The following is a 115,343-nucleotide window of genomic DNA, read 5'->3' as shown; positions in this document are numbered from 1 at the left end:
CAATAAAAATTTCTTCAATAGAGATAGATAATATTAAAAAGGAAGTTAAGAGTTTTTTAATAAATAAACAGTTTTTTAAGTCTAAATTTTAATTTTATGAAAAAATCAAAAAATTATTTTTTTTATGTGATAATGACAATTATCACATTTATTTCTATTGGCTACTTAGTTTCTTGCCAAGATCCAGCTGATGATTTAGAATCATTACTCTCATCAGAATCATTAAATTCGGTTAGCAGTAAAGATAGAGCTACTTCTTTTTCTGCATGTTTAGAATCATATGACACTTGGGAATGGAGGGTTACTTATATTTGTCCTAAAGATTCTACTCAGCTAAGTATTAATAACAATGATATTAGAAGAGCAAAACGTATTGATTCTATTACAAAATTTAATGGTTCTAAATATCCAGTTACTTCTCCTGTAATGTCTGAGGAAACCAAAAAGGACGGGTTTGATACTTCTTATCCTATTCATAGATATGGAACAGAGATAAATAATATATATGATGAGTTAGCATCTGCTCCTGAAACAGCTACAGTTACATTATATGTTTTAGAGTATGGACCTTATGGAGGAATGATTTCTTTGGGTATTCAAAATAGTTCTTCTAGTACACAAGAATATAGTCGAGCGGTTGCATTCTATCCAAATCAGCCTGCCGTTATAAAGGGACATTTATATAATGAAAAATTTTTTGATACAAGTGGTCTAGTTTATTCTTATAGTATTACTGTAAAAGATATATTTATATCAAAATTATTAGATCATATTGCACATCGAAAAAACCCAAATTTCCGTCATAAATATAGTTATAAATCTTTTGAAGGTTACCATCTTTTTAAGGAAGCCTTCCTTATGAATGGTTTTTTTCAAATGCCGTCTGTAGCGCCTCCTCAATATAATTATCCTCATCAACTTGCATCTGTTATCAGAACATGGACTCCTAATAGCTATCATATTGTGAACCGAGAAGGAGGAATCATTCCCGCAAGAAAGGGTGAAGGGGGAAGTGAATTTGAATTGTAGTTTTAATTATTGTTAGTTTGTTTTGAGCTCGATATTTTCGAGCTCATCCTATTTTATCTTTTTTAACGAGTATTTCTTTAAATAGCATGGATTTTTATAATAATGGAACTAAAGGAAATGAGGGCTTCATTACCGGTTTTTGATTTATTAACTCCATTAAGATATTGAAATTAAGTCTTTTATTCTAGTTTTTGATTAAAGATTTAGCAAATAATATTGAGCGTTCTATGGTCGTCCTATTATTTGTCTCAGAATCATTTTTATAAAATTTCATTTTGCAAATATCTTATCTTATATTTGATTTTCTCTAGTAGCATTTATATGCTACTGTTAAAAGGTAAATCCCTAAGAAAGAGGAAAATAAATATATTTGAAAAATAATAAAAATCCATTGGCTTACAGTTATATTGTTAGACTTCTCTGTTTTTGAAGACTTACCGTTGTGAAATATTAAGTTCGTTTGCTAAGACATCTTGTCCCCAACCTTTTTTCTCTCTCATTAATCGAATTTTTGTTCCTGTTGTTATAATGCAGTTATATATAACGATTTATAACTTTCAGTTATGTGTTTATAACTGAAAAGAATTTGATTATTAGTCTAAATTTTAAATCTTTGTAAAGATAAAAACCAAATAGACTAAAAATTCCCTAAATATAAGATTGTAAAATAGGTTAAAAAATAATAGATTTGCACCATCATAATAGGTGGCTGCACTTATGAGTCTTGTTAGCGAAACGTGAGAAATTTCAATTGGAACAAGGCGATAAGTGGGATTAAACGCCCGTCATTAATGGCGTGACGTCCGCTTCTCGTTCCAAAGGCTTCTCACGGCCTCGCTGATGGTAGGTTGGATGTCACGCCATTGTTGTTTACACTCTTCCGAAAAGACTCATTATCATTAATGAGTTATGATGTTAGAAAAGAGCTACTTAGGAAAATTAGTCCCCCTTAATCTTTATGCGGTTACAAGACATTATGATGTCTTCAAATCGATGAAAGCGTACCGTAGACCAGTATATTACCTTTATGATAACCATTTAACGCTTTTCGATTCCTGCAATTTATTAATATCCTGAGCACGAGCTTATGGACAGCTGATTAGTATCATTTGGAAGCTGTTCTGATTATCTATTGCACAAAGGAAAATGCCAAAATTATAAACCTTAAATACTTAGCGAAGCGATCTCTTTCGTGCCATTAAGTATGATTTAACTTATGAAAAAAATGAACAATTTTTATAAGGGTGGGAGAGTACATGCCTATTTTAAGGGTATTATCCAGTCCATTTGTAGGATAAGAATCAAGTGCAATATGCACGGGATATTACCTAAATATTCCGTTACTAAAAAAGCACTTGAAAATAATATTGCACATACAAGTAATGTTGATTTTATCAGTCAATATGCCTTCGGTGAAGGCTCGAAAAATCTCCGGGAGGACTCTCATTGTCGACTAGATGTCGAAGAAAAAATATCAAAAAGATTAAATTCTTATTTTTTCCTGACCAAATTAACACCAACTTCTAAGTTTCTGCGACTGGGCTTCGGGTCGGCCTCGGGATTTCATCGGCTACAGTGCATGAAAAGTCGAAGGATAGTCGAGGAAAAGCCGAGTGGAAGTAGAAAAAAGGGTAGAGAAAAAGAAAATAAAGTAAGTAGGAGCTTTCAAGATCTGGCAAACAGCAAATTGAGCCATTGTCTGGCTGATGCCCGCTATATACCTGCTTTTAACATGCTTCGGGCCTTGTTTTACCTCCGACCGTAGTTGCACCGTATGTGCACCGTACCTCTCCCGTCCCTGCACCAGGAAAAGAACGGTGCAGGTGTTTTGCAAGTACTGCGCAGTTACAGGGAAACTTACTACGAGGTTAAAAGAAGGTTAAAAGAAAGTCCGAACAAGATCCGAACCGATGGCTTTGCTTTTTTTATGATTTTCTTTAAAAATGTACTTGCTAAAATCCTTCTTGATGTACTGTCAGTGTACAGGTTATTCACTAACGCCCTACTGAAATGGTACCGGAAAGGTACTGAGAAGCTACTGGAGAGCTACCAAATAGTTACTAACGGCAGTAGCTTGGCTACGGACTTGAAGGCGACAGCTGGTGAAGCACCGTACTTCAATGGGCGAAGTGTAGATCAAGCGTCCGTAATGCGTTGCATATGCATAGATAAAGCATGGATAGTGCGTAAAACGGTATCCGTTTACACACTACTAACGCACTATCAACGCTTTATGTATGCTTCATCCATACTTGATCTATACTCTAAAGAAGCTTCATTTCAAACAAACGTTTTTAAGCCCCTGAAAATCTTAAGCTGGGTTAAGATGTGTTTTTGCTTTAATAGCCCTGTAAATCGCTTAAAACTCCCGTTAAATAACATGTTAAGTAGTATTCATGATACTGTCAGTGAGTGGGTTATTTATGATTTTCAAAAATTGATGGGTATTTCTTTCAACGCATCGAAGAATATAAGGACTTATTCTCTATTAGTCCTTATGTTTTATATGTTTAGTTTATCAGCTCAGACGCCCCGCAAGGACAGCGGGGCTGATGGGCTTAATAAGATTAAGCCACTTCTGGTGGGAGATACTATTCCGGAAGCGTTGTGGCATTTACCTTTGGACGTACTGAATTACGCTCAGGGAAGTCAGAGGATATATCTAAATAATTTCCGTGATAAAAAGTTGATCCTGTTGGATTTTTGGACTGTATGGTGTGTTCCGTGCATAAATAAATTAAAAGAGTTGTCTGCTCAATTAAATTTGTTGGATGAGGATGCTATTGTGGTTCCTGTAACCAAAAATAATGCAAGTTCGGCTCAACATATATTGAAGCAAAATGATGTGGATTTGTTCACTATTTATGCCGATAGCATGCTAATCCGATATTTTCCTCATGTGAGTGTCCCTCATCAGATCTGGATTAAAGATGGGATAGTGACATATATAACGGATGGAAATCTTACCACAGTTGCTAAAATCAATGATTTTGTAATGAACAAACCCGTTCAATTGTTGCAAAAAGAATCAGAGATAGACCATTCAGACCTTAATAAATTAACAATATCTGATACGAGTCAAATGATTGCAGATAATACTATTTTTAGCAGCTCATTTACAAAAGCCTTGCCTTATAACATATTTGCAGTATCTGAAAAAAAACAATCATTGACATTGTTCAATCATTCTATTATCGGATTGCTACTTTATGCAAACCGTGATAATATACCGTTTAGTGGTATGAAAAATCGGATTATATGGCGTATTTCAGATTCGCTTAGGCAAAGGATGGAATTGCCCTTGGATCTCATTAATACGAAGGATTATAAGACAGAAAGCAATCTTAGGCAATGGAAAAAATCTAATTTATATTGCTATTATCTTACTCATGTAAATGAATTGGGGGAAAAACAAAAGATGGATTTATACAAACAGGATCTCTCTCGTTTTCTTTCCTTAAGATTTAATGTTAAGGCTTATGTCGTTGATAAAAGTGTAGAATCATTCTGTCTTTATGTAAAAGATAAAACCGTATTCGAAAAATTCCAAATGCAGAATGGTACTCCCAAAACATCTTCCGATGTAAATTCATATACTTTGGTCAATAGACCATTAAGAAATCTAATTGCCTATTTGTGCACCAACAATTTTAGAAATAGTCTTCCAATTGCTGACATGACAGATTATACTGGTAATGTAAGTCTCAAGCTGGAAGCAGATCCTAAGGATTTGAATGCTGTTGATAAGGCGTTTTATCAATTTGGGTTGGGTATAAAAAGGGGTATGTCAACCTTACCTATGTTGATCGTAGAAAGGAGTGGTAGCGATGAATAAATTTAAATATTTTATTATTATTGGATTAGTATACCTTTTTAATACAATTTTTGCGCAATCTAGGTATACTGGAACTGTTGATTTGATATCTGGTAAAGGGGGGCTTGAATATCCATGTGCTTGCGGTATACATCCTCGAAACTGACTAAAAGCTGATGGTGTCTGATGATAACTTCATCAACTTGCATATTTTTATATTCCAACAGCTGATTATATAGTTTGCGTCTGCGTAACTAGCTGTAAAACAAGTAAAAGTAATAAGGAGTTATATCTGGCCTGGCGTCGCTAAGATGAAAGGGGATTGGAATCTAACTCTAATTTTGATATTACAGATAGTAGTTATTGTTTGGCTTTAGAACGTTCTTCTTGGTTCAAATGGAGTAACATAATTCTGGATGATCTATAAAGTTTTAATATTAATCGGATCGTAAATGGTTTATTTTTTTGTGTGTTATTATTATTTAAGCTTAAAGCTACATACATATTTTGGAAAAGGACTATTTTCTTTTGTAAAATTCTTGTTGCGGTGAATTTTTTTTAGAATTAAAAAATTATTTCTTTTGAGATAGACTATTCTAAGATGTGAACTGATATTGATTCTTTTTATGAAAGATTTCTGTAGCGCCTCTTTTGAATAAATATAACAGTGTATAGGTAGGATACCAATTTTTGCCTAGGTTTTCATTGTATTATGTCGTTAATCATTGTTTAGACAATAATTGACAAGTATTCGTTTTATAAGATTAACTGACAGGTAAAGTTTTTTGTTACATATGAGTTGAAAAATAATTTACTGAATATCAGGTAGTTGTAATATTTTTGAATATTTTTATATGCTAGCATATCATTTTGCTATTTCAAATTTAAAAAATGATATATATTTGTTTTAACATTTTTTTAACAAAGTATACTAACTGATCTTTTAAAAAATAAAACTAACTAAATTAATACTGCTGTAAAATTTTAGTCGTAGCAAATCTGATGGATAAAGAACATAAATCCTTGATTTTATTATAAAAACCTATTAAAAGAGTCTTAATGATATTTAATAAGTTTAATTATTTTACATTTAAAGCAGTCAATTTGTATCTTTTTTTTGCAATAATTGGTTAATTGAATTATTATTTTAACTTTGCTTTTAACATTTTTTAACAACTTGTTTTTTTACTAAATTTTAAAAGAGTACAGAAATAATCTAAATTAGTTAAAAACTAATACCTATTGACCAAAGTAATATTTACAAGTATTTAGTGTAGTATTATATTAATAATACATTAAATAAAAAATTGACAATCGATTGCGTTTTTTCGTTATGGAAAAATAACTGAGAATACCAAGTCATATAAAGTTTGAATTTTAAGAATTGTTGCAGCATTTGATTTCTTAAAATTCTATGAAAAGAAACTTACTTAACCAAAGTCTTTAGAGACTTTAAATACTTAAATAAACATAAACATATGAAACAAACATTACTCAGTTTTTTGCTTGGGGGTGCTATTCTGACTTCAGTAGCATTTGCTCAAGAAAAAAAAATTAGTGGTACGGTTACAGGTGCAGATGGTAAGGGAATACCGGGTGTTACTGTTGTAATTCAAGGCACTAATCTCGCAACTCAAACGGATGGTAGTGGTAACTATTCTATCAATGCGCCGATTGGAAAAATCGTGATTTTCAAATCTATTGGTTTTTCTGATAAAACAATTACAGTATCTACCAGTTCTACTTTGTACAATGTTACTTTAACTAATAACGAATCTGTATTAGATGAAGTTGTTGTGACAGGTGCTGGTTTAACTGCTAGTAGACGCTCTATTGGAGCTGCCCAAACGACCATTAAATCTGATGATCTTCAAAAAGCTAAACCAACTAACATAGTAACAGGTTTGACAGGGAAAGTTGCAGGTTTAACCGTGCAAGGGGTTGGCTCTGGAGTTAATCCAAATTACCGTGTTATGTTACGTGGTATGCGATCTTTGACAGGTAATAATACCGCTTTGATTGTAATTGATAACGTGATATCTCCTTCTTCTATGTTAGGAAATCTAAATCCTGACGATGTTGAAGACGTAACCGTATTAAATGGATCTTCTGCCGCAGCACTTTATGGTTCTCAAGCGTCCAACGGAGCTTTAATCGTAAAAACTAAAATGGGCGCGGCAAGTAATGGTGTAGAAGTCACTGTTGACAATACCACAACATTTGAAGATGTTAACTTTTTACCAAAAGTTCAAAAACGTTTTGGTTCTGGGTATTCTGCTCATTCCATTTTTTATGTTCCTTATGAAAATCAACAATATGGACCTGTTTTTGACGGCTCTCTTGTTCAAATTGGAGATCCGTTACAAGATGGATCTATTCAAGAGGGTGCTTACTCTTGGTCTGGAGATAAAGATAAATTCTGGGAAACTGGTGTTACCAATATGACAAATTTATCTGTAGCTTCTAAACATGAAAACAGTTCATTTCGATTTTCTGGTCAATATTTGAATTCAACAGGTACTGTTCCGTTTGATAAGTATAATAGAGCTTCAGCACGTGTCAATGGAACTAGAAAATTAAATGATATTTTCAATATTACTTATACTTCATATTACGCACAAAATCGTTACGATCAAACATCAGCAAATGCAAACATCTATGATGCTGTATTACAATCTCCAGGTCATATAGGTTTAACAGGTTATAAAGACTGGGAAAATAATCCATTTGCTAACCCGAATGGTTATTATAATGCTTATTATAATAACCCTTATTTTATAGCCGCAAATAATCGCCAAAATATCCGAAATGATTATTTTATGGGTAATGTGGAACTTAATTTTAAACCTTTGCAGTGGTTAGATTTTATGGGACGTGTAGGTATGACCACTTCAAACCAATCCTACAAATATACTACTGGTAAATTTGCATATACAGATTATGCAGCTGGCTTACACGGTGCTTATAAGGCAACGAATATTTCTGGGAGTGTAGCTGATGCATTTTCTTATTCGACGAGTATTGTCTCAGATTTTAATGCACACGCAACACATACTAACGGCGATTTTAAGTTTGATTACACAGCATTATTCCAATATGTACAGAATCAAAATTCAAATTTAGGAGCTACAGTAAATGGATTAGTTGTTGACGATATTTATAATCAAGGAAATAGTTTAAATCCACCTGCAACTTCTCAGTCACAATTTCTTGCTAGAACTTTCGGATTAGCTGGGAAAATTGATGTAGCTTATAAAAACTATTTGTTCTTAACATTAACCGGGAGAAATGATTGGGTTTCTATATTAGATCCTGATAATCGCTCGTTTTTCTATCCTGGCTCGACACTATCATTTGTAGCAACAGATGCAATAGAAGGATTGAAGGATTTTGAAACTTTAAATTTTTTGAAATTTAGAGGAAGTTTATCTAAAGTAGGGCAAGTGAACGTAGGTAGTACAGCTAATTTTGGGGCTTATGCCACTGTTCCTACTTTCGGACAAGGTTCAGGGTACCCATATAATGGAATTGGTGGGCATACTGTTGGAAATCAAATCGTTCAACCGGGTTTAAAGCCGGAAATGACTAGGTCGATTGAATTTGGTTTTGAATCTGCATGGTGGAACAATAGAATTTCTGCTGACCTGACTTATTTTAATAATAAAACCACAGATAATACTGTTCCCACAGGAATTTCATGGGCATCAGGATATAGTACTTATTTGTTGAATGCTGGTACTACAACAGGTAAAGGTATCGAGTCGAGATTAAGTATTTCACCGATTCGAACCAATGACTGGGATTTAACATTAGGAGGTAACTTTACTTACATCAAAAATGAAGTTGTTGAAATCGCTGAAGGTTTAGATCAATTGGCTTTAGCAACATATACAGGAGGTGCGGGTTCTTATGCTGTTAAAGGACAGCCTTTCCCGGTTATCATGGGAACTGCCTACGATCGTGATCCAGAAGGTCGTATCATTGTAGACAAAATAACAGGATATCCGACAACAGATGGAAGTCTTAAAGTTTTAGGAGCGGCATTACCTACTCATACTTTAGGCTTAAATCTTTCCTTATCATATAAAGATCTAACATTCTATACAAGTGCTGAATATCGTACTGGTAACTATATCTTTAATAATGGTGCTGATTTATTTGATTTCTCAGGTTCAGGTATTAACACTGCTGCATATGATCGTGAACGCTTTGTTATTCCGAATTCATCATATTGGGATGAAGCTACCCAAGCTTATGTAGCAAATACAAATGTAACAGTATATGATGGAGGAGCTGATTATTGGACCATGGCTACCGGAAGACGTAATATTGATGAAACATATGTTACATCAGCAGCATTTTGGAAAATTCGTGAGATGTCATTATCATATAATTTACCGAAAACTTTGCTAGCAGGGCAGAATGTAATTAAGAAAGCCAGAGTAAGTGTACAGGGACGTAATTTGTTTTTATGGACACCAGCTACAAACGTATATACAGATCCAGAGTATTCAGATGGAAACGGATCGTCTAATGGTAATGCAATTGGTTTAACAGGTTTGAGTCAAACTCCGCCATCTCGTTACATCGGTTTTTCTGTTAGTTTAACTTTTTAATTTTGTATCTCATGAATAATAAAATAAAATATTTATCTATAGGATTATCAGCGTTATTAGTGTTTTCTTCTTGTGAGAAAGCATTAAATATCAATGAAAATCCAAACTCACCAACGAAATCTACTCCTGAATTGGTGTTGCCTCAAGCCATGGTAGCTACAGCTCTATCTGTTCCTGCCTATAATACATATGGTTCTCGATTGGTCGGTTATTATGCTACCTCTGGAGGTGTTTCAGGCTGGGGTGATATGATCACTTATGATTTTTCAACTGGTTTTATGACTGGATTGTGGAGTACACCTTATAATACGTTAACTGATTTACAGTATGTAATCGATAATGCTGGTGATTCTAAAGTCGTGTATGCTCAGGCTGCTGAAGTATTAAAAGTTTATAACTTTGCAAATCTTGTAGACACTTATAATGATGTTCCATATACAGAAGCTCTAAAAGGAAGTGCGATCCTTACGCCGAAATATGATAAAGCAGCTGATATTTATGTCGATCTAGCTAAGAAGCTAGATGCTGCTATAGCATTTTTTAAAACTGCGACAGCAGATAATGCTTTTACAGGAAGTGATGTTATTTTCAAAGGAAATATGACCTCTTGGGCTAAATTTGCAAATACATTAAAATTACGTTTAATATTAAGAGCTGGTGATAAAGCATCATTTGCAAATAAAACAATAGATGCAATTGGTGTTATTGAGGGTGATGTGATTGTACAACCTACATTTACAAAAATTGCAGGAAAACAAAATCCAATGTGGAATACTTGGGCTTACGGCGCGGATAATGCCGCAGTAGGTACTTGGGGTACACAGTTTATTCCAACACCATATGTTATGGCATTTTATGATGGCTTTAAAATATCTGATTCAGAAAGAGCGTCATTAGTATTTGCTAATGGTACATCGACAAATAAAAATCAATTAGGTAACACGGATAATCCTCCTGCTGGTATTGCGCCTTCGGCTTGGGTGATGCGACCAGTTTCAGGTACGATCAGTGCAACAAATTATAGAGGTTTAGGGGTAATAAAAGGTCCTGGTGCAGGGCAACCTTTAATGTTAGCTGCTGAAGCTCAATTCTTAGCCGCTGAGGGAGTTGTAAAAGGATTAGTATCTGGGTTAAGTGCTGAAACTTATTTTGAAAATGGGATTAAAGCTTCTTACAATTATTTGTATAAAAATGAGGCGGATGCAGCAACAAAAACGGCCGGAGATGCTAATGCTTATTTAACTACATACAAAACAGAAAATTCAACATCTAACTTGGTGAATTTTAATTTAGCTACTACCGAATCACAAAAGTTGGAAGCGATTATAACTCAAAAGTATATTGCTTTGAATTTCTTGTTTGGACATGAAACATGGAATGAATATCGCCGAACTGGTTATCCTTCTATTAGTGGAATCAATAATACAGCTAATTCTAGAACTACTTTTGTTTCTATAGCATCAAGAGCAACATCTCCGGATAAATTACCAACTAGAATTTTATATCCAAATACTGAGTTTAGCTATAATGCAGCTAATGTACCTTCTGTGGATAAATATTCATCAAAAATATTTTGGGCAAAATAAAATTTAAAAAAACATGAAAAAGATATTAAAATATATTTCTTTAGCATTGGTACTATCCACGATTCTATCATCTTGTTTGAAGGATAAAGAATTAATTGGTCCTGACGCTGATGGTTCAGTTGCTAATATAATCGAATTCGGAGACGTTTCGGTACCAGTATCTGCAGAGACAAGCTCTATTCCTTTATACTCTTTAGCATATGATATTGCGCCAACAGGAGTTCTGAATTTGAAATTGAAATGTGTCGGTGCAAAAAAAGCTGAAAGTGACATAAAAGTTGTAATTGCTGTCAATAATTCTCTAATTGAAAAATATAATGAAGAAAATGAGACTGAATATGCAGAACTTTCTCCATCACTTTACAGTTTAAGCTCTACTGAAGTAACTATTAAAAAAGGAGAAAGAGAGGCTTTAATTCCAATTAATTTAAAGCCAGATCAATTTACGTTTGATGAAGATTATGCAATTGGTTTGACAATTAAATCTGTATCTGCTGGGGTAATATCTGGAAATTTTGGAAATATTATTCTTAATTTAGGTGCTAAAAACTTTTTCGATGGTGTATATAAATATACAACATCTGCTACTACATCATTGGTTCCTAACGCAAATAAAACAGTAAAATTGGTTACCGTTGGAAGTAATAAAGGATCTTTGGATCCAGGGCTTTTAGGGACTTATTCCAATGAAGTTGTGTATACAATAGATGTTGCAACAAATCAAATTACAGTTGCTTGTCCTTCCCTCGGAGTTCAAACACCACAAGATGTAAGGAGTGTTTACGACCCAGCAACTAAAACTCTAAAAGTTTACTGGAAACAAGCAGGTGGAGGTAGAACTTTTGAAGAAACATTTGTTTATACTGGTCCTAGATAGAAATAAAATTAAAAATGTTTTAAAAGCCGAAGAATTATACTTCGGCTTTTAAGATAAAGTAATATCTTATTAGAAGCCAATTTTTATGAAAACATTTATGTTTATTTTCAATACCTTAATTGGTATTACTTTTTGTCTTGGGCAAAATAAGGTAGCAGAACCAGTGGTAGGTTCCGAAAATTTTATTAAGGCAGTTAATGAAAGATTTATGTTGTTAGATTCTGAAGTCAATAAAGATATATCGGGTGAAATTATATTGGATCTAAGAGTAAATAAATCCGGTAAAATTGATTCTGCTGATATTGTGAAAGATCTTGATTCTGGAATGGCATTACGTTTGTTAAAAGCAGTGAAGTCTTCTGGAGATTGGAAACCAGCAATAAAGGATGGACTAACAGTTGCTTCCTGGGTTCGCTTACCCTATAAAGTGTTGAATACAAGTGCATCTTCAAAAAGTTTAAACGGAAGTATTGCAGAACCTGTTGATGGTATGGGAGTATTAATCGAAAAATTCTATAAAAATTTTCAATATCCAGATGAGGCGTTAAAAGCTGGTATATCAGGAGAATATGTTTTGAGTTTTATAGTGAAAGAGGATGGTAAGGTTAGCGCAGTAAAATTGAAAAATGATCCTGGATATGGAATTTTAACAAATGCTGTTCGCGCCTTAAATAGAGCAGGAAAATGGAAGCCAGCAAAAGAAAATGGTATTCCAGTTAAATCAACAGTAATTTTACCGTTTACTTTAAAATTGAAAGAGTTTAGAAGGCATATTTAATAAGATCTTTTTAAAATTTTTAATTAAAAGCCGTGATTTTATCACGGCTTTTTTGTTTTATTATCAGTTACTTCCATTAAAGTCTATAGCAATATATACGTTAATGAGAATAGGCTTCCAATTATTGGCATATTTATTTTTTTTAGGTGCTTTCAGACAATTAGGTTTTATTTTTGTAAAAAATTAAGAAGTTTAATCTCCCCTTTATATTTGAAAATCTCGCTATAACACTCACTAAAAGTAAATGCTTTTATGATGAATCTTTGGTTCGATAACAGAACTAAAAAAATGGTTTTTGTTAAGTCTCTAGATTGCGTCAAAAGTATAATCTTTAAAAATTATAATTTAGTAAAAAATACATATACTGAGTTTATATCGACCTATTATTGTCTTTTAATAAGCTGATAAAGTGATAGATATATGTTGAATAATCCCTTTCCTGATTTTGCGGATGTTGCAGTTTATTGCGGTTAGTTGCGAACTCTATTATTTATAAACATTTCTCTCATCGTAATTATAAAAGATGAATACGTCTCAAATTGCTCTAGATAATCTTCATTTTTTTATTATGAGATATTACTTTATGATTCCCAATGACCAACTTTTTGGATTTCCGATATTATATTTGAATCACCGTAATAGCAGATTCGCTAATGATTTAAAAAGTAGTAATTATAAATTCATTTGTTGAAACTTGTTTTCGATGCGTTTTTTAAACGGTATAAAAAAATAGTTGCAAAAATTTGCTAAATAAAAATAATGTTATAACTTTGGTTTTAACATTATTTAACAAATGGCGTTAGACAGATATTTTTAAAATATTTGCAATTCGCTCACTTTGAAAAGCACTCTAGCACTATACAATCGTATTTCTTTTTACATATTAAGCTTGACAAATAGTCTTATGCATTAAAAATATGCAATCGATTGCGTAAAACTAACTATTGATGAAATGTTTAAAAAGATAGTAAGGTTTTGATTTATAGTTGTTTAGTAAACGAAATTACTTAGCCAAAGTCTTTTTTTATGACTTTACACATTTAAATAAATATAAATATATGAAACAAACATTACTCAGTTTTTTTGTGGGTAGTATGATTCTGACATCGGTCGCTTTTGCTCAAGAGAAAAAGGTTGCTGGTCGCGTTGTAGGCGCTGATGGCAAGCCATTAGTTGGAGTGACAATAGTTGTAAAGGGGTCAAATCAAGCTACTCAAACCGATTCAAATGGAAACTATTCTTTTTCTGTACCTACTGGAAAGATAATCGTTTTTAAATCCTTAGGATATGGCGAAAAGACATTAATCGTTAAAGAAGGTGCTTCAACATTTAATGTTACTTTGGAAGATTCGCGAGAAGAACTTAGTGAAGTTGTTGTTGTCGCTTACGGTACTGCTAAAAAAGAATCACTAACGGGTTCTGTATCATCAATAGGAGCAAAAGATTTAGAAAAAAGACCAGTAACAAATGCTTTTGCAGCTTTGGAAGGATCAGCAGCAGGTATTCAAATAAATAATACTTCGGGCATGCCTGGTGATGAGCCAAGTATTAGAATCCGCGGTTTTTCATCCTTAAATGGCTCTAATGACCCTTTATATGTAGTTGATGGTGTGCCTTTTGGTGGTGATATTTCTGATATCAATCCCAATGATGTTGAAAGTATTTCTGTATTGAAAGATGCATCTTCATCTGCTCTATACGGTAGTCGAGCAAGTAACGGTGTAATCATTATTACAACAAAAAAAGGAAAGATTGGTCGTTCTCAGGTTAATGTATCGACAGATCAAGGATTTTACTCAAGAGGAATTGCTGAATATAGCCGTGTAAATGATAGACAATTTATGGAAGCTATGTGGACAGGATACCGAAATAACCTGTTGAGCACGAACTCCAAAGCTTATCCAACAACAGAGCTAGCTAACGCTGAGGCTTCCAAGTCTTTAATTAGTAACTACCTGAAATTAAATATTTATGATAAAGAGGATAATAAATTATTTGATGAAAATGGAAAATTGGTTTCAGATGCACAAATAAAAAATGGATATCGTGACGATTTAGATTGGTTTAGTGAGGTGGATCGTGTTGGGCATCGCCAAAATTATAATATTGATGGAACTACTGCAACTGATAAAGCTAAAGTATTCTATTCTACTGGATATCTAAATGAAAAGGGATATATTAAAAATTCTGGATTAAAAAGGTTTACGGGAAGATTGAATGCTGAACTCCAAGCTAAAGATTGGTTTAAATATGGTTTCAATTTAGCTGGTTCTCACCAGATTTCGGATAGAATTAGCGGTTCCACAGATGATGCTGGTTCATTTACAAATCCTTTTAACTATGCACGTTCAATTGCACCTATTTATCCAATTCATCTACATAATGCAGATGGAGGTTATGCACCAGGTCTTTTGGGAGAAAAACAGTACGATAATGGAGAATCTACACGATTGCAATATGTGGGACGCCACACAATTTGGGAAAATGAATTGAATAGCGATCAAACCATTAAAAATACAATGAACGGTAGAGCTTTTCTAGAATTTAAGTTTTTAAAGGATTTTACTTTTACGGTTAATGGTGATTTAAATGTACGTAACTCTGAGCGTCGTACCTATAATAACGCGATTATCGGTGATGGAGTAGGGCAGGGCCGTGCTGCAAGACGTACCTATAGATACAAGAATTATACAACCCAACAATTGTTAACTTGGAATAAAGATTTTGGCGCGCATCACATTGATGTATTGGCGGGTCATGAAAATTATTATGATAACATGAGTTACCTTTATGGGTATAAGACAGATGAAATCTTCGCTGGTAAAACTGATATGATCAACTTTACAAAGATTACTTCTTTGTATGATTATCAAGAAGATTATCGTGTAGAAAGTTACTTGTCTCGTGCTCGATACAATTATGAAGGGAAATATTTTGCGGAAGCATCTATTAGAAGAGATGGATCTTCTCGCTTTAGTGCAGATAATCGCTGGGGTAACTTTTGGTCATTAGGCGGTAGTTGGATCGTATCGAAAGAAGATTTCTTCAAGAATGCTTTAAATACAGTAAATGACCTTAAAGTAAGAGCGTCTTATGGAGAAGTAGGAAATGATGAAAGTGCAAAAAAATATGCGCATTTATCATTATATGCAATGGATCAAAATGCAAATGCAGGAGCAGTTTATAAAAGTCAGATTCCTTCGCCAGACTTAATCTGGGAAACTTCTAGCTCATTTTCTGCAGCAATCGAAGCGAAATTGTTCAAACGTGCCAACTTAAGTATCGAGTATTTCAATAAACAATCAAAAAATTTGATTTTTGATCTTAATTTACCGTTATCAGCGGGGCCTAACTCAACAAGTACTGCTGTTTCAACTGTAACTAAAAACATTGGATCAATGTCTAATAGAGGTATTGAATTAACTTTCGACGTAGATGTATTAAGAGGTGAAGGTTGGAGATGGAACGTTGGTGCTAACGCGACGTGGTTGACCAACAAAATTTTAAGTTTGCCAGAGGAAAACAGAGAAAATGGCGTTATAACTGGAAACTTTAAATGGGTTGAAGGTGGCGGACGTTATGATTTTTGGATGTTTAAATATGCTGGGGTAGACCAGATGACAGGTAAATCACTCTATTTAGCAGATACAGAAAGATTTAATGTGAATGGTTCTGCGCCTGATAAGGCGGCAATACCTGCAGCCGAACTTGTTGAAATCAATGGCAAATATTATGTTACCAATGCTTCAACTTATGGTGTAAGAGACTGGTCCGGTTCGGTTATCCCAAAAATGAGCGGTAGTTTCAATACAAACTTTGAATATAAAAATTTCAGTTTATCAGCTTTATTTACCTACGCAATTGGAGGTAAAGTTTTTGACTCATCCTACAGAGATTTAATGAGTATGTCAGGAACTCCTGGAGCTTTGCACACAGATATTATGAACTCATGGTCAGGTATGCCAGAAGGAATGACTACGACATCTGAAAATAGATTAGATCCTAATGGAATTCCAGCTATCAACTTTTCACAAAGTAATATGAATAATTTTACGAGTGACCGCTTTCTTATAGACGGATCATATCTTGTTGTGAAAAATATTGCATTTGGATACCGTTTGCCAAAGCAGTTGATCAACAGAATTGATTTATCTTCAGTAACAATAGTAGCAGGAATAGAAAATTTGGCTACAATGACAAAGCGTAAAGGTATGAACCCACAACAACAATGGAACGGTATAAGTACAAATGCTTGGGTTACTCCTCGTACTGTATCTTTTGGTGTAAAAGTTGGACTATAAGAATTTAAACAATGAAAAAAATTAATTATATAAAGTTATTATTATTAGGAGTTGTCTCTCTTTCGTCTTGTAGTAAAGATTATTTAGATACACGTCCTACAGACTCTGTAGAGAAATCTGAAGTTTTTGCAACTACAAAAAGCGCTAAAGTTGCTGTAAATGGTCTTGCCAAGATGATGACACAACAATATTTAAGTAGTCAAGGTTTCAATGGTGAGGGCACAATAAAGATGTACTACGGTAACTACCCAGGTAACAATTTTTTTGTCAATCTAAGTGGTTGGGCTGATATCATTAACTCCAATTATAATCAGAACTTAACGAGTATCTATTTATATTATCCTTGGTATTATTACTATAAATTAATTTCGAACGCAAATGAAATTGTATTAAATATTGATGGTGCAGAGGGGCCAGTTGCAGAAAAACAATTTATAAAAGCTCAAGCTTTAACCTTTAGAGCATACAGCTTCATGATGTTAGCTCAAATTTATGGTAATAGATGGAGTGATTCAAACAATGGACAAACTGGCGGCTTAGTTTTAAGAACAGATGTGTCTACGGGTGATATGCCATTGTCCACTCTTGGACAGACTTATGATTTAATTTATAAGGATTTAAGCGATGCGATATCCATGTACGATGAGTCAAAATTAAACCGCGAATCAGGGAAGAACTTTCAGGTTAATAAAGATGTCGCTTATGCTATTTATGCAAGAGCAGCTTTGAATAAACAAGATTATGTAAATGCTGAAAAATTTGCTATTCTCGCTCGCGAAAATTATAAATTGATGAATAATGATGAATATAAGAGCGGATTTTATGATCCAAATGGAGAATGGATTTGGAGTAGTTATGGTGCGGCAGATGAAACATTATTCTTTTACTCATTCCAATCCTATATAGCTTATAATTCAACTGCTAGTGCTGCTAGAACAACACCAAAAATTATCAGTAGAGAGCTTTTTGATAAAATCCCTGTTTCTGATATCAGAAGAGATCTATTTTTGGATCCTAAAGGTGAGGCATATACAACAGCGACTGGTATTGCAGGTCCTGAAATGAAAGCTAGAGCGTTTCGTACATTTCCAGATTTACAATCGACAGCGGTTCCTTATGCTTATATGAATTTTAAATTTAAAGCAAAAGATCTTCCTGGTGTAGGTAATCTGAATCACTTTAGAGCTGCTGAGATGTACTTGATTGAAGCTGAAGCTAAATATTTCCAAAATAAGCCGGCAACTGCGGTTCAAGCTACTTTGAATGAATTAAATTCTTCTTCTGGTAGAGATGCAAAGTATAATTGTACAAAAACAGGTGCAGAATTATTAAAGGAAATCAAATTATATCGCGCAATTGAGCTTTGGGGTGAAGGATTTGACTGGTTTGATATGAAAAGATGGGGTGATCCGATCATTCGAAACGCGCATGCAAATGGAGGAAATTTCTTGACGTCATTAGCCGTTACCATCAATCCTCAAGATAAAAATAAATGGACATGGTCTATTCCATTAAGAGAGTCAGACTATAATAAAGGCTTAGAATAAATATTACTATTAAAGCCTTGATTCAATTCAAAGCCTCCAAGAAGATTTAAGCTTTTTGGAGGCTTTTTTTATGAATATAATTTAATATTATAATATAACTGTTTATCAAGTCGTCATTGAGAATTATTTAATTCAAAATCGAGTAGCTTATTCCTTTTTTCGTATATTGTCTATACCAATATAGACTTTCATGAAAATAGGCCTCCTATTGTTGACATGTTTGCTTTTCCAAGTTGCTTTTGGGCAATCAGGATTCGTTTTGCATAAAAACAAGAAGCTAAGTTTCCCCTTTATATTTGTGCATAATCTCGTTATAATACCTGTAGAGGTAAATGGTTTTATGATGAATTTTCTGCTCGACACTGGAGTAAAAGAAACAATGGTCTTTGGAAAATCTCTAGGTGAAGTCGATAGTACAATCTTTAAAAATAAGTTTCAGGGTCTGGGGCGGAATACCGGTGTTGACGGTATTTTAGCGATCAATAATCATGTGGTGGTTGGTAAAAAAATGGAAGATATCGATCATCCTATTTTTATATTAGATAATGAACATATTGATATTTCATCACGTATAGGCGTAGAGGTAAACGGTATATTGGGAAGTCGTTTTTTTACTGATCATAAGATTGCATTTGATTTCATAAAAAAGCGAATAACGGTGTATCCCACCGATAGCAATCCAAAATCATGGTCCAAAATGACATCCTTACCATTGGAGATAATTTCAAGTCGCCCCTATGTTGCGATCAAAATACAGCAGAATGAAGGCGAGATCGACGGTAAAGCACTTATTGATATGGGAAATAGTGATGCTGTTTTATTATTAAAAGATAAAATACAAAATTATCAAGTTCGCGCACCTTTTATAGAAGACTATATCGGTCAGGGTTTCAACGGAGAAATTTATGGACTCCGCAATCGAATCAAGAAATTGTCTTTAGGTCCGTTTACTATGTCATATCCTTTAGTCGCTTATCCGGAATTGGAATCTATACAAAATGCAAAGATGATCAATGATAGGATAGGTTCAGTTGGTAATGAACTGTTGAGACGTTTTAAAATTATTTTTGATTACCCCAATAATCAACTTTATCTAAGTAAAAATAAAAATTTTGATAAATTCTATTATCTCAATATGAGTGGTCTAGAGATTATCCATGATGGTGTCAAATGGGAAAAGGAAGAAGTTCCAGTTGCCTTGAAGAAGGATGGTAGTAAGGAAGTTAATTTCGATAATAAGGTCCAGTTTAAGTTTGTTTTGAAAACACTTTTTAAAATTGATATGGTCAGACCAAATTCACCTGCTCAATTGGTTGGGATTATGAAAGATGATAAAATTCTAGTTATAAATGGTAAAAAGGCAACTTCGTACTCACTGGAGGATTTAACAAACTTAATGAAATCGGAAGATGGAAAAGAGATCGTAATGAAAATAGAAAGAAATGGTGAAAAAAAGGATTTTCGATTTATTTTGAAAGATCCTCTTCCTTTTGATCATGATTAATCTACTTTTAGCCAGTGAATAAATAAATTTCTATTTCTAACTCCAATTAAGCTGATCTCGTAATTGAGCAAAACTAACGACTCGTTATTTTTTTCTATGTAAACATTTTGTTAGGTAATTGTAAGCGCTACTTTAAATCAGACTAATACTTGAATCTCTGTGTAAATATCTTGTTATACAGACATTCGTTATGAATTGGTATTGTTTAATATTGATTAACTTTATCGAGTAATTTTTAATATTAATAAACCAAAATCAAGCCTTTTACCTTTTTTGATTCATTTATAAGTGAAATTTGTATGATTTAAGAATGACAGCAATCAAAAATGAATACTGTATTTCTAAAAGCTTTACTACTTTTAAAACCTAAAGTAGGAGCTAAATGATACAGATAGCAACTAGTAATGATTACTAAAACAATTGTATTATAATGAAAAAGAACCTTATTTTTTTAATTGCCCTATTTTTTGCACAAACCATTAGTCAAGCGCAGACTGGAAAAATCAAACACGTTGTGCTGGTTGGTTTTGATGGATTAGGTGCTTATGCAATCCCAAAAGCTGAAATGCCCACTTTGGAACAAATGATGAAAGATGGAAGCTATAGCCTTCACGTCAGAACAGTATTGCCTTCATCAAGTGCGGTGAATTGGGCATCTATGTTGATGGGAGCTGGTCCAACTATGCATGGTTTTACAGAGTGGGGAAGTAAGACGCCCGAAATCCCAGCGATAAAAACAACGAAGACTGGTCTATTTCCTTCAATTTTTAATGCAGTAGCATCTAAAAACCCTAAGGCTACTTTTGCAGTGATACACAGTTGGCCAGGTATCGGTTACCTCATTGATAAAAATATTGTCCAACAAGTGTATAATATGGAAGACAACGAGGATAAGACATTAGAAAAGGCAATTGAAGTTATAAAAAGAGATAAACCAACGCTTACTTTTGTGCATTTTGATCAACCTGATGGTGTAGGACATAACATTGGACATAATACTCCGGAATATTATGCAGAACTGAAAAATGTAGACCGTAGAATTGCGCAATTGCAACAAGCTGTTAAAGAAGCAGGAATAGAGAAAGAAACTATTTTTGTCATCTCAGCTGATCACGGCGGTATTGACAAAGGACATGGAGGTAAATCGTTAGCTGAAGTTGAAATACCTTTTATCATGACTGGTCCAGGTGTACCAAAAGGACAGCAGGTAAATCAACCAATGTTAATTTATGATATTGCACCTACATTGACCTGGTTATTGGGAGCAGAGCAAGATGAGGCTTGGAGAGGTAAGCCCATTAAAGTTTTTCAAAAATAAGGATTAAGATCACGTTCAGATTTGAGTACAAATTTGAACTCTTTTAAGTTTAATTACAATAGTAAAAAAACCATTTATTGCCATGTTTAAATATTTTCTAACAGCTATTTCTTTTCTAGTACTTATCACTTCCTGTAGGGTAAGCAATCATCCAAAGTCACATCCCTATGTGTACATTCAAAGCGACGCTCGTGAAGCTAAAAAATGGAAATTGGTTTGGGAAGATCAATTTAATGAAACCTCCATTGATACGACAAAATGGACAAGAATTTCTGCAGGTAGCGCCGATTGGAATCGCCATATGAGTACAGACGATGCCTGTTTTGCAATGGAAGATGGTAAACTGATTTTGAAGGGAATTAATAATACTGATCTGACAAAAGATCCCCGTCCATTTCTGACAGGAGGAATTTGGAGTAAAGGAAAATTCGCTTTTCAATATGGGCGAGTGGAGATCCGTGCGAAACTTGGGAGTGCTCAAGGTGCATGGCCAGCTATGTGGATGTTAGCGGAATTAGATAAATATGGAAAATATCCAAAAAATGGAGAAATCGATATTATGGAACATTTAAATTCTGATTCCATCATCTACCAAACAACACACTCCTATTATACCTTAGATTTAGGACAAAAAACAAATCCTCAACACGGCGGAACAGCTAAGATCAATGCAGGTGATTATAATGTATATGGTATAAGCTGGTATCCTGATCGAATTGTATTCCAGTTAAATGGTAAAGATACGTTTACATATCCTCGCATAGAAGGGGTTGATAAATCACAATGGCCATATGATCAGCCTTTCTTTCTATTAATTGATCAACAATTAGGCGGTAGTTGGGTTGGAAAAGTCGATCAGAAACAACTGCCAGTTGAAATGATCATTGACTGGGTTAAGGTTTATCAATAACCTATCTCAAAGATCAGATTTAATAGTACCAATGAGTAGCTTTATTTTTAGCTGACAAAAAGTTAAAATAATTAGGTTCATTACAAACAAAACAACTTTAAAAGTTAATATACGATAAACTGTAAAATGAAAAAAAAGTATTATCTATTGACATCCTTATTGGCACTAGGGATGGGTGTTGCAAATGCACAGTATAAAGGTCATATCTTTATCGATTCGAATGGAAATGGTCAGTTCGACAGTGGCGAACGTACTGTTGAGCATGCTGTTGTTTCCGATGGTTATCAGGTTTTGAAAACAGATGCAAATGGACAGTTCGAAATACCAGCAAATCCTGCAGCACGATTTGTATTTGTAACTGCTCCGGCTGGTTTCAAGCCTGCAAAAAGTCATTTTTTAAAAATAAGTCCTGACCGTAAAGAGTATTCAATGGGACTTATTGAGGATACTTCTCAAGATCCGGATGTTTTAAATTTTATTCAAATAACAGATACCGAAACATATTTGTATGGTCCATGGATTGAGAATGTCCGTAAATATGCTGCAAATCAAAAAAGTTCTTTGATTATGCATACCGGTGATATCTGTTATGAACCAGGCATGCGTTTTCATGCGCAGCAAGTAAATAGCCAACTGATGGGCTTACCTGTTTATTATGCTGTTGGCAATCATGATCTCGTAAAAGGAGAATATGGTGAAAAATTGTTTGAAGATTTGTTTGGTCCGACCTATTATTCTTTTGATGCCGGTCCTGCACACTTTGTTGTTACGCCGATGTGGGGAGGCGATTATAAACCAAGTTATACAAGAGATCAAGTTATCGCATGGTTGAAGAAGGATCTAGAATTGAAGGATAAGAATAAACCGGTTATTTTTATTAATCACGATTTTGATATCGGACCTGACTTTATTCTAAAGGGAAAGACTGAGGAAATCGATTTAAAGAAATATAAATTAAAAGCGTGGTTATTCGGTCACTGGCATAATAACTATTCTTTTGTTAATGCAAGCAGCGGTGTTCGTGTTATTAGTACAAATGCACCTAATAAGGGTGGTATCGATCATGCTGTTGGCCAGTTTCTGCATATTAAAGTTACTAAAGATGGTGTTGAAGATGTTGCTCCAAAATACAGTAATTTGTTTGATCATATTCAATTGATAGATCCGGCATTACAAAGCACTGAAAAAGGGAAAATTCCTTTCCGTGCGCAAGTATACGATAGTAATCGAGATGTAGCATCTGTCCACGTGAGAGTACTTGATAGTAAAGGCAATCAAGTAGCCTATGCACCGTTTAAACCATTATCAGATTGGTCATGGGAGACAGAACCTCTTATGAATGTAAGTAATAAAACATGTACTGCTTTTATTGAAGTCAATTACAATGATGGTACCCAGGCAACCAAAAAAGAAACTTTTGGAGTGAATGATAAAGCAAATCAGCTTCAACTTAAATGGACTGGAAACTTAGGTGGAAACACTTGGAAAGTGAGTCCATTACTTGTAGAAGGTCTCGTTTTGGGAGCAACTTTTGATGATGGTGGAAATGGTAAGTCCCAAATTGTAGCTTTAGACGAAAAGTCAGGAAAGACTAAATGGACTTTTTCAACAGCTAATTCCATCAAACAGAAACTCCGTTATGAAAATGGCATTGTTGCGGCAACTGATGTGGCAGGAAATGCCTACGCTGTGGATGCTAAAACTGGGAAGCTGATTTGGAAGAAAGAATTAAGCCAGGGACGATTACCAAGTTATGTTACAGCCGGAGCAATTTATGAAGGAGTATACTATACTGGTTACGGTTCTTATCTGACCGCTTTAGATTTAAAGACTGGTAAAGAGCTATGGAGAAATCAGGATTGGAATGGGGGAGAGGCAATGCCAGGAGAGATCATAGTAACCAAAGATCAGTTGTTTACAGGAGCTAATTGGAACAGTTTATTTGCTCATGACCGCAAGACAGGTAAATTGATGTGGAAGAAAAATGAGGATGGTCTACGTTTTAGAAGTGGTGGAGTTGCGGTAGTAGGTAATGAAGTATATGCAACTGGATTAAATACGGTATTTGTGCTAGATAGATTATCAGGAAACGTTTTACGAAAAAAGACACTTGATTATGATTTCAAAGTAATGGCAACGCCTGTAATAAGTGGCGAACAATTATTACTATCGACTTCGGATAAAGGAATTGTTGCTTTGGATAAGAATACGCTGAATGAAAAATGGAATTTCACAACTGGAGAGGCTTTAATCTATACCTCATCGTATAGTTCACCCGATCAAAATAAGTTAGTTGCAACTGTAGAGGCAGCTCCGCAGCAAGTTGGAACTGACTTTGTATTTGGTGCGTCGGATGGATTTCTTTACCGTCTAGATCCACAGGGCAAATTAAAATATAAAATTAATTTAGGTGCTCCAATTTTAGCAGAGGTGCTTGTAAAAGATGATTTACTTTATGTGACAGATTTTGCTGGAAACGTATATAGTTTTCAACATTAACTAACACATTTTTGATTTTTGAAAAGGCGAACCATCAGTTCGTCTTTTCTTGTTTTAAATCTTTATTAAAATTTGCCAAATAAAAACTCTCATACAACATTTAGAGTTTAGCAAATAATAAAATAGCACATCATAGGTATTTGTAAATACGAAACAAACACTATTTATGCTTTACGACTTTTGCAACATAAGAAATTGTTAACATATGCTATGAAACTTTCTTGTGCAAAATTTTCATTCAAGTTTGAAAGCTGATAAAACTTGGAAATGATTATACTTTTTACTAATTTATGGTTGTGCTATAATATTAATTGTTTTTGTGATAATAAAAACTTAATATGCATCAGGGTAATTATTTGTGTACTTTTGAGGTTAATTATGGAAGATAATACAATATTTAAGATCAGTAATAAAATTAAGGAAATCCGCAAGATTAACGGGGTTACCATTCAAGAAATAGCCCATAAAGCTGGTGTCAGTAAAGGGTTGATTTCTCAGATTGAAAATAACCGAACAGTTCCTTCTTTATTTGTTTTGATCAATATCATCAATGCACTTGATGTGGATTTAAATGAATTTTTTAAAGACTTTAATTCCGATAGTACATTGGGACCCATTATCGTCAAAAGGAAAGAAAATTACGAAGAGTTTGAAAAGGAACAAGCAATTGGATTTCATTATAAGCGAATATTAACCTCTTCTATTGATAGCTCTACTTTAGACATAGTCTTATTGGAACTTCTTCCAGATGCTAAACGGCCTATGGTGGAGACTGAAGCCTTTGAATATAAGTATATTTTGAGTGGTCAGGTTGAATATGTATTTAGGGATCAGGTTATTGTCCTTAATGAAGGTGATTCTATTTTCTTTAATGGACGTCTATCGCATACACCGCGAAACATCGGAAAAGATAAAGCAATCATGTTAATTGTTTACTTTTTTGAGCAGAACAAAAAATAGCGAACTCATTTAAGATCATATTATAGACTTTCTCCCATAGAAAGTCTTTTTTTGTTTTAGGCTTAATTCAATTTATTTCTATATTTGTTTACAAATACTTAACAGAAGTTTAGTAATGTGTTAATCTTTGAAGTTTACTTTTGGTTGTGGAAAAAAATCACATTTACCAAATGTCTAAATAATGGAATTAACGCAAAGATTTAAACAACGTATTAGTCAACTGGATGAACGCTCTGTCGCCATGATATTGGCACTTACAGCATTTCTTTGCTATACCTGTATGTATTCATTTAGAAAATCTTTTACTGCCGCATCTTATGATGATGCTTCAGTATGGGGAATCAATTATAAAGTCTGTTTAGTTATTACTCAGATGGTCGGGTACATGTTCTCTAAATTTTATGGTATAAAATTTATTGCAGAAAGTAAGCAAAAGAATCGTGGACGCTATCTGATTATATTGATTTGTATTTCCTGGTTAAGTTTGTTAGCATTTGCTTGGTGTCCACGTCCTTGGAATATTATTTTTCTTTTATTGAATGGATTTCCTTTAGGTATGGTGTGGGGTTTGGTTTTTAGTTATCTGGAAGGTAGACGTTATACAGAAATAATGGGAGCAGTTATGGCTGTCAGTTTGATTTTTGCTTCAGGTTTGATTAAAACAGTGGGACGTTGGTTAATGGCTACTTTTCCAATTGATGAGTATTGGATGCCCTTTTGTACAGGTTTTTTATTCTTACTTCCTTTTATCGGTTGTGTCTGGTTGTTAGAGCACGCACCGGGACCAACAGAACAGGATAAAGCCTTGAGAACAGAACGAGTAGCGATGGATAGTACTAGTCGAAAAGAGTTTTTTAAAATGTTTAAACCTGGAATTTTGCTCACTGTTGTGATTTATACCATGTTGACAATTATCAGGGATGTTCGAGATAATTTTGAAATTGAAATCTGGGAAATGCTCCATGTAAAAGGCAATGGCATTTTTGCAAAAGTTGACGGTATAATTGCTTTGATTGTATTGGTACTGGTGGCATTGTTGATTGTGGTGAAAGATAATTTAAAAGCATTTAAATTGATTCACATGTTGATTATAGTAGGTTTTCTTATAGCAGGTGGTTCTACTTATCTTTTTAGCCATCAACTTATCGATGGATTAAGTTGGATGTTGCTGGTAGGGCTTGGTCTTTATTTAGCATATATCCCGTACAACGCCATCTTTTTTGAAAGGATGATTGCTACATACAAAATGAAAAGCAATATAGGTTTTGTCATGTACTTGGCAGATTCGATCGGATATTTAGGCAGCTTTATAGTTTTACTGAATAAGGAGTTATTACCTAATTCCGTGACGTGGGGAAGTTATTTCATACAATTGGTTTTTTTCGCATCTATCATCGGTGGGGGATTATCCTTACTATCTTTATATTATTTTGCGCGTAAAAAAGAAGCGATGGATAAACAGGAACAGGAGGCAGAGAAACTATGGTGTGTGAATAGTAGTGATGTTCAAATAAGTTAATAAAAATACATAAAATGAATTTGAGTAAATATGATCTAATCGTAGTGGGAGGAGGAATCTTAGGAACCTTCCATGCCTACCATGCTTTGGTAAAAGGATTACGCGTTCTACAATTGGAGAAAGATAATTATCCGGTAAGCTCAACGGTACGCAATTTTGGACAGGTTGTGCCATCAGGGATGTCTGGAAAATGGTTTGATTATGGTGTTAGAGGTTTAGAAATCTATAAGTCCATTCAAAATGAAATGGATATTTCTGTTCGCAATAATGGCAGTATCTATATTGCATCCGACGCAGATGAAGTACAGATGCTGCATGAATTAAGTGCACATTATAAGCAGGTTGGATATGCGCATGAGCTATGGTCAAAAGAACAGATCTTAAAGACCTATCCTATGATAAAGGACACGTATGTAAAAGAGGCTATTGTTTTTAAACAAGAGGTTAGCGTTGAACCAGATTTAATGATCCATCGCTTACATGCTTATATGCAGACTAAGTTTGAGCAGTATACATTAAAATATGATACAACTGTGATGGCTTGCGAGGATTATGCTGACTTTGTTAAAGTGACAACGAGTGATATGCAACTATTCGATGCTGATAAGGTTATCATATGCAATGGATATGAATTCAAGATTCTTTATAGATCATTATTTGACGATAGTGGTTTGAAGATCAGTAAACTTCAGATGATGCGTACAAAGCCGATGAAAGATCTGCATTTACCAGGAAATATTTTAACAGGGCTTACGACAAGACGTTATGAAAGTTTCGAAGAATATTGTCCATCTTTCCATCAAATAAAAGTGCCTGAACACTATAAAGAATTGCGTGAACAAGGAATACATATCTTATTTAAGCAAGCCATAGATGGCAGTATCATTGTTGGAGATTCACATGAATATGCACAAGGTAATCAACTGGATGAATTAGGATTTGCTATTAATTCAAAGATTAATGATCTCATGTTGAATGAAGCGAATCGTATTATCACTATGGATCAGTCTATGATTGCAAGCTCATGGGCTGGATTTTATGCTCAGCATGACAATGATATTTTAGAAGTGGATATAAGTGAGCGTATTCATGTACGTACCGGAATCGGCGGAAAAGGTATGACAGCCAGTGCTGGTTATGCCGAGAAAAGCATTGCAGCGATCTTTGCATAAAAGCAAAAAATATAAGGTAGTTTTAGAGGCTTAGCATTTCGTTGCTAGGCTTTTTTTATAAAATCAAATTGAATATTGGCTTGATATCAAATATGGATTTTTATGGTACAAATAATAATATTAACTCTTTTTAAAGATATAGTTGATAATTTTTTCTTTTATAGCTATAAAATGATACATTTAGGGAATTAAAAAGAAGTTAACCAATTATAATGAAAAATAAGTTAGGCTATAGATTGCTTTGGGAACGTGTGCGGAATGGTGATGAACAAGCGTTTTTTGATTTATATGCCGCATTATTTAACGAATTGGTGAATTTTGGTATTCGTACATGTGGAGATGCTGATCTGGCGAGTGAAGCAACAGATGAAATTTTCGTTACCATTTGGGAAAAACGAGATCGCCTTGATCGCGTAGAAAATGTGCAGGCATACCTCATTACATTTTTAAAAAGAAAAATTCTTCGACTCTTAGAAAAACAACATAAAATACAAACTGCTTTGCGACATGTGAAAGCAGAAGATGATTGGATAGAAATGCCATATGAAGAATTTATTATTAAGGTACAAACAAATGAATGGATTCAGATCCGATTAAAAGAAGCACTAGAAAAATTAAGTTTTCGGCAAAAACAACTCATTCATCTTAAATTTTTTGAAGGATATTCCTACGAAAAAATAGCAGAAACCACTCAGATGACGGTGAAAACTGCTTATAATACGTTGTACGATGCCTTAAAAGTACTACGTCAAGAATTAAAAGATTTGTAAATTAGCATAATACGTGTATTTTATTTAATTGATTTACAGTTATTTGTGTTTTATTTTAAAATTTCTTTAGGAAAAAAGTGCAATCCTCTGCACTCTATAATAAAGACCTAAAGAATGAGCCAAAAAGATTACAACAATATTGAAGACTTTTTAATAGATGATACTTTCCAGAAGTATTGTTCTGGAGAAAATAAATCTTGTATACAATATTGGGAGCAGTATATTGTCAATCATCCTGAGCAGTTAGAAACGATTCAACATGCTAAAAGATTATATCAAGTTCTTGTAGGCAACAAACCTGCTGTTAATGAAAGGTTAGAGCATATGAAAGCGCGCCTTAAAGAGGAGAAAAATGAACTTTCTATTTTTTCTTGGCATCTCTCTCACTTATTTCGTATTGCTGCAGTTCTCGCCCTTTTCGGTTTCGCTTACTTTTGGTATACACAATTTTATTCTAAAAGAATTGAGCCGTTGGATCAATTTGTAGCTGCCCAGATATTCGAAACTAAAAAAGGAGAGAAGAAAACATTTGATTTGCCAGATGGCACCACAATAACATTAAATTCTGATAGTAAACTGGAACTTGATAAGGATTTTAATGATCATGCACGACATGTCTATCTAACTGGAGAAGGCTTTTTTGAAGTTAAAAAAGATAAAGAGAAGCCCTTTGTAGTTTACGCGAATGATTTTGATATTTCTGTCCTTGGAACAACTTTCAATGTGAAATCCTATCCTAATGATGGAACATCTGAAGCTTTTTTAGTGGAGGGATTAATTGAGATGCGGAGTAAGGGAATTAATGAGAACTCCATGATTATCAAGCCTAATCAGAAAATTATCTTATATAAAAATCAATTTATTGAGGCTAAAAAAGACCCCGCCGTTAAAAAGGAAGCGTTAAAAAGCAACGTTAAGGAAATCAAAATTCAAGATTTTTCAGTAGATGAACCTGCCGTCAGTTCTAAGGAGATTGCCTGGAAAGATAATCGATTAGAAATCATGGACCAAGATTTTGAATCATTGCGACATACCTTAGAACGATGGTACGATGTGGATATAGAGATTAAAAATAGAAATCTTGAAGATTATCGATTTACAGCGACTTTTTCAAAAGAAAATATAAACCAAGTATTAAATGCATTACAAAAAGTAGAACCTTTTAATTATGAGATATATGGAAGAAAAATAACCATTTACTAAAAAAAATAGGATGGCGGACCAACGCCATCCTTGAAAAAAAGATTAATTCTTAAGCAGCAATTCTGGAAAAACGTGCTGCTCTTTATTGAATTTTAAACCTAATACTAAAGTATGATAAAAAATTGCTTATTGCAAATGCGTAATGGCTACATTGTGCATTTTAGATTCATTATACGGATGAAACTAACCTTGATTATGAGTGCATTTGTCGTAATGAATGTTTCGGCTAATGTTTATTCCCAACAAAAAGTATCGCTTGATGTCCAAAAAACAAAATTGAGCAGAGTACTTAAAATGATTGAAGAAAAAAGTGACTATTACTTTGTCTATGGCTCAAGTAATGACAATCTGAATAAGGAGGTTTCCATGCAGGTTGAGAATGGACGAGTTACGGATATTTTAGCCAAATTATTTAATAAGACTGGCCTTACATATAGTATCTCAAACGAGGGTTTGGTGGTTGTCAGCCAGCAATAGAATAAAGTTTATGAAGGTATTGTAACAGATGAAAAAGGCAACTCACTCGTGGGAGCTACAGTTCGTGTTAAAGGTTCTGCAGTCGCAAGAGCTACTGACTTAAACGGTAAGTTCTCCATTAACGCACTGACGGGAAATACACTTGTCATTTCATTTGCTGGTTATAATTCAGAGGAGCCGGTTCTGGGTAATGATACTTCTATTAAAATCGTTTTGACGGAAGATAATCGTATGCTGAATGAAGTTGTTGTGACTGCGTTGGGTATGAAAAAAGAGAAACGCTCTTTAGGTTATTCGGTTACTCAGGTTCAAGGTGAATCGTTGACGCAAGCGCGTGAAAATAATGTTGTAAATGCCTTAGTTGGGAAGGTTGCTGGTTTGGATATCGGTAGTACTTCTGGGGGAGCGGGAGCTGCGACGAATGTAACGATTCGTGGTATTTCCAGTATAAGTCAGACGAATCAACCGTTATATGTTATTAATGGTATTCCCATGGAAAATAAACCTGTAGGTGTTGGAAATGCCAATTCAAAAGGTAATTCTGGAAGCCAGTGGGACAATGCACCCGATTTAGGAGACGCGATCAGTAATATTAACCCAGATGATATTGAAAGTATTTCCGTATTAAAAGGAGCTGCGGCTTCAGCATTGTATGGTGCACGTGCTAAAGCAGGTGTAATTCTGATCACAACTAAATCTGGAAAAGGTAATTCAATTGATTTCAATAGTAACTTTGTTGGAGAACAAATAATTGACCAAACTGATTGGCAAACAATCTATGGGCAAGGGGCTAGTGGTGTAAAACCAAATAGTCAAAAAGCAGCAGCTCAAGTCGGTAGTTCCAGTTGGGGAGCAAAATTAGATGGTACACCTGTTGTTCAATTTGATGGTAAAGAAAGACCATATTCTTTACAAAAGGGGAATTTAGATCGTTTTTATAGATCAGGTAGTACTTGGACCAATACGCTTGCTCTAAACAAGAGCTTCGATGGTGGCTCGATCCGTTTATCAGCATCTGATGTTAAAAATAAATCGGTAGTTCCTAATTCTGGTTTAGATAGGCAGTCATTTAATCTGGCAGGTATGTTTGAACCGATCAAAAGGTTGACGATTGACGCTCGTGTTAATTTGATCTATGAGCAGGTGAAAAATAGACCCATGCTTTCGGACGGTGCAGGGAATGCTAATTTTAATGCAATGTTTATTCCAACAAGTGTCAATGTAGATGACTTAAAACCGTGGAAAGATGAGCATGGTAATGAGGTTGCGTTCAATACAGGAAATGTATATGCTACTAATCCATGGTTTGCCGCTTATGAATTTCAAAATAATACAAAGCGTGATCGCTCAATAAGTTCAATAGCCGCAAAATATACGTTTATTAATGGCTTATTTATCCAAGGACGCGCAGGTAGGGATGGCTATAATGATCAATATACAAATGTATTGCCTACAGGTACAGCTTATTACGCTACTGGTAAGATTAGTGAACAGAATACAAAATTTGTTGACATTAATACAGACATATTACTTGGTAAATCATTTCAATTTGGAGATTATTCGATAACTCCCAATGTTGGAGCTGCATACCGTAATACTGAATCTCAACAGACAACCAATAACGGAGTAGATTTTGCCGTTCCATTTGTTTATACAATAAGTAATGCATTAAATAAATCGATCGCTTTGGGTTATTATCAAAATGAGATGCAGTCGGTTTATGGTACAATGGAGTTTGCTTACAAAGATGTTCTTTACTTAAATGGAAGTTTGCGGTCAGATTGGTTCTCAACTTTGGCTTCCCCTGGCAAGGATAATAAATTAAATTCTGTATATCCGTCGATCTCTACATCATTTATTTTTTCTGAATATTTAAAACCATCATGGTTAAGTTTCGGTAAGTTAAGAGCAGGTTTTGCACAAGTAGGACAAGCTACAGATCCTTTTCAAACCATGTTGACTTACGGATTAAGGAGCGAGTCTTTACAGGGTAAACCTCTTGGAATTATTTCAAATGTTAACATTCCAAATTCTTCGCTATTACCATCTACAGCAAAAGAACTTGAAATTGGTACAGAATTACGTCTTTTTAATGATCGTGTAAATTTGGATTTGACATGGTATAATAAAAAATCGAAAAATGAGATTACTTATGTAAAGGTTGCAACTACTTCAGGATATTCTGCAGCAGTTTTAAATGCTGGTGAAATGCAAAATCAGGGATTTGAAGCTTTACTTTCTGCGACAATTATTAAGAATGATCACTTTAAATGGGTGTCAACTTTAAATGGATCTTTTAATGATAATAAAGTACTTTCTTTAGCGGATGGTATTGATGAGAGTAATCCATTAACGATTGCAACTTCTCGTTCAGGAGTAGGTTTTACGTCAATAATAGTCGGTAAATCTATTCATCAGGTAATGGCTTTTGATAATAAATACGATGCAAATGGGAATATCGTTTTACTGGATGATGATGCCAAATCACCTGCTCGAGGTGATTTGGAAGCCTATGGGTCTGCTATGAATAAATGGTTTGCAGGCTGGAATAATGAATTCAGTTATAAAAATTTAAATGTTTCGTTCTTGATTGATGGAAAATGGGGCGGTAAATTGTTTTCAGCAACTAATTATTATGGATACATCAATGGATTACATCAAGCAACATTGGATAATCGTGAATCTTTAGGGACAAATGCAGCGGCCTATTATACGAATGTTGCAAATAACGTTTCAAAAAACTTTGTTCAAAGTTCAGATTTTATAAAATTGAGACAAGTTGTAATTGGTTATAATTTCCCTGTTAAAATGTTCAATAATAGAATTAAATCCCTTAATGTTAGTGCTGTAGGCCGTAACTTATTTGTGCTGATGAAGAAAACGGATAATATTGATCCTGAATCAAGTTACAATGCAACATTTCCTGGTTTGGAGTTAGGTGGAGTACCTGCAGTACGGACGTTTGGTGCTAATTTAAGTGTTAAATTTTAATGAAGTTTACAATGAGAAAAATATTTAAACCAATTATATCGGGTTTAGCAGTTACACTATTGCTAAGTGCAGGAAGTTGTACAAAAGATTTTGAAAAAATCAACACGGATCCCAATGCATATACGAATGAGAATTTTAATCCTAATTATTTGCTATCAACGTCACAGTTGACCTATACAGGAAGTACCGATTTTGCTTACGATACTTGGAGAGCAAATTTAATTTATGCTTCTACAATGATGCAAGGTTTTTCTACGGTGGTGAGTTATTGGGCTGGAGATAAATATATTTTGAATGAAGCATATACAACTGCTTATTGGGGTACATCTGCAGTCGGAGCCTACTCTGAGCAAGTTCGTAATATTGTTGATCTTGTATATAATACTAAAGGAAAACCGGAGTATAATAACCTACATCAGATAGCAAGAATCTGGAAAGCTTTAATTTTTGCAAGACTGACAGATTTGTATGGAGATATTCCTTATTCAGAAGCAGGTCTGGGTTATCATGATAAAATATATACACCAAAATATGATAAGCAACAAGATATTTATAATGATCTTTTAAAGGAAGTAGATGAAGCTACCAATGCATTAACAGCTTCTAGTGAAAATTTAGTCGGAGATGTAATATATAGAGGTGATATTAATAAATGGAAGAAGTTTGGAAATTCATTTATATTACGTCTAGCAATGCGTCTAATTAAGGTCGATGAAAACAAAGCAAAAGAATATGCGAATAAAGTTATTAATAAGACCATGACGTCTAATGATGACAATGCTTATCTAAAACATGAAACTTCTGGTGCACGCGTCACTCAAAATAGAAATAGCCAAGTGTTATTAGGTGATGGAGGGCAAGAGCATTTTTATACTAAATGGTCCAAGACCTTTATCGATTTCTTGAAAAAATCAAATGATCCAAGACTGGCTAAAATAGCTGTTACTAAATTATATTTATCTGACGGGAATAAAGATCAAAATGCAAGTTTTATTACTGATCCAGCAAAACAGAAAGGAATGCCTAATGGTAAAGATTTAGGTGCTAAACCAGAATACAATATTGCAAGTGACCTGAATTTTACAAAAATGGATGAATACTCTTCGGCTCACCCTGAAATGATCAAAAGAGAGGCACCTACATTTATTCTAACATATGCTGAAACAGAACTTCTATGGGCCGAGGCAGCTCAGAGATGGAGTATTGGCGGTAGTGCATCACAGCATTATAAAAATGGAGTTAAAGCGGGACTTACATATTTAAATCAGTATAGTTCTACATTAGGGATTTCTGAAGCAGAGGCAGAAGAGTATGTTATTAAAAACCCTTTGAATACAAGTGATGCACTTAATCAAATTAATTCCCAATATTGGGCACATACTATCACAATGCTCGATTTTTATGAAACTTGGAGTAATTGGAGAAGAACAGGATATCCTATTTTAATTTCGATCGGTAATTATCCGGGAAATGCAACAGGAGGAACTATCCCGAGAAGATTTCCTTATCCGGTAATGGAAGCTGCTGAGAATCCAGAAAATTATAAAGCAGCTTCAAATGCAGTAACTGGTGGAGATAAATTAACCGGACGTGTTTGGTGGGATAAGTAATTTCTTGCATCTTTAACAGAGATCAAATGCAAGTACTTTGATCTCTGTTAAAATAAAAAACCATTTTATGAAAAACCTAATAAATCAAAAGTTAATCATTTTGTCATTTGTTGCTGCATGTTCATCATGTGCGCCAAAGTCTGATAAACCTGTGGAAAGTATACAAAATATTGCAGGAACCTATCGTTTACTTGAAAGTAAAACCATAAAAGGAACAGACACGATTCTTGCTTTTACAGATACATCAAAAACAGAGATGTTTAAGATGTTTAATGGAGATCATTTTTCTTTTTTTAATCACGATAAAGAGAAAGGGAAAGGAAAAGAACCATTATTTGTCTCGGGAGGAGGTACATATACACTAAATGGTAATAAATATAAAGAACATTTACAGTATTGCAGCATGCGCGACTGGGAAAATACTACTTTTGATTTTGAGCTAACTCAAAAAGGAGATACACTTATTCAAAAAGGTGAAGAAAATCTTCCAGAATTAGGTGTTAAACAAATAATAATTGAAACCTATATCAAGCTTAAATAGCCCATTTTAATTATCAGGTTGGTAATCGTATTTAAAATTGCTACTTATTAAAAAACAAAGCCTTTCGCAATATTTCCGAAAGGCTTTGTTGTATCTCATTAAGTGGGCACTATTTTCTCTTTTCCATACGAACTAAATATTGGTCGTGTTCATCTTCAAATAGAATTTGTACTACCCAGTTTAATTCATATGCAATTTTAATGAGCATCTTTTGATCCAGATATAACCACTTGAATTTATCTCCAAAATTTCCCTGATATTGATATTGATAATTTATCTCTCCAAAATAGTGATCAGGTCGTTTTATTTTATATTCCTCATAAAGATACTCGATGTTTGACGTATCAAAGATAAGCTGTCCACGATCTGTTAATATGGATTCAGCATGAATCAAAAGGTTTTTAAAGCCTTCTATATCGCCTGCTAATCCAATTCCATTCATCAAGAACAAGAGCGTATCATATTTATGATCTTTGAATTGATAAAAATCGTTATGATGTATTTTTTGAACCCCTCTCTGTTGCATGATCTGACAGGCTATGTTCGATACTTCAAGTGCTTCAACGTCAAAGTTTTTGTTTTGCAAATACAACGTGTGACAACCTACGCCAGCGCCCACATCTAAAACACGTCCATCACATAGGGAAAGCGCAATAAATTCCAGTTCAGGAATCTCGTCTTCGTCGCGAAAAAATATATCAACGGGCATTTCTTCAATATCACCATAACTACTGTGTAACAGCAGAGGCGCTACCTCTTTTTGATGAATGTAATAATCGTTTAAGGCTTCGCCGTAAATATCTCTAGTCATGTATCATTAATATTTGTTTTGCTAATTTGATAGTCGCTGGATCTCCAGTGTTCTTTTTGGGTTCATCCGATAATTTAATTACTTGCGTCCATTCATCATCTTCTGGTTGTGTTTCAGTCATTTTAATCACTATATTCATTTGTGTCAGGCCAACATCATTAGTGAAGTTCGTACCTACTCCAAATGAATGTCCAATTTTGCCTTTACAATACTGCGTTATATGAGCCACTTTATCATAATCTAAACCGTCCGAAAATATGATGGTTTTCGATAAAGGATCGATTCCCTTATTGACATAATGTGAAATGATTTTTTCAGCGAACTCTATAGGATCTCCGCTGTCATGTCGTACACCATCAAATAATTTGGTGAGTTTTTTATCAAATTGCCTAAAGAATACTTCTGTTGTGTACGTGTCAGATAGCGCGATACCCAAGTCACCTCTGTATACATCGGCCCAATGTTCGAGACCAAGCAAATTTGCCATTTTGTAACCATACTTGGCTGCATGAAACATAAACCATTCATGAGCATGTGTGCCAATAGGTTTAATTTGATATTGCATAGCAAGAAGAACATTACTCGTTCCGATAAAAGTACCAGCCCCATATTCTTTTAATGTTTCTACGACAAGTTTGTGAACCTGAAAAGAATGTCTTCTCCTTGTACCAAAATCTGCGATTGTAATATTTAATTTCTTATATTTTTCAATTTTAGTTTTAGCATCATCAATAACCTGTTCATTCGTTAAACGCTTCTGTTCAGTTATTTGGTAATAAAGTTCACATATTAAAGCCATGATCGGAACTTCCCATAGAATGGTACGGTACCAATATCCTTCAATTTTAACTTCTAAATCTTCGCCATTTTGAATAATACTGATCTCATCAGGATCATAGCGATAGCCCTGTAAGAAGTCAAAATAAGTAGGGTCAATATATGGGCAATTTTGAGCAAAAAACATTTTTTCAGCTTTGCTCAATTTTAGATTTGCCATCGCATCGATTGCCTCTCTTAGTTTTTTATCAAATCCTATCGGAAATTTATGTTGACCGCGATTAATGAATTGGTATCGAGCCTTTGCTTTTGGAAATAACTTGACAACAGCATATTGCATCGTGAACTTATAAAAGTCGTTGTCTAGTATGGATGTTAGTTGAGCCATTGGCTTCTTAATATAAAGTGAATAAGAATGTAAATTTAATAATTAACATCAATTTAAAGTAATTGTTCGGAAAATCCAATTTGTGTCTTATTCATAAAAAAGAGGCTTAGTATCATTACTAAGCCTCTCCATAAAATTATTTCAATTCTTATCTTGTACGTGTACTGCCGCTTCTGGTAGCTCCCGACTGTGTTGAGCTTCTTTCATTGGTACTATTATTACTTCTTTCCACACTATTTGACTGTGCTCTCGCAGGTCGTTCCGTATTGGTTGAAGGGGCAGTTCTACTACTTCTACTTTCGTTGTTCGAAGTTGACTGAACCCTTCCAGGTCGTTCTGTATTCGTAGGCGCAGTTCTGCTACTTCTAGTTTCGTTGTTTGAAGTTTCCTGTACTCTAGCTGGTCGCTCTGTGTTCGTAGGGGCAGTTCTGCTACTTCTAGTTTCATTGTTTGTACTCGTTTGAACCCTAGCTGGTCGCTCAGTTCTAGATTGTTCTACTGTATTTGTATTTCTTGTAGGCCTTTCTGTACGAACTGAAGTATTGTTATTATTATTATTATTATTATTATCGATAGATTGTACTCTCTCCCGGGTGTTTCTGGTATTGGAAGAACCATTATCTGTATTAGATGAGTTACTTCTTGTGCTACCACCATTATTGTTTATACGTCCATCTGTTCTATCAATATTACTATTATTGCCTCTTGTTCTATCTGTTGATCCATTTTCTCTCGATCTAACAGTAGCATTTCCACTATTGTCAATATATAATTCGCGACTACCTCTCGTACTGGTCATATTATCTCTTGTAGATATCACCCGATCATTTCTATTTTGTAAAGAAGTATTGTTGCTGCGTGTACGGGATGAAGCTTCAGCAACCCGGCTTGGTCTTGCATCAGTTCTTGAATTACGATCCACATTTGGACGATAGATATCAACACTGCTACGCGTTACACGTGATGCACCGGGTCTATCAGAATTATTAATACTTCTTACGCTTACACGTCTTCCTGTACTTCTTTCAATATCTGATCTTCTTGGACCACCATAATAGTTTTTATTATTGATGATAACAGTATTATTGATAATTGTAGTTCTATTATAAAAATTATTATAATTACGAGGGTGAACATAGTAACGATCTAATCTATTGCTATAGATGTTAGACGACCCAACAAATACCCATAAATTCATAGGAAGATTGATCGAAATATTAATTCCTAAAGGTGCCCATCCATAATAACCAGAACCTTCTCTCCAATTGACCCAGGCTGGTCCCCATTCATAATCTGGGATCCACGCCCAACCATAATTGTTGTTGTATTCCCATCTACCATAATGGAATGGTGCCCATCCCCAAGAATAATTTGATACCCATGTATTTCCATATTCGGTCATGGTCCAATATCCATTGGTTGAATAAGGCTGGAAGTTGGGACCTACATCTGGTATCCACATATAACCATAATTGCGGTCATTTACCCAGTCACCATAAGGCGCTAGTTCATCATAAAATGTTTGAAAAGAAACACCACTGTTATAATTAGAATATCCACGTTGTGCTAACGAAGATTTGGGCGTCGCAAAAAACAGGATACTAAAAACTGTTAATGCGATTAATTTTATATATTTAATTTTTTTCATGATATTTCTTTTTTATCGATCGTGAAAAATAGTTCTTTATTTTATACGTATGACACCTATAATGTACATATGGTTTAATCTGTGATTTGTTTTTTATGTAGGCAAAACTTATTCCAGATTATTTTGTTGTTTTCTAGGGCTCTAAGAAAACTTAAGCGGAAACTAAGTGATTATGGTTTGATAATAATTACCTATTTTTTGTACCTTTATCCCTTCAATCGTGTCATAAAATATTGTACACAGGAAATATTTATTTGAATGTTAAATAAACTTCGATCATTTTTTACTGAATTCGCAAATATCCATCGATTCTTAATTCGATTCTGGAAAGAACTTGTCACACCTCCTTATGAATTTAAGGAAATAATACGTCAATGTTTTGAAATTGGATGGAAATCATTACCCTTAATCAGTTTAACGGGTTTTATTGTGGGATTTGTTTTTTCTAAACAATCACGACCTTCATTGGAAGAGTTTGGAGCAACCTCTATGTTACCTTCATTGATTTCCATTGCTATTGTTCGGGCGTTAGCCCCTTTGGTAACGGCACTGATTGCATCCGGAAAAATTGGTTCGCAGGTAGGGGCTGAATTGAGTTCGATGAATGTTACCGAACAAATCGATGCGATGGAAGTTTCGGGAACAAACCCATTTAAATTTTTAATTGTAAGTCGTATTATAGCGACAACAATAGGTATTCCTATTTTATGTTTTTATGTTGCGGGAATCGGACTTCTTGGTGGATACCTAAGCATGGCATCCAAAGATGATCTAAGCTTTTTAAGTTTCTTTACACAAGTCTTCGAAACAATTGGTTATCAGGATTTATGGGCAATGGTTTTTAGAGCTATCGTATTTGGTTTTACTATCGGTGCAGTGAGTTGTTATTGTGGATATTATTCTTCAAAAGGAACTGAGGGGGTTGGTAAAGCGGCTAATGCCGCAGTTGTAGCTTCCATGTTTTTAGTTTTTATTGAAGAAATTATCATTGTACAAATTTTATCAATAATAAATTAGTGATGGAAAAAGTAAAAACACATATCGATTATCAAGATTCTGTCATTACAATACGCGGTGTTAGTAAATCATTCGCAGAGAACCATGTATTAAGAAATGTTGATTTAGACTTATACCGGGGGGAAAACTTAGTGGTTTTGGGACGTTCTGGTACTGGTAAATCCGTATTAATAAAACTTATTGCTGGACTTTTACAGCCTGATGTGGGGAGTATTGAAGTTCTTGGAAATTCTGTTAATGATTTGGATAACCATGAGTTGATGAAGCTGCGGTTGCGTATAGGATTTTCATTTCAAAATAGCGCTTTGTATGATAGTATGACGGTACGTGAAAATCTTGAATTTCCATTGATTCGTAATAAAAGAAATCTTACACGTGCTGAAATCAATAAAGAGGTGGAAGATGTGCTAGAAGGTGTGGGACTATCACAGGCAATCAATCAAATGCCATCTGAATTATCTGGTGGACAGCGTAAAAGAATCGGTATCGCGCGTACATTAATCTTACGACCGGATATCATGATGTACGATGAGCCAACAGCAGGATTGGATCCAATAACCTGTTTAGATATTAATAGTCTTATTAACGAAGTCCAAGAAAGGTATAAAACATCATCCATTATCATCACACATGATTTAGCTTGTGCCCGATCGGTAGGAGATCGTATTGTGATGTTACTAGATGGTAAATTTGAAAGACAGGGATCTTTTAAGGAAATATTTGAAACAGATGATGCGCGAGTTAAAGCGTTTTATGATTATAATTTTATTGTTTAAATAAATGAGCAAAGTAGAAAATAAGAGAGCAGTAATAGTTGGATTATTCGTATTTATAGGATTAGCTATTCTGATTGCAGGTATATTTATACTGGGGAGTCAACAGAAAAAATTTACTAAAACTTTCGAAATTGCTACGTCTTTCCCTGATGTTGCAGGCTTAAAAGTAGGTAGTAATGTTTGGTTTTCAGGTGTTAAAGTGGGGATTATAAAGAATATTCATTTTAAAAATTTACAGGATGTTGAGGTTGTTATGACCATTGAAGAAAAATCAGCTGAATATATCCGTAAAGATGCCATTACCAAATTAGGATCAGATGGTCTTATTGGTAATAAAATCATTGTGATTTCGGGTGGTTCTCAAAATGCGCCATCGATTGAAGCTAATGATTTTCTTCGTTCTGCGAAAGCCGCAGACATGGAAGCAATGATGGAAACCCTACAGCTTAATAACCAGAACTTGGCAAAAATTACAACAGATTTTGTTGAAATTTCACGTGGTTTAGTTGAAGGGCGTGGTGTAGTTGGATCTTTATTGACAGATACAGCCATGTTATCTTCGCTTCATATGTCTTTGCAGTCGATCAGTCAGGTTATGGCCAGTACAAATAAAGCAACATCTAACCTTGTTCTATTGACAGAAAAATTAAATTCGAATAAAGGCTTAGTTCACGATCTGACTACAGATACAGCAGTTTTTGCTAGTTTAAGAGCTTCTGCAGCACAACTGCAGGGCGTTTCACAGACAGCTAATGCACTGATGACAAATTTAAATACTGCTTCAGGTAAATTAAGTAGCAAAGATAATGCGATTGGTACATTGATCAATGATCCAGCTGTTGGCAATGAGCTTAGAGAGGCTGTTCGTAACTTAAATAACAGTACCGCTAAATTGGATCAAAATATGGAAGCTTTGCAAAGTAATTTCTTATTGAGAGGTTTCTTTAAGAAGAAAGACAAGGAAGCAAAAAAGGCAGCTGAATTAGAATTGAAAGATTCAGTGAAATAGAAATTTTAATATATTTAAAAAAGTAAAGGGCAATTTTCTTCGAAAATCGCCCTTTACTTTTTTAAGCTATTCTGATTAGGTGTATCTTTGCCTTTATACATAGGCAAGATCTCTTGCATATGTATAATTATTGTAAGATTTTATTTTAACTAAATGCATAATATTACAGATAGAGATGTTATCTATGAAGATAACCACCTCATCGCAATCAATAAAAGGGCAGGAGATATTGTTCAGGTAGACGATACCGGTGATAAGTCTTTAGAAGATATGGTTAAAGAGTATTTAAAATATAAATACAATAAACCTAATGAAGCCTTTTTAGGAGTTATTCATCGTCTGGACAGACCTGTTAGCGGTTTAATCGTTTTTGCAAAAACAAGCAAAGCATTAGAACGTATGAATAAACTGTTTAAAGATAGACAGGTAAAAAAAACTTACCTTGCTGTTGTGAGACAACGTCCACAAGAACCTGCCGGTAAATTGATCAATTGGCTTGTGCGAAATCGTGAAAAAATGGTAACAAAAGCTTTTAATAAAGAAGTGAAAGAAAGCAGCTATGCCGAATTGGATTATACTTTGATCGGTGAACTGAATGGTTTTCATTTATTAAAAGTTGAGCCATTAACAGGACGTACTCATCAGATTCGGGTGCAATTATCCACGATGGGATGTCCTATAGTCGGTGACAATAAATACGGATACCCTCGGGGCAGCTCAAAGGGTAGTATCTGTCTTCATTCGAGATCACTTACTTTTGTTCACCCAATCAAAAAAGAGACGATTACATTAAAGGCTCCATTACAGCATGACGGTTTCTGGGAGAAGTTTTCTAAGTTTAATGACTAGAGTAGCTGTAAAATAATCTTAATTTTTTAAGTATCTTTGTATTATGAAAACGCTTAAGTATTTGCTAGTTACAATTGTTCTGTTTTGCACGATTACGGTAACACCAATCAGTTTAGTATATGCCCAGTGTGCTATGTGTTCCTTAAATGCTGAAAATTCTACTCAGAACGGCAATACACAAGGTAAAGGCTTAAATGATGGAATCTTATTTTTGCTTGTCATTCCTTATTTGGCAGCCGCAGGTTTGGGCTTTCTATGGTATAAAAAATATCGTACTGTAAAGTCGAATAAATCTCAGGAAAAAATTCTTTAAAATTAATAAGATATGCCAACATCTAAAATTCATGCGCTTGTACATTCAAAATGTCCAAGATGTCATGTCGGAAATATGTTTGTCGGACCTGCCTATGGTTTACGTAAACAAAAAACAAATGATGTATGTCCCGTTTGTAATTTGACTTTCGAAATCGAGCCAGGTTATTTTTATGCGGCCATGTATGTCAGTTACGCGATGTCGGTGGCTGAAGTGGTAACATTTGCTTTGGCAACAGCAGTATTAACAGGAAGTGAGTCCCCGTGGACGTATATGGTAGTCCTTTTTGCAACAATTATTATCTTTTCTCCATTTAACTTTCGTTATTCAAGATTGGTCTTATTGCATTACATGACTCCAAAAATTGTTTATGATCCCAAGTGGGAGCTACTAGAAGAAAATAAAAATAAGAGCGATATTTAGTATCGCTCTTATTTTTACAAGTATTTCATTGTACTGTCAAAAATGAACGCTTTATCCTTAAAGTTGGATGAAATTTCATGCTGTAAATGGCTAAGATGATCTTGCTGAAATTGTGCAATGTCCTCTTCACTGGAAACCTGTATCTGAATGCAGTATGTTACTCCTTCATGAGGAGAATTAAGCATTTCCAAAAAACGAGGATTGAAATTAGTGCTGTTTAGAAGATTTTCTTTTATCCAGGAAACTATTTCCTGATGTACAGATTCTTCTGATATGATGGATATGTTATATAAATACATAAGTGCAAAAATATGAACTTTAATTGCCTTATTGAAATATATATCTGTATATTATCGTGGTACAATAAATGTTAGCTGTTCTTGTAAAAATAAAGTTGCACATGATTTGTTATTGCTAATTAATTTTAATCTTTGAGTAGGTTGACGAATGAGTTTGTTTATGCGCGCATATATTACATTTTCTATATTAATTACCTTGCTGTTTCTAGGCATTAGCTGTTCGAATAATAAAACGGAGCGTATACCTATTGAAAGTTTTTTTTCAACTCCTGAAAAGACATCATTTAAAATTTCCCCTGATGGTAATTATATCGCTTATATCGGGTTAGATAATCATTGCAAGAATATTTTTTTATTAAACTTAAATAATCAGGACAGTTCCAAGCAATTGACGTATCAAAATGATATGAACGTTAATAGTTTTGTTTGGGGAGACAATGAAGAGATTATATTTTCAATAGAGCAGACATCTAATGACAGCCTAAGACTATATGCTGTAAATATTTATACAGACGCCCTTCAACCATTGATTAAACCCATGAAAGCAAAATTTCGTTGGGTACAGCCGGCAAGATTATATGATAATGGAATTATAGTAGCTATCAATGATCGAGATTCTTCAACGTTCGATCTTCATAAATTATTTATTGATGGACGCAGATCCGAGATGATTCTTCAAAACTCAGGAAACATCAATTCTTGGTATCTTTCTCAGGATGGTCAAGTAAGACTTGTCATGGCTAATGATAGTGTGGAAGAATCAATGATGTATAGGGCAGATAACGAACAACCTTTTCATCAGGTTTTAAAAAATGATTTCAGTTCTACCATTATACCGATGGGTTTCGTTAAAAACTCGACAACAAATATTTACGCACTTTCAAATATCGGCAGAGATAAGCTGTCGTTAGTTGAGTATGATTTAGAGCAGAAGAAGGAAGTGTATGAAGTTTTTAATAATAAGGAAGTAGATCTCGATTGGGGTGGATATTCTTCTTATACCAATGAAATGCTCTATGCCTCTTATACTCTTTCAAAAAAGAAAAGATTTTTTTTCAACGATAAGATTGCAGGAATATTTAAAAAAATATCTGAAAAAGCAAAGGGATCTGAATTTGATATCATTGACTCGGACTCTTCCTTCAATAAAATCATCATAAGAACATATACAGACACCAATCCTGGTGCAATTTATTATTTTGATTGCCAGGATAACGAATTACATAAACTTACTGATAACAATCCTAATTTAAAAGATCGTGAGTTATCGCAAACAGAATCTGTGAAATATCAAGCCCGCGATGGCAAGATCATTACAGGTTTTATTACCTACCCTTTGCATGAAGATAGGAAGAACCTTCCTGTTGTTGTAATGCCACATGATGGACCTAATCAGCGAGAGGTTTGGGGTTTTGATCACGAAGCACAGTTCTTAGCCAATCGAGGGTATGTTGTATTTCAGATGAACTATCGTGGTTCAGTAGGCTTTGGTAAAGAATTTTGGTCGGCAGGTTTTAAAGAGTGGGGAGGTAAGATTCAAGATGATATTACTGACGGCGTAAAATGGTTAATCAGAGAAGGTATTGCGGATAAAGATAGAATAGCAATTGTTGGAAAAGGCTTTGGGGGGTACTCAGCTTTGCATGCGGCTTGTTTTAATTCTGATATGTATGCCTGTGCAGTATCATATTCGGGGTACACAAACTTGTTCACATATTTTAGAGACATACCACCGTATGTAAAACCCTATTTGCAAAAATACTATCAGATTATTGGAAATCCAATTCGCGAATCGAGCATGTTTAAGCAGATTTCTCCCGTATTTCATTCTAATCGTGTCAAAATTCCAGTTTTAATAGCACAAGGGGGAAAGGATCGATTAAGTTCGGTAACAGATGCCAATCAATTTGTGCAGAAACTTAAAAATAATAATATTCCTGTACAATATATATTGAAAGAAGAAGAGGGTAGAACTTTTAAAAAGGATGAAAATGTCATTCAATATTATCAGGAACTGGAGAAATTTTTAGATAAATATATCGGTAAATAGTGGGGCGATGAGAGGAACAGGTTATAATTATCGTAAGAATTTTGGTTTGCTTTTTGTCTTCTTTGCTTTCGTTACGTTATTGTATTTTGTTGTCATATTTGCAGCTAGAAACTATACTGTAAATCTCGTTAATAACGAATTTACGAATCGCAAATCGGAGGTCTTTGATTTGACATTGGTACCCTTCAATGATTTTTTTCAAAATCGTGTTCCCGAAGTTTCTTTTTATCAGGGATACTTGGATTCTTTGGAAGCAGGAAAATATGCTTACAGCGTCTTAAGCTCTTATCCATTCGTTAAGGAGATCGCTTTTTACGATATGCTTTTTAGTAATGATAATAGAATACTTGCCGGCTTTTCGATCAATGGATTAAATATCAGACCTAAAACATTATCCATATTTACAATTAATAACCGCGGTTTAGATAAAAGGTACATCACCAAACGTGAAGAAATGGGGCCTTTTAACGAGGAATTGAACAGTATGGGGATCAAGGTGGCAAGTTATATTGATAAATTGCAGTCCAGCTCAAAATTAACAGATCGTGACATTCTTCGTGTTTTCTATTCTACGCAACCAGGTCGTATTACTTATCTCAATATTCCGCGCATCAATGATCTATTGGTATATAAAGATATCATGGATACAAAATTAGATCATATTGTGAATTATGAACAGGATATGTTTGTCTTTAGCGTCGATCCGACCTTATTGGATGTTAAAAATATATATCCCAATCTGTATGAAAGAATTGAAGTCGTTCCTATAGTACGTGCTCCTGTAACCTCCGATGTCAAAGAATATGTGACCGAAATGCTTTTACCTGGAGCTCTGGCAGATTATAAATTGTTATTCCATTCCAGCGAATCATTTATCTCAAAAGAAGTGAATCGTAGTTTTTTGCCCGTTGTGCTGGGTATCTCATTAGTTTATTTGATTTTATTGGTTATTTTATATTTGATTTACCGTAATTTAGAAATTAATGGTAGACTGTTTAAATTGCAATATGATTTTATTAATAATTTGACACATGAGTTTAAAACCCCTGTTAGTGTAATAAAAATAGCAGGTAACAATATTAAAAGTGCACAATATTTATCTGATGAAGAGCGTATAATGTATGGAAACATATTGGATCAAGAATCAGATCGGCTGAACAATTTGATGAACAAATTATTGTCATTTAGTCAAATTGAAAATAAAACAATCAAGCTTAAAAGAGAAGAAATTGATTTAAATACATTTGTCGATAATATTGTGGCATCCACACAATTAAAACATGCAGATTTTAAAATAACAAAAGAAATTAACGTCAAATCCAGTCTACTTGCAGATCCTGTATTATTAACAAGTGTGTTTCAAAATTTAATTGATAATGCCTATAAATATTCGGATCAAAAGAGGAAAGTATTAGATATTAAAATACAACAAAATAAAAAGAATTTTGTTATTATCTTTAGAGACGAAGGAATAGGTATAAATAAAAATGAGTTTTCAAATATATTTAAGAAGTTCTATCGGATCAAAAGTCAATACAATCAACAAGGAAGTATTGGTTTGGGTTTAGCCTTTTGTAAAGAGATAACAGAATTTATGGGGGGAGAAATTTCTGTTAAAAGTGAAATCGGTAAAGGAACTACCTTTACTCTCATTTTTTCAGTTTAAAATATAATTAATTATGAGCAAAGAAATAACTGTAGCTGTTATTGAAGATGATGAAAATCTACGCTTTTTAGTTCGTCACAGATTAGAAACGGAAGGATACAATGTTGTTCAAACGGGGGATGGAAATGAGGCTGAAAAGTTGATTTTAGAGAAAAAACCAGATGTTGTATTGCTAGATTGGATGTTGCCAGGTAAGGAAGGTAACGAGATTTGTGAAAATATACGTAAAGCAGGATTTGAAAATATTGTTATCATGATGACTGCTAAATCACAAGATATTGATAAGATCGAAGCTTATAGCTTTGGTGTGACGGATTACATTAGTAAGCCATTCAATATGGACGTATTAATCGCCATGATTGAGAATAAGGTTCGTTTCTTTTTACCTAAAAATACGCCTGAGATCTATCATTTTGGTAAAACTGAACATCAGCCGAACATTCACTCACTTGTGAGAGACGGTAAGAAAATAGAACTTACCATTTTAGAGAATCGTATTTTACTGCATTTTCTACAAAATGTCGGCAAAGAAATAACACGCGAAGAGCTGATGGAAGTCGTTTGGGGGTACAGTTCAAATGTCAATACACGCACCTTAGATATGCATGTGGTTAGATTAAGGAAGAAGATCGAAAAGAATCCTGATAAACCCTATTACTTGCAGACTGTTAGGGGTTTAGGGTATAGATTTGTTGATGAAGAAGAGAATTAAAATGAATTAATGGGTTTGAATTTGTTTTGTTAAAAACAATTCTTACCTTCGTATTATAGACAGCGAGACCATGTTATCCGACAAGGATAACATGGTCTTGTTTCATTTTTGAATAATTAAGATAAAACAAATAACAATAATTATGGCAGAAGTAACTTATTACACCGCAGAGGGATTACAAAAGCTCAAGGAAGAGTTGCACTATCTTAAAACTGAAGGAAGAACTAGTATCTCGAATGCAATAGCTGAAGCAAGAGATAAAGGTGATTTGTCTGAGAATGCAGAATATGATGCTGCAAAAGAGGCGCAAGGTATGCATGAAGCAAAGATTGCAAACTTGGAAAATACGCTAGCTGGAGCTCGTTTGATTGACGAATCCAAATTAGATACATCAAAAGTATTGGCCTTATCTATCGTAAAGATCAAGAATAAGAAAAATGGCGCTGAAATGACGTATCAATTGGTGTCCGAAACAGAAGCTGATATGAAACAAGGTAAGATTTCTGTTAAGTCTCCTATTGCCAAAGGTTTACTAGGTAAATCTAAAGGTGATGTAGCTGTAATCGATGTTCCTGCAGGTCAGATTGAATTCGAAATTATAGAAATTACAAGATAAATTATATCGGTTATGTGCGGTTTTGCCATAACCGCATATTAATAAAACGTTATATCATCATTTAAGGTTGCATTACATGCAGCCTTTTTTTATATTTGGGTTATAAACAATTGAAATATGTCTACGATTTTTTCAAAAATAGTGTCAGGAGAGATTGCTGCTTATAAGGTAGCTGAGAGTAATGATTTTCTAGCATTTTTAGATGTTAGTCCATTAGCCGAGGGGCATGTTTTGGTCATTCCAAAGCGTGAGACCGATTATATTTTCGATATCAATGACGACGAATATATGGCACTTTGGGTTTTCTCAAAGATTGTAGCTCAAGGTATCAAACGCGTTTTCCCTTGTAAGAAAGTCGGTGTTGCTGTTATAGGATTAGAAGTAGCCCATGCTCATATCCATTTAGTCCCGTTAAATAATGTTTCAGATTTAAATTTTTCTCGACCTAGATTGTCGCTTACTCATGAAGAATTTACCCAAATTGCGGAAACAATTAAAGAGTCAATTATCAATGTTACATCTGATAATTAATCGAAAACAACCTCATCTAAAAGTAGTATTTTAAATATAAATATAAAAAAAGACTATAATATATCATATCTTTGCAGTCTTATATAGAAATTATATGTCTATATGAAATGTCATAGATAGGGATTATATTATAATGACATTTTTCACAAAATAAGTGAAAACGTAAAAAAGAAATTATGCAAGATCTTTTGTTGTCTTTTCAACAATTACTGAACCCAGAGGAATTATTAAGCTCTGGCGGTTTTTATTTAGTTTTACTCATTGTATTTGCTGAAACGGGTTTGTTTTTTGGTTTCTTTTTACCGGGAGATTATTTGTTATTTTTAGCTGGACTATTTTGTGCATTAAATAAAATTGAAGTTGATATCGTGACGCTTTGTGCAGGTTTAATTGCAGCTGGCGTACTCGGAAACTTTGCAGGATATTGGTTTGGTTATCGAGCCGGTCCTATGCTTTTCAAACGGAAGGATAGCCTTATCTTCAAACGTAAATACGTCATTATGGCTGAAGAATTCTACCATAAATATGGGGGTACAGCTTTGATCATCGGTCGCTTTGTACCTATAGTGCGTACATTTGCACCAATTTTTGCAGGCGTTGTTAAACTCGATTTTAAAAAGTTTGTAATCTTTAATATATCAGGAGCACTGCTTTGGGTACTATTATTAACTTTATCAGGATATTTCTTAGGTATTGAATTTCCTTGGATTATTAATTATGTCGAATATATTATTGTTGGATTGATTGCGATTGCCTTCTTACCGATCGTCATTGCTTTGATCAAACGTAAAATGAATGAAAATAAAAACAAACAAAATATACAGTAAATCAAATGAGTACACAAAATCCTTGGCATAAAGTATCTCCTGGTACAAATGTGCCAAATTCAGTAAATGCTATTATTGAAATTTCAAATGGTTCAAAAGGAAAATACGAATTAGACAAAGAAACTGGTCTTTTATTATTAGATCGCGTTTTGAGTTCTTCTGTAGTGTATCCAGCTAACTATGGTTTTATTCCGCAGACATACTGTGATGATAAAGATCCATTGGATATTTTAGTAATCTGTTCTGTTGATATTCTTCCTTTAACATTGGTTGAAGCACAAATCATTGGTGTGATGAACATGGTTGATGGTGGTGAGCAAGATGATAAAATTATTGCTGTTGCTAAGAATGATCCTGTGTACAATTACATTACAGATATTGAACAACTTTCTCCACATAGTATGAAAGAAATTGTTCAGTTTTTTGAAAGTTATAAAGCGTTAGAAAAGAAAAATGTTGTGGTTGAAGGCGTACAAGGCCGTGAAGTAGCACAACAAATTTTATTGGATAGTATAGAATTGTACAATAAAGAATTTGGTAATAAATAACCCCCATAATGGCCCTCGATATTTTTTGGACAATATTTTTAGTAGTTGCAAATGGTTTTTTTGTTGCGGCAGAGTTTGCTATAGTCAAAGTAAGAGCTTCACAAATTGAGCTCCAAGCAAAATCAGGAAGCAATGTTGCTAAAATCGCAAAAAATATTACAGAGCATTTGGATAAATACCTAGCTGCAACACAGCTAGGTATTACTTTAGCATCTCTAGGCTTAGGCTGGAAAGGCGAAGCAGTCATGACCGAAATCGTATCTAATCTGTTTTCTTTTTTTCAGGTAGATACTTCACAAAGCTGGGCTAAATGGACCGGTTTTGCACTTGCATTCGGAACCATTACGTTCTTGCATGTTGTACTAGGTGAGCTTGCTCCTAAATCTATTGCTATTCAAAAACCTGTAGCGACTACAATGAAAGTGGCAGTGCCATTGCGTATATTTTATTGGTTATTGATGCCATTAATATATGTATTCAATGGTTTTGCTAATTTCTTATTGCGATTAATAGGTATTCAACCACATCCTAGTGAATCTTCACACTCCTCAGAGGAGCTTCAATATTTATTGGACAAAGGTAAAGAAAGTGGTGCATTAGAATCATCAGAGCATGAGCTGATTAAGAACGTTTTCGATTTTAATGAACGGATCGTGAAAAATATCATGGTTCCGAGAACAAAAATCGTAGCAGTTGAAGAGGATTGTGTAGCGATTGATTTTATCAATACAGTAACAGAAGAAGGATATTCGCGTATTCCTATTTATGCTGATAGCATCGATCAAATTGTCGGTATCGTACACACAAAAGATATCTTACCGATCGTAATGAAAGGTAAAGAGGTGGTATTAAAGGATATCATGCGTAAGCCCTACTTTATTCCTGAAACTAAAAAAATCAATGATTTAATGGCCGAATTTCAATTGAAGAGAATTCAGTTGGCTATTGTATTGGATGAATTTGGAGGTACAGCCGGTATGGTTACTTTAGAAGATATTGTCGAAGAACTTGTCGGTGAAATTCAAGATGAATATGATGAAGAAACTCCAGTTGTTGAACGTATTTCTGAAACAGAATATATGGTGGACGCTGGTGCGAGCATTCATGATGTGAATGAGTTTTTACCATTAGAATTACCAGCAAGTCAAGATTATGATACCGTTTCAGGTCTAGTAAGCGATTTGTTTGATAAAATTCCTGAAGTAGGAGAGTATAAAGAAGTATTTGGTTATACCTTTACGATTATTCGTAAAACACAACAGAATATAGAATTTGTGAAATTAGAACTTGTTGAGTCTATGCATGATGATCAAGATAATTAGCGATTATGCAACTATTTTTTACAGAAGAGATTAAACCTGATTTTAAAAACTTTATTCTAAGTGAAGAAGAGAGTAAGCATGCCATTCGTGTGCTTCGACTTCAAGTAGGTGATAAAGTTCACTTGATTGATGGAAGAGGCGGATTGTATGAAGCTGAAATTTTGGACCCACATCCCAAAAGAACAGTTTTGACTATTTTAAATGTCAAAGAAAACTATCAGCAATCCTCATATCACTTACATATTGCAATTGCTCCAACTAAAAATATCGATCGTTTCGAATGGTTTTTAGAAAAAGCGACAGAGATTGGCATTCATGAAATTACACCTTTAATCTGTGAGCATTCTGAGAGAAAAGAGGTGAAATTAGATCGTCTTAATAAAGTGATTGTAGCAGCAATGAAGCAATCGTTGAAGGCCTATATTCCAAAATTGAATCCTGCGATTACTTTTTCACAATTCTGTAAGCAACAGGAATCGAATACAGCTACCAAAGTTATCGCACATTGTATAGATAGTGAGAAACAGTATCTAAACGAAGTTTTACAATCAGAACAGCATTATATCTTATTGATCGGTCCTGAAGGAGATTTTTCGACACAGGAGATAGAACAAGCATTAAACATGGGCTATCAACCGATTTCGTTAGGAGAAGCACGTTTACGAACCGAAACAGCAGGAATAACATCTTGTGTTGAGGTTTCTCTCGTAAACAGATCAAAATAAAAGCCGCAATAGCGGCTTCTTTTATTTTATAATTACGGCATCAACTATCGTAATTTCCGAATTACCTTTTAAAGGATCCTTGTTAAAGACCATTTTGCCTTTTAACTTGATCGGCTCTTCTGTAAATTTTATGGCGTCACCTTTTAGAAATACCTCTACCATCGGCGGGATTCCATTAGAACCGCAAAACATACATTGCGCTACAGGAAGTACCGATATCATAAAGTTTTTATGTGTTCTGCTACTGGTCAAAGGCACCATATAACCGGGCATTTCAACAATCTTATTTTCTAAAGCTTTTAACTCTGCAGGATAGAAAGGAGTATAGATCTTTTTACTGCCGCTATAAGAAACTTTATAAGCCATTTTATCAACAGCTTCCCAGGTTTTATTCATCATTGGCGTATGATCGGGTGTATTGGGATCACGACCGATCTGTGCATTTGCTGTAATACAAAAGGTAATCAGTAAACTAAAGAAAGCGAGTATTTTTTTCATTATAATTGTTTGTTTGTACATTTAAAATTTGCTTTTGACGGGCTCTACAATTTCTCACCTTGAAAATTCCCGTTTTATAATTCCATTTTTATGCGCTGAAGTATTTCGAAATAATCCGAGCAATTGTTAGATCAGTTTGTAAAAATACAAAAGCTTATGATAATATCATTTTACATTAATTGTTTGATAAAATATGGGAAATTGTTGTTTTATATGCCTTGATCGCAGGAATTAGTGCTGAAATAATACCAATTACACAGGCTAATAAAACAAAAATCAGTTCTATGGGATCAAGCTTAAATGCATCTATAAAGTCAGCACTTTGGCTTGTTTGTGTATTGATATAATAAAGCGCTATATGGGCGAAAATCAATCCTAAGAACCCCCCAATTACAGTAATGACCATTCCCTCACAGATTACCAGAGAGAAAAGTTTGAGCTTGGAAGCACCTAATGTACGCATGATCGCTAAATCATATTTTCGTTGTTTTAAGGCATTGTATAAGCTGATGAAGACACTTAATCCAGCAATTGCCATGATGATATAAGCTAATATCTTTAATGAGTCAATCCCTACCCCTAAAAGAGAGAATAAGCGCGTGCTCTCTATGGCAGGTGAGGCAGCCTGCATTTGCGTATTTTGTGCGATGTACTTAGGTAATACCGCAATTGCAGCTGGTGACCGGTACTGTACTAACAATGCCGTAATTTCAAGACCAGAAGAATGAATCATATCCGCACCAATTGATTTTACCATCATATCGGGTTCATGTTGATCCTCATCACGATGTTCCTCCTCTTCTGCTTCACCATGGTGATGGAGATGTGCATTTTTCGTCTCTTCAAGATCCTCTTTAGCCTGTGCTTCAGCAGGAGTTAATTCATGGTCATGATCGTGGTGTTCAATTCCATGTACATCCCAGACACTACTTAGACTAGTCAGAATGAGATTGTCCGTAATATTATTGTTGTATGCTAATATACCTACAACAGTGAACGGTTGATCATCATGACTATGACCGCCTTTACTTAATCCATGTGAACTATGAATCTGATCTCCAATCTTAAGATTTTGCTTACGGGCAACATCAGTTCCGACAACAACTTCATAGTCTTTATCAAATAGCTTTCCTTGTTGTACTTTGGTTTCATACAAAGTAAGAAAGCTAGAATCCGTGCCTACTATACGATGCCCCCTATAGTTATCCCCCAATGAGACAGGAACAGCCAATTTTATTAAAGGGTTATGTTGCAATTTTTCAGCTTCAGCCAAAGGGATATTACCAGTAGGGTTATCGATGTGATAAACACTGGATAGGATCAATTGTAAGGGACTTCCTTTAGCTCCGATTACTAAATCAATATTCTTACTATTATTTTCAAGTTGCTTTTCAAAGCTATCGCTGGTTATAGAAAGTACACATAATATGGCAACACCAAATGCAGTCAGTAATATGCTGAGTGCTGTTGATCCTATTTGTTTACTAATATTTTTCCAAACTAATTGAATAGTATTCATGCTATTTGCTATTAGGATTGAGTGTATTTAAATCGTAAGTATTCGAAAAGTTATTTTTAATTCTTTTATCATGCGTAGCGATCAGGAGGGTAGCGCCCTGTTGATCGGCAATTTCCATTAATAGTGTTAATACCCTAGTTGTATTCTGATCATCCAATGATGCAGTAGGTTCGTCAGCAATTAAAAGCAAAGGCTTATTAATAACAGCACGTGCAATAGCGGCACGTTGTAATTGGCCTCGACTTAATTCCTGTGGATATGCATGGGCTTTATCAGACAATTGTAGTTTGTCTAGCACGCTTAAAACTTCATTTTTATTGACTATTTTCTTTGCTAAAGACTGCGCAAGCTGAATGTTTTCAAGAATAGTTAAGTTTTTCAATAAGTGGGCTTCCTGAAAAATAAAGCCGATATGTTGCGATCTAAATTTATCCATTTCAGATGTGCTCATGGCATAGATATCTTTTTCATTAATCCAGACTTTTCCTGCTGTCGGTTTAGAAAGTCCCCCCAAAAGATGAAGCAATGTTGTTTTACCAGTTCCAGAATTTCCAAGAAGCAGTGTATGTTGACCTTTTTGAATTTGAATAGCGGGAAATTTGATCGGTATACCTCCTTTGTATTGGAAGGAAAGTTCCTGTGTTGTTATGATTGGATTGATCATGAAATCAGATATTGAAAAAGTATTCAAAAGTAATAAAATATAAAAATAGCCTAAATATGTTAATAAATTGTGCGGTTAATAATTTTATTACACTTCTTTTATATAGTAACAATTTCAATCATAAATTTAAATTGAAAATCACTGATTTATATATGTATGATTTACATAGTATGTTAACTTAACATATATGTAATGTATTAATAATCCTCAAATAACATAAAGTTAACATACACAAGGTTACTTTGTGGAGTCATAAAAATTAAATCATGAGAAAGAAATTTTTACCAATTTTCGGAGCATTAGTAGTAAGTTTAGCGACAGTAGGTTGTAGCAGTGATGATCCGATCAGCCCAGGACCTGGTCCTATACCAACACCAGAGCCTGGAAAGGATATTGTGAAAACCGGCATCTTAAAATCTAATGAAACTTGGACTTCTAATAATATTTATGTGTTAGATGGCCGTGTTGTTGTAGACGAAGGTGTAACATTAACGATTGAACCTGGGACTATAATTAAAGCAAAGGATGGTCAAGAGTCAAATGCTTCAGCATTAATTGTTGATCAAGGTGCAAAACTTGTTGCGAATGGTACAGCTGAGAAGCCAATTATCTTTACAAGTGTAAATGATAATATTAAAGCGGGTGAGAAAAACAGTACATTAAAAGCTAGTGATGCTGGACAATGGGGTGGTGTGATTGTACTAGGGAAAGCCCCTATCTCGGTAGCAGCTTCATCAGGTAAGGGATATATTGAAGGTATTCCAGCAGGTCTTAGTTATGGAGAATACGGAGGAACAAATACAGCTGATAATTCAGGATCATTAAAATATATTTCAATTCGTTTCAGTGGTGTTGCTGTTGCGCCAAATAGTGAGATTCAAGGTTTGACTCTTGGTGGGGTAGGTAATGGCACTACAATAGAAAACGTAGAGATCTTTTCTAATAAGGATGACGGAATTGAATTTTTCGGTGGAACTGTTAACGTGAAGAATGTTGTTGTTTATGGTCAAGAAGATGATGGTTTAGATGTAGATCAAGCTTATTCAGGGACAATTGATAATGCGCTTATCATCCAAACAGAGAAATCAGATTCAGCATTAGAAATTGATGGTCCAGAAGGAAATGCTACAGGTTCTTTTACCTTCAAAAATATTACTATCAATATGAATAATATTGCGGGTAAAAAGATTGCAGATTTTCGTGATGGAGCGACAGGTAAATTGGAGAATATTTTCGTGAATAATATCAATACTACAGGGAATGTTGTGAATGTTAATGATGAAAAAACCATCGTTACATTAAATGGCAGTAAATTGAATTTTGTGAAATGGGAATTTGTTTTACCAGCAGGTAAAACTGTAGCAAATCTATTTACATCAAAAGGAACAACTGCTCCAGACATTACCAAATTTACAAGCAATAGTATAGGCGTAGAAAATGGTAAGCAAACAGTAGGTGCTAATACTTCAGTTTTTGCTTGGACTTTTACTAAAAGCCTCAATCTGTTTTAATTAAGAAACAGTATATATTCATCTTTCAAGCTGTCCAATCAACTTGAAAGATGAATAAAAAAAACAAACACATTAATCCAAACAAACTAAGATTTTAATGAACAAGCATTTTTCGGTTTTACTATTTGTATTAGTAGTATTGCCAAGTTTATTATTTGCACAAACAGGTAGAATTTCTGGCGTTGTCAAAGACGAAGGGTCCAACTCAGCCCTATCAGGAGTCAGTGTATCTATTGTTGGAGCTGCAAATCAAGCTACAAGTTCAGATTTTGAAGGAGATTATTCTTTTAATATTGCTCCAGGTACATATAAACTCGTATTTAGCTATGTAGGCTATATAAACAAAGAAATCACCGATATTAAAGTGGAGGCAGGCAACTCAGCTATTGTTGATGTTTCCTTAGCTCCGTCATCAAATCAAATTGGTGAAGTAGTCGTTACCGTTTCGGCTCGAAAAAATACTGAACTCTCTATATTAAATATGCAGAAAAACTCTGGTGTTGTTATGGATGGTTTATCTTCACAGGCTATTCAACGTTCTGGAGCAAGTAATATTGCTTCTGCAGTTCGTGTTATTCCTGGAGTATCTGTTCAAGATGGTAAATATTTATATGTTCGTGGACTTGGAGATCGTTACACTAAATCAATCTTGAATGGTGTTGACATACCAGGATTAGATCCAGATAAGAATACTGTCCAAATGGACATATTTCCTACTGGTGTATTGGAAAATATTGTTGTTATGAAAACAGCTTCTGCTGAATTGCCAGCAGACTTTACCGGAGGTGTAATCGATATTGTAACTAAAGATATCCCTGCACAAAAGAACTTAGGTGTTTCGATGTCATTGGGTTATAATCCGAATGCTCACTTTAGAAATGATTTTGTTAGTTACAAAGGAAGTAAAACAGATTTTCTAGGGTATGATTACGGTGATAGAAACCTTCCTGTGGTAAAGGATTATACAATTTTAAATCCGGTTGTTCCTGAAAATAGATATGCTGTTGAGCAAGTTGCAAAGGCATTTGATCCGGTAATGGCTGCACAACGTAAATCAAATAATCTTCCCGATTTGAATATGGGAGTCGATTATAGTAATCAATTCAATGTTGCTGGTAATAAGTTAGGTGTTATTGGATTATTGAATTATAAGCGCAATACAATGTTTTACAAAGGATTTCAGAATGGTATCTATCAAAAGCCAAATCAGTCCGACGCTAGTTCTGAACTTAAAGCAGATAAAATTAGCCAGGGAGATTTAGGCGAGCAAAATGTGTTACTTTCTGGAATGTTGGGCTTGAATTATAAAACCGATCGATCTAAATATTCATTGACAGCGCTACGCATCCAAAATGGAGAATCAAGGGCTGCAATATTTAATCAGACAACTGCAATTTCAAATTCAAACGAGACAATGCGCCATACTTTGGAATATACAGAGCGTGCAATTACAAACTTATTGCTAAGCGGTAAGCATAGTAATGAAAATGCAGACTTTATTACAGAATGGAAGCTTTCACCAACGTGGGTTAAAGTAAATGATAAAGATATGCGTCAAACTACCTTTGTTTTGAATAGCAGCGGTAATTATGTTATCAATACAGACGCCGGTCTTCCAAATCGCTTTTGGAGATATTTAGATGAGTTTAACGGTGTTTCGAAATTGGATTTTACAAAAAAGTTAAATTTATTTGAAAGAGAATCTGCATTTAAGTTCGGTGGCTTGTATAGTTATAAAAAGAGAGATTACCGTATTAATAATTATAGTATAGAATACAGAAACAATAACAAAGATATTACTAATGGTGATCCCAACGGATTCCTGAATCCGGAAAATGTATATAATGCAAGTGAAGATAGTGGTTTCTGGGTTAGAGGTAATTATCAAGCTGCAAATACCTTTGAAGCTTCACAACAAACTGGTGCTGCTTACGTTTCATTAGAAATACGTCCTATAGAAAAGCTTAAAGCAATAGCAGGACTTCGTGGTGAAAATTATACAACAATTTTTACAGGGCAGAATATTGATGGATTGAAATATGATAAAGTAAAAACTATCAATAAATTTGATTTATTTCCTTCATTAAATTTGATATATAATACTTTTGCAAATCACAATTTAAGAGCATCATATTCCCGTACTGTTGCTAGACCATCATTTAAAGAATTATCAGTAGTTCAAATTTACGATCCTTTAACAGAAATTAGATTTTTGGGTAATTTGGAATTGGTTCCTACTTATATCAATAATATAGATTTACGTTATGAGATCTTTGCTAAGGATGCACAAATGTTTGCCCTTAGTGGATTCTACAAAGGATTTAAAAATCCAATTGAGTTACAAGCTTACAATGATGGAGTGCCTTTAGATATTACGCCAAAAAACTCACCATCAGCAACAGTAATAGGACTTGAAGTAGAAGGACGTAAGAATTTTGGATTTATTTCTGAAGATTTGAAAGATTTGACTTTAAACGTAAATGTTACTGTTGTTAAATCTGAAATTGAGATGAGAGATGAAGAGTATGCTTCTAGAAAATCATTTGCTCGTGAAGGACAGGAAATTTCAAAAAAGAGAGAATTACAAGGTCAGTCTCCTTATTTAATCAATACTGGTCTGTCTTATAACAGTTCAAGTAAAGGATTCGAAGCTGGTGTTTTTTATAATGTACAAGGAAAAACTTTACAGATAATTGGTTTTGCGAGAAACTCAGATGTATATACTAAACCTTTTAATAGTTTAAATTTGAATTTATCCAAAAAGATAGGAAAAGAGTTTAAAGCAGGTACCATTTCATTTAAAGTAGATAATCTTTTAGACAGTAAACGTCTGAGTGTTTATGAAGCTTTTCAAGCAGCAGATCAAATCTATCAGCAACGTATTCCTGGGCGGAATTTCAGCGTAGGGTATAGCTATAATTTTTAAGACATTAAATTCGATATAAATCCCGCTAAGTTAATATTAGCGGGATTTTATTTTTTGATTAAAGCGGGTTCGTAATGATATACGATTTCATATTTTTGTTGTTGGTGATTTAGAGACAGTTCTCCAATTCGCAGTTTAATATTTTGAGGTGTGGGCTCACATAAAGTGTAATAGTTTCCATTATAAAGAATGCTTTGTCCAATAGGTTTATCAAACTGAACGGCAAGAGTAACATGAGTTGGGTATCGCAGTGCTATCATGGGTAAATCATATATTTCTTTGACTAAATAGAAGAAAAGAGCAGCTCGGTCATCACAATCGCTAATATCATTAATTAATGTTTGTTCAGGTGCAAAGCGTTTTTCAGCCCCGTAAATTTCGCGGTCATCTTCATAAAGAAAAGAATACCTGGTGAATTGCATTAAATAGTCAATTCCCTTTTTTGTTGACATTTTTGATGTATACTGTTTTAAATAAGGGATTATAGACTCATAAGTTTCTTTACTTAATGGAATATTGAAATATGTCTCAAAGTCAACAATTGGATAATTTGCAAAGATATCATTCACTTCGGAGTTGACCTTTAATTTGAAATGATATGCTTTACCATTATACTTAAACCCAATTTCTTTATCAACATAACTATCTGGTCTAAAATCCGGGAGTCTAGTGACTTTATAACTAAAGCTGTTTTTGGCCTCAGGAATTTCTACATCAACTAGCTTATAAGGTTCTTGATAGTTGAAAATACTCTTATAATCATGATAATTTAAGCAAACATAATTGTCATCGTTTAAATGGAAAAATGGAAGATCTGATATGTCGTCTTTGCTTTTAATATAAAATATAGTTTGCTTTTCTCTTAATCCTAGGCGTGCATCATAACCAGATTTACACATTAAATACCATTTGTATAAAGTATACCGACTATAGTTTTCCTGTTTGGGGCTTATTGCTTGCGCTGTCTGACGTACGAGCTGGTAGTAGATCCAATCATTTAGATTGTATTTCTTTTTGTAAGCAAGTAATGAATTGACGACCATAGAATCATGAGATGATTCTATTTTTTTATAAAAATCAAGAACATTGTTCTCGCTGATTTCAGAAGGAACATTTATAATAAATGTGGAATCTAAAGAGAATATAAACGGAGCATTGTAGAAATCAACTTGATATTCTTGGGCATAACTGTTTTGCTTCGGTATAAAGATAAACAGCAGTGAAAGAGCGCTTGCGACCAAATATGAAGATAGAGATTTCAATTCCTTAACAATTTATTAATAATGAAGTTACATAAAAATAACATCAAAAGAAATACCTAAATTCATTACTTACAGCTAAATGACGTTAGAGATCCACAATAAGGAACTGTGATGCAGTTTTCGAACTATAATATTTGGAAGCTTTTATTTTTTATCCGACCATAAATAATAGAGGAGCCGTCCAATGACTTTGACCATGTTTATTGCGCGCTCTAACTTGAAAATAGATATAGTGGCCAGGAGTAAATCCTGAATAATACGCCCTGAACGAGTTTGTTTTATAGAATATTTCTCCCCATTGTGGGAGTCCATACGAGTCAACCTCTGTTGCAAACCTATAATCATAAAACATATCCCGTCCTACAGGTTTAAATCCAAAGGCGACTTCACCACTTGTACGTCCATCACAAAGAAATGGGGCGGATGGAGTATCAGGAACTTGGCCTTTACGTTTTCTGGTGAGTACAGGGAAACCCGAACTTTGTAGTAAAGATAACTTTCCATCACTGACTAAATTGACGTAAGCAACAAGCTGTTGCAACAGTTCACAGAGTTTCCGCTTGCTTTCTCGCTTATAAGACTTCTTTTCTCGGCTTCCGCTTTCAGCCTCGATCACTTTCATCTGGTAATCTTGGTAAGCATCTTCAATAGTTGGCAGTGGCAAAGTCGGATTAATAAAGACAGTAGAATTCTTCATGCACGATAAAATATAGCTTGCTCTTAAAAGTAGTTTTCCGTCAGTATATCGAATAAAATTGGCTTTTGCACGAATATATTTCATCAGAATATCATCTAGATTTAATCACTAAAATAACTCTTTTTTGCTATACCTCACAATTGAAACGATAGATACTAAAGATTATACGCGATGCAACGGCTCTTCACGCGATGGAATTCCTAACAGACGGAAAGGCCGAATTCTTCCGCACTATTTCCGATACCCTTAGCATAGTGGGGAGATCATTTTGCGCCATTGCAATTCAGTAATACCGTACTTTTGAAAGATATCTTCTAGTTTCTTTGTAATGATGAAGAGGAATAGGGAGATTTCTTCTTACAACAAGCTTATATCTCCCAACGGCTTGATTATTTTGCGCGATCTCGCGTAGATAGTTCTACGTAACATGCTTTTAAGGAAATAATTCTTTACTCACAGAGGGATTTAGTTTATTGAAAGGAAAGTGTTTGGAGCTATTCACCAGTCTGTCAAGATAAAAGTAAACTCCTGTATTGTCTCGGTGCAGGCAGGGAGATACTTTTCTTTTGACTTATTGATGTTCAACCATCTTGGCGGACTTATATTTCAAGAAAATGTAGCGTATCATCTTAAGAGCATCATCGATTTGCGACACAACAATATAGCGGCGCCATAGCATGTGATGGTACCGTCATCTCTCGCCAACATTAATCAATTGCTCTTTGAACCCATGTTACGTAGAAAAGTAATATAGATCACACTAAAAAACTAAAAATTTTTCATACCTAAAGCGTTATTATCTCATGATTTTAGTATTAAGTTTTACCTGTTACTATTGTATATTATCTGTAGGAAATAATATACATGTAGCTGTATCCTTACTTTAATTTAACTCGCTGAAAAACAGGTGTAAAAGGGGTAAGATATTTGACGCAAGTTTGACCATATTATAACTTAAAGAAATGGAAACAAATATTTCTACAAAATTTGTTGCTGAACTAATTGGAACTTTTGGTTTGGTACTATTTGGTTGTGGTGCAGCGGCTGTCGCCGGCGCTACGACTTTAGGCGGATTGTCGGGATTGGGATTACTGGGGATCGCGCTAGCATTCGGTTTATCCGTTGTTGTTTTTGCCTATGCGATAGGCGGCATTAGTGGGTGTCACATCAACCCCGCGGTAACAATCGGTGTACTTGTTGCAGGAAAGATTGCTGCGAAAGATGCTGTTGTTTATATTGTAGCACAATTAATAGGAGCATTATTAGGTGCTTTTGTTCTACAGCAAATTCTAGGAGGACAGCTAGCGGGTTTCTCTCCAGGTGAATGGGCATATGGGTCGAATGGATGGGGGAAAGGCTATCAGAATGAATACGGCACAACCGCCGCATTTTTAACAGAGGCTGTTTTAACCTTCATCTTTTTATTTGTCATCTTAGCGACTACCTCCAAAGTTGGAAATTCCACTATGGCTGGTTTGGCTATAGGGCTGACCTTAGTTTTAATTCATTTAGTTGCCATTCCCATCACAGGTACTTCAGTCAATCCAGCACGTAGTTTTGGTCCAGCTTTACTAGCCGGGGGGCCAGCACTTTCACAACTTTGGTTATTTATTGTAGCTCCAATAGTAGGAGCTATGATTGCCGCAGTCGTTTGGCGTGCTCTTGAACCCAAAGGGAATTAAAACTTTTATATCATGATATTGGATAGCTTCATCGAAAAATGAAGCTATTTTTTTATCTTCTTGTTTCTGTTATCTAACAGTTTTAAGAGCACACTTTTTTGAAGTATCGCTTTTTAATTTTGTGACGGAGGTACAAAATTTGTATCTTCGTACAATGGAAAATTTTATTGTTTCTGCTCGTAAATATCGCCCGGTCACCTTTGACTCGGTTGTCGGTCAGCAACACATCACCGGTACACTTAAGAATGCTATTCATAACAATCAGTTAGCACAAGCATTTTTGTTCTGTGGACCAAGAGGTGTGGGTAAAACAACTTGCGCGCGTATTTTAGCAAAAACAATAAATTGTGAAAACATTTCAGATATTAGCGAAGCCTGCGGTGTATGTGATAGCTGTAAATCTTTTCAGAATGGTAATTCATTTAGCATTCATGAATTAGATGCAGCATCAAACAACTCAGTAGACGATATCCGAAATTTGATTGATCAAGTACGTATTCCACCACAAGTGGGTAAGTTTAAGATCTATATCATCGATGAGGTTCACATGCTGTCGCAGCAGGCATTCAATGCTTTCCTAAAAACATTGGAAGAACCACCTGCCTATGCCATATTTATCTTAGCAACTACAGAAAAGCATAAAATCTTACCTACGATTTTATCACGTTGTCAGATTTTTGATTTTAACCGTATCCGTGTTGAAGATATGGCCAATCACTTGGCCAGCATTGCAGCACGTGAAAGTATTCAGTACGATCAAGATGGCCTTCATATCATTGCTCAAAAAGCAGATGGAGGACTTCGTGATGCATTATCGATGTTTGATCAAATCGTTAGTTTTTCAAATAAGCAGGTCACTTATCAAGCAGTTATTGATAATCTGAATATTTTAGATTACGATTACTTCTTTAAATTGACAGATGCTATATTGATTGAAAATCCAGCAGATACCTTATTAATATTAAATGATATTTTAAATAATGGTTTTGATGGCAGTCATTTCATTTCAGGTTTAGCATCGCATTTTAGAAATCTATTGGTAGCAAAAGAACCGTCTACGCTAAAGTTGTTAGAAGTAAGTGAAAGTATAAGAGCTAAGTATTTGGATCAAGCACGTAAATCTTCAACGGGATTATTATTATCAGCATTGAATATTGCTAATCAATGTGAGATTAATTATAAAACAAGTAAGAATCAGAGGCTTCAGGTAGAATTAGCGCTATTAAAAATTTGTCACTTATCAAGTGCGATTAAGTTAAGCCAGATTGGAGCCCTTCAAGCTCCCAATACGGTTGAAGGATTAAAAAAAAAACTCCCTAATGTAGCTCCAGCCACAGAAACCCCTGTCGTTGATGCAAAACCCTCATTACCAGTAGTAGATAAAAATATAGCTATAACTCCGATTGCAGTACCTCCTGCAACACCTATAGTAGAACAAACGAAAAGCCCAGAAGTCTCTAACTTACCGCCTAAAGTGAAAAAGGGTGGATGGGGAGCTTCCAAAAGTTCTATGCCATCATTACCTGATCTAAATTCAATTTTTGAATCTAAAACTGAAGAAGAAGATAGTAACGAACCTAGTTTAGTTAAAGGTACGGAAGAGGAAGTAGTGACTTATGAAAAATTTATCCAATTCTGGAAAACGTTGGCAACAGATATAAAAAAGCAAAATAAGATTAATCTGTATACCCTGATGACAGCTGTGCCACCAAAGTTAGTTGGAAATCAAATTGAAGTAGATGTGGAGAACATGGTCCAGATGGATGTTCTCAATATGGCAAAGGTAGATTTATTAAATTACCTTCGCCCTGCACTGCATAATTTTTCACTAGATCTACGTGGTATTGTTATGGAGCATGATGTTGTACGTAAACCTTATACCTCGCAAGAGAAATATCAAGCTATGGTACAGAAGAATCCACTTTTAGAAACGTTAAGAAAAGAGCTTAATTTGGGACTAAGTTAAAACTTAGACCAACTTTTTCTTGCACTAACCCATATTTCTTTTTGTATCTTTGCCTTTCAAATTGGTTAGCTAATTGCTAGAAACCAATTCTTATTTAGAATATTAAGCATGCAAAATTTTCAAAGACACGATAGATCATCAGATCGTGAAGCCAATCAGATGGTTTTCGGTATTCGTGCCGTTATAGAAGCGATAGATAGTGGTAAAGAAATCGAATCATTATTTATACAAAGAGGTTTAGCCGGAAGTTTAGTTTTAGAATTGAAAGCTCTTTTGAAAGAGCACGACTTAGGGTTTCAACAAGTTCCAATTGAAAAACTAAACCGTATCACACGTAAAAACCATCAAGGTGTTATAGCCGTTATTTCCCCGATTATCTATCAAAAAATTGAAGACATTGTTCCTGAAATTTATGAAAAAGGAGAGGTGCCTTTATTTTTGATGCTAGATGGTGTTACAGATGTGCGCAACTTTGGTGCTATTGCACGTACAGCAGAATGTTCAGGTGTACATGCGATTATTGTACCAAAAAAAGGATCTGCAGAGGTGAATCCTGATGCAATCAAGACATCCGCAGGTGCATTATATAAAATACCAGTATGTCGTCATGAAGGTTTGGCTAAAGTGGGTAAATTTCTTATTGAGTCCGGCATACAGTTAGTTGTAAGTACTGAAAAGACAAAAGATAGCATCTATGATGTAGATTATACTGTACCAACCTGTATCATCATGGGAGCTGAGGATACAGGTGTATCAGACGATTTAATTCGTATTGCAGATCACCTTGCTAAAATACCGATGTTCGGAGAAATAGGATCATTAAACGTATCTGTTTCAGCTGGGGTTGTATTATACGAGGCTATTCGTCAACGCGTGAAATAATATTTGTATAAATATTATATAAAAAAAGAAGAGTGGCTATCTTCAGGGTAGCCACTCTTCTTTTTTTATGTTAATCACATTAGGAAATTACATAACTGCTGTATAAATAATAAGAGCGGCTATCTTTTGGGATAGCCGCTCTTATTTTATAAGATGAATCGATTAGTATTTGTTACTAGATTCTTTTCTTTTTCCAGAAAAGTCTCTAAAACCACCACCATTTCCTTCTCTACGATCTCCACCACGGTATCCACCTTCACGTCTTTCACCGCCACCGTTTCTGCGATCACCACCACCGCGGTAACCACCTCCACCTTCACGTCTTTCACCACCGCCAAAGCTTCTACGTTCGCCACTTCCACCACGGCTTCTGTTTCCACCACCACGGTTTTCAGTTTTTCCGTCTCCAGAAACTTCGATACGTACGTTACGACCGTTGAAATCAACGTCTTTAAATCCTTCGAATACTTTTGTTACCTCAGCATCTTCAACTTCAAAGAAAGTGAATACTCCTTTTAAATCAATTTTACCAATTGATTTTCCAGAAATTTTAGCGTTGTTACAGATAAATCCTAACATGTCTCCACGGCTGAATTCATCTACAGAACCAAGGTTCATGAATAAACGAGTAAATCCTTTAGAGCTACCACGTTCTCCTCTTTCACCACGCTCGCCTCTTTCGCCACGTTCGCGGCCATTGCTGCTGATATCACGTGCTTCGATATTTAAATCATGAGCACCTTTGTAATAATCTAAGAATCTATTGAATTCTAATGAAGCAAATCTTTTTACGATATCTTCTTTCGATAACGATTCAAAACCTTCCATAATAGCTGGTATGAATTGATTGATTTGATCCTCATTAACTTCTACATTCTGAACTTTATTGATGATCGTTAATAATTGTTTTTCAACAACATCAGCTCCTTGAGGAACTTGTTTACGCTCAAATTGTTTTCCGATAACTTTTTCAAGTTGACGGATTTTGCTTTGCTCTTTAATGTTGATCAATGAGATTGAAATACCAGTTTTACCTGCACGAGCTGTACGGCCAGAACGGTGAGTATAGTTTTCAATTTCATCTGGTAAAGAGAAGTTAATCACGTGAGTTACGTCGTTTACATCAATACCACGGGCTGCAACGTCTGTAGCAATTAATAATTGTAAACTACGGTCACGGTAACGTTTCATCACTTTATCACGTTGTTGTTGAGATAAATCTCCGTGTAATGAATCAGCGTTGTAACCATCTTTAATTAAAGATTCAGCAATTTCTTGCGTTTCAATTTTTGTACGACAAAACACGATACCAAAGATATCAGGATTTGAATCTACAATACGTTTGAAAGCAGCGTATTTGTCTTTAGCTCTAATTAAATAATATTGATGTTCAATATTAGCATTACCAGTGTTTTTCGTACCTACAGTCATTTCAACTGGATCAGTCATATAGTTTTTAGCTATACGGCGTACCTCAGATGGCATTGTTGCAGAGAATAACCATGTTTTTTTAGTGTCAGGAGTTTCTGACAGGATGTTGTTGATGTCTTCTTTGAAGCCCATGTTAAGCATTTCATCTGCTTCATCTAACACAACATATTTCACTTGAGAGAAATCAATAGCATTACGGCCAATGATATCTAACATACGACCTGGGGTCGCTACTACAATTTGCACACCACGTCTGATTTGACGAAGTTGGTCACTAATATTTGCACCTCCATAAACAGCAACAACATGTACGTTGTCGAGGTTTTTAGCATATCTTTCTATATCTTTCGAGATTTGCAAACAAAGCTCACGTGTTGGACACAATACCAACGCTTGAGGATGTTTCTGAGAAAAGTCTAATTGCTGTAATAATGGAAGACCAAATGCTGCTGTCTTACCTGTGCCGGTTTGGGCTAATCCGACAAAATCGTCGTTACCAGTCAATAAAACAGGAATGGCTTTTTCCTGAATTTCAGAAGGTTTTTCAAAACCTAATTCTGAGATGGCATTAACAATTTCCTCACGGATTCCCAGTTCTAAAAATGGGTTCATGAATTAATTTATACAATAGGCTCTATTGCCTAAGGCGATGCAAAGATAGGAAAATAATATTTACAAAACTAATTTATAAGCTAAGTATTTGATATAATGTGTTTTTTGAATGACAAATAAATATTTTTATACCTGTTAAACATAAATAAACCACATTGAAAAGAATTATTTGGATTGTGAAACTATTTTATAACTGTTCTGCTTTTTTGATCATTTGTTAATGTAGACTTAATATTTCAACCTTACTTTTGATAGTAGTATGGATCAAATACCAATTATATATCAGCATTGGCTTCAAGCTATTAAAGAGCGAAATGATACGAACGCTTTTGGAGAGCTTTATCGCTATTGTTGGAAAGATCTTTATCAACATGCTGCCCGGCGGATTTTGGACGCTCAGGATGTAGAAGATATTCTCCAAGAATTATTTGTACAGTTTTGGGAAAAGCGCCATACGATCGACATCCAAATGAATCTTCCAGCTTACCTCAAAGGAATGCTCAAGTATAAGATTATCGATTTTTTTAATGCCAATAAAGTTAAAAATAGACTGTTGGACCATTGGAGCAACCATATTTTTGACTATGTACAACAGCATCCTGAAGAATTGGAAACTTACCTTGCATTAGAAAGATTACTGGAAGAGGAATTGGAAATTATGCCGCATAATATGCGTCAGGCACTCTTACTTAAATGGGAGCATCTGCCAATTCGAGAGATCGCCCTACGTATGGGGCTTTCGGAGCAGACCGTGAAAAATAACCTGACAGAAGCTTCCAAAAGAATGAGGAAAGCAATAAGTGCAAGACAAAGTGTTCAAAATAGCACGCTTAGCGTATTTCTTGTTCTCGCTCTGGAGCAACTATCTAAATAAATATTTTGTACAGCAGACAATGACTGCCACCAAAAATATACTTAACAATTCTTTTATAAAACATTAACTATTTCTTGAAGTACTTTATAGCTTTTTTGCAGACTTATATATAAACAGCAGGCAAAAAAGTGAAAAGAAGAATATTTGAATCCCTGATCTACAGATATCAGCAGAATAAAGCTACAAAAGCAGAGCGTATGTTGGTCGATCGCTGGTATGAAACACTAGATCGGGAAGAAATTCCTGAAAGTGCAATAGATGAGGTCCAATTATGGAATAGGATACAACAGCAGATTGAAAATACCACTCCTCAAAAATCATCAATTCGGAAAATGGTCTATTGGATTGGATCTGTGGCGGCTACACTTTTGTTTTGCTTTAGCATATTGTTTTTAGGAAAACAAACCGATCTGGATGTCGTAAAAAAAGAAGCGAATTTAAAACCAGGGTACCGGATTTTTGAAACAGGAGTTGCACAACGGAAGAAGGTATTATTGGCAGACGGATCAACGATCATTTTAAATGCACGTTCCAAAATTAAATTGGATACCGTTTCATACGACAGAAAGGACCGTGTAGTAGAGCTACTTGCCGGAGAAGCATTTTTTGAAGTTAAAAAAGATTCCACAAAAGCTTTTGTTGTCAATACACAGCAATTACAGACAAAGGTATTGGGTACATCGTTTACGGTAAAAAACTACCGCGAATCGGATGAAATATCTGTATCTGTATTTACAGGTAAAGTACAAGTAGCGGCGGACAACAAGTCATTAGGCACATTGGAGCGCGGCGGACAGATTCGCTATACCAAAAACAACCACAGCAGTAACCAAGAGACTTTTGACCTCACTATACGTAATAGTTGGATTGAGGGAAAGATTTACCTAAAGCAAAGCAGTTTTGCAGAATTGGCATTAGCAGTTAAAAATATCTACAATGTAGATCTGAAAGCCGGTGATGATCAGATTGCCCGACAGCGCTACAGCATGCCGATATCGAAACAGCTCTCTTGGTCAGCAACCTTGGAAAGTATAAAAGCTGTCCACCATAACAAGTCTAGGAAGGAGGGGAGTACGGTGCATATCTACTAATTCGGGAATAAAAAAGAGCTGACGACTGCCATCATCAACTCTGGATCCTATAGCATCCATAAGGTGCTATAAAATAACATATACAAAAACTTATAGAGCTATTATATACGCATACAAATTTATGAAATACGTTACGAAAAACAATATTAAGTTTATGATCAAGTCATCATTGGTGGGACTACTTCTTTTAATCGTATCGGCAGAAATGCTTTTAGCATCAGGTGCATACGGCCAGTTGCTCAATAGAAAGATTTCAGTTTCTTTTAATGAATCTAATATTCCAGCAGCTTTCGAGCATTTGGAATCGCAAAATATACATATTGCCTTTGATGCCAATAAATATAATCTGTCAAAGGAAAAAGTGAATGCCAAAATTTTTAAAAATAGCAGTATAGGAGAAGTAGTGCGCTACCTTCTTAGGGGTACAGATCTGATACCTCAAGATAATGGGGTCTATATTACATTGGTCAAAAAACCACTACAGCAGGTAGGACGCATTTCCGGGAAAGTAATTGATGATCGAGGTCAGTTGTTGGCTAATGCTAGCATTAAGTTGGTCGGAACCAATAAGACGACACAGAGCAGTATTGATGGTAGTTATATTTTAACCGCTGTATCGGGGACTTATGTCTTGGAAGTCAGTTATCTATCTTATCAGACACAGCGCATAGAAGGCGTGAAAATAGAGGACGGAGAACTTACAGCATTAAATATTGCTATGAAAACGCAGACCAATAAGTTGGAAACGGCGGTCGTTAGTGTGTCGTTTAAAAAAGCATCTGTAGCAGGACTGTATGCCGCACAAAAGAACGCTGCCTCGGTGACTGATGGTATATCTGCCGAGCAGATTGCACGTACACCGGACAATGATATGGGGCAGGTGCTAAAGCGCGTTACTGGATTGACGACCGTCAACAATAGAAATGTGATTGTGCGGGGTATGTCCGATCGTTACAATCAAGCCATGTTGGATGGGGTAGTCATCCCAAGTACTTCGCAGAATAGACGTGATTTTTCTTTTGATATTATTCCAACCGAGATGGTGAGTTCTGTGGTGGTCAATAAAACGGCAACACCGGATGTATCGGCCGAATTCTCGGGCGGGCAGGTTTCAATCAATACGTTAGATATCCCGGATAAGGATTTTACCACAATACAATATGGCGTTGGAGGAAATTCCCGCACAACAGGAAAAGACTTTTATCGCCTTGGTGAACGGCATAATAGCGAATATTTTGGTTTTAATCATTCTTCTTCGAAGCAGCCCGAAGGGATACAGCCTTGGTTTTGGAATGGAGAAGCAAGACGTCTAGATGCCCCTCCAGGATATATATTGAACGATCAAAAATTGAATGAAGAATTTTTAATGCCAGGTTCAAATTTGAAGTACAATGACATTGATGCAATAGCCCAGTCCAAGCAAGTTAACGCAGATGCGATGAAATTATATCGCTACAAGGCCATTCCTAATCAAAATTTAAGGTTTGCATTGGGAAGGCGGTATAATTTTTCAAATGGATTACTGTTCGGTTTCTCTGCTTCTGCTAATATTCGAAATGAACAAAATATTGTCGCCTTTAATAATGTGCGAGGATCTGGTATCATTAATGGGTATGGAGAGAAGCAACATATGATAGAAAGTGATACGATCGGTCAGAATGGTGCAGGAACCTCCTATCGCTTTAATAGTAGTAGCGGATTGGTGGCGAATTTTGGACTAAAAGGACAGGATTTTAAGCTCGCATTTAAAAATATGTACGCCCGGACTTTTAACAATAATTATAGTGAAAATATCCGGTCAACCTTTACAAATTTAAATAACCCTCCGACCAAAAATCAATATCAATTACCTGAAACAATGTCTTTGCAGCAGCATCAGTTAAGCGGTGAATATCAGTTGCCGTGGAAAATCAAGGCTGAGGGTATGTTTGCCTATAATAGAATCAAGCAGCAGATTTTGGATGAACGTAAATTGCGATATGGATTAACGACAATATTAGACGGGAATTATATGTTTCAAAGTCCTAATTTATTAAGTCTTTCTAATTGGTCTAACCATTCCGAAACGGGTTTTGATTCCCGCATGTGGACTGAGATTAATGAAAATGATTTTAATTGGGCAATGGCATTTTCTCGAGTCTTTGGTGAAGGAAAATCCGTTAGCACTTTGGTTAAGGCTGGATATCAAGGCTGGAAAAAAAATCGTAATCTTTCGGTCTTTCGTTTGTTGCCATTTACCCGCTCTTATATGCCCGATGATCCTTCTAAATCGGCACCTGCTATTGAAAAACCTTATGATATATTGTTCTCTCCAGAAACTATCGGAAACGGAGTTGGTCAAGCTTATTATTATCCTGAGCCTATCGGTGGTAATGTTTATGATGGTGATATGAGTTCACATGCAGGGTATCTGATGTTGGATCAGAAATTTTGGAATAAGCTAAGATTAGTCTATGGATTCCGTGCCGAATACTACAATCTGTTAAATCGTCAGGATGAAATGTTTAGAAAGCAGAATGGCGATCCAGATGCAGATAATAATAAATTACTATTGTATAAACTGATGATTCGTGAAAATAATTGGAAATTTCTACCGTCCATTAATGCAACTTATAGTGTGACCAATACCTTTAATGTGAGAGGAAGTTATTCAAAGACGGCCATTCGTCCAGACTTTAGGGAGTCAGGTTTTTTTGGATTTTATGACTTTGAATTGGATGCTATTGTTTCAGGGGATAATGTCGAATCAACTTTTATCGATAATGTTGATCTGCGATTGGAATGGTATCCAAGTCCTGGTGAAATTATATCCTTAACAGGATTTTATAAATACTTAGATAAGCCAATAGAACTGATTGAAAATGAAGATGTAAGTCCCGGAACCGCATATGTTTTCAATAATATGGAGTCCGCAAAAAACATGGGGTTGGAATTTGAAGTTCGTAAAAACTTGAGTTTTATTGGTGAGGCCGACTGGCTATCTAAAGCTTTTCTAAACGCCAATGGAACATTGTTGAAATCTGAAGTTAACGCATTAAGTCAGTGGAGACATAAGTTGGTAGATGATCGTACAATTGCAGAACGCGAAAAAGAAAGAGCACCTAATCAAGATCGTCCACTAATGGGACAATCACCTTGGTTGTTGAATCTCGGTGTCGGTTATTGGGGAGATAGTTTTGGTGTAACAGCAAGCTATAATCATAGAGGCTATCGTACAAATACAGCCTCTGTAAATCCAAATAGGGTAGAATATGAACTTGCACCAAGGCAAATTGATTTTCAGGTGTATAAGCGTTTTTTGAAGCAGAAATTGGAGGTGAAATTTAATGCTGCCAATCTTCTGGATGAATGGACAAGGTATTATCAAAATCAATCAGCGTATAGTAATTCTCAAGGGGAAAAAGGAGAAATAATTTATGAGCTTGTTAAAGGAGATAATAAATATAATAGGGCGGACGACGATATTATAACCTATCGTAAAAAAGACGGTCGAAGATTTAGTCTTTCAGTGACCTATAATTTTTAAAATAATAAAAAATAACTGCGCGAGGCAGCTTCATGCCTCCCTTAAAAAATTGCACATGAGTTCCAAGTTTGGCCACATCGCACAACAGGAAGATAAAATAGAAGCAAAATAAGGGGGGATGAAAACAACTATGCAAACTTATGAAATGCTATCCCATAGGGATGCATAGTCTAAAAAATGATCTTGTGATGGCAAAACTAGTAATTATTTAACATAAAATGAAAAAAATCTTAACAGTAGCAAGTGTATGCGCAATTGCATTGACTTCTTGTAACAAAGACAACGTAGGACCTAATTCAGATTTGAATGCTGGTTTGCCAAACAAACCTCAAGCAACTATTCCAACAGATGCTTCAGGAATTATTACTAAAACAACGCTTTCTGCGGACACCGTATGGAAAATTGATGGTGTAGCTTTTGTAAAGCCAGGGGCAACATTAACTATTCAACCAGGTACGTACATTACTTCTGGTGTGACTAAAGCATACAACGATCAGATTACTGGATTGACACAAAATATCAAAGGGGTTTTGGTTGTTCCGAAAACGGCCAAATTGATTGCCAATGGTACTGCTGCGGCACCTATTGTATTTACTTCTCCGAATGCTGCTAACTCTCGTAATCCTGGAGATTTCGGAGGTGTTGTATTATTGGGTAGCGCAACTACAAATCAAGTTGCAACAAAAAGAATCGAAGGAATTCCTCAACCTGTAGGCGTAGATGTGACTTATGGTGGTACAAATGCAGCAGATAATTCAGGCTCATTAAAATATGTACGTATTGAGTTTGCTGGTTACAATTTAACTGCCGACAATGAAATCAACGGATTGACTTTAGGTGGCGTTGGTACTGGTACTACGCTAGAAAACATTCAAGTATCTTGGGGTAAAGATGATGGTTTTGAGTTCTTTGGAGGTACCGTCAATGCGAAATACTTAGTAGCATTATCAAATGACGATGATGATTTTGATTTTGATCATGGTTATACCGGAACAATCCAATATGCTTTATCATTGAAAGATCCTAATTCGACAAACAGTCTATCAGGCGGTAACTCTGATTCGAATGGTTTGGAGTCTGATAACGAAGGTACAGCTCCATATGCTCAAACACCTAAAACACGCCCAGTTTTGAAAAATTTCACATTCTTGGGTATTAAAGATGTTACTGTAGCCGGTACTAAATTGAAATTTGGTAACCGTTGGAGAAGAGGTACAGAATATGATATTCAAAACTCGATTATCGCAGGTTATGCAACAGGTGCTGCATTCCAAGACGGTGCTGCAGGTACGTTTACTGGAAATGTCGTCCATGCATATACTGCAGCTTTCAGTGGTGCTACTCCGACAGGAAATCAATCACTCGTTTCTACAGATGCGACAACATATTTGAAATTGGCAGGTGCTGCTAATATCTTTTATCCAGCATCAACTACATTTAATCCGGCTGTGTTAAGACCTTTAGCGGCGTCACCGGCATATGGTAATGGAACTACAACCTATAAAGGTGCATTCCATCCAACAACTGCTCCTTGGACAGCAACTTGGACGCAATTTGTGCCAAAAACTTATTAATATTTATTACTTGAGTGAGCCATAAAAATGGCTCACTTCTTAATTCTTTATGTATGATTAAAAATCTATTTATATATTTTGTTGCCCTTTGGGTTGGATGTATGTTGTATTCCTGTCAAAAAGGTGAGTTGGTTCAAGAACAGGAAGAATTAGCGAGGATTGCTTTTAAAACATATAGTGCTGTATCAGCAGATATAAAAAAAGTGATGGTTGATGGGAAAATTGCGAACAGTGATAAGAGCAACTTCATATTTATGAGAAATAAAGATGCCGATTCTTCATTGATCGTTGCTTACGATGGGAAGGATCAGGTAGTTCTAGAGCAACACCTAGCTATCAAACCTGGGCTAAATACCTTTGGTGTACATAGTAAAAGTCCCATAGATCCTTCACTAATTGTAGGGGGAAATCCTTTAGGTGATAGTGTTCTGCCGATTCCGGGTGTGATGCAAGTAAAGATATTAAATTATAATAAAACGATTTCACCAAATGGTGAACCAATTCGATTGGCGATTTATAAAGGAACGCCTGTTTATGATGAAAGTTGGGGACAGGATTTGGTCAAATATAATGATCCTCCTATCTTGATTACAGACTTGATATCGGATAAAATCCCTGAAAAGTTTACCAAAATACCAGTGGACCTCATTTTTGCTCCAAAGGCGCAGGTATTGGATAAGGATTCAAAACCAATCCTTATTGATGGACAAAAAGTCTATTTGTTTTTATATTTTGGGGTAGACATAGGTATTGTCTACTTACCTCAAAAAGAATCCGATGTTGCTTTTGATTCTGACGCAGTCTCAGAAATTGGCGGAATAGGATATAGTCTGGATAATATCTGGCTAAAAAAATAAATCCCATTTGAAAGGAGGGAGATCTGCCTATTGTTAGCGAAAAGGTCAACCATATTACCATAAAAGAATCCTTATGAAAGGAATCAATGATTTAAAACATCGAAAACTACTGGCACTCTCCCTGAATTTTCAGGGAGAAATTAAGCATGATATAGATGCCTCCGTGCTATTTGCCTTGGGTAAAGAGCTTAACGACCTGAATCAACTTTATAGTCAATATCAAGAAGTATTACTACAGTTGGAAATATTGGTCAAGGAATATGAAGTAAAAGAGCGTAATATTCGTTCCGGCATATTATCGCGTTCACTTCGTAAGCTTGTTAGAGAAGGACAAACCGGAGTTGACCTCCGCACCGTGATCAATTCTTTCAATTCCTGCGCACGCTGAAGAACGAATAGGTATTTTGATGCCTACTTTTCTAACGTGGACTTATTTCAATTGGAATCGTCTCATAACTGCTGCCTAGATATTGATGAATATTAGAATTGGTTTTATGCTTTTTATCAGAAGCGTTTCTAGCTTGAGGTTTATGTGCATTGATTGTATGTAACACTTCCTCAATAAGTGGATCTTGTATATCGCCTATGGGCACCAATGGTAAAAAATCAAATTCATTTATAGGCTTTTGTGGTAGAATTCCCGCATTGTAGTTCCCTTGGTCCAATTTGTTATAAATTTTATAAACCATTGGCAGCAAATGCCAGCTACGTTCGGAACCATGTATTTCTTCCGGTGTAGATATCGTGGAAGAAGCCATGTCCTTTCCGTAGGTTTTATCGCCAACTTGAATGACCTGTATGTAGGGCTGTAATCCATTAATGAGCATTTCGGAAGCCGAAGCTGTGTTGGGACCCGTTAGGATATGTATTCTATTTAGTCCCAGACCTTCTTTTAAAACTTCTTTGGCAACAAAAGAATAACCCTCTGGCTGTCTTTGTAGCGCAGCTGAAAAAGAGTCCTCCAGCTTTTTGATGTTTTTGTTTCCCTGATATTTTGCAAAGATCTCATTTTCTCTAATATTAGCGAATAGCAGCGCACAAAATGAAGCAAAAGCAACCTGTCCACCAGGGTTATAACGCAAATCGACAACAAGATCCTTTACCTGTTTGGATTTAAAATTTTGTACAGCTTCCAATAATGAATAAGCACCACTGAAGTCAAATTGACTTAAAAAAATGTAGCCTACTGTGGGAGACGACGAGATAATCTTAGACATATAAACAACAGGTTGTGAAATATAGGAGGCGGGTAGAATAAATATTTTCCCATCTTTTCGCTTCAGATTGATTGCAGGTAAATGAAAGGATTTATTTATCAGAGCTTTCATATTACTCTTATCCAAAAGCTCGTTGTTCATATAGGATAAAGTATCACCACGTTTTAGACCCAGTAAATCTGCTTCGCTAAATGGAACCACCTGAGTTACGACTTGGATAGTACCTGTTGCAACCTGTAGCTGCACCATGTCGAAGCCAAAAGTATTTGTCAAGGTATTACCGTAGGTGTCGCTGTTCAGGGTCTGCATTATCATTGAATAATGGTCATCTTGAAACAAAATACTTTTGAAGAATAGATCCGGACGTTGCTGATAATCGTTTGTTGTTCTGATTTTAGTATTCCAGTAATAATACTGTCGCATTTGATCCAGAGTCCAGTGGTTGATGGCCTCGTTTGAGCCGGGCTCTTTCAGCGATTCTTCTTTTTCACAGGAGAAGAGAATCACTGAAAAAAGGGTTAAAACAATACGATTTGATTTCCACATTTTTTAAAATCTTAACGACATAAAAATACGTATTATGGAAATGATATTGGCGTTATCTTTATGTTGTTCAAATGTTTATTTGGTTTAAACAACTTATCAAAGAATTCATATTGTGATGTTTTTATTTCATAAAAAAAGGCTACTCTATATGGAGTAGCCTTTATATGCCTGATGTTAAAATCTACTAATATATTGTAAACTCAACACGACGGTTTTGCTGGCGACCTTCTGCAGTTTTGTTAGATGCAATAGGTTGGTTTGGACCGTAACCAGTAGCTTCTATACGAGAAGGGTTAGCGCCTTTAGATACTAAATAAGCTTTTACTGACTCAGCACGCTCTTTAGATAATCTTAAGTTCAATTGTAATGAACCAGTGTTATCTGTGTGACCAGCTAATTTTAAACTGAAATCTTTTTCAATTAATAAAGCAGCAACTCGATCTAAAGAATTGTATGAAGTAGAACGGATAACAGATTTACCAGTTTCGAATTCTAAGTTTTTGATTGCTTCATCAACAGTTCTTCTATCCGTCTCCGTGATAACTTTCTCTACAATTTTAGTTTCATTTTTAACAAGAATTGGACAACCAGCACCATCTACTTGAACACCTGAAGGTGTACCTGGACATTTGTCAAATTTGTTAGCAACACCATCACCATCATCATCTTGTAAGTCAGCGTTCAATGACTCTACTTTAGATTGTAATGCTTTATTAGCAGCATCCAATGCATCACGTTGTGCTTTTAAATCATCATATTTTGCAGTATAATCATTTACTAACGTAGCAACAGGATTTGAATTATTCAAAGTAGGTTTCGAACCATCTCCTAAAGCAATCTCTAAACCAGCATGTGCATACGAGAATAAATCATTTTTGAATGTTGGAGCAGGAGTAGCACCCGGTATAGATCCATCAAATTTCTGATTCGCCCAGTTCAACTGGTATCCTAAATCTAAATTAATCCCTTTTGCAATAGCGAATTTCAATCCGAAATCAGCAGGGACAAATAACTTCGATTGAGAATCATATGTAGTACTTGTTGAACCCATCGTTACCGTTGCTTCAGAATTTAATACCCCAATACCTAATGATACATAAGGTTTGATAAAACTGTTGAAAAATCTCCAATTGGTATTAGCCATTGTCCACTCTCCAGATAAAGCTGCTGACCAAGGTGTTTTAGTTTCGAAAGATTGTGAACCATCATCATATGCTCCACCAACTTTACCGCCTAAATAAGAAGCTTTAAATCCAAAAGAAGGAGATATTTGTTTCTTAATGTATGCCGAATAACCAACATTGTGATCTAAATCATTGTAATCTTTACGGTTGAAACCAAAAATATTAGTTTGATTTAAAACCCCAGCACCAATACCGATAGACCAAGTTCTGTATTGAGTAGATGGTCCTAGTGGTGTAGTGCCCTCTATAGAACCAACTTTTGCATTTTGTGCAAATGAAGCAGATGCCAATAATCCAGCTGCTACTAATAATCCACTTTTCTTAAGGTTAATCTTCATATTATTTAAATTTGATTTTAAATTTCTTTATAGTGCTCTAGACAATAATGTTGCCAAATATTGGACGTCTGCTACAATCAGAGTTACATTTATCCCCTCTTGTAGACAATTGTCTACTTTGCTATTTTCTTAATTTTAAAAAAAAACGCCATAATGTATACTATTAGTAACATTACAGCGTTTGTGTGTACTTTATTTAGGAATTGTGCTATTCGGATTCGTTTTGCCAAAAAAGTTAGGAATAACAATCCCCATCGCCATTTCTTTGATTATATTTTCATTAAACAAGTTCTGAAAAAATGTTTTACGGCTCTTTGTTATTAAAATAATATCAATATTTTCATCGCGAATCATCGTTTGTATTCCATTCGCAATTTTCTCAGCAGAATTTGCAAAATGACTTCTATTTTTTACGGTATAGGAAATGTCGTCAATGCCCGTTTCTGTAATGATATTGTCTATCCATTCCGTAAGCTTTTTATCCAAGATCTTAATATCAACCTCCTCTTTGTTAATATGAATCAATAATAAATGAAATTTACTGCCAAAGACAGGAATCGCCTGTTTTAACACCTCTAATTCACCTGGTTTAAAATTCGTTAACAAAGCAATCGTATCCTTTTTATATGCGGTTGCATTAGCAGGTATGGCTAAAATTGGAGTTTGTGAATCACGGATTACATCATAAGTATTACTCCCTATTAATACAGACTCTAATCCAGAGGCACCCTTTGTACCCATAACAACAACTTTATACTGATTTCTTGCCGTTTCTTTACTAATAACTTCAGCAAGAATCCCTTCATCGAAAAGTTGGCTTATGACCAAAGTAGGCCATTTTTCTTTTACCACGCCGACAAGTTGATTGAGTTGTTCCTCAGATTCCTTTATAGTTGGATCAACAATGTGTTCCCCATGGACCATAAAATTGGCGTATTTGTTTACATGTCGGGTGTAAACATGTAAGAAAACAAGTTCATCTTGATTTTCAAGAGCAATTTCTCTTGCGTATCGTGCAGCAATAATCGAGTTTTCAGAAAAGTCGATCGGAACTAATATTTTGCCCATAATAATTAAGCTTTAGAAAAAAATGTTGGAATAATAGGATGATGAATGATTTGTTTGGCGACAGATTTTTTGAACAATCTTTCAAAAAATGACTTACGTGTTTTCGTGATCAATACAACATCGATTTCTTCATCTTTGATGATATCATTGATTACCTCAGGAATAGTGTCCAATTCTTCTACATCAGTTTGTATAGAATCTACTTCTATATCCACATCGGTTATTTCCGTGTGCTTTTTGATTTGATATTTCCAAATTTCTAATTTATCCTCAATGTCAGATTCAGACTCCGAATGGTAGTGTACGTGAATAATCTGTACTTTGACATCAGATCCGAATATTTTGATGTATTCATTTAACGTATCCAATTCAGCATATTTAAAATTGGACAATAAACCTATTTTCTTAATATCTTTTGTTTGGTAATTAAAGGGGATCGCAATAACGGGAATATTACTTTTCTGACTAACAGCATATGTTGTACTGCCCACTATCACACTGGTATCATCTGTTTTACCCTTAGTACCCATGATAATAGCCGAATAAGTAGTATTTTTCGTTTCTTTCAACAGGGACTCCGTAATAATGCCGCGCTCACATTTTGACGTGAAAACGATAGTAGGATTATTGGCCTTTAGTTTCTCGATTAAATCAGCCATTAAAACATCTGCTTTGAAATTATCATCAGAACTATCACTGTTTACATCATCAAAAGTACTGGACGAAACGGTATAGTTATGATATAAATGAATATCAAACCCTCTCTTTTTTGCCAAATCAATTGCAAATTGAACAGCCGTGTTGGCGTTCTCTGAAAAATCAATCGGGACTAAAATTTTATTGCTCATGTTGTTTGGTAATTAGTTTTATTACGTACACTTTCTTTAATTAATAATGATATAATTTCATCATTGTAGCTTAACACATTTTGTATCGGTTAAGTTTGTTTTTGACTGTTGTAAAGATATTTTTTCCAATGATCTAAACATGTGCTTAATTTAATGAAATAAAGTGATTTTAAGCACAAATTTAAATAAGACGTATCACGACCATTAATTTTCCTTGTTCCTATTGTAGAGTGAAATTGAATTATTCCTAAAAATAGTCAAAATTTATTTTATTTCATGACACTTTTAGTACATTATTATGAACTAAAAGACATCCGTCTAATTGCATAACGAGGCAATTTTAAGTAAGTTTGCAACATCATAATTAGACAATTAGATTTTCAATGACAAGTAGAGAAATTCGTCAGGCTTTTTTGGATTTTTTCAAAAGTAAAGGACACCAAATCGTACCATCTGCACCAGTTGTGGTGAAAAATGACCCCACATTGATGTTTACAAACGCGGGAATGAATCAGTTTAAAGATTTATTTTTAGGCGAAGCCGCCATTAAATTTCCACGTGTCGCCGATACACAGCGTTGTTTACGTGTTTCTGGTAAACATAATGATTTGGAAGAAGTAGGTATTGATACCTACCACCATACCTTATTTGAAATGTTGGGCAATTGGAGCTTTGGCGATTATTTCAAAAAAGAGGCTATTCAGTGGGCTTGGGAGTTATTTACTGATGTATACAAATTAGATAAAGACCGTCTTTACGTAACGATTTTCGAAGGTGATGATTCAGAAGGACTAGCAAAGGATACTGAAGCCTATGATTTTTGGAAAGCTTTAATCGCTGAAGATCGTATTCTATTAGGAAATAAAAAAGATAATTTTTGGGAAATGGGAGAGACAGGACCATGTGGTCCATGTTCCGAAATCCATTACGATATGCGTACGCAAGAAGAACGTCAAGAAGTAGCTGGACAGTCACTTGTTAACGCCGATCATCCGCAAGTAATTGAAGTATGGAATTTGGTTTTCATGCAGTTCAACCGTCTAAAAGATGGTTCATTGCAACCTTTACCAGCAAAACATGTGGATACAGGAATGGGTTTTGAGCGTTTGGTACGTTCTATTCAAGGGAAAACATCTAACTACGATACCGATGTTTTTCAGCCTACTATTCAGTTCATCTCTCAAAAAGCCGGGATAGCTTATGGTGCGGATGAGAAAACAGATATTGCAATGCGTGTAGTTGCAGACCATATTCGGGCGATTAGTTTTGCCATTGCCGATGGTCAGCTACCTTCTAATAATAAAGCAGGTTATGTAATCCGTCGTATTTTACGTCGTGCAGTGCGTTATGCGTATACCTTCCTAAATTTCAAAACACCATTCATAAATGAGCTAGTCCCTTTGTTGGCGGCACAGTTTGATGGTGTATTTAACGAATTGAAAGCACAGGAAAGTTTTGTTCAAAAAGTAATCTTAGAAGAGGAAGTGTCTTTCTTAAGAACTTTAGTCACAGGAGTACAGCGTTTCGAAAATTATGCTGAATCAAATACAACTGTTGATGGTGATTTTGCATTTGAATTATATGATACTTATGGCTTTCCAATAGACTTGACCGAGTTACTAGCGAGAGAGAAAAATCTTTCCGTTGATATGGTCGGTTTTAATAAAGCATTGCAGATCCAAAAAGACCGTTCACGTGCAGCAACTGCCATTGATACAGGAGACTGGATTTTAGTCAATGAAGATGAAGGCTTTGAATTTGTTGGATACGATACACTAAGTGCAAAAACAGAAATTGTAAAATACCGTAAAGTTTCAGCAAAAGGAAAAGACCAATTTCAATTGGTTTTATCGGTCACACCTTTTTATGCAGAAGGTGGTGGTCAGGTCGGTGACACTGGAGTTTTGATTTCTGAAGCTACAGGTGAGAAGATATTTGTAACCGATACAAAAAAGGAAAATGGGTTGTTCGTACATTTTATAGATACCCTCCCACAAAGTTTTGAAGGCCTTTTTGTAGCTCAAGTCGATCAGGCAAAAAGACAGGATACAGAGAATAATCACTCTGCGACGCATTTATTGCACGCTGCATTAAAGCAGGTATTAGGCGATCATGTGAATCAAAAAGGTTCCTTAGTAAATGATGATATTTTACGTTTTGATGTTTCTCACTTCTCTAAAGTAACAGAAGAGGAAATCAAACAAGTCGAAGATATTGTCAATGCTAAGATTCGTGAAAATATTTCATTGAAAGAAGAACGCAATATTCCTTACCAACAAGCATTAGATTCAGGAGTAACTGCGTTGTTTGGTGAAAAATATGGCGATTATGTGCGTGTCATTACTTTTGATGATCAATTTTCAAAAGAACTATGTGGTGGTACGCATGTTAAAGCTACCGGTCAGATCGGTTTCTTTAAGATTACATCAGAGTCTGCCGTTGCAGCAGGTGTACGTCGTATCGAAGCGATTACAGGAACGAAATCTGCAGCAGTGATCCGTGAACATTTTGAATTAGTTGACCAAATCAAAGGGTTATTAAATAATCCAAAAGACTTTGTTGCCGCAATGGGTAAAATCCTGGACGAAAACAGTGCTTTGAAAAAGGAAATTGAAAAAACGATTATTGAAAAATCATTAGCGTTAAAATCAGACCTCGAAAGCAAATTACAACAAGTAGGTGATGTTAATTTCTTAGCCACAGTTGTTGATTTGCCAAACGCAGAGGCTGTAAAGACCTTAGCTTACGCATTAAAAGGAGCCGTTAATAACTTATTCTTAGTAATAGGAGCTGATTTTGACGGTAAACCAAGTTTGACCGTTGTCATCTCAGATGAATTAGCAAAATCAAAAGGCTTGAATGCTGGAAATATTATCCGGGATTTAGCAAAAGACATCCAAGGTGGTGGTGGAGGACAGCCGTTCTTTGCGACAGCCGGAGGAAAAAATAGTGCCGGATTACAAACAGCGATAGATAGAGCAATAGAATTTATAAAATAAAACGAATATGATGAAGCAGACGTTGCTAGTGGTGGGTTGTTTATTTTTATTTCTAATCGGATGTAAAAATAAAGATGAGTTTACAATTTCTGGCCAAATTGAAAATCCAGGAAATATTAAAGTAATATCGTTATACGAAGGCGAAAGAAAATTGGACTCCATGTTTTTTGGAGACAAAAATGCCTTTCAATTTAAAAGACCTACTAGTCAGGCGCGTCTATTATCACTTCGTGTAGGTAAAAATCGTTATGATTTAATTGCTTCACCAGGAGAGGACATTGTTTTCAAGGCAGATCTTCAGAAAGATGTTAACGATTATCAATTAGAGGGCTCTGAGTTGTCATCATCGATTCAGAGTTTCTCAAAAATGAGAAATCGACGTGATGCAGTTCGCGATTCCTTACAGGCAGATTTTGCGAAGAAATCCATCTCAGCTGATGTGGATGATATTGAAAATCTGCGTAGTGAGTACAAACAAAAGTTTACAGAGCAATTGCAGTACTATACAAAAGCAGCGGTAGATTTTGCTGAACAGCACGATGATATCGCTGGATTTTATGCCATCAGTACACTAGACCCGGAAATTGCAGAAGCTGAAATCATAACCTATGCCGATAAGATAAAAGATAAGTTCTTAGATAATGGCTATGTTACCCAGTTTAAAGAAGAAACAAATAAACTGAGAAAGTTGGCTGTAGGTCAACCAGCTCCAGACTTTGAATCGTTCACACCTAACAATAAATCCATCAAGTTATCAGATTTCAAAGGAAAATATGTTCTGTTGGATTTTTGGGCGTCTTGGTGTATGCCATGTCGTCAAGAAAATCCGAATATTGTCAAATTATATAATCAATACAAAGGAAAAGGTTTTGACGTTTTCGGAGTATCTCTTGATGATAATCCGGGACCATGGATGCGTGCCATAGCAGATGATCAGTTACAATGGACGCAGGCATCTGATTTAAAAGCATGGGGATCCGTTGTTGTTGGTCTGTATCGAATCACAGGGATACCAGCCTCCTATGTCTTAAATCCAGAAGGCTTGATCATTGCTAAAAACCTACGCGGTAAAGAATTGGAAGATTTTTTAAAGAAAACTTTAAAATAGCGCAAATTAAATATTAACTTTCGTAATGTTACTTAACAATTTAATAACACTTCGTTAATGTTTTGTTGTCATTTTGTTCATAATTTAGCAAAAAAAAAAGATGAGCATTGCAAAGCAAAAAATATTAGTAGTTGATGACGAGCAAGATATTCTAGAGTTAATTGCTTACAATCTTAAGCGTGAAGGATATCAAGTATCGACTGCTTCGAATGGTCACGAAGCTATCAATGTAGCAAAGGATATTAATCCAGATCTGATTATTTTGGATGTTATGATGCCTAAGATGGACGGTATCGAAGCCTGCCGATTAATGCGTGCTATGCCAGAGTTTAAAAATACATTTATGGTATTTTTAACGGCTAGAAGTGAAGAGTATTCTGAAATTGCAGGTTTCCATGTTGGAGCCGACGATTATATTGCAAAGCCTATCAAGCCCCGTGCTTTGATGAGCCGTATCAATGCCATTCTAAGAAGAAATGTTTCGGAAGAAGCAGCACGATCACAAGACAGATTAGAGATTATGGATCTGGTGATTGATCGTGATTCTTTTTTAGTGTACCGTGGAGAACAGAAAATTGTACTTGCAAAAAAAGAATTTGAATTGATGTACTTATTAGCATCAAAACCAAATAAAGTTTTTACAAGAGAACAAATTTTGAAAAGTATTTGGGAAGATTCAGTAGTTGTTACCAACAGAACAATTGATGTACACATCAGAAAGCTTAGAGAAAAAATTGGTGAAGATTATGTAACCACCGTTAAAGGTGTTGGATACAAATTTGATGTTGCCTAATTGATAAGATATAATTATAATTAAAAGCAGTAATGGATCCCATTACTGCTTTTTTGTTTGTAGAGGTATAATCGATAACATCTTGATCAACTTCAGTTTTAAGTCATCCAATTAAATATAAAACAAGCAGGCTTAATGCAACAGATTTAAAAGACCAAATTTTCAAACTCATAAAGTATGTAAGCATCCAATTGTGTATTTTTAGGCTGTAAATATTCAAATGCTTATATTTGTATATCATATTAAACATTACCATCATCCATGTCAACAATACTTATAAAATCTGCACAAATCGTTAATGAAGGGAAGATTACCACTTCAGATGTCTATATCAGTAATGGCCGTATCGAGATGATCGCCGCAGAGATTAACCACCCTGCCGATAGAGAGATTAATGCCGAAGGATTACACCTTTTACCCGGATTAATTGACGATCAAGTACACTTTCGTGAACCAGGATTGACGCACAAAGCTGATATCTGGCATGAAAGCCGTGCCGCAGTAGCTGGAGGTACAACATCATTTATGGAAATGCCCAATACAGTACCCAATACTTTAACACAATCTTTGTTACAAGATAAGTACGATATCGCCTCTCAAAATGCTTTAGCCAACTACTCATTTTTTATGGGTGCAGCCAATGATAATCTGGAAGAAGTACTCAAAACAAACCCTCGTGATGTCTGTGGTGTCAAAGTATTCATGGGATCATCAACTGGTAATATGTTGGTAGACAATGAGCGTGCATTGGAACAGATATTTGCTAACTCGCCCACATTAGTAGCCACACACTGCGAAGATGAAGCCACTATCCAGGAAAACCTTGCTATATATAAAGAGAAATATGGCGAAGCAGGATTGACAATAGATATGCATCCCCTTATTCGTTCGGCAGAAGCTTGCTACATCTCATCCTCCAAAGCTGTAGAATTAGCGAAAAAGAACAATACCCGCTTACATATTCTGCACATCTCTACTGCTAAAGAAATCGGACTATTCAGAAATGACATTCCATTGGCAGAAAAATTAATTACAGCTGAAGCATGTATTCACCATATGTGGTTCTCCGATGTCGATTACAAGACAAAAGGTAATTTTATCAAATGGAATCCAGCTGTTAAAACAGCAGATAATAGAGATGCCATTGTAAAAGCGGTATTGGATGGACATATCGATGTAATTGCTACCGATCATGCCCCACATACCATTGCTGAAAAGACACAAGCTTATAGCGCAGCACCATCTGGAGGGCCATTGGTACAACATGCATTACAAGCTTTATTGGACATGTACCATGAGGGCAAGATCACTTTAGAGCAGATCGTTCAAAAGTCAGCACACAATACAGCAATTTGCTTCCAGATTGAGGAACGTGGATTTATTCGTGAAGGATATTGGGCAGATTTAGTACTGGTAGATTTAAATAAACCTTATACGGTTACAAAATCAAATATACTGTCAAAATGTGGCTGGTCTCCATTTGAAGATCATACCTTTAAATCTTCTATCGAGCACACCATTGTATCAGGACAATTAGCCTATTCCAAAGGGAGCTTGATCGAGTACGGCTCTGGTAGACGTTTATTATTTAACAGATAATCATGATCATCCAGGACTATGGATAAAAGAACATTTTTAAAATCCTTAGGCTTAGTCGCAACAGGAATACCTGCACTATCATTTGCAAAGGAAGATTTCTTTGAAACAAAAGCAGATCAAAAGAAATTATTTGCTCAAGTATTGCGCAAAGGAGATACCATCGGATTAATAGCTCCTGCGGGAGTTATTGATACCGAAGAAGCCATTGTTATGACCCGCGAAATTTTTGAAAACTTTGGTTTCAAAATCAAGGAAGGAAAACATATCCGAAGTAGATATGGTAATTTTGCAGGAAAAGATGAAGAGCGCCTAGCCGATATCCACAGCATGTTTGCAGACAAAGAAGTGAAAGCGATTGTCTGTATACGCGGAGGAGCAGGAGCATCCCGTTTATTACCACATATTGATTATCAACTCATCGCCAATAACCCCAAAGTATTATTAGGTTATAGCGATATTACTGCACTGATCATGGCCTTCTATAAAAAGACCGGTTTAATATCCTTTCACGGCGCAGTCGGTATCAGTACATGGAGTAATACCGTTGCTAAAAATTTTGAAAATCAATTTTTCCTTAATCAGCCGGCACAATTTGCAAACCCAACAGAAAAAGGCGATAACTTTATCCAGTACAAAGAGCGGATCACGACCTTAAAGTCAGGACAAGCAACAGGTACACTACTAGGAGGAAACCTGACATTGCTCAGTGGGTTATGCGGGTCAGCCTATTTGCCGGATTTTAAAAATGCCATACTCTTCCTAGAAGAAGTAGATGAAAATATAGAGCGCGTGGACCGGATGTTCTGTCAATTAAAATTAGCAGGAATTTTGGATCAGATCAAAGGTTTCGTCTTTGGTAAGTGTACGGACTGTGGGCCAGCAGGAGGTTATGGTTCTCTTACGCTCGAACAGGTATTGAACGATTATATCAAACCGCTCGGGATTCCTGCTTATTCAGGAGCCATGATCGGACATATTGCCAATCAATTTATATTACCGGTAGGAGCACAGGTCAAAATAGATGCCGACAAAGGAACCATTACACTTTTAGAGAAAGTACTAAAAGATTAAATCGATGAAAATTATCTCCCTGATGAAAATTATCTTCTTTTTGATCTTCGTTACTTCGGGAATTACAATTTCTGCCCAAACCATGAATTTAAATAAAAATGATTTTGATGAAGCCTATTCATCCTATAAAGAAACCACGTTAACAAAACGTAGATTTAAACATTCGACTGTAGTCGATCTCATCAATAAGCATCAGGAGGAATCAACCCTAAAGATTGATCAAATCGGACTGTCAGTTCAAAAAAGATCGATCTATAAATTAACCTATGGTCAGGGAAAAAAGAAAGTAATGCTGTGGTCGCAGATGCATGGCGATGAACCGACCGCAACCATGGCCCTTTTTGACCTGTTTAATTTCCTTGAAGGAAAAGATAGCAGATTTCAAAGCTTAAGGCAAATATTAAAATCAAACTTAGAAGTGCATTTTATCCCTATGCTCAACCCAGATGGAGCTGAAGTCTATACAAGAAGAAATGCGCAGCACATTGATCTGAATCGGGATGCCAGAGATACCGCAACACCAGAAGGTAAGCTATTAAGAAATCAGGCAGAAATGATCAAACCACAATTTGGTTTTAATCTACACGATCAGAATATCTATTATAACGTTCCGGGAACTAAAACTCCGGTTACCATTTCCCTTTTAGCACCAGCATATAATTGGGAGCGCGAAGTCAATGAAGTGCGTGGTAATGCAATGAAGATCATAGCTGGGATGAATCAGCTGCTTCAAGACTATATCCCAGGAGCCATTGCTAAATATGATGATGAACACTCACCAAGAGCTTTTGGAGATAGCTTTCAGAAATGGGGTGCAAGCACCATACTGATCGAATCAGGAGCTTTTGCTGGAGATCCGGAAAAACAGGAAATTAGAAAATTGAATTTTATTCTGATTCTTAATTCCTTACTGCAAATCGCCCAGGACAGTTATCAGCAATTTTCAATCTCAGAATACCAGCACATACCATTTAACGCCTCGCAGCTGCACGATGTGATCCTTCGTCGGGTGACCACAATATCACATGGTCTTCCTCTGAAAATAGATATTGCTATCCGAAGAGATGAGATTACCGAGGGGGAAGATTACTATACAAAAGGATATATTGAAGACATTGGAGATCTTCATGACTTTTATGGGTACGATGATCTGGATCTGACAGATTTCGAATTTGTAGAAGCTAAAGTTTACGAAAAGGAATTTTATCGCCTGAGTGATCTTGAAAACGTTGATATAAAAGCATTACTGAAGCAAGGATATGCCGGTGTAAAGATAAATGCATCCGAGCCCAAAGTACTACATTATTTACCCATCAATGTACTATCTAAAAGCAAGTTGAATACGATCAGAACATTAAGTCTTGGTAAAGAAGCAAATTTTTTCTTAAAGAAGAAAGAAGAAATTCAATACGCTGTTATTAATGGTTATCTCATTGATTTGAATCAAGATTTGCCACGAAATATGAAACAGATTGTTCGGTAGTTTTGTTAGATAGTTAGAAGGTAATAAAGTGAGATGGTTAGTAAGTTATACCATTCGTTACTATGTCACTAGTCACTTCGTTACTGCTAAGAAGTTAGAAGGTTATACCATTCGTTACTATGTCACTAGTCACTTCTAAGAAGTTAGAAGGTTATACCATTCGTTACTTGGTCACTTCGTTACTGATAAAATAAAAGTTTATTGTAAATATGGATATTAGAAAAACAAAATTAGAAGATTTAGATCAGGTGATAGCTATTATTGACATTGCACGAGGTTTAATGCGTGCTAGTGGCAATACCATTCAGTGGACAAATGGCTATCCCTCTCGGGAATATATCCAGACAACAATAGATATCGGAGAGAATTATGTCTGTATAGAAGATGATGCAATAGTAGCCACCTTCTGTTTCTCACTAGAATCTGATCCAAATTATACCATAATTGAAGATGGAGAATGGTTGAATGAAGAGCCTTATGGTGTAGTACATCGTCTAGCATCCAATGGTCAAGTAAAAGGAGTAGCGGCGCGATGCTTTCAATGGTGCTTTGAACAATGTCACAACATCCGGGTCGATACCCATGAAACAAATATTCCAATGCAAAAAGTACTAACAAGATTAGGATACATACGTTGTGGTATTATCTATGTCGGCGATGGCACCCCCCGGGTAGCCTTTCAAAAGATAGATTCATAAAAATATAACTCACAAAAAATGGCTTCCGATCAACATCAGAAGCCATTTTTTTATTGCGTAAATAATTGAGACTAATATCCCGGATTTTGTTGTGCTTTTATTGGAGGATTAGCATTAATTTCTTCTTGAGATATCGGTAATATGGTTCTAGAGAAAGATCGATTAATGGCTTGCTCCCTAGTGGGAATATCGATACCGGCAAATGCATCATCAAAATTGATTGTCTTATTTAGTCTGATCATATCAAAATAGCGAATACCCTCACCAAAAAACTCCTTACTTTTTTCCGCTAAGATCAAAGCCTCAGAAACAGATCTTGCATCAATAGCTGGTAATCCAGCCGAACGTTTATGGATCGCCTGCAAATAAGTTGCTGCCTTAGTCGGATTAGGAGTACTTGCCTTTAATGCCGCTTCCGCTGCAATCAGATACAGTTCAGAAAGACGGATCACCTTAATATTGACAGCAGTATAATTAGATGTTCCTTTATCCCCAGAAAATGTCGTAGAACCAAGGTATTTGTAGCAAGAGCCTAGGCGAGCAGCAGATGATTCATCTCTAGCCATCACACCCCTTCTTACATCAGAAAGATCAGCATTAAGCGCATTTAAGAAAGGTGTACTTGCTAGGAAATTTCCTAAAGCACCTGTCTGGTGATTTCTCCTCATAAAATAGAAACCCAATGAATTTCTTCCTAAATCAGCTTGATTGGGCTCGATTACTAGTTCATAAATAGATTCCGACCCAAATTGAGATTGCCACGAAGTGACCCAAGCTGCATTGGTATAAAGAGAATAAATAGGATTATTATTGATCACTTCCTCAGCTGCCAATAAAGCATTATTATAGTCACCCATCGTGAGGTACACACGTGCTTGTATCGCCTTGTTGGCATAGTAATTTAAGTAGCCATCTCTTTTGGTCTTTGGAAGACCGGTTTCCGCAGTTTTTAAATCCGAAAGAATCTGTTTATAGTTTTCATCAACCGTAGCACGTAAACTTTGCTCATTATAAGCAAGTGTTTTGGTCAAGTTCGGAATCCCAAAGGCATTTTTATCATCGGTGTAAGATTTACCGTAAAGCCTAACCAGATCAAAATTGGCCAATGCACGGATGGTTAATGCTTCCGATTTTGCAAGATCAAAATTCTCAATACTTCCTGATGCTTTTAACTTTTCAATATTTTCCAGTAGATTATTGGTCTGGTAGATGATATTATAGATCGAAGTCCAAAAGCTCGAAAAATTGTTCGTTTGCGCATTATGATTGAAAGTATAAAAAGCATCCAACCCACGGCCTTGGGAATAAAGCGTTACATCACCACCTTTAGCATCACCATAAGCGATAAAATTACGTCCGTAATAGCTAGAAGAAGTCATTTGACGCTGTATACCGTTGATCGCAATTTGAGCATCATTTGCGGTTATAATGGCCTTGTCAGCATCAACCGCATTAGTAGGTTCCACATCTAAAAAGTTCTTACACGAGTAAGTTGTACTCAGAACAGATGCGAAAAGTAAATAGTTTATATATTTTTTCATCAGAATTAGCTGTTTATTCATTTATCAATTTGTTTATTAATGACATTAGCAATGTCTATGTCGGTTAAAAGCTAGTGTGATCATCAGGTTTGTTGCAATAAGTTATTGCTCACACTATGATCAATATAAAAACTAGAAGCCGATTTCAATACCAAATGTGTATGTTTTGCCATATGGTGTTTCCCATCCACGCGTTCCATATTGGTTAACCTCAGGATCCGCTAGTTTAAATTTAGATGCCGTGAATAGGTTTGTACCATTGAAAAATAAACGCGCATTACTGATTTTAACTTTTTCCAACCATTGTGAAGGCAATTTATAAGCGACATTGATGTTTTTTAGACGGATAAACGAAGCATTATATAAATGACGGCTACTGAACTGGATAGCATCAGTTAAATCGTTACCATCGATTTTCGGTTGTGTGCCATTTACATTGCTAGGTGACCACATATTATCATAGTAATACTGTGAACGTATTCTTTCCCAATAGTAGCCATCATCCATGACATCCTTTTCCGCACCATCATACAGCTTTCCACCGATCTTGTAACTAAAGTTTAGACCAAGTGAGATACCTTTATATTCCACATCTGTATTGATTCCTCCGAAAATTTTAGGCGTAGCCGAACCCAAGATGATCTGATCTGCTTTCGTATAGCTATAAGAAGCATTTCGGCCATTGTATTCGAAATCCGATTGATTATTGTTTGTATACCAAACGTTTTTACCATTGGTTTTATCTACACCGCCCCACTCATAACCATAGAAAGATAATACCGATTCATTTTCACGGTAGATAAACTGTGCACGGGCATCACCACCTGTAGGATCAGTCCAGATAATATCTTTACCAGCATCTAAAGTTTTGACTTTGGAAGTTAAAAATGAACCATTGACCCGAGCCGACCATCTGAAGTTTTCTTTACTGATGATATCGCCGCCTAAATCAATTTCGACTCCACTATTATTTATGACACCCACGTTTTGGAGCACCTTGGTAAAACCAGTCGTACCAGAAGTAGGCACATCTTGAAGCAAGTCTTTCGAATCTCTATTAAAGTATTCGATGGAACCCGTTAGTCTATTGTTAAATAAACCATATTCCAAAGCTAGATCGTAGGTATTACTTTTTTCCCAGGTTAGTTTTGTATTTCCTAATCCTCTATCTATAGCCCCTAATGAACCATCGCCAACGACACCCCCAGGGTTACCTTTGTAATTGTATTTATAATACATTAAAGTTCTCCAAGCATAATTATCTGTTGGTAGCGTACCATTAACACCATACGAAGCTCTTAATCGTAAGGTATTGACGATATCATTTTTAAAGAACTCTTCTTTATGGATACTCCATGCGCCAGATACAGACCAGAAGGTACCCCAACGATTATCTTCACTGAAACGTGACGAACCGTCCCGGCGGATAGAAGCTCCTAAAAAGTATTTCTCATTATAGTTGTAATCGACACGTGAAAGATAAGACATCAAATTATTACCGAACTGATAGCTGTCCGCTTTATAATTTGCTCCCGTACCGATAGATGTTAAAGAACTTGATCCGAGATTAATCGAATTGCTGTACTGAAAATCAGTGACATTCTTTTCAACTTCATAACCCGCTAAAATATTGAAGTTATGCTGCTCAATACTTTTGGCATACGTTAATGTATTGGACGAAACATATTTCCGCATATTTGTATTCCATTTGCTCGATGAACCCTTATCGGTCAAACCAATGAAGTGCAAGGCTGAAAAATTCAAGGCATCTTTTACTTCTGTGTTATCAAATGAGAAAATTGTTTTTGCCGTTAGATTAGGAACAATTTCCCACGATAGAGATTGTACAGCACCCAATTTGAGAGTTTTTGTACTGTTACCCCATTGTTTATTATAATAGTCAGAATTATAAGCTAAGCTACCATATTGTGCTGTCCATGGATTGCCGGTTTTGTAGTCAGTAGGCCAGTAGAAAGGAAACAATAGATTTCTAGATTGAAAGAAAGGATTAGATCCGGTACTTCGGGTATCATTGAACCCAGTTTTATCCGTATTAGCAACATTTAAATTTACATTATATTCAATATTGCTTCTTACTTTTTGATTCAGGTTGATTCTTCCTGAGATTCTTTCATATTCATTGATCGTGGCGCGTCCTTTATCTTTTGTATAGTTTAGAGAAGAGAAGTACTTTGTTGTTTCAGAACCTCCGCTCAAAGAGATGTCGTTCGTATTAAAAACACCGGTTCTAAATAAGTAATCCTCCCAATCAAAGAATTTACCTTCCCGGTTTTCTACACCGTCAGTTATTCCAAGAATTTTAACATTATTCATACGGGCAGGACCATCTACTTCAAAGCGATATCCATGTTTATTAAATCGGTTGTTGATTTGTCCCAGAGCATAAGTACTTGCCTCCTGATCGGTGTAATTGACTCCAGTAGCACTGTTTTTATTTGACGTTCTATAGTCATGGAAAATCTGATATTCCATATTGATCTGTGCCTGCGGATCCGCTACTTCATAATTATCTGTCGCCCACGATGGGGTAAAACCAAGAGAAGACCGAAAGTTTATGCGTGCCTTTCCCTCTTTACCACGTTTCGTTGTAATCACGATAACGCCATTGGCAGCTCTAGATCCATATAATGAAGATGCGGCAGCATCTTTTAATATGGTGATCGATTCTATATCCGATGGATTAAGCGTACTCATGACATTGGAAGAAGAATTGATCTGGCCACTCATTTGTCCCAAATTGCCCGAAACAACAGGAACACCATCGATCACATATAAAGGATCATTAGAAGCGTTCATAGAACCGATACCACGTATCCTGATGCTAGATGTTGCGCCTGCCTGGCCGGAGCTGGAACTGATCTGAACACCAGCTACACGTCCGTTCAATGCATTTTCAAACGACGTCGTAGGGACATCTTTAATATCACTTTCCTTTACCACCGCAGCAGAACCCGTGTAGGTGCTCTTTTTAGCCGTACCATAAGCGACTACCATAACCTCATCCAGTGCATTCTCTTCTTTTTGTAAGGTTATTGTTAATGTTTTTCGGCCATTTAGTTTGATTTCTTGTTTCTGATAACCGACAGCACTGATGATGACTGTTGCATCCTGATTCGCATTTATCGTAAACAATCCACTGGAATTTGTGGATGTTGCGGTATTTGTTCCTTTGACCGAGATCGTCACATCTGGAATGGCAGCGCCATTTCCATCTGAAACTTTCCCCACAACCTGGATTTGTTGCGCATGTACGACCTGCAGAGTCCCGCAAGCCATCGTACATAACGAGGTAAGTAAAATTTTATTCATAAGAGTATTGGTTAGTTGTTGCTTTTAATAGATGATCTATTTATACCCGTAAGGTACAAGATAAGAATAAGATCATGATATTTTTTCTGAAAATTCATGATCTTATGAAAATTTAATGAGTTTTATTCTGCTAGGATACCTATCCCTGGACGATCTGGTAAGATACATTGTCCGTCAATGACTTTCATGCCATCGTAAATATCATTTCCGATAAGAAGTGCACCATCCAGATCTGCCCAATCTACCAAAGGAGCCAACTGAGCAGCGGCAGATATGGCACAAGAAGTTTCAGTCATACATCCGATCATTACTTTCATTTTTAATGACTGCGCTAACTCTGCCATCCTTTTTGCTTCACGCATTCCAGTGCATTTCATCAGTTTGATATTAATGCCCGAATAAACACCCTGCAATGCAGGAACATCACTCAATCTCTGGCATGCTTCATCGGCAATAGTCGGTATGGGGCTATGGGCTGTTAACCAGGCGTTATCATCGATCTGTTCTTTTGGCATCGGCTGTTCCAAAAAAACTACGCCTCTTTCAGCGAGCCAATGTGACATTTCAAGTGCTTGCTCCTTTGTTTTCCATCCTTGATTCACATCCGCGCACAAAGGACGATCCGTACATTGGCGAATAGTGTCGATAATCATTTTATCCGTTTCAAGGCCCAACTTTACTTTGAGGATTTTAAACTGATCTGCCTCCATGACCTTTTTACGGATCACCTCCTCCGTATCGATACCAATGGTATAGGAAGTAGCGGGAATTAATGCGGGATTTAATCCCCATATTTTATAAAATGGCTGTCCCAGTATTTTTCCTATTAAATCATGAAGAGCAATATCAACTGATGCTTTTGCAGCCGTGTTTTTAGCACTTATTTGATCCACATAAGCCAATAACTCCTCCGTTTGAAAAGGAGAGTTGAATCCGGATAGGTCGATTTTGTTTAGAAAATTGATAACGCTTTCCTGCGATTCTCCTAGATATGGAGGCATACTTGCCTCGCCGTAACCAATAATGCCGTCATATTCCAATTGTGTCAATACAACCGGAGTAGTCGTTCTGCTGAAAGATGCAACAGTAAAGACATAACGCATTTCTAAAGTGTAAGGTTTATATCTCAGTTTGAAAGCCCCAAAATCTTTAGTAATCCAGTCTGAATGTGTACTCATGATCGTTGTTATCTTTTATTTGATGCTATAATAAGGGTTATTTTGTACTTTCTGTATTTGTGGATCGTTTGATCCCAAATATCTTTTTGCAGCAACGACAGTGCGTGTCTGAAAATCATCGTAATTTGCAGCATCTTTCAACATACTATTGATCCGTACAGATCCCGCTGCATGAATAAACGTTCCGTTACCGATGTAAAGTGCTACATGCGTAACACGGACATTGGGATTCGTATTTTTACCTGCAGCAAAAAACAAAAGATCAGCAGGTTTTAAATTTTTAAGCGCCTTTTCTGGATCAAAGTGACCTTCAGCATCCAGGATATCCACCGATTCACCTGCTAATACCTGTTGAGAAGCATCACGCGGTATAACATAACCGTTCATGAAGTAAGCTGTCTTTGTAAAGCCGCTGCAATCTACTCCCTTTACAGAAGTACCACCCCAAAGGTAAGGAAGTCCGAGCATAGATTTGGCACTCGAGATCAAGTTGTCAGCTGTAGGATTGCGTGAATCAACCCATTTTTTTAGCGATAAAGCTTCTTCTTTTTTGATGTATGCTTTCCTTTTATCTGGATAGGAAACTTCGAAATAGTTATTTTTCTCACCCGTCAGCACCAGAATATCACCATATACAAGATCCGATACACGTTGGCTTTGCGCATGCGGTTCGGAAAGTGATTTTCCAAATTCAGCGGTATAGATTATTTTAGGCTGACTGTTCCATTGTGCTGCCTCTTCCTTTGTCATCGCTGTAACTGAAGAAGTCGGTAACCAGGCAATGTAGCCTTCCGGAGTACGGATGCGGTATTCACCATGATCCTTTTGTAAGAGGTCAACCTGTGTTCCCATTAATACCTGACTCGCCATTTCAGCCGCATTATCAGGCTTAGTTCTCATATTTCCGACAGATAAATGTACGATACCGATCAGTTTATTTCCTAAGTTTTGTTCGGGCAATAAGTTAATGGCTACCGTTGCCGGAATATTTTTAAATTGCTGTTCGAAAGCTGTTTTAGCGGCGGGTTCTGTCGTTTCTATCAGATAGTCATTTTTGGCAATATCTGTTTTTGTGAAGGCAAATAGCTTTGTACGCTTATCAGGAGCATATGCTTTTCTTACGGTTTCTTGCAGTTCTTTAACCTGAAGATAAACAGTGGAATCTAGTGCTTGTGAAAAGGCATGGTTAATCGTAAAAAAGCCTGCACAGGTAAGAATAGCATATTTTAGTTTATTTGTCATGCTGATTAGTTTGGTTTTTAAAGATAGTCTAAATTGTATGTTTTTACAAGAAATGTTGACGATTTGTGAATTAATGATCGATTCTTTTGCATAAATACGAATGCGGGGCCTTGGCAGAATTAAAAAATTCTTAAAAAGAAAAATGCAATTGTGTATACTTGTATTGCTAAATCGATTAAAATATGAGTTCAAGACGCCAATTTATTAGACAAGGTATTATTGGAGCAACAGCTATAGGTACTGTAGAGACGTTATCAAGTTTTTCAATTCCGCAGAAGCGGTCGGGAATGAAACCGATCGTTATTTCAACTTGGGACTTTGGTATCGCGGCAAATCAGGCGGCATGGGAAGTGCTAAAAAAAGGCGGAAAAGCAATTGATGCCGTAGAGCAGGGAGTGCGTGTACCGGAAGCTGATTTAAAAAATATGACAGTAGGAAAAGGTGGATATCCAGATCGCGATGGTATCGTTACCTTAGATGCCTGTATCATGGATTCAGAAGGAAACTGTGGTTCCGTAGCGGCCTTAGAGCATATCGCACATCCAATTTCTGTAGCTCGTCTGGTAATGGATAAAACACCACATGTGATGCTTGCAGGAGATGGTGCATTGCAGTTTGCGCTGGAGAATGGTTTTGAAAAAGAAGACCTGCTTACCCCAGAAGGAGAAAAAGCATGGAAAGAATGGTTAAAAGAAAAGAAATATAAACCGGTTATGAATATTGAGAACAAGTCTTTCGCGGTCGAGCGTTTGCCAGGTAATCAGTATAATCATGATACAATAGGTATGCTTGCATTGGATGCTCAAGGAAATCTATCTGGTGCATGTACAACAAGCGGTATGGCTTTTAAGATGCATGGCCGGGTAGGAGATAGCCCGATTATCGGAGCTGGACTTTATGTAGACAATGAAGTAGGCGGGGCCACTTCTACAGGAGTAGGAGAGGAAGTCATTCGTACATTAGGTAGTTTTTTAGTGGTCGAATTGATGCGTCAGGGATATTCACCGGAAGATGCCTGCAAAGAAGCTGTAAAACGTATTGTTAAGAAGAAACCTAATATTGCAAAAGATATTCAGGTAGGATTTTTAGCATTGAATAAAAAAGGTGAATATGGATCTTATGCTTTGCAAAAAGGATTCTCATACGCTGTATGTCATAACGAAAAGCAGGATCTGCTGATTCCAGGTTCCTATTACTACAAATCATAATTTTTCAAAATCAGTAAACTATTATGACGCTTTTTCTGTCATTTAATTTCTAAGTTTCCTCAATTATTTATTTTTTGATGGTGGAGGAGAGATCGATAAATTTGAAAGTTTTTTTTTACTAAACAAATTTATCTAAGTTTGAATATAAAATATATTAAGATATGAAAGCAACATTTGGAGGCGGCTGTTTTTGGTGTACGGAAGTTATTTTTCAAAATACTGAAGGTGTAAAATCCGTTTTACCAGGATATATGGGCGGGCTAAATGATAATCCTACCTATGAGCAGGTATGTACAGGTACCACAGAACATGTTGAAGTGGTACAGATTGAATACGATGAAGATCTTGTTAATTACGAAGAATTATTGAAGATCTTCTTTAAAACGCATAACCCAACGACGTTAAACCGTCAAGGTAATGATGTCGGTACGCAATATAGATCGGTCGTATTTTTCCACGATGAGGAACAGGAAATACTCGCTAAGAATTTTATTGATGAGTTAGATAGTGAGGATGTTTTTGAAGATCCTATTGTGACTACTGTAGAGCCAGCGGTTACTTTTTGGGTAGCAGAAAACTATCATCACAATTATTTCAATACGCATCCTGAAAATCCTTTCTGTTCTGTTGTTATTGCACCAAAACTTCAAAAATTCATCAAAGAGTTTAAAGATTAAAAGATACTAGAACATAAAAAAACCGCTATTAAGCGGTTTTTTTATGTTCTAAAATAGCTGTAAAGCTATTTGCATATATGTTTTAGAATAACTCAATCTGACCGCCATTATCCGTTTGGATATCGTCAGGATTTGTTATTTCCAGTTTAATATCACTTTGGCTATTCGTTGCTTCAGCTGTCTTTTCCGTTTCCTCACCAGATTCAGAAGTTTCAGTAGGAGCTGTCACCTCTTCCTTAGCATTCACGGCCAGATCAATTTCATCAGTAGTCAGTTTAACACTCTTCACCGTATGAAAGGATAGGCGGTTACCTTGCGCTTTCAAACCTTTGACATCAATGATCTCATTCAAAGGTTGATCTAAACTCTCCTCTGTCTGCGATTTTCCTTTCAGAACTTCCAGGTGTACCACAGGCTCTGTACTGTTTGTCAGCACGATAAGTTTTGAACCCGGTTCATCATTAATAAATGATACACTTTTACCGACAGGAATATCATCAAATTTAAATCGCTTCACATAGTAGGTACCCGATTTACCATCTTGATGGATTGCAGTATAGACATGATCAGGGAAGTATTTCTCGATGCGAATCATCTTATCATCGAAATAATTGCTCAGATCAAAATTAGACAGCTCGTAAGTACCGTCCGACATGACGATCAAAATTTTGTCGTCACCATCAAACTCCCCTAAATACTGACCTCTTTCATCAGCATTTAGACGTTTCGTTATTTTATCAAACCAGATCTTACGGCCAGCTAAGGTAGAAACCCCGGCGCTTTTGAATGTGATCTTTTTAACCGGATATTTCGAAACAATATTTCCTTGAGATGCACGGCCTTTAATAGCAATCTCAGCAAAATTCATATCAAAATTAAGCTTTCTCAATTTCGTATGCGGTTTCAGCTGAATATTGACAATCTCCGCCTCTCCATTCGGATTTGCAGTGAAGTAAGTTACTTTAGACCCCTTTGATCCTTTGCTGATGTCATATTCTTTATCACGTGTCACACCGACAACAGCAAAACGTTTGATGAAACTTGTACCCGTGTCTCCTTCTTTATAGATGGCATTGTAAATTGTTCGCTCATCACCTTTTTTAAAGACAGCGACATGGATGATATCTTTTCCGACAAATACTTTGTCCTGAATTTTGGTAACGACATACTTACCATCCGCACGGAAAACAATGATGTCATCGATGTCCGAACAGTCGCACACAAACTCGTCTTTCTTCATGCCTGAACCGATGAAACCCTCTTCGCGGTTGACATATAGTTTTGCATTGGCCAAAGCTACCTGTGTAGCTTCAACGCGATCAAAAGCTCTTAATTCAGTCTTGCGGCCACGACCTTTACCATATTTATCACGCAATCTTTCATACCATGCAATTGCATAGTCAGTCAAGTGTTTAAGATGGCGTTTAACATTCTTGATTTCATCCTCTAGAGAAGCCATCTGATCATCAGCCTTTTTCACATCAAAGCGCGTGATGCTACTCATCGGTTTATCGATCAATCGCTTATAATCTTCAGGGACGATAGGACGGTAGAACTGGGAGAAGAACGGTTCGAAAAGACCATTTAGCACTTCAACAACCGTATCGAAATCTCCAGCATTTTCGTATTGAGGATGCTTATACATACCTTCTTGAATGAAGATTTTCAGTAAACTGCTGAAGAATATCTTCTCTAAGAGATCATGTAATTTGATTTCAAGTTCTTGTTTTAATAAGTTCTTTGTATTGATGGTGTTTTCAATCAAGATATCATTAACACTCAAAAAGTGCGGTTTATCTTCTTTGATCACACAGGTATTTGGTGAAATGGACACCTCACAGGCTGTGAAAGCAAATAAAGCATCAATCGTAACATCAGGAGATATTCCCGGAGCTAGATGCACTATAATCTCCACAAACTCTGCCGTATTATCTTCGATTTTCTTGATTTTGATTTTTCCCTTATCATTAGCAGCAACTACGCTGTCTATCAATCCACCGGTAGTTGTTCCAAAAGGAATTTCAGTAATCGCTAAAGTTTTCTTATCACGCTCTTCAATTTTTGCACGTACACGTATCTTGCCACCGCGTTGACCCTCATTATAAGCTGAGCAATCTGCCATTCCCCCCGTTGGAAAATCAGGAAGGATATGTGGTCTTTCGCCATTCAAAACCTGAATAGAACCATCAATTAACTCCAGAAAATTATGAGGCATAATTTTGGTAGCCAAACCTACAGCAATACCCTCAGCACCTTGAGCTAGCAATAGCGGGAATTTTACAGGTAATGTAACCGGTTCTTTATTACGGCCGTCATAACTCAATTGCCAGTTTGTAGTTTCTGGATTGAAGACAACATCCAGAGCAAACTTCGATAGACGTCCTTCGATATAACGAGGAGCAGCAGAAGCATCTCCGGTAATAGGATCACCCCAGTTCCCCTGACAGTCAATCAGTAGATTTTTTTGACCGATCTGAACCATAGCATCGCCGATTGAAGCATCACCATGAGGATGATATTTCATCGTGTTACCAATTACATTGGCGGCTTTGTTATATCTTCCGTCATCCATCTCTTTCAATGAATGGAGGATACGTCGTTGTACAGGTTTAAAACCATCATTGATATGAGGTACAGCGCGATCTAAAATAACATAAGATGCATAGTCCAAAAACCAGTTTTCATACAAACCCGAAAGTGGAATTGTTTTACTGTTATTTGTCTGTCCGTTATTTAATTCTTCTTGATTATCGTCTGCAGGATAGTTTGTTTCTTCACTCATGTAATCAATAATATGGTGTTTTTATTCTAATTTGCTGCAAGAAAGCATCGTTTTTTGCAAGCGTAAAAATACGAAAAGCATTTCGTTTTATCCAAAGGATATACAAATAGATTTACATTGAAAATTTCAACATTCAAAAGTGGCATTCTAAATTCAGAAAAGATGCATTCAGGTCTTATTTAGCATCTTCAACCCGATCATACCAATAACAGTCCATGTCCCAGATGGTAAACTTAAAAGTATCCGTAATCTTAAATCCAGCCTTCTCCAATACATTTCGCGAACCTTGATTATCGACGTGCGTAATGGCATGGAGAGGTATATGCGTCATGTTTTCATAGTAAAAGGCAATACAGGCCAATGCCGCTTCTGTGGCATAACCTTTACCCCAGGACTCTTTACGATAGCGATAGCCAAAGTCTAGAAAATTGACCCGATCATTCATCGGTTCGTCGATAAATTTAAATCCGGTCCAGCCTATAAATTGATTTGTTGCTTTTTCAATAACAGCAACACGTCCTGTACCATATGCGTCATATTGCTGCAGCAAACTAAGAATATAATCTTTTGCCTCTTCACTCGATTTTAAAGGAGATCTGTTTAAATAAAGATGAACTTCCGGTTGCGAATCCATCGCATAGAATGCTTCAATATCATCTAAAGTTATCGGACGAATAAGTAGTCTCTCCGTTTCGAGTGTAGGTACGTATTTCATAAAAATATTATTTAAAGTAAAGTTAATAGAAATTAATTATCTTCAACTATTTAAAGCTTAGTGAAGAAAATGGATACAATGGGGGGAGAAATTGTTGATTACTTACATCAGGCAGATTTTTCGGTAGTCGTACAAATAGCATTTCTAGGGAATTTTCTGCTATTTTTCTTATCCATCATATTTTATGCTGTGGCGCACTATCTGTATAACAGCAAGCAGGAGTTGGTTGAGCGTCATCCCATATTGAAAGCAGATATAGGAAATGCAATTTTAAATATCTCCCTTAATGCGGTTGTTGCCATTGCGGGCATTTATATGTTAAGAATTGGATGGATTAAAATAGTTGATCTTGATTGGAAGGTATTTCCAATCAAATTTTTAGGCGTTTTGTTTCTTGTGGATTTTTTGATGTTTATACTGCACTGGCTTGTTCACAAATCTATTTTATACCGTTATTTTCATTATAGGCACCATACTTTCGAACGTACAAATGCATTGAGTCTCTTTGTGATGCATCCACTAGAAAATGTGATGTTCGGAGCCATTCTGATCATCACCTTTATGTTAATTTCCTGCGATATTTTTACAGTTGGTTTTTATCTAGGATTCAATCTCTTGTGGGCAATATTAGGACATATTGGGTTTAATCTGTTTGAGTTTAAAAATCGATGGATCACCAATGGTCTTTTTCATATGAATCATCATCATGATATTCATGTCAATTTTGGTTTTTATACCTCAATCTGGGATAGACTATTCAAAACTCATCGGGAATCCTGAAACCAGGAATACACTTAATTCAGCAATGTCAACCATTAAAAATCCGGTTGCAATAAATGATCATATAAAATAATTCGTCCAAGAATCATCTTTCAGATCCTTGGACGAATTGTTTTATCACTTAGTAAAAGAGTGTTTACAGTTTTTTATCAGTACTGTTTGTATCATCCGGCGAAGCCGATTCAACAACAGTTGGTGGAAGAAACTTTTTAGGTTTCCGTACGATTCCCCATTTTTGAAGCAATTCCTGTGTTGCATTTCGTTTGAGATGCTCTTTTTCAGGCTCACCGATTAAATATCCGATAGGCTCCATGCTGGGGATCGCATCAAAAATCACCTTTAAAGTTGCGAACATGGGTAGCGCTAGAATTAATCCTGCTAAACCAAAAATCATTCCGCCCAGTAGAATAGCAATAATAGCCATCAGGGGATTGATACTTACTTTACTGCCGACGATATTAGGAGTAATGATATTACCTTCTAAAAATTGAACCACTTGGAACCAAGCAATCACACCGACCGCATATAAAGCGCTATCTTTTGTTGCCAAAGCAAACAAAGCCGGTAAGATTGAGCCAATAGCGATACCGATATAAGGCAATAACATGAGTAAAGAAGCCATAGAACCGAAAAACCAGGCGTATTGAATACCCATCAACATGAGACCAACAGTATTCAGTACAGCGACAATTCCCATCACTGTTACAAGCCCCAAACAATAACTTTGTACCACCTCATAGATTTTGCTCAGTACAGCATGAATTTTCTTGTTATCCGTGTTTTTGAACGATTTAAAGAAAAACTCTTTGAAAAAATCACGGTAGTAAAGGAGAAAGAAAATAAAGATAGGAACTAATATAACACCTGCTAATGTACTTCCGATTGAACCAAAAGCGGTAGACATATAACCACCCACATTTTCCAAAGCATTATTTCCTTGCTCTTTCATCTTTTGAATCACCTCACTTCGCTCTAATCCAAATTGAGATTGAATCCAGTTCTGTATTGATTCTACAGCAGCCAATACTTTTTCCTGAATCGCCACAGCATCTTTTCCAATAATAATACTTTGATGTACAATAAACCATATCAAAGTGCTGATAATTAAGATGGCAATAATAACAGCCATGATCGAAGCGGCCGCCTTTCCAAATCTCAATTTATTTTCAAAAAATGATGCAATCGGGTAGAGCGTCATTGAAAGAATGATCGCAAAAAGTAACGGTACGATAACACTTTGAGTGACATATAAAAATCCGATGATTAATGCCAGGGCAAACAAACTTGAGGCAAGCTCAACTGAATACGGTTTTTTTCCTGATTTACTTTCCATATATGACTGCTAACAAATAAAGGGTTAATCTTAATTGAGAATACAATTAAGCTTTTTTCTTTCTATAGCTAAATCCTTGCCAAAAAAACATATACAGTAAAGCGATACCTAAAAACAAAGCATTAAAATACATCACTTGCGGTATCCTGGTGATAATATCCTGATAGTACATCCCTGCAAATAAGGCTCCTAAACCAATACCTGCCTCCATCGATATGTACATCGTCGCTACCGCACGTCCACGTTGATTATGCTTACCAAGGTCTATGGTCCAGGCATTGATCGCAGGAGATAAGATTCCTGTACCGATACCGTATATACTTGCACCTAACATCAGTTTGTTAAAGGAATCTCCCTGTCCAATGAGGTATAAAGAAATACCAACAATAAATAACCCGATCATAATTACTTTGGTACGTCCATATCTGTCCGATGCTTTTCCTGATATGAAGCGGATCAAAATTGATGCAATCGTATATGCGGCAAAGAATATCCCCTTATTGCTCAGATTGAGGTGATCACTCCAATCGGGGATTAATGTCAATATGGCTCCAAATGCGGAGTAAGATAGAAACGTTACAATTCCCGCTGGTAATACACCGATATCAATGATGTCGGTACGCGAGATTTTGAACATGGATAAATTTAGCTTTTCTTTTTTTGCAAGTGTTTCCTTCATATTCATGACAATAACAATAGAAAGAAGCGCAAAAAGCGATGAGCTATAGAACATGATATTGATACCAAAATACTGGAAAATAGCACTACCGATAGCGGGACCTACTGCACCGCCAATTGCAAAACAGAGACCATGCATCCCCAAAGCTTCACCCCAGCGTTCGCGTGGTATGATATCAGCAACGTAAGCTGAAGTAGCAGTAGGTTTGAAACCTGTTGAAAAACCATGAATCAATCTCAAAAGAAGAAAACCGGAGACTGTCGTGAGCACAGGATATAGAAAACCGCATAAGAAACAAACAATAGACCCGATGGCCATGACCGGCACGCGACCCCATCGATCGGTCAATTTACCACTGAAAGGACGCGAGATACCAGCTGTTAAAGTAAATAAGGCTATGATTAGACCCTTATGTTCGGCTCCCCCCATTTGGCTCAAGTAGTTCGGAAGCTCTGGAATAATCATATTGAAACTCGCTGAGAACAGTAGCGAACTCAGGCAGAGAAGGGCAAATTGTAATGTATATATGGATTTATTTTCAGTCATGGTAAACGGACTCTTGTTTGTGTAAAAAATGAATCGCCTTCTTTTTGAGAGAAGGCGATGTCTTATAATTTTTTTGTTCGCGCTATTTCCGAACAAAAGATGGTGGTTGCTACAGCGACATTTAAAGATTCTGCCTCACCGATCCTCGGAATCGTGACCGGTTTGTCGACCAATTCAATTAGTTCATCCGAAATGCCATTTCCCTCATTTCCCAGAATAAGGAGACCTTCATCTCTCCAGTCGGTTTCGTAAATACTATCGCCGTTGAGTAAAGCACCAAAAACAGGTATTTGAGCCTCTTGAATAAAAGCTTTTAAATCGAGATAATGGATCTCGATACGTGAAAGAGAACCCATTGTAGCCTGAACAACTTTAGGATTATAAGCATCGACAGTACCAATTGAACAAAGGATCTGTTGAAAACCAAACCATTCGGCTGTGCGGATAATGGTGCCGAGATTTCCAGGATCCTGAATGTCGTCCAAGAGTAAGGTATGCTGTCCTTTGAAATCTTTTATGGCTAATGCCTTCTGTTTCGGTATATGTACCAGAGCCAGTATACCCTGTGGAGATTTTAAGCTGCTGATTTTTTGAAATTCGTTTTCAGTCAGCACATAAGATTTTATTTTTCCCGATATTTTACCCACTTTTGCGAGTACATCTTCTGTATAAAATAAGCTGTCAACTTGATAGGAGGAAGATAGAAATTCGATAACAGATTTTATTCCTTCGACAATAAAAAGACCATGTTGTTTGCGAAACTTTTTATTTTGAAGTGATGATATTAGAGTAATTTGTGCTTTTGACAACATTTTTTAATGATAAATAATCAACGCCTTTTAGCTTTTACAAGTATAACGCTTTTGTTGCTAATTTTCACATCTTGCCGTACAGCACGTTTCTTAAATGAGGACCAAGCTTTGGTAGATCATGTGGATATCCATGGTGTGAAACCTGAGCTCAAAGAAACAACCTCACTCTACATCTCGAATGAGATTAAGGTCAATTCGCGGGTTAACTTATTTATCTATAATCTTTTTAATACAAAAGATGGAAAATATAAGAAACGTAATATCAGAAATGTCGGTGAAGCCCCCCATTTATTAGATTCTGGTTTAGTTGATTTATCTGCGACACAGATAAAAAGATTTTTATTTACAAAAGGTTATTTTGGTGCTAGCGTAACACCTGAAATAGCAGTTAAGAAGAAAAGAGCGACCATTCATTTTAATGTTACTCAGGGCGATCCCTACTACATGAGCAAAATTACGTACAACTTTGCAGACCCTATAGTTGCCGACCTTTATAAAAAAGAAGTAAAACCAGCTACAGTTATCAAAGAAGGAGATCAATATGATGCGGTAAACCTGATCACAGAAAGAGAAAAATTGTATATGGCTATGCGTGATCATGGCTATTTTGATTATATCCGTCAATACATGCGTGTTGCTGTAGATTCGATATCAAAGAAAAATCAGCTAAATTTAGAAGTGCAGGTTGAAAATCCAAGCGATTCAACAAAACATCAGGCATATACCATTGATAATATCTTTGTTACTATTCGAAATTTTGGAACAGCAAAGAAAGAAATTAAACAGACATTTGACAGCATCAATAAGATCCATTTCACAGACGAAACAAATAATTTTCGTCTGAAACCATTGACCAGATATATGTATATCAAATCTGGGAATCCTTACAATCTGACGAAAGAAAATCTTTCTTACGATCGTTTGTACGAAATGAATGGATTTCGGAGTGTTAAAATTCATTATCAAAAGACAGATTCAAATAAATTGGATGCTTTCTATGAGATGGTACCTCGTCCGTTGATGGGAAATCAGATTGAAGGTGAATTTACACTGAGTTCAGGTATGAGCGGTTTTAATATCGGAAATACATTTTCACATCGTAATATCTTTGGCGGAGCCGAACTATTGGAAGTAAAATTACGTTATGGTATTTTGTTTGACCCTAGACTTAGTGGTAGCATTTCTAACAAAATCTTTAATAATGATATTCAGATCGGTGTAAATCTGATTGTCCCACGTATGATGACACCTTTTCCTGTCAGCAATACCGCACAGTATGGTTTAGCCAAAACGACTTTTTCGACGAGCTTACAAATCTTCAATCAGGATGCCACCTATTCAAACCGTTATTTTATCAATACATTAAATTACTCCTGGCACGAATCTGCAAACAAATTCCACAGCTTTACGCCTATTGTATTAGAATATAGACAAGGACGTTTAAACGATAATTTTGCTCAGAACCTGATAGATCAAGGGTATTTATTGTATGTACGAAGTAATAACCGCGAGTATTTTGGTCTGGGATCCCAGTACGCATTCACTTATAACGCCAAGAAGCTGACCAAGAAGGAAAATTTTAATTATTTCAAAGGCTCAGTAGATTTAAGTGGTAATATTTTAGATCTTGTAAGCCGGGTAGTTAAGTTTGACCGGACGGCGGATGGCGAAAAAAGGGTTCTTGGAGTACCTTATTTGCAGTATGCCAAAACGGAATTAGACTATCGTCTTTATCGTAATCTAGGGGGCAATAGACAATTTGTTTTTAGGATCAATCCAGGTATTGCTATTCCTTATGGAAACAATTCGACGCTCATGATTTTCGAAAAAAGCTTTTACGGAGGCGGAATGAATGGCATGCGTGCTTGGCAAGCGAGGACATTGGGTCCCGGAAATTATAATCGCGAAAGTGTCAGTGAAGACTTACGGTTGAACCTTCGGAACTTAGATCAATTAGGGGAAATCAAAATTGAAGGAAATGCTGAATATCGTTTCCGTATATTAAATAGCGTATTAGGAGCTAAGATGAATGGTGCTACCTTCGTTGACTTTGGAAATGTTTGGCGATTAAAAGAGAACGAATTAAATCCAGGCGGAGAGTTTAAGTTTAATAAATTTTTAAGTCAGATTGCAATAGGAACGGGTTTTGGACTTCGTTTTGATTCCGACTATTTTATTATCCGATTGGATGCAGGACTTAAAGTTAAAGATCCGCAATTCTCAGGAAGCGATCAATGGGTGTTAAAGCATTTTTTCGATTCCAAAGAATTTAAGGATCAGTATTACCAGACACATAGGCCTGACCGTTATAATTTTATTCAGTATAACTTTGGTATTGGATTACCTTTTTAGAAAATTAAGTTTTTTAAACTTGCAAAAATAGACTCTATAATAGACGAGATATTTAGGCCCTGCGAGTGATTGAAGAAAAAGAAACATACAGCCAGTACAATTGCCGTTAATAATAGTTTCTTAAATGCATAAGCAATAAGTAAGATCACTGCCGGGATAATGAGAAACATAAGTCCGCTGATCGCAAATGCTGACAATCCTTTGTCAGATTTATAGATATAAAATAGTCGACCTTTTGATCTGTCTTGATTCTTATGTTTGAAGAATACAAATGTTGAGGATTCAATTTTATCATTTGGAACCCCAATTCCATCGTGGAACTGTAAGTCCTGGGTAAACCCATTAATGCTAAACTTATACGTACCGTTGATACGTTCATTTGTCTTCTCTGCCGAATCTACAGCTATAATGGCAAGTTTCCCATTGCCTGATAAATTTTCTTTTACTATAAAATTCTCTATTTTTTGCATTTGTGCATGCCCTAAAAATGGAATTAACAGCAGGAGAAACAATAGTTTTTTCATTATATAATTTGTTTTTTAACGGATATCAAGCGATCATGATCTGCACTTAGCTATCTGTAAGATCATGATGGTTTCATTATTAAATTTGTTTTTTATCAATAATGAAGCAATCATAAATCCAGTAATCTTCAAGATTTGAACTGATTTAGTTCATGATGTTTCATTAAAAATTGTTTGCGTTGCAATTTTAGACATTTTCTATCTCTTTATAAAATAGATAGCCTTAATAATTCAATAAATGTTTTTGTTATTTTATTTCCGAAACAATGAATAATTTGTACCTTTGTCTTGTAAAAAAATTAAATCGAAATGGCAGAAACAGTACAACATAGAGAACCAAAAAAGACTGATAATAACGCAAATCAAACTCATTATTACAAGACTTTAACAATAGCTATCGTTTTGGGTCTTATAGGAGTATTCATTAGATTTGTACCAGATGTTTGCACAAACTTTGATCAACATGTATCGATGTTTTCAGCAATAGCTAACATTAGCCTTGTAGTAGCATCTCTTATCGCTTTTAGAACAGTTTTTGGAATTTTAGGATTCGGAAAAAATAAATAAGTCTTTATAAAAATATAGTAATCGTCAATTCGAAAGAATTGACGTTTTTTTTACGCTGTTTTTCTTCGAATTGCCTTGGTACGGTTCTATCTAGATGACAGTTAACCCCCTTTTGGAGGTTAAGATATAACAAAGCATAGGGTTAAAAGTTTTAAATATTTACTTACCCGCGCCAAGATAAAATGTCGAAAAAAAATACGCTGTTTCCCGTAAGAGAAACAGCGTATTTTTTTATAGTACGAATAGCAATTAATTATGCAAATAATGACCAAGTTCCCCAAGGAATACGTGCTAAGATTAAGATTAATCCAAGAATGTAAAAAATCAAAACAGTTTTGTTAGCTTGTTTGGCATCAGTCAATTTTTTAGCTTTTATATAACCAATAGAAATTAACACAATCGCGATAATCATCGTAAGCGGATGCTCGATAATTTTAAAACGCATCGTAGGGTCTTTCATAATAGAACCTGAGATCATGGATGGGTATTTTAATACGAAGAATAAAATCAATCCAATTAATAATTGCAAGTGAGAGGCGATAAAACCTAACAGCGCAATTTTTCTATTATACGGTTTGTTACCTGAGAAGTTTACAAAGGTAATGATGATTGAAACAATCAGAGCTAACAATAAGATAATTGCTAATGTCGAGTGTAAGTGTAACATAATTTCTTCTTTAATTAATTCTTTGAATACAAAAGTATAAAATAACTAACGCTTTTCGCCTATTTCTTTAAATTCAGATTTTTCTTTCCATTTCGGGAAAGTCGCTTCTTGACTTAAGGTATAACCAATATCAAAAAATAGTAGAATATCGGCTAACATACCTTCAAAATTCCACTCCGGAATCACTTCATCGTTGACAGCATGATAACGGCCCTCTAATGCTTTTTTTCGTTTTTCAATAATGAACCGATCTTTTTCCAGATAATCGTTTCCACTACCAGCATAAAATGCAGGAACACCAACCTTCGCAAAATTGAAATGATCAGAACGATAGAAGCCTCCGGATCCAGGATTGCCCTCTGATTTCGTATAGCGGTCAAATTTGAGAGCAGAACGTTCGGCATAGTCATCCATATCCGATTGCCCTTTTCCAACAATAGATACATCTTTGGTAGCACCCGCAGCACTGAAGGCATCCATATTGATATTAGCAACTGTTTTATTTAAAGGGTAAATCGGATTTCGAACATAATAATCCGATCCCAGTAACCCGTCTTCTTCCGAAGTCACGGCAAGAAATACAATGGAACGTTCGGGAGCTTTTTTAGCTGCTTTAAAAGCTTTTGCAATCTCAAATAGTGCCGCTACCCCAGCAGCATTATCAATGGCACCATTATAGATTGAGTCTCCATTGACTGCTTCGCCAATGCCGAGATGATCCCAATGTGCGGTGTAGATAATATTTTCATCTTTACGGCTTTTACCTTCAAGTCTGGCGATGACATTATTTGACTTTGATCTTTTTATTTTATTGCTGACCTCAAAATTTGTTGTTATTCCCAAAGGAACTGCTTTGAAGCCTTTTTTCTTCGCTTTTTCCATTAGTGAGTCATCATAACCTGCTAGTTTAAAAAGCTTGGATGTACTTTCTGTCGATAACCAGCCTTCCACTTGTGCATATTTATGAGGGTCGCTCACATTATCTAAGTCCATCTGTGGCGCATTTCCCCAGCCTGTACGGATCACATTCCAACCGTAACTAGCTGCTTTTGTCTGATGGATTATCATAACGCCTGCGGCACCTTGACGTGCTGCTTCTTCGTACTTGTATGTCCATCTTCCATAATAGGTCATTGTATCGCCTTTAAAAAGAGACTTATCATAATGTCCGGGATCATTGACCATGACAACGACAGTCTTTCCCTTTACATCAAGATCTTGATAATCATTCCACTGATATTCCGGAGCAACGATACCAAATCCTACAAAAACGAGCTCTGTATTTTTCAATTCCACATGATCCTGCAGACGACGGCTTGTTACCACATAATCTGTAAGATTATTTAGTGAGAGTTCGTCTTGCGAAGATTTTAAAGATAGGCTTACATTGGGAGTGGAGGTAATCTCTACCATCGGAACTTCCTGAAAGTAACTGTTGCCATTACCTGGTTTTAGTCCTAGTGCTTTAAATTGAGCCGCGATATAGTTGGTCGCCAAAGTATCCCCCTTTGTAAAGGGTTTTCTACCCATAAATTCATCCGATGAAAGTTTGAGGATGGTGCTCTTATAGCTTTTTTCGGTAATGCTGCTGAGAGCTTTTTGATCGAGGGTATTTTGCTTCGTTTGCGCTGATACAAGATGCGGCATACCCATGCATGCTATACCTAACGCTATGTATTTAAATTGTTTTTTCATGTTGATGTGTTGTTTCAATAGGATAAATCTCCGCAATAGGATGGAAAAGATAAATTTTGTTACTGCTCAATTCTACGCATTTGTAGCGCTTTCTCACTTTTTCCTGCTTTTGAAATACCCGGCCATTCTGTAATTTGAAATGACTTTTTTCAGGTAACATTTCAACAGTTAATACCTGATCGGCATGTTTGTCAAATTTTTTAAGGGTACGAAAAAGATGAAGATCAGTACAACTGGATGCTGCCGGATTTGCTAAATATTGCGCTACAGCCGTGGCAATTTCAGCAGGAAAAATCTGAAGCCCTAAAAATGGATTCATTAAATTTTGAAAATTAGACTTCCATTCACTCCCATGCGGCTTCACAGCATGTTTATGCTGTTGCCAAGTCTGCAGATGTGCAAACTCATGAATGGTGGTGATCAAGAAGGAATAGGGGTTGAGATCATGATTCACCGAAATGCGATGGCCAGCCGTACGAAAAGGTGCACGATAATCACCAAGTTTTGTACTTCGGGTTTTAGATATTTTGAATAAACAGCCCGTATCATTGATCCATCTGGAGATAATGGGAGCAGCCTCTTCGGGCATAAATCTTTTCAATGTAGCACTATAATCCTGCATAACACAAACATAACTTTTTTTATTATTATAGCACTTATGCAAAAAGAAATTAAAAAATAAAAGCCGCACTATAACTAGTGCGGCTTAAAAAAAAGAATACTTTAATAAATGTTTACCTGTTTATCTTTTGGATATTTTAAACTATAGCCAAATCGGATCTTTTTAGTAGCGCCAGCAGGAACTGTGACATTCCATTTCAGGATACCGGTCTCTTTTGTTAATTCGGCGCCGTCTTGATCA

Annotated in this window: 89 protein-coding genes (2 of these 89 running past the window's edge); 61 read left to right on the top strand and 28 right to left on the bottom strand. The window is 35.7% G+C overall.

Translation table 11 applies throughout. From position 1 onward, the window contains the following. The 23 genes from M2265_RS11885 to M2265_RS11775 form a co-directional block, all read left to right on the top strand. Nucleotides 1-92, top strand: the end of a protein-coding gene (locus M2265_RS11885) for an O-antigen ligase family protein (RefSeq protein ID WP_132772184.1). It extends 1,669 nt beyond the left edge of the window; only the last 92 of its 1,761 coding nucleotides appear in the window; its start codon lies beyond the left edge, outside the window; it ends in the stop codon at nucleotides 90-92. Nucleotides 93-96: 4 nt separating this feature from the next. Continuing rightward, complete coding sequence (locus M2265_RS11880; RefSeq protein ID WP_132772185.1) at nucleotides 97-1,029, top strand: hypothetical protein; 933 nt, start codon at nucleotides 97-99, stop codon at nucleotides 1,027-1,029. A 1,225-nt stretch (nucleotides 1,030-2,254) separates the two neighbouring features. Beyond that, a complete protein-coding gene (locus M2265_RS11875) occupies nucleotides 2,255-2,794 on the top strand; it encodes a hypothetical protein (RefSeq protein ID WP_132772186.1) in 540 nt (179 codons plus the stop codon). Between the two features lie 9 nt (nucleotides 2,795-2,803). Beyond that, nucleotides 2,804-4,864 carry a TlpA family protein disulfide reductase gene (locus M2265_RS11870; RefSeq protein WP_132772187.1) on the top strand — a complete coding sequence of 687 codons (2,061 nt, stop codon included), beginning with the start codon at nucleotides 2,804-2,806 and terminating at the stop codon, nucleotides 4,862-4,864. Nucleotides 4,865-6,321: 1,457 nt separating this feature from the next. Next, nucleotides 6,322-9,459: a SusC/RagA family TonB-linked outer membrane protein gene (locus M2265_RS11865; protein ID WP_132772188.1), complete on the top strand. Its 3,138-nt coding sequence runs from the start codon at nucleotides 6,322-6,324 to the stop codon at nucleotides 9,457-9,459. An 11-nt stretch (nucleotides 9,460-9,470) separates the two neighbouring features. Continuing rightward, a complete protein-coding gene (locus M2265_RS11860) occupies nucleotides 9,471-11,045 on the top strand; it encodes a SusD/RagB family nutrient-binding outer membrane lipoprotein (protein WP_021190811.1) in 1,575 nt (524 codons plus the stop codon). A 13-nt stretch (nucleotides 11,046-11,058) separates the two neighbouring features. Further along, entirely contained in the window at nucleotides 11,059-11,922 is an 864-nt protein-coding gene (locus M2265_RS11855) for a DUF1735 domain-containing protein (protein WP_132772189.1), read from the top strand. 85 nt (nucleotides 11,923-12,007) lie between these two features. Next, the gene (locus M2265_RS11850; protein ID WP_132772190.1) at nucleotides 12,008-12,700 is read left to right on the top strand and encodes an energy transducer TonB; all 693 of its coding nucleotides are present in this window, start codon (nucleotides 12,008-12,010) and stop codon (nucleotides 12,698-12,700) included. A 1,058-nt stretch (nucleotides 12,701-13,758) separates the two neighbouring features. Next, entirely contained in the window at nucleotides 13,759-17,001 is a 3,243-nt protein-coding gene (locus tag M2265_RS11845; protein WP_132772191.1) for a SusC/RagA family TonB-linked outer membrane protein, read from the top strand. An 11-nt stretch (nucleotides 17,002-17,012) separates the two neighbouring features. Beyond that, nucleotides 17,013-18,548 carry a RagB/SusD family nutrient uptake outer membrane protein gene (locus M2265_RS11840; protein WP_132772192.1) on the top strand — a complete coding sequence of 512 codons (1,536 nt, stop codon included), beginning with the start codon at nucleotides 17,013-17,015 and terminating at the stop codon, nucleotides 18,546-18,548. Between the two features lie 340 nt (nucleotides 18,549-18,888). Beyond that, nucleotides 18,889-20,052, top strand: coding sequence for a PDZ domain-containing protein (locus tag M2265_RS11835; protein ID WP_168128401.1), 1,164 nt, complete (start codon nucleotides 18,889-18,891; stop codon nucleotides 20,050-20,052). A 430-nt stretch (nucleotides 20,053-20,482) separates the two neighbouring features. Beyond that, the gene (locus M2265_RS11830; RefSeq protein WP_021188185.1) at nucleotides 20,483-21,370 is read left to right on the top strand and encodes an alkaline phosphatase; all 888 of its coding nucleotides are present in this window, start codon (nucleotides 20,483-20,485) and stop codon (nucleotides 21,368-21,370) included. Nucleotides 21,371-21,452: 82 nt separating this feature from the next. Next, nucleotides 21,453-22,280: a glycoside hydrolase family 16 protein gene (locus tag M2265_RS11825; protein ID WP_021188184.1), complete on the top strand. Its 828-nt coding sequence runs from the start codon at nucleotides 21,453-21,455 to the stop codon at nucleotides 22,278-22,280. Nucleotides 22,281-22,406: 126 nt separating this feature from the next. Then, on the top strand, nucleotides 22,407-24,779 hold the full coding sequence (locus tag M2265_RS11820) for a PQQ-binding-like beta-propeller repeat protein (RefSeq protein WP_243655479.1): 2,373 nt from the start codon (nucleotides 22,407-22,409) through the stop codon (nucleotides 24,777-24,779). Nucleotides 24,780-25,157: 378 nt separating this feature from the next. Further along, nucleotides 25,158-25,739, top strand: coding sequence for a helix-turn-helix domain-containing protein (locus M2265_RS11815; protein WP_021188183.1), 582 nt, complete (start codon nucleotides 25,158-25,160; stop codon nucleotides 25,737-25,739). Between the two features lie 181 nt (nucleotides 25,740-25,920). Further along, nucleotides 25,921-27,258, top strand: a complete 1,338-nt coding sequence (locus M2265_RS11810) for a DUF5690 family protein (RefSeq protein ID WP_207902490.1) — start codon at nucleotides 25,921-25,923, stop codon at nucleotides 27,256-27,258. Between the two features lie 14 nt (nucleotides 27,259-27,272). After that, nucleotides 27,273-28,430: a TIGR03364 family FAD-dependent oxidoreductase gene (locus M2265_RS11805; RefSeq protein WP_132772194.1), complete on the top strand. Its 1,158-nt coding sequence runs from the start codon at nucleotides 27,273-27,275 to the stop codon at nucleotides 28,428-28,430. 212 nt (nucleotides 28,431-28,642) lie between these two features. After that, on the top strand, nucleotides 28,643-29,200 hold the full coding sequence (locus M2265_RS11800) for an RNA polymerase sigma factor (protein ID WP_132772195.1): 558 nt from the start codon (nucleotides 28,643-28,645) through the stop codon (nucleotides 29,198-29,200). Between the two features lie 114 nt (nucleotides 29,201-29,314). Continuing rightward, the gene (locus M2265_RS11795; protein WP_132772196.1) at nucleotides 29,315-30,403 is read left to right on the top strand and encodes a FecR family protein; all 1,089 of its coding nucleotides are present in this window, start codon (nucleotides 29,315-29,317) and stop codon (nucleotides 30,401-30,403) included. A gap of 111 nt (nucleotides 30,404-30,514) precedes the next feature. Then, a complete protein-coding gene (locus M2265_RS11790; RefSeq protein WP_243655480.1) occupies nucleotides 30,515-30,880 on the top strand; it encodes an STN domain-containing protein in 366 nt (121 codons plus the stop codon). Between the two features lie 18 nt (nucleotides 30,881-30,898). Further along, nucleotides 30,899-33,871 carry a SusC/RagA family TonB-linked outer membrane protein gene (locus tag M2265_RS11785; RefSeq protein ID WP_262708430.1) on the top strand — a complete coding sequence of 991 codons (2,973 nt, stop codon included), beginning with the start codon at nucleotides 30,899-30,901 and terminating at the stop codon, nucleotides 33,869-33,871. Between the two features lie 11 nt (nucleotides 33,872-33,882). Beyond that, a complete protein-coding gene (locus tag M2265_RS11780; RefSeq protein WP_132772198.1) occupies nucleotides 33,883-35,481 on the top strand; it encodes a SusD/RagB family nutrient-binding outer membrane lipoprotein in 1,599 nt (532 codons plus the stop codon). A 67-nt stretch (nucleotides 35,482-35,548) separates the two neighbouring features. Further along, on the top strand, nucleotides 35,549-36,022 hold the full coding sequence (locus tag M2265_RS11775) for a hypothetical protein (RefSeq protein WP_132772199.1): 474 nt from the start codon (nucleotides 35,549-35,551) through the stop codon (nucleotides 36,020-36,022). Between the two features lie 109 nt (nucleotides 36,023-36,131). Here the strand turns inward: M2265_RS11775 and M2265_RS11770 are convergent, their stop codons facing one another. From M2265_RS11770 to M2265_RS11760, 3 genes are all read right to left on the bottom strand, one after another. Further along, on the bottom strand, nucleotides 36,132-36,833 hold the full coding sequence (locus M2265_RS11770) for a class I SAM-dependent methyltransferase (RefSeq protein WP_132772200.1): 702 nt from the start codon (nucleotides 36,831-36,833) through the stop codon (nucleotides 36,132-36,134). Further along, a complete protein-coding gene (gene pncB / locus M2265_RS11765) occupies nucleotides 36,826-37,998 on the bottom strand; it encodes a nicotinate phosphoribosyltransferase (RefSeq protein ID WP_132772201.1) in 1,173 nt (390 codons plus the stop codon). Before pncB ends, M2265_RS11770 begins: the two co-directional genes overlap by 8 nt. 148 nt (nucleotides 37,999-38,146) lie before the next feature. Further along, the gene (locus tag M2265_RS11760) at nucleotides 38,147-39,646 is read right to left on the bottom strand and encodes a DUF6600 domain-containing protein (RefSeq protein WP_132772202.1); all 1,500 of its coding nucleotides are present in this window, start codon (nucleotides 39,644-39,646) and stop codon (nucleotides 38,147-38,149) included. Nucleotides 39,647-39,904: 258 nt separating this feature from the next. Between M2265_RS11760 and M2265_RS11755 the strand changes: the two genes are divergently transcribed. The 6 genes from M2265_RS11755 (at nucleotide 39,905) to M2265_RS11730 (ending at nucleotide 44,033) form a co-directional block, all read left to right on the top strand. Beyond that, a complete protein-coding gene (locus M2265_RS11755; RefSeq protein WP_132772204.1) occupies nucleotides 39,905-40,663 on the top strand; it encodes an MlaE family ABC transporter permease in 759 nt (252 codons plus the stop codon). 2 nt (nucleotides 40,664-40,665) lie between these two features. Beyond that, nucleotides 40,666-41,439: an ABC transporter ATP-binding protein gene (locus M2265_RS11750; protein ID WP_132772206.1), complete on the top strand. Its 774-nt coding sequence runs from the start codon at nucleotides 40,666-40,668 to the stop codon at nucleotides 41,437-41,439. A 4-nt stretch (nucleotides 41,440-41,443) separates the two neighbouring features. Next, nucleotides 41,444-42,448 carry an MlaD family protein gene (locus M2265_RS11745; protein WP_132772207.1) on the top strand — a complete coding sequence of 335 codons (1,005 nt, stop codon included), beginning with the start codon at nucleotides 41,444-41,446 and terminating at the stop codon, nucleotides 42,446-42,448. Nucleotides 42,449-42,601: 153 nt separating this feature from the next. Continuing rightward, complete coding sequence (locus tag M2265_RS11740; protein ID WP_132772208.1) at nucleotides 42,602-43,297, top strand: RluA family pseudouridine synthase; 696 nt, start codon at nucleotides 42,602-42,604, stop codon at nucleotides 43,295-43,297. 43 nt (nucleotides 43,298-43,340) lie between these two features. Further along, nucleotides 43,341-43,610 carry a hypothetical protein gene (locus M2265_RS11735; RefSeq protein ID WP_132772210.1) on the top strand — a complete coding sequence of 90 codons (270 nt, stop codon included), beginning with the start codon at nucleotides 43,341-43,343 and terminating at the stop codon, nucleotides 43,608-43,610. A gap of 12 nt (nucleotides 43,611-43,622) precedes the next feature. Continuing rightward, nucleotides 43,623-44,033 (top strand): DUF983 domain-containing protein, encoded by a 411-nt coding sequence (locus M2265_RS11730; protein ID WP_031287100.1) that lies wholly within the window; start codon nucleotides 43,623-43,625, stop codon nucleotides 44,031-44,033. 14 nt (nucleotides 44,034-44,047) lie between these two features. Here M2265_RS11730 and M2265_RS11725 read toward each other — a convergent pair whose 3' ends face one another. After that, a complete protein-coding gene (locus tag M2265_RS11725; RefSeq protein ID WP_132772211.1) occupies nucleotides 44,048-44,332 on the bottom strand; it encodes a DUF4286 family protein in 285 nt (94 codons plus the stop codon). Between the two features lie 160 nt (nucleotides 44,333-44,492). Between M2265_RS11725 and M2265_RS11720 the strand changes: the two genes are divergently transcribed. The 9 genes from M2265_RS11720 to M2265_RS11680 all read left to right on the top strand — a co-directional run bounded on the left by M2265_RS11720 (nucleotide 44,493) and on the right by M2265_RS11680 (nucleotide 53,329). Then, nucleotides 44,493-46,382, top strand: a complete 1,890-nt coding sequence (locus M2265_RS11720) for an alpha/beta hydrolase family protein (RefSeq protein ID WP_132772212.1) — start codon at nucleotides 44,493-44,495, stop codon at nucleotides 46,380-46,382. 7 nt (nucleotides 46,383-46,389) lie between these two features. Next, nucleotides 46,390-48,048 (top strand): sensor histidine kinase, encoded by a 1,659-nt coding sequence (locus M2265_RS11715; protein ID WP_132772214.1) that lies wholly within the window; start codon nucleotides 46,390-46,392, stop codon nucleotides 48,046-48,048. 13 nt (nucleotides 48,049-48,061) lie between these two features. After that, complete coding sequence (locus tag M2265_RS11710; protein ID WP_132772215.1) at nucleotides 48,062-48,760, top strand: response regulator transcription factor; 699 nt, start codon at nucleotides 48,062-48,064, stop codon at nucleotides 48,758-48,760. 142 nt (nucleotides 48,761-48,902) lie between these two features. Then, on the top strand, nucleotides 48,903-49,376 hold the full coding sequence (gene greA, locus M2265_RS11705) for a transcription elongation factor GreA (RefSeq protein WP_132772217.1): 474 nt from the start codon (nucleotides 48,903-48,905) through the stop codon (nucleotides 49,374-49,376). Nucleotides 49,377-49,493: 117 nt separating this feature from the next. Next, entirely contained in the window at nucleotides 49,494-49,907 is a 414-nt protein-coding gene (locus tag M2265_RS11700; RefSeq protein ID WP_132772218.1) for an HIT family protein, read from the top strand. A gap of 176 nt (nucleotides 49,908-50,083) precedes the next feature. Continuing rightward, nucleotides 50,084-50,734 (top strand): DedA family protein, encoded by a 651-nt coding sequence (locus M2265_RS11695; RefSeq protein WP_132772219.1) that lies wholly within the window; start codon nucleotides 50,084-50,086, stop codon nucleotides 50,732-50,734. A 5-nt stretch (nucleotides 50,735-50,739) separates the two neighbouring features. Next, the gene (locus M2265_RS11690; protein ID WP_021188159.1) at nucleotides 50,740-51,282 is read left to right on the top strand and encodes an inorganic diphosphatase; all 543 of its coding nucleotides are present in this window, start codon (nucleotides 50,740-50,742) and stop codon (nucleotides 51,280-51,282) included. An 8-nt stretch (nucleotides 51,283-51,290) separates the two neighbouring features. Next, nucleotides 51,291-52,604 (top strand): hemolysin family protein, encoded by a 1,314-nt coding sequence (locus M2265_RS11685; RefSeq protein ID WP_132772221.1) that lies wholly within the window; start codon nucleotides 51,291-51,293, stop codon nucleotides 52,602-52,604. Nucleotides 52,605-52,609: 5 nt separating this feature from the next. Beyond that, entirely contained in the window at nucleotides 52,610-53,329 is a 720-nt protein-coding gene (locus M2265_RS11680) for a 16S rRNA (uracil(1498)-N(3))-methyltransferase (RefSeq protein WP_132772223.1), read from the top strand. Between the two features lie 21 nt (nucleotides 53,330-53,350). Here M2265_RS11680 and M2265_RS11675 read toward each other — a convergent pair whose 3' ends face one another. The 3 genes from M2265_RS11675 to M2265_RS11665 all read right to left on the bottom strand — a co-directional run bounded on the left by M2265_RS11675 (nucleotide 53,351) and on the right by M2265_RS11665 (nucleotide 56,010). Next, nucleotides 53,351-53,827 (bottom strand): hypothetical protein, encoded by a 477-nt coding sequence (locus tag M2265_RS11675; protein WP_132772224.1) that lies wholly within the window; start codon nucleotides 53,825-53,827, stop codon nucleotides 53,351-53,353. Between the two features lie 175 nt (nucleotides 53,828-54,002). Further along, complete coding sequence (locus tag M2265_RS11670) at nucleotides 54,003-55,346, bottom strand: ABC transporter permease (RefSeq protein WP_132772226.1); 1,344 nt, start codon at nucleotides 55,344-55,346, stop codon at nucleotides 54,003-54,005. 1 nt (nucleotide 55,347) lies between these two features. Continuing rightward, a complete protein-coding gene (locus M2265_RS11665) occupies nucleotides 55,348-56,010 on the bottom strand; it encodes an ABC transporter ATP-binding protein (protein ID WP_132772228.1) in 663 nt (220 codons plus the stop codon). Between the two features lie 266 nt (nucleotides 56,011-56,276). On the opposite strand from M2265_RS11665, the gene M2265_RS11660 reads away from it, so the two are divergent. Beyond that, a complete protein-coding gene (locus M2265_RS11660; protein WP_132772229.1) occupies nucleotides 56,277-57,521 on the top strand; it encodes a hypothetical protein in 1,245 nt (414 codons plus the stop codon). Between the two features lie 97 nt (nucleotides 57,522-57,618). After that, complete coding sequence (locus tag M2265_RS11655) at nucleotides 57,619-60,447, top strand: TonB-dependent receptor (protein WP_132772230.1); 2,829 nt, start codon at nucleotides 57,619-57,621, stop codon at nucleotides 60,445-60,447. 47 nt (nucleotides 60,448-60,494) lie between these two features. On the opposite strand, the gene M2265_RS11650 is transcribed toward M2265_RS11655, so the two are convergent. Continuing rightward, a complete protein-coding gene (locus M2265_RS11650) occupies nucleotides 60,495-61,709 on the bottom strand; it encodes a hypothetical protein (protein WP_243655482.1) in 1,215 nt (404 codons plus the stop codon). A gap of 151 nt (nucleotides 61,710-61,860) precedes the next feature. Next, nucleotides 61,861-62,490 carry a hypothetical protein gene (locus tag M2265_RS11645; protein WP_132772232.1) on the bottom strand — a complete coding sequence of 210 codons (630 nt, stop codon included), beginning with the start codon at nucleotides 62,488-62,490 and terminating at the stop codon, nucleotides 61,861-61,863. 878 nt (nucleotides 62,491-63,368) lie between these two features. On the opposite strand from M2265_RS11645, the gene M2265_RS11640 reads away from it, so the two are divergent. From M2265_RS11640 to rlmB, 3 genes are all read left to right on the top strand, one after another. Continuing rightward, nucleotides 63,369-64,088 (top strand): MIP family channel protein, encoded by a 720-nt coding sequence (locus M2265_RS11640; RefSeq protein ID WP_132772233.1) that lies wholly within the window; start codon nucleotides 63,369-63,371, stop codon nucleotides 64,086-64,088. A 154-nt stretch (nucleotides 64,089-64,242) separates the two neighbouring features. Continuing rightward, nucleotides 64,243-66,054 (top strand): DNA polymerase III subunit gamma/tau, encoded by a 1,812-nt coding sequence (locus tag M2265_RS11635; RefSeq protein WP_132772235.1) that lies wholly within the window; start codon nucleotides 64,243-64,245, stop codon nucleotides 66,052-66,054. A 108-nt stretch (nucleotides 66,055-66,162) separates the two neighbouring features. After that, the gene (rlmB, locus tag M2265_RS11630) at nucleotides 66,163-66,936 is read left to right on the top strand and encodes a 23S rRNA (guanosine(2251)-2'-O)-methyltransferase RlmB (protein WP_132772237.1); all 774 of its coding nucleotides are present in this window, start codon (nucleotides 66,163-66,165) and stop codon (nucleotides 66,934-66,936) included. Between the two features lie 162 nt (nucleotides 66,937-67,098). Here rlmB and M2265_RS11625 read toward each other — a convergent pair whose 3' ends face one another. Continuing rightward, a complete protein-coding gene (locus M2265_RS11625) occupies nucleotides 67,099-68,979 on the bottom strand; it encodes a DEAD/DEAH box helicase (protein WP_132772238.1) in 1,881 nt (626 codons plus the stop codon). A gap of 259 nt (nucleotides 68,980-69,238) precedes the next feature. Between M2265_RS11625 and M2265_RS11620 the strand changes: the two genes are divergently transcribed. The 6 genes from M2265_RS11620 to M2265_RS11595 all read left to right on the top strand — a co-directional run bounded on the left by M2265_RS11620 (nucleotide 69,239) and on the right by M2265_RS11595 (nucleotide 77,289). Further along, a complete protein-coding gene (locus M2265_RS11620) occupies nucleotides 69,239-69,853 on the top strand; it encodes an RNA polymerase sigma factor (protein ID WP_132772240.1) in 615 nt (204 codons plus the stop codon). Between the two features lie 128 nt (nucleotides 69,854-69,981). Continuing rightward, complete coding sequence (locus tag M2265_RS11615) at nucleotides 69,982-70,944, top strand: FecR family protein (protein WP_132772241.1); 963 nt, start codon at nucleotides 69,982-69,984, stop codon at nucleotides 70,942-70,944. Between the two features lie 121 nt (nucleotides 70,945-71,065). Then, nucleotides 71,066-74,470: a TonB-dependent receptor gene (locus M2265_RS11610; protein ID WP_132772243.1), complete on the top strand. Its 3,405-nt coding sequence runs from the start codon at nucleotides 71,066-71,068 to the stop codon at nucleotides 74,468-74,470. Nucleotides 74,471-74,688: 218 nt separating this feature from the next. Beyond that, on the top strand, nucleotides 74,689-76,044 hold the full coding sequence (locus M2265_RS11605; protein ID WP_132772244.1) for a hypothetical protein: 1,356 nt from the start codon (nucleotides 74,689-74,691) through the stop codon (nucleotides 76,042-76,044). Between the two features lie 53 nt (nucleotides 76,045-76,097). Continuing rightward, complete coding sequence (locus M2265_RS11600; RefSeq protein ID WP_031286940.1) at nucleotides 76,098-76,901, top strand: hypothetical protein; 804 nt, start codon at nucleotides 76,098-76,100, stop codon at nucleotides 76,899-76,901. A gap of 73 nt (nucleotides 76,902-76,974) precedes the next feature. Further along, nucleotides 76,975-77,289, top strand: coding sequence for a hypothetical protein (locus tag M2265_RS11595; RefSeq protein WP_132772246.1), 315 nt, complete (start codon nucleotides 76,975-76,977; stop codon nucleotides 77,287-77,289). Nucleotides 77,290-77,320: 31 nt separating this feature from the next. Here the strand turns inward: M2265_RS11595 and M2265_RS11590 are convergent, their stop codons facing one another. The 4 genes from M2265_RS11590 to M2265_RS11575 all read right to left on the bottom strand — a co-directional run bounded on the left by M2265_RS11590 (nucleotide 77,321) and on the right by M2265_RS11575 (nucleotide 82,102). Continuing rightward, entirely contained in the window at nucleotides 77,321-78,664 is a 1,344-nt protein-coding gene (locus tag M2265_RS11590) for a S41 family peptidase (protein ID WP_132772247.1), read from the bottom strand. A gap of 184 nt (nucleotides 78,665-78,848) precedes the next feature. Beyond that, nucleotides 78,849-80,186 carry an OmpA family protein gene (locus M2265_RS11585; protein ID WP_132772249.1) on the bottom strand — a complete coding sequence of 446 codons (1,338 nt, stop codon included), beginning with the start codon at nucleotides 80,184-80,186 and terminating at the stop codon, nucleotides 78,849-78,851. A gap of 192 nt (nucleotides 80,187-80,378) precedes the next feature. Then, entirely contained in the window at nucleotides 80,379-81,254 is an 876-nt protein-coding gene (locus tag M2265_RS11580; RefSeq protein WP_132772250.1) for a universal stress protein, read from the bottom strand. 5 nt (nucleotides 81,255-81,259) lie between these two features. Then, a complete protein-coding gene (locus tag M2265_RS11575; protein ID WP_021191118.1) occupies nucleotides 81,260-82,102 on the bottom strand; it encodes a universal stress protein in 843 nt (280 codons plus the stop codon). A 383-nt stretch (nucleotides 82,103-82,485) separates the two neighbouring features. On the opposite strand from M2265_RS11575, the gene alaS reads away from it, so the two are divergent. The 7 genes from alaS to M2265_RS11540 all read left to right on the top strand — a co-directional run bounded on the left by alaS (nucleotide 82,486) and on the right by M2265_RS11540 (nucleotide 91,853). Then, nucleotides 82,486-85,101, top strand: a complete 2,616-nt coding sequence (gene alaS, locus M2265_RS11570; protein WP_132772252.1) for an alanine--tRNA ligase — start codon at nucleotides 82,486-82,488, stop codon at nucleotides 85,099-85,101. A gap of 7 nt (nucleotides 85,102-85,108) precedes the next feature. Next, complete coding sequence (locus M2265_RS11565) at nucleotides 85,109-86,209, top strand: TlpA family protein disulfide reductase (protein WP_243655484.1); 1,101 nt, start codon at nucleotides 85,109-85,111, stop codon at nucleotides 86,207-86,209. A 100-nt stretch (nucleotides 86,210-86,309) separates the two neighbouring features. Then, on the top strand, nucleotides 86,310-87,002 hold the full coding sequence (locus M2265_RS11560; protein ID WP_021189425.1) for a response regulator transcription factor: 693 nt from the start codon (nucleotides 86,310-86,312) through the stop codon (nucleotides 87,000-87,002). Between the two features lie 261 nt (nucleotides 87,003-87,263). Then, nucleotides 87,264-88,601, top strand: coding sequence for a dihydroorotase (locus tag M2265_RS11555; RefSeq protein ID WP_132772254.1), 1,338 nt, complete (start codon nucleotides 87,264-87,266; stop codon nucleotides 88,599-88,601). Nucleotides 88,602-88,619: 18 nt separating this feature from the next. Next, nucleotides 88,620-89,672 (top strand): S66 peptidase family protein, encoded by a 1,053-nt coding sequence (locus M2265_RS11550; protein ID WP_132772256.1) that lies wholly within the window; start codon nucleotides 88,620-88,622, stop codon nucleotides 89,670-89,672. Between the two features lie 4 nt (nucleotides 89,673-89,676). Beyond that, a complete protein-coding gene (locus M2265_RS11545) occupies nucleotides 89,677-91,155 on the top strand; it encodes a M14 family zinc carboxypeptidase (protein WP_243655485.1) in 1,479 nt (492 codons plus the stop codon). A gap of 209 nt (nucleotides 91,156-91,364) precedes the next feature. Continuing rightward, on the top strand, nucleotides 91,365-91,853 hold the full coding sequence (locus tag M2265_RS11540) for a GNAT family N-acetyltransferase (protein ID WP_132772258.1): 489 nt from the start codon (nucleotides 91,365-91,367) through the stop codon (nucleotides 91,851-91,853). 71 nt (nucleotides 91,854-91,924) lie between these two features. Here the strand turns inward: M2265_RS11540 and M2265_RS11535 are convergent, their stop codons facing one another. The 4 genes from M2265_RS11535 to M2265_RS11520 all read right to left on the bottom strand — a co-directional run bounded on the left by M2265_RS11535 (nucleotide 91,925) and on the right by M2265_RS11520 (nucleotide 99,144). Continuing rightward, nucleotides 91,925-93,394, bottom strand: a complete 1,470-nt coding sequence (locus tag M2265_RS11535) for a RagB/SusD family nutrient uptake outer membrane protein (protein WP_132772260.1) — start codon at nucleotides 93,392-93,394, stop codon at nucleotides 91,925-91,927. A 132-nt stretch (nucleotides 93,395-93,526) separates the two neighbouring features. Further along, nucleotides 93,527-96,724 (bottom strand): SusC/RagA family TonB-linked outer membrane protein, encoded by a 3,198-nt coding sequence (locus M2265_RS11530; protein ID WP_132772262.1) that lies wholly within the window; start codon nucleotides 96,722-96,724, stop codon nucleotides 93,527-93,529. A gap of 122 nt (nucleotides 96,725-96,846) precedes the next feature. Further along, nucleotides 96,847-97,902, bottom strand: coding sequence for a dipeptide epimerase (locus tag M2265_RS11525; RefSeq protein ID WP_132772263.1), 1,056 nt, complete (start codon nucleotides 97,900-97,902; stop codon nucleotides 96,847-96,849). Nucleotides 97,903-97,917: 15 nt separating this feature from the next. Next, the gene (locus M2265_RS11520) at nucleotides 97,918-99,144 is read right to left on the bottom strand and encodes a C40 family peptidase (RefSeq protein WP_132772265.1); all 1,227 of its coding nucleotides are present in this window, start codon (nucleotides 99,142-99,144) and stop codon (nucleotides 97,918-97,920) included. 182 nt (nucleotides 99,145-99,326) lie between these two features. On the opposite strand from M2265_RS11520, the gene M2265_RS11515 reads away from it, so the two are divergent. Together M2265_RS11515 and msrA are read left to right on the top strand one after the other, a co-directional pair. Next, nucleotides 99,327-100,352 (top strand): N(4)-(beta-N-acetylglucosaminyl)-L-asparaginase, encoded by a 1,026-nt coding sequence (locus M2265_RS11515; RefSeq protein ID WP_132772267.1) that lies wholly within the window; start codon nucleotides 99,327-99,329, stop codon nucleotides 100,350-100,352. Between the two features lie 161 nt (nucleotides 100,353-100,513). After that, on the top strand, nucleotides 100,514-101,029 hold the full coding sequence (gene msrA / locus M2265_RS11510; RefSeq protein ID WP_132772269.1) for a peptide-methionine (S)-S-oxide reductase MsrA: 516 nt from the start codon (nucleotides 100,514-100,516) through the stop codon (nucleotides 101,027-101,029). An 82-nt stretch (nucleotides 101,030-101,111) separates the two neighbouring features. Here the strand turns inward: msrA and M2265_RS11505 are convergent, their stop codons facing one another. Next, nucleotides 101,112-103,811, bottom strand: coding sequence for a DNA gyrase/topoisomerase IV subunit A (locus tag M2265_RS11505; protein ID WP_132772271.1), 2,700 nt, complete (start codon nucleotides 103,809-103,811; stop codon nucleotides 101,112-101,114). 175 nt (nucleotides 103,812-103,986) lie between these two features. Then, nucleotides 103,987-104,526 carry a GNAT family N-acetyltransferase gene (locus M2265_RS11500; protein ID WP_132772272.1) on the bottom strand — a complete coding sequence of 180 codons (540 nt, stop codon included), beginning with the start codon at nucleotides 104,524-104,526 and terminating at the stop codon, nucleotides 103,987-103,989. 69 nt (nucleotides 104,527-104,595) lie between these two features. On the opposite strand from M2265_RS11500, the gene M2265_RS11495 reads away from it, so the two are divergent. Next, nucleotides 104,596-105,306, top strand: coding sequence for a sterol desaturase family protein (locus M2265_RS11495; protein ID WP_132772274.1), 711 nt, complete (start codon nucleotides 104,596-104,598; stop codon nucleotides 105,304-105,306). 136 nt (nucleotides 105,307-105,442) lie between these two features. On the opposite strand, the gene M2265_RS11490 is transcribed toward M2265_RS11495, so the two are convergent. The 3 genes from M2265_RS11490 to M2265_RS11480 all read right to left on the bottom strand — a co-directional run bounded on the left by M2265_RS11490 (nucleotide 105,443) and on the right by M2265_RS11480 (nucleotide 108,676). Beyond that, nucleotides 105,443-106,639: an AI-2E family transporter gene (locus M2265_RS11490; protein WP_132772276.1), complete on the bottom strand. Its 1,197-nt coding sequence runs from the start codon at nucleotides 106,637-106,639 to the stop codon at nucleotides 105,443-105,445. Between the two features lie 46 nt (nucleotides 106,640-106,685). Beyond that, nucleotides 106,686-107,864, bottom strand: a complete 1,179-nt coding sequence (locus M2265_RS11485; protein ID WP_132772278.1) for an MFS transporter — start codon at nucleotides 107,862-107,864, stop codon at nucleotides 106,686-106,688. 62 nt (nucleotides 107,865-107,926) lie between these two features. Next, nucleotides 107,927-108,676: a TrmH family RNA methyltransferase gene (locus tag M2265_RS11480; RefSeq protein WP_132772280.1), complete on the bottom strand. Its 750-nt coding sequence runs from the start codon at nucleotides 108,674-108,676 to the stop codon at nucleotides 107,927-107,929. Nucleotides 108,677-108,682: 6 nt separating this feature from the next. Here M2265_RS11480 and M2265_RS11475 point away from each other — a divergent pair, with 6 nt between their 5' ends. Continuing rightward, complete coding sequence (locus M2265_RS11475; protein ID WP_132772282.1) at nucleotides 108,683-111,028, top strand: BamA/TamA family outer membrane protein; 2,346 nt, start codon at nucleotides 108,683-108,685, stop codon at nucleotides 111,026-111,028. Here the strand turns inward: M2265_RS11475 and M2265_RS11470 are convergent. Next, nucleotides 111,025-111,552, bottom strand: a complete 528-nt coding sequence (locus M2265_RS11470) for a hypothetical protein (protein ID WP_132772284.1) — start codon at nucleotides 111,550-111,552, stop codon at nucleotides 111,025-111,027. The genes M2265_RS11475 and M2265_RS11470 overlap by 4 nt on opposite strands. 309 nt (nucleotides 111,553-111,861) lie before the next feature. On the opposite strand from M2265_RS11470, the gene M2265_RS11465 reads away from it, so the two are divergent. Continuing rightward, nucleotides 111,862-112,119 carry a hypothetical protein gene (locus tag M2265_RS11465; RefSeq protein WP_021187767.1) on the top strand — a complete coding sequence of 86 codons (258 nt, stop codon included), beginning with the start codon at nucleotides 111,862-111,864 and terminating at the stop codon, nucleotides 112,117-112,119. A gap of 253 nt (nucleotides 112,120-112,372) precedes the next feature. On the opposite strand, the gene M2265_RS11460 is transcribed toward M2265_RS11465, so the two are convergent. The 4 genes from M2265_RS11460 to M2265_RS11445 form a co-directional block, all read right to left on the bottom strand. After that, nucleotides 112,373-112,786 (bottom strand): hypothetical protein, encoded by a 414-nt coding sequence (locus M2265_RS11460; protein ID WP_021187768.1) that lies wholly within the window; start codon nucleotides 112,784-112,786, stop codon nucleotides 112,373-112,375. A 45-nt stretch (nucleotides 112,787-112,831) separates the two neighbouring features. After that, nucleotides 112,832-114,481: a M28 family metallopeptidase gene (locus tag M2265_RS11455; protein WP_132772285.1), complete on the bottom strand. Its 1,650-nt coding sequence runs from the start codon at nucleotides 114,479-114,481 to the stop codon at nucleotides 112,832-112,834. Continuing rightward, nucleotides 114,465-115,103: a SprT-like domain-containing protein gene (locus M2265_RS11450; protein ID WP_021187770.1), complete on the bottom strand. Its 639-nt coding sequence runs from the start codon at nucleotides 115,101-115,103 to the stop codon at nucleotides 114,465-114,467. The genes M2265_RS11455 and M2265_RS11450 overlap by 17 nt, the downstream gene beginning before the upstream one ends. 101 nt (nucleotides 115,104-115,204) lie before the next feature. Next, nucleotides 115,205-115,343 carry the final stretch of a DUF4139 domain-containing protein gene (locus M2265_RS11445; protein WP_132772287.1) on the bottom strand. 1,472 nt of this gene lie beyond the right edge of the window, so 139 of the gene's 1,611 nt are visible here — the last part of the coding sequence; the start codon falls outside the window, past its right edge; it ends in the stop codon at nucleotides 115,205-115,207.

Origin of the sequence: Sphingobacterium kitahiroshimense, from assembly GCF_025961315.1 — a bacterium.
Classification (GTDB): domain Bacteria; phylum Bacteroidota; class Bacteroidia; order Sphingobacteriales; family Sphingobacteriaceae; genus Sphingobacterium; species Sphingobacterium anhuiense.
This window is presented reverse-complemented; position numbering and strand designations above follow the sequence as displayed.

Coding starts and splice junctions, on each gene's coding strand:
- M2265_RS11535 (WP_132772260.1), bottom strand. CDS start 93,394: ATGAAAAAATATATAAACTATTTACTTTTCGCATCTGTTCTGAGTACA.
- M2265_RS11745 (WP_132772207.1), top strand. CDS start 41,444: ATGAGCAAAGTAGAAAATAAGAGAGCAGTAATAGTTGGATTATTCGTA.
- M2265_RS11610 (WP_132772243.1), top strand. CDS start 71,066: ATGAAATACGTTACGAAAAACAATATTAAGTTTATGATCAAGTCATCA.
- M2265_RS11625 (WP_132772238.1), bottom strand. CDS start 68,979: ATGAACCCATTTTTAGAACTGGGAATCCGTGAGGAAATTGTTAATGCC.
- M2265_RS11720 (WP_132772212.1), top strand. CDS start 44,493: ATGCGCGCATATATTACATTTTCTATATTAATTACCTTGCTGTTTCTA.
- M2265_RS11845 (WP_132772191.1), top strand. CDS start 13,759: ATGAAACAAACATTACTCAGTTTTTTTGTGGGTAGTATGATTCTGACA.
- M2265_RS11505 (WP_132772271.1), bottom strand. CDS start 103,811: ATGAGTGAAGAAACAAACTATCCTGCAGACGATAATCAAGAAGAATTA.
- M2265_RS11515 (WP_132772267.1), top strand. CDS start 99,327: ATGAGTTCAAGACGCCAATTTATTAGACAAGGTATTATTGGAGCAACA.
- M2265_RS11500 (WP_132772272.1), bottom strand. CDS start 104,526: ATGAAATACGTACCTACACTCGAAACGGAGAGACTACTTATTCGTCCG.
- M2265_RS11860 (WP_021190811.1), top strand. CDS start 9,471: ATGAATAATAAAATAAAATATTTATCTATAGGATTATCAGCGTTATTA.
- M2265_RS11790 (WP_243655480.1), top strand. CDS start 30,515: ATGATAAAAAATTGCTTATTGCAAATGCGTAATGGCTACATTGTGCAT.
- M2265_RS11830 (WP_021188185.1), top strand. CDS start 20,483: ATGAAAAAGAACCTTATTTTTTTAATTGCCCTATTTTTTGCACAAACC.
- M2265_RS11560 (WP_021189425.1), top strand. CDS start 86,310: ATGAGCATTGCAAAGCAAAAAATATTAGTAGTTGATGACGAGCAAGAT.
- M2265_RS11815 (WP_021188183.1), top strand. CDS start 25,158: ATGGAAGATAATACAATATTTAAGATCAGTAATAAAATTAAGGAAATC.
- M2265_RS11750 (WP_132772206.1), top strand. CDS start 40,666: ATGGAAAAAGTAAAAACACATATCGATTATCAAGATTCTGTCATTACA.
- M2265_RS11875 (WP_132772186.1), top strand. CDS start 2,255: ATGAACAATTTTTATAAGGGTGGGAGAGTACATGCCTATTTTAAGGGT.
- M2265_RS11710 (WP_132772215.1), top strand. CDS start 48,062: ATGAGCAAAGAAATAACTGTAGCTGTTATTGAAGATGATGAAAATCTA.
- M2265_RS11835 (WP_168128401.1), top strand. CDS start 18,889: ATGATGAATTTTCTGCTCGACACTGGAGTAAAAGAAACAATGGTCTTT.
- M2265_RS11810 (WP_207902490.1), top strand. CDS start 25,921: ATGGAATTAACGCAAAGATTTAAACAACGTATTAGTCAACTGGATGAA.
- M2265_RS11605 (WP_132772244.1), top strand. CDS start 74,689: ATGAAAAAAATCTTAACAGTAGCAAGTGTATGCGCAATTGCATTGACT.
- M2265_RS11550 (WP_132772256.1), top strand. CDS start 88,620: ATGGATAAAAGAACATTTTTAAAATCCTTAGGCTTAGTCGCAACAGGA.
- M2265_RS11490 (WP_132772276.1), bottom strand. CDS start 106,639: ATGGAAAGTAAATCAGGAAAAAAACCGTATTCAGTTGAGCTTGCCTCA.
- M2265_RS11640 (WP_132772233.1), top strand. CDS start 63,369: ATGGAAACAAATATTTCTACAAAATTTGTTGCTGAACTAATTGGAACT.
- M2265_RS11800 (WP_132772195.1), top strand. CDS start 28,643: ATGAAAAATAAGTTAGGCTATAGATTGCTTTGGGAACGTGTGCGGAAT.
- M2265_RS11685 (WP_132772221.1), top strand. CDS start 51,291: ATGGCCCTCGATATTTTTTGGACAATATTTTTAGTAGTTGCAAATGGT.
- M2265_RS11795 (WP_132772196.1), top strand. CDS start 29,315: ATGAGCCAAAAAGATTACAACAATATTGAAGACTTTTTAATAGATGAT.
- M2265_RS11455 (WP_132772285.1), bottom strand. CDS start 114,481: ATGAAAAAACAATTTAAATACATAGCGTTAGGTATAGCATGCATGGGT.
- M2265_RS11780 (WP_132772198.1), top strand. CDS start 33,883: ATGAGAAAAATATTTAAACCAATTATATCGGGTTTAGCAGTTACACTA.
- M2265_RS11600 (WP_031286940.1), top strand. CDS start 76,098: ATGATTAAAAATCTATTTATATATTTTGTTGCCCTTTGGGTTGGATGT.
- M2265_RS11855 (WP_132772189.1), top strand. CDS start 11,059: ATGAAAAAGATATTAAAATATATTTCTTTAGCATTGGTACTATCCACG.
- M2265_RS11555 (WP_132772254.1), top strand. CDS start 87,264: ATGTCAACAATACTTATAAAATCTGCACAAATCGTTAATGAAGGGAAG.
- M2265_RS11525 (WP_132772263.1), bottom strand. CDS start 97,902: ATGAGTACACATTCAGACTGGATTACTAAAGATTTTGGGGCTTTCAAA.
- rlmB (WP_132772237.1), top strand. CDS start 66,163: ATGCAAAATTTTCAAAGACACGATAGATCATCAGATCGTGAAGCCAAT.
- M2265_RS11760 (WP_132772202.1), bottom strand. CDS start 39,646: ATGAAAAAAATTAAATATATAAAATTAATCGCATTAACAGTTTTTAGT.
- M2265_RS11840 (WP_132772192.1), top strand. CDS start 17,013: ATGAAAAAAATTAATTATATAAAGTTATTATTATTAGGAGTTGTCTCT.
- M2265_RS11590 (WP_132772247.1), bottom strand. CDS start 78,664: ATGTGGAAATCAAATCGTATTGTTTTAACCCTTTTTTCAGTGATTCTC.
- M2265_RS11580 (WP_132772250.1), bottom strand. CDS start 81,254: ATGGGCAAAATATTAGTTCCGATCGACTTTTCTGAAAACTCGATTATT.
- M2265_RS11865 (WP_132772188.1), top strand. CDS start 6,322: ATGAAACAAACATTACTCAGTTTTTTGCTTGGGGGTGCTATTCTGACT.
- M2265_RS11725 (WP_132772211.1), bottom strand. CDS start 44,332: ATGTATTTATATAACATATCCATCATATCAGAAGAATCTGTACATCAG.
- M2265_RS11655 (WP_132772230.1), top strand. CDS start 57,619: ATGAACAAGCATTTTTCGGTTTTACTATTTGTATTAGTAGTATTGCCA.
- M2265_RS11730 (WP_031287100.1), top strand. CDS start 43,623: ATGCCAACATCTAAAATTCATGCGCTTGTACATTCAAAATGTCCAAGA.
- M2265_RS11715 (WP_132772214.1), top strand. CDS start 46,390: ATGAGAGGAACAGGTTATAATTATCGTAAGAATTTTGGTTTGCTTTTT.
- M2265_RS11575 (WP_021191118.1), bottom strand. CDS start 82,102: ATGAGCAATAAAATTTTAGTCCCGATTGATTTTTCAGAGAACGCCAAC.
- M2265_RS11460 (WP_021187768.1), bottom strand. CDS start 112,786: ATGTTACACTTACACTCGACATTAGCAATTATCTTATTGTTAGCTCTG.
- M2265_RS11645 (WP_132772232.1), bottom strand. CDS start 62,490: ATGAAATATATTCGTGCAAAAGCCAATTTTATTCGATATACTGACGGA.
- M2265_RS11635 (WP_132772235.1), top strand. CDS start 64,243: ATGGAAAATTTTATTGTTTCTGCTCGTAAATATCGCCCGGTCACCTTT.
- M2265_RS11740 (WP_132772208.1), top strand. CDS start 42,602: ATGCATAATATTACAGATAGAGATGTTATCTATGAAGATAACCACCTC.
- M2265_RS11485 (WP_132772278.1), bottom strand. CDS start 107,864: ATGACTGAAAATAAATCCATATATACATTACAATTTGCCCTTCTCTGC.
- greA (WP_132772217.1), top strand. CDS start 48,903: ATGGCAGAAGTAACTTATTACACCGCAGAGGGATTACAAAAGCTCAAG.
- M2265_RS11870 (WP_132772187.1), top strand. CDS start 2,804: ATGTGCACCGTACCTCTCCCGTCCCTGCACCAGGAAAAGAACGGTGCA.
- M2265_RS11540 (WP_132772258.1), top strand. CDS start 91,365: ATGGATATTAGAAAAACAAAATTAGAAGATTTAGATCAGGTGATAGCT.
- M2265_RS11660 (WP_132772229.1), top strand. CDS start 56,277: ATGAGAAAGAAATTTTTACCAATTTTCGGAGCATTAGTAGTAAGTTTA.
- pncB (WP_132772201.1), bottom strand. CDS start 37,998: ATGGCTCAACTAACATCCATACTAGACAACGACTTTTATAAGTTCACG.
- M2265_RS11880 (WP_132772185.1), top strand. CDS start 97: ATGAAAAAATCAAAAAATTATTTTTTTTATGTGATAATGACAATTATC.
- M2265_RS11465 (WP_021187767.1), top strand. CDS start 111,862: ATGGCAGAAACAGTACAACATAGAGAACCAAAAAAGACTGATAATAAC.
- M2265_RS11675 (WP_132772224.1), bottom strand. CDS start 53,827: ATGAAAAAAATACTCGCTTTCTTTAGTTTACTGATTACCTTTTGTATT.
- M2265_RS11770 (WP_132772200.1), bottom strand. CDS start 36,833: ATGACTAGAGATATTTACGGCGAAGCCTTAAACGATTATTACATTCAT.
- M2265_RS11850 (WP_132772190.1), top strand. CDS start 12,008: ATGAAAACATTTATGTTTATTTTCAATACCTTAATTGGTATTACTTTT.
- M2265_RS11690 (WP_021188159.1), top strand. CDS start 50,740: ATGAGTACACAAAATCCTTGGCATAAAGTATCTCCTGGTACAAATGTG.
- M2265_RS11755 (WP_132772204.1), top strand. CDS start 39,905: ATGTTAAATAAACTTCGATCATTTTTTACTGAATTCGCAAATATCCAT.
- M2265_RS11530 (WP_132772262.1), bottom strand. CDS start 96,724: ATGAATAAAATTTTACTTACCTCGTTATGTACGATGGCTTGCGGGACT.
- M2265_RS11735 (WP_132772210.1), top strand. CDS start 43,341: ATGAAAACGCTTAAGTATTTGCTAGTTACAATTGTTCTGTTTTGCACG.
- M2265_RS11595 (WP_132772246.1), top strand. CDS start 76,975: ATGAAAGGAATCAATGATTTAAAACATCGAAAACTACTGGCACTCTCC.
- M2265_RS11695 (WP_132772219.1), top strand. CDS start 50,084: ATGCAAGATCTTTTGTTGTCTTTTCAACAATTACTGAACCCAGAGGAA.
- M2265_RS11565 (WP_243655484.1), top strand. CDS start 85,109: ATGATGAAGCAGACGTTGCTAGTGGTGGGTTGTTTATTTTTATTTCTA.
- M2265_RS11825 (WP_021188184.1), top strand. CDS start 21,453: ATGTTTAAATATTTTCTAACAGCTATTTCTTTTCTAGTACTTATCACT.
- M2265_RS11480 (WP_132772280.1), bottom strand. CDS start 108,676: ATGTTGTCAAAAGCACAAATTACTCTAATATCATCACTTCAAAATAAA.
- M2265_RS11805 (WP_132772194.1), top strand. CDS start 27,273: ATGAATTTGAGTAAATATGATCTAATCGTAGTGGGAGGAGGAATCTTA.
- M2265_RS11585 (WP_132772249.1), bottom strand. CDS start 80,186: ATGAAGATTAACCTTAAGAAAAGTGGATTATTAGTAGCAGCTGGATTA.
- M2265_RS11820 (WP_243655479.1), top strand. CDS start 22,407: ATGAAAAAAAAGTATTATCTATTGACATCCTTATTGGCACTAGGGATG.
- M2265_RS11620 (WP_132772240.1), top strand. CDS start 69,239: ATGGATCAAATACCAATTATATATCAGCATTGGCTTCAAGCTATTAAA.
- M2265_RS11475 (WP_132772282.1), top strand. CDS start 108,683: ATGATAAATAATCAACGCCTTTTAGCTTTTACAAGTATAACGCTTTTG.
- M2265_RS11495 (WP_132772274.1), top strand. CDS start 104,596: ATGGATACAATGGGGGGAGAAATTGTTGATTACTTACATCAGGCAGAT.
- M2265_RS11450 (WP_021187770.1), bottom strand. CDS start 115,103: ATGCAGGATTATAGTGCTACATTGAAAAGATTTATGCCCGAAGAGGCT.
- alaS (WP_132772252.1), top strand. CDS start 82,486: ATGACAAGTAGAGAAATTCGTCAGGCTTTTTTGGATTTTTTCAAAAGT.
- M2265_RS11665 (WP_132772228.1), bottom strand. CDS start 56,010: ATGATCAATCCAATCATAACAACACAGGAACTTTCCTTCCAATACAAA.
- M2265_RS11775 (WP_132772199.1), top strand. CDS start 35,549: ATGAAAAACCTAATAAATCAAAAGTTAATCATTTTGTCATTTGTTGCT.
- M2265_RS11470 (WP_132772284.1), bottom strand. CDS start 111,552: ATGAAAAAACTATTGTTTCTCCTGCTGTTAATTCCATTTTTAGGGCAT.
- msrA (WP_132772269.1), top strand. CDS start 100,514: ATGAAAGCAACATTTGGAGGCGGCTGTTTTTGGTGTACGGAAGTTATT.
- M2265_RS11700 (WP_132772218.1), top strand. CDS start 49,494: ATGTCTACGATTTTTTCAAAAATAGTGTCAGGAGAGATTGCTGCTTAT.
- M2265_RS11670 (WP_132772226.1), bottom strand. CDS start 55,346: ATGAATACTATTCAATTAGTTTGGAAAAATATTAGTAAACAAATAGGA.
- M2265_RS11680 (WP_132772223.1), top strand. CDS start 52,610: ATGCAACTATTTTTTACAGAAGAGATTAAACCTGATTTTAAAAACTTT.
- M2265_RS11545 (WP_243655485.1), top strand. CDS start 89,677: ATGAAAATTATCTCCCTGATGAAAATTATCTTCTTTTTGATCTTCGTT.
- M2265_RS11520 (WP_132772265.1), bottom strand. CDS start 99,144: ATGACAAATAAACTAAAATATGCTATTCTTACCTGTGCAGGCTTTTTT.